A 91,775-nucleotide genomic window follows, 5' to 3' on the forward strand; every position below is an offset into this window, starting at 1 on the left:
AGTATAAATTTAGCATCACCAGCATTGCTGGTGTGGCCTCTTACATTCCAAGCGCCCACACTTATCGGCTGTTATATTGTTAAAGAGCATACAACATGACCCAACGGTCATGAGGCTGACATAAACCCGCGATAAACTTCATTCAGGTCTTGTCGCATTCAGCTCAACCCGACTCAAACCCGAAGGTTTATTACATCAGACTGACTTGACTGCGTTGCTGTGTCAGCAGCAGAGAAACGAGATTATGAAGCATGTGGTTTTGTTTGTCAAGAACTTTTTTAAAGAATTTTTAAAACCGTTCTTTTTAAACCACCCGGCGAATCGTTAAAACCAATCTGCCAGACCACCTTCTTCACGTTGCCCAGATTAAACCAAATCGTTAACACCTGAACTTCGTTTCGTTTTTCACCGCCTGGCGTTTTGGGGTAAACCCTAGCGCTGTTGCTGCGAAAGAATGTAACTATAGCGAACCCAAGCCCACCTTGGCAAGTACTTTCTTCAAATACTTGTAGGTATTTTACACCAAAATCCACAAGCCATTGTTTTATTTGGGAATTGTTGCGTACTCATGAGTTGTTTTTTTATTGCAACAATGCAACATAGTAAGCTTTCTATTTAACATAAAGCATTTTGCTTTCTTTTATTTTTTGCAATGCAAAACTTGAACGCATGTCTATAACAGAAGGATGCTTCATTAATACATTCATGGAGAACGCCGAAAAAGCGGCCAAATCTTTTACCTGGACTCTTAATATGTAATCCATTTCACCGGACAGGGCATAACACTCCACAACCTCGGGCCATTTCTGCACATCACGGGCAAATGCCTCCATGGGCGCATGACTGCTACCACTTACTTTGTTCAGATGAATGGATACATAAGCAATCAATCCGCAACCGATCTTATCCGGATCGACCTTCGCGGTATATCCCGTTATATATCCCTCATCTTCCAGGCGCTTTACCCGCCGCAAACAGGGGCTGGGGGACAATGCAACCCGATCGGCCAACTCAAGATTGCTAAGCCTCCCATCCTGCTGCAATTCATTAATAATTTGCTTGTCTATCTTATCCAATTGATTTATTGGCATTTTATTTCCTTAATATTTTATTTATTAGCATAATAATTTAAAAATACATTTCTTTGAGACTGATTCGCAATTTTTAGTTATTCATTTTTTATTAAAATATCATTTGCGCAAAAGCTGACAATGAATCAATAACAGAAGGAGATGATAATGAGCACTGAAACATTCACCCCCTGGGATAACCCAATGGGCACTGCCGGTTTTGAATTTATTGAATATACCGCCCCCGACCCTGAAGCCTTGGGCAAAGTGTTTATTGCTTTAGGCTTTAAAGCCATTGCAAAACACCGTACCAAAAATGTCACCCTATACCGTCAAGGCGAAATTAATTTTCTTATCAATGCCGAGACAAATTCTTTTGCCCAGCGGTTTGCCCGTCTGCACGGCCCTTCCATATGCGCCATTGCCTTTCGGGTTCAGGATGCCGCCAAAGCCTATCAGCGCGCGCTGGAGCTGGGTGCCTGGGGTTTTGATTCACAAAGCGGCCCGATGGAATTGAATATTCCTGCCATTAAAGGCATTGGTGACTCACTGATCTATCTGGTTGACCGCTGGAAAGGAAAAGACGGACACGGTGGTATTGGCGACATCAGCATTTATGATGTCGACTTTGAACCCATCAATTATGAGACCGCCAGCGAAGACATGAATCACAAAGGTGCCGGCCTGCAAATTATTGACCATCTTACCCATAACGTTCATAAAGGTCGCATGCAGGAATGGGCCGAGTTTTATGAGCGCCTGTTCAACTTCAGGGAAATCCGTTATTTTGACATTGAAGGAAAAGTAACCGGCGTCAAGTCCAAGGCAATGACCTCTCCTTGTGGAAAAATCCGCATCCCGATTAACGAAGAAGGCACCGAAGAAAAAGGGCAGATTCAGGAGTATCTTGACTTATATCATGGCGAAGGCATCCAGCATATTGCCCTGGGCACCAACAATATTTATGAAACGGTAGAAGCACTAAGGCAAAACAAGCTGAAATTTCTGGATACGCCTGACACTTATTATGAATTATTAAGCCAGCGCCTGCCCAACCACAACGAAGATGTGTCACGCCTGAAAAAGAACCGGATTCTTCTGGATGGTGGCCCAAACAACGATTTGCTATTGCAGATTTTTACCGAAAACCAGATTGGTCCCATTTTCTTTGAGATTATCCAGCGTAAAGGGAATGAAGGTTTTGGTGAAGGCAATTTCAAGGCACTTTTTGAATCCATCGAGTTGGACCAGATGCGCCGGGGGGTCTTGAAAAAAGTCGAATAATTAAACGGATAATTATCATCCCGGCACATTTCCGGCCCTGTCAGCAATTTTCATGCGCAGGGCCAAACCAAAAACACAATCGTCAAACCATCTATAATCAGTTCAAACATTCCCAAACCTGGCGCATACTTTATAGCCACCCATCATTTTTGAACTATTTATTCCCATGACCGCTCTCTTGGCCGGATTCCTGCTTTCTTTTTCACTGATTATGGCCATTGGCTCGCAAAACGCGTTTATTCTTCGCCAGGGCCTGAAAGCTGAACATGTTTTCTGGGTCTGCCTGATTTGCGCCATTTCTGATGCAACGCTTATTGGCATAGGCGTTGCCGGTTTCAGCATGTTTTTGTCCGAATCCGGTTTCTGGCTGGCAACCATCCGCTATGCAGGTGCCGCCTTCCTGTTTTTTTATGGACTCATGAATTTCATTTCCGCCATCAAAGGACAAAGCAGCTTGAATGCCAGTCAGGTCAACACACCCAGCAGCCTGAAAAAAACACTCTTAATCTGCCTGGCCTTTACCTGGCTGAATCCACATGTATACCTGGACACCCTGCTGTTGATTGGCTCTGTTTCTACCCGCTACCCCGGCCAGGGCCTGAGCTTTTTTATTGGCGCCAGCCTGGCATCCCTTTTGTTTTTCTTTTCATTGGGCTATGGCGCCCGTTTGCTGCAACCTTTGTTCAAAAGAGCAAGGGCCTGGCAAATTCTGGATATAGGCACCGGGGTAATTATGTGGTCAATTGCCCTTTCATTAATATAAAACCGTCATAAAACCAGATAACGCTGCCATTATGGCGTTAACCAATAAAACCCGGACTTTTTTTATAAGACAGCGGCATGCCTGCCGCATCAGGACGCCTTCAATTTATCGGGAAAGCGTTTCATGAACTTGTTGACTTTTTCTGAAACCACAAAAGCGCAATAAGGCTGATTGGGATTACGTTCAAAATAATTGTCATGATAGGCTTCGGCCGGCCAGAATTGCGCCTTGGGCAACAACCTGGTAACCACTGGCGAAGCAAGATGCTCTTGCAACCGTTCTATATGCAAACGGGCAACGGCTTCCTGTTCGGGATTCTGAAAGAAAATAGCCGAAGCATACTGGGGGCCCACATCATTCCCCTGACGATCGGGCGTGGTGGGATCATGCGTTTCAAAAAACACCGTCAGCAAATCGTCAAAACTGATTTCCTGTGGATTAAACTCAATTTTCACCACTTCAATATGACCGGTGTTTTTTTCACATACCTGCTCGTAGCTTGGGTTATCGACATGACCACCACAATAACCCGACTGCACCCGCAACACGCCTCGCAAACGTAAAAACACGGCCTCAGTGCACCAGAAACAACCGCCACCAAATACCGCTATTTCTCTTAAGACATTATTCATTATTAGCACCTGTCAAGCTCAAACCCCGAATCCACCTGGCAATCGTCAATGCATCTTCATCACTGATTTGCGGCTGGGCTGGCATGGGAATAACACCCCACCGACCTCTCCCCCCCTGGCGAATTGCATGGACCAGGTAGGTTTCAATGCCATCACCAGCTTGCTGGTAGCGCTGCGCAATCGCTTTGAACGGAGGCCCTACCCGGGCCTTTTCTATCTGATGACAGCCCATGCAAACCTTCTCCTGCGCCAGTTTTGCCCCATCAACCTGCGCAGAAGCATAAACAGCCGGTGACACGAAAACCATTAATAAAAAGCCCCATTTGCCAACCGAACGCAACATATCCAACCCAAACATGATTAATATTTAAACAATTCAATATATCTACACGACAACTTCCAGAACAATCGCGAATACACTTTATACTTCTTTAACTGCAATAATGCTATTGTATCCAGAAAATTGACTGGACCAATTATTTATCATTCCTACACAACAGAACCGAACACATGATCCCATTCCCCGAAATCAATCCTGTTGCCATAGAAATTGGCCCATTAAAAGTCCATTGGTATGGCCTGATGTACTTGCTTGCCTTTGCCCTGGTATGGATACTGGGCAGATACCGTATTAAAAAAGGCATGATTGACCTTACCCAACAACGTTTTGAAGACCTGATTTTTTATGGCGTACTGGGTGTCATCCTGGGCGGCCGCCTTGGCTACATCCTGTTTTACCAGCCGGCCTTTTATTTGTCACACCCATTGGAAATTTTCTCGATCTGGGACGGCGGCATGTCTTTTCATGGAGGGCTGCTTGGTGTTTTACTGGCCATGTACCTGTTTGGCCGCAAAGAAGGCAAAACATTTTTCGAAGTCGCCGATTTCATTGCCCCCCTGGTTCCGCTTGGCCTGGCTTGCGGACGCCTGGGCAATTTCATTAATGGCGAACTCTGGGGCCGGCCAGCCGATGTCCCCTGGGCCATGATTTTTCCGGGTGCCGGCAATATCCCCCGCCACCCTTCTCAAATTTATCAGATGCTGCTTGAAGGTATTCTGTTATTTATCATACTGTGGTTTTTTTCAGGCAAGAAAAGGCCGGTGGGGCAAGTGAGTGCCGTCTTCCTGATGGGATATGGCGTTTTTCGTTTTATTGCCGAATATACGCGTGAACCCGACAGATACCTGGGCTTCCTGGCACTGGGGTTTAGTATGGGGCAATGGCTGTCGATTCCCATGATTCTGGCAGGTATCTGGTTGTATATAAGCAGCGCAAAAAAACAAACTGACCAATAAGAAAAAACCCCATACCAAACAAAAAAGCGGATCTTGAAACACAAGATCCGCTTTTCATTAAATGCCCCGCATGTACCGTCTAGGCCGGCACCTCGAACCCTAAAGTTCAAGATTGGTCACCATCAATAAAGCTTCGGGTTCGTCTGACGAGAGACGCTCACACCCACTTCATAATCCGATAACCTGATGCCATAAGCATAGGTAAGAGATGATAAGCCAAGTCACGAATACCGCAGGGACAACCTTTCGTGTAAATTCATAATACACTAAAACCCGTTTTGTGGCCTGAATTTTACAGGCCTTTTAACTCATTGATTCCATCATCAAGCAATGCATTGAGTTCATCAATTTTTTTCTTGAAGTCACCGTATTGTACACCGGCAAAAGGTCCATCAACAGCCCTCACTGACAAAAGATCTGACGCCATCTGAATACATGCCATGATCGCAATGCGCTCATTGCTAACCGATGCATTGCCAGAGCCTTTGATTTTAAGCATAAGCTGGTCTGCATGCCTGACTGCCTCTACCAGTTTATGACGCTCTTCAGAAGCGCAGGCAAGAGAAAGCTCGCGCCCCAGAATTGATACGTTGACCCGTTCCATTATTCAGCTCCTTCAGTAACAGCACCAGGCAAATTGCCAAGCACGTGCTCAACACGATCACGGGCTTTCATGGCCCCTTCGCGGAAAGCAGCCAACTCACTTTGCGCCTTGGCCAGATCAGCCTGCAGCCGGGTAATTTCCTGTTGCGCGCTTTCGAGCTCGGATTTTAACTGAACATTTTCATGCTGCGCCTTGGCACGGATTTCGCCGACTTCCTGTTCATGATTATCCAGGCGTTGAATAATGCTCTTGAACTCGTCCTCACGGGCCTGAAATTGATCGCGGAATGAGTCACGGGCCTTTTCAGCCAATGCCAGCCGTGCGGCAATGGACTGACGTTCAGCCATTAAACTGCGTGATAATTGAACCACTTGCCCGACACGAGCGGCAACTTGATCTAAGTCTTGCAACATAGTGATATCGTATTCAATACAAAAGGCGCATTTACAGGTAAACGCACTGGATTAACAATAAGGAGAACTTGATTTTACCCTGTATTCAAAACCACAAACCGGATTTTTTAATATTAAGGTATATTAATCTTTCAAGTGTTTTTCATCCATTTTGACATCAACAGGATTGCCATGCCATCAATTACCGAAAAATCTTACGAAACGACCCCTTCCATCAATGTGGCTTTTATAGGTTTAGGCGTTATGGGCTTTCCCATGGCTGGTCACCTGGCCAAGGCCGGTCACCAGGTTTGTGTCTACAACCGCACCACCGCCAAAGCCGAAAGCTGGGCTGCCGAGTTTGGTGGATCATGGGCCCCCACTCCGGCACAAGCCTGCAAAAACGCGGATATTGTTTTTTGTTGCGTGGGCAATGATGATGACCTGCGTAGCGTTGTCCTGGGCGAAACGGGCGCTTTCAATGGCATGAAACCAGGCGCCGTTTTTGTTGATCACACTACGGCCTCTGCCGATGTCGCACGCGAACTATACCAATTAGCCAAAGAAAAACAGCTTGGGTTTATTGATGCCCCCGTTTCTGGCGGACAGGCGGGCGCTGTCAATGGCGTGCTTACGGTTATGTGCGGAGGCGAACCTGCTGTTTTCGACAAAATCCAGACTGTGGCAAAGCCCTATTCACGTGCAATTACCCTTTTGGGCGAACCCGGTGCCGGCCAACTGGCCAAAATGGTCAACCAGATTTGCATTGCCGGCCTGGTCCAGGGCCTGTCAGAAGCCATTGCCTTCGGAGAGCGGTCAGGTCTTGATATGTATGCCGTACTGGATGTGATAGGCAAAGGCGCAGCCCAAAGCTGGCAAATGGATAACCGTGGTAAAACCATGATTGAAAATAAATTTGATTTTGGCTTTGCCGTAGACTGGATGCGCAAAGACCTGGGACTGGTCCTGGATGAAGCCAAGCGCAACGGGGCTTTGCTACCGGTAACGGCTTTGGTCGACCAGTTTTATGCTGAAGTACAACAAAAAGGTGGTCACCGGTGGGATACCTCCAGCCTCATTTCCCGCCTGAAACCTTGATAAGCACCATCCATGCATAAAAAAAGTCGTGCCACCCAAAATGGCACGACTTTTTTTTCACCATACACTCAAGGCCTTAGCGTCAAAAAATGTTAACGCCTGCCAGGCACAAAACTGATCAATATGAAATAAAATCATCACCTTGGCTCTGTTTGTACTCAACCAGCTCCTGCATCACCACCTCACGGGTTTTGGTACTGTTTACCGCAACCGACGGAGAAGAAGACTCTTTAGTCATGCGCTGTTCGACTTTTTGTCCTGCATCGATACTTGCGGCATTGGGCACAAACGGATAATCAGACTCACTTAAGGCTGCGGCATGCACAACACCCGCGGCAAGAGTAGTGGCAACAAAGGCGGCTTTAATGATGTTTTTCATAATAAACTCCAAAATATTAATGACTTTCAATAAAAATCAAGTTTCATACCGATGTGTAAAATTTCGGGAAAGTTGATTTGATGGGTTTATTATGAAGCGGTAAACGTGATAGAAAAATAGCGATTGTTGCAATTATATTTCCATTAATGGAAATATAATTAGATATTGACCCTAGAATTAACAATATTTATTATCACTTTAGTCATAATCAATCACAAACAAACTGGAGAATCATTATGAAAGTGCTTGTATGTGGTGCAAAAGGCTTTATTGGCGGAAACATTTCCCGCGCACTAAAACAGGCGGGGCACGAGGTGATTGCCGGCGTCTCGTCACGCCATGCAAACGCCTTGCCCAACAGCGTGGTTGTTGACTACGCCAAAGACACCACCGCCCAGGCCTGGTTGCCCCGACTTGACAATGTAGATGCCGTCATCAATGCGGTTGGCGTGTTGCGCACATCAAGTTCGCGTCCTATAGAGGCTGTGCATCAACACACCCCCATCGCCTTATGGGATGCCTGTGTTCAGGCAAATATTAAAAAAGTCATACAAATTTCAGCCCTTGGCGCCGAAACCAGCCAAACGCAATACGCCCGCACCAAACGGGCCGCCGACCATCATCTTATGACTCTGGCTGACAGTGGCAAAATAAGCCACAACATATTGCGCCCCAGCATTGTATTTGGCAAAGGTGGCGCCAGCAGTGCACTATTCATGAATTTGGCCAGGCTGCCTTTTCTGGTTTTGCCCAAACCGGTATTGCGTGCACGTGTCCAGCCGGTTTCCGTGCTTAATCTGGCTGAAGCCATTGTCGCCTTGCTGGGCCCCTCTTTTGTTCAACAGGGAATTATCAGCTGCACGGGAGCAGAACCGGTGCTCATGAGTGACTTCATTGCCAGCCTGCGGCAACAATGTGGCCGACGCCCGGCCAGCGTTCTTCCTTTGCCAGACAGCCTAAGCACCCTGAGCGCCCGCCTGGGAGACCTGGTTCCCGGCGTTCCCTGGTGCACTGAAACCATGACCATGCTAGCCACGAACAATGAAGACAGCTGCGCTGATTTTGAAGCCCTGATTGGACACACACCTGTGCATTACAGCGAACTGGTGGCCAAGGCCTGGAATATATAAGGGAAAATGAATGTGACAATGCAATAGCTGTATATCAGCTATTGCTGTGTAAAATATTTAACAGTGAAAAACAATGAAAGATGAAATTTACATTAATTGCTTTTTTATTTTTTTATTAAAATACAATCAATGGTGCCCAGGAGAAGACTCGAACTTCCACAGGATTGCTCCCGCTAGGACCTGAACCTAGTGCGTCTACCAATTCCGCCACCTGGGCACTTGCTTGCGATTTGCTTTTTACTGCGTTTCGCGAAGAAGATGAAATTATAATCCCATCATAAAAAAACACAAGTCCTATTTTTGCTTATTTGATGATTTTTTCATTTTCGTTGTTTTCAATGCAATAAAACAACAATTTTAACCATCACAATAAAAACCGGCTGGTACCATTTGAATAGCACCAGCCAGTTAGTGATAAACAAATTACACGTTATTCAACACCCAACGGGATTTTTGCTTTCTCCGTTTTTTGGATATTGCCTGTATCTGTTTTTTTGCCACGCCCAGCCTGGGATTTGCGACCGTAGAACTGTCGAGGTCTTGAAAGGCGGGTTTCTGACGGATTGCGAAAAATGATTTTCGACAACTCATTCAGTGCCTGCATATATACTTCACGCTTGAATTCTATTACCGCATCAAGGGGAACCCAGTACCGGCTCCAGCGCCAGGCATCAAATTCCGGATGATTGGTTGCCCGTAAACTGACATCAGAATCTTTACCCACCAAACGTAATAAAAACCAAATCTGCTTTTGCCCCTTATAATATCCTCGCGACTCGCGTCGCACAAAATTATCCGGTACGTTGTACCGTAACCAATTACGTGTTCGTCCCAATATTCGTACATGCTCTGGTTTCAGACCAACTTCTTCATGAAGTTCACGGAACATGGCCTGCACAGGGCTTTCACCATGATTAATGCCACCTTGCGGAAACTGCCATGAATGCTCTCGAATTCTTTTACCCCAGAACACCTCATTCTTCTGATTAACAAGGATAATACCAACATTAGGACGGTAGCCTTCGCGATCCAGCATGCGGCCACCCCCATTTTCAAATACAATTTAGTTGATTATACGTATCTATTGAGTCTGTAACCATGTTAGCATCCAAATTTCACTTAAATACCTTAAAAGAAGCCCCAACAGAAGCCGAAATCGCCAGTCATCAATTAATGACCCGTGCCGGCATGATTCGCAAACACGCTGGCGGCATTTATACCTACATGCCATTGGGCCTGAAAATCATGCGCAAAGTAGAGGCGATTGTTCGTGAGGAAATGAACAACGCCGGCGCGATTGAGCTGCTTATGCCTGTTGTACAGCCCGCAGAACTTTGGATTGAATCCGGCCGCTGGGAAGAATACGGCCCCGAACTGCTGCGCATCAAGGATCGCCATCAGCGCGACTTTGTGCTGCAACCCACCTCTGAAGAAGTAATTACCGACATTGCCCGTAATGAAATTCACAGTTACCGGCAACTACCCGTTAATTTTTACCATATCCAAACCAAGTTCCGTGACGAACGGCGCCCCCGCTTTGGCCTGATGCGAGGCCGTGAATTCACCATGAAAGACGCCTACTCTTTCGATCGCGATGAAGCCGGCGCCCTTGCCAGTTACGACATTATGTTTAACGCTTACATGCGCATTTTCAAGCGTCTTGGCCTTACTTTCCGGGCCGTGGCTGCCGACACAGGCTCTATTGGCGGCTCACGCAGTCATGAATTTCAGGTCATTGCCGAGACCGGCGAAGACCTTATTGTATACAACCCCGATTCCGACTATGCAGCCAACATAGAATTGGCCGAAGCGCCCTGCCTGATTGCAAAACGCGAAGCGCCAACCCAGGCGCTGCAGGAAGTTGAAACGCCCAACGCCAACAAATGTGAACTGGTTGCCCAACAACTGGGGGTAGGCCTGGACAAAACCGTCAAATCGGTGGTTTTTGTAACCACGCCTGAAGAGGGCCCTGCCAAAGTATGGCTGCTCATGGTGCGTGGCGACCATGAAGTCAATGAAATCAAGGTCGGCAAGTTACCGGCATTCAAAAACGGCTTCCGTCTGGCCACTGAAGAAGAAATTCTTGAATATTTTGGCTCTGAGCCCGGTTATCTTGGCCCGCTCAATACCGTCAAACCCGTCAATATCATTGTTGACACCACGGTTGCCAATATGTCCGACTTTATTTGTGGTGCCAATAAAGCGCCCTACCACATCACAGGCATCAACTGGGGTCGTGACCTGCCCGAACCCGAGGTGGCCGATTTGCGTAATGTGATTGCAGGCGACCCGGCCATTGGAGAGCCCGGCAAGCTGGCGATCCAGCGTGGCATTGAGGTGGGGCATGTTTTTTTCCTGGGTGACAAATACTCGTCAGGACTGAAAGCCACCTTCCTGAACGAAAACGGCAAACCCGAAACCTTGCAAATGGGCTGCTACGGTATTGGTATCAGCCGTATCACGGCCGCCGCGATTGAACAGAACCATGATGAAAAAGGTATTATCTGGCCAATCGCCATGGCCCCCTTCGAGGTTGTCATTTGCCCGGTGGGCTGGGGAAAAAGCGAAACAATTCGCAATGAAGCCACAGCACTTTACGAAACACTGAAACAAAACAATATAGACGTTATACTTGACGATCGTGATGCTCGACCAGGTGTCATGTTCTCGGAGTGGGAACTGATTGGCGTGCCAATCAGGGTTACCATTGGCGATCGCGGACTCAAGGACGGCGTTATCGAGGTCCAGGAACGCAGCAAGGCAGAGGCAGTCAAAGTCCCTGTGGCAGAAGTAAACGCTTACGTTTTATCCTTGTTTGAAAACCTTAAAAATACGCTATAATTCACTGATTTATCAGGGCTTTACATGTCTGAAAAACAAGACAACAGGCAATTTACGCTCCCCATCCGGGTTTACTACGAAGACACGGATGCCGGAGGTGTTGTTTTTTACGCCAACTATTTAAAGTTTTTTGAGCGGGCCCGCACCGAATGGCTGCGCCATCTGGGTGTTAATCAATCAGCGCTGGCCTGCAGCGACAACCGCATTTTTGTGGTTGTCAACACCCAGCTGAACTACAAAAAACCCGCCCGGCTTGATGACTTGATTTTTATTAAAAGCAAAATCACCAAAGTCGGTGATGCTTCTGCCACCTTCGTACAATGGGCAGAACGAGACTCCCGGCTACTGGTTGAAAGCACCATTAAAATATGTTGCGTCAACAATCAAACTTTCCGGCCTGCGGCCATACCTCCTTCAGTCAGAACCTTATTAATTTCCGTGCAGGACTAATACTTTATTATGCAACCCGTTCAAGATGAGATGTCAATTTTCTCGCTGATAGTCAATGCGAGCATCCCCGTACAAATCGTTATGCTTATCCTGCTGGCCATCTCGGTGGTCTCCTGGACTTACATCATTAGCAAACGGCTAACCTTAAAACGTACGCTGTCACAAACACGTGAATTTGAAAATGCTTTCTGGAAAGGCGGCGACCTGTCTTCTTTACACCAGTCCATCACCCGCAACACCGATGAGCATGGTGCACTGGCCCGTATTTTCGAAGCTGGCATGAGCGAATTCATGAAAGCCCGCCGTACCGGCAACACCGATATCAATGCGCTAATGGACGGCCCCAACCGCGCCATGCGAGCTACCTACCAGCGCGAACTGGACCTGCTCGATTCACGCCTCAACTTTCTGGCTTCGGCCGGTTCGGTCAGCCCATATATCGGCCTGTTAGGCACTGTTTGGGGCATCATGCACTCTTTCATCGGGCTTTCAACCGCTCAACAGGCAACCCTTGCCGCGGTTGCCCCAGGCATTGCCGAAGCACTTATCGCCACGGCAATCGGCCTGTTTGCCGCCATTCCCGCTGTCATTGCCTACAACCACTTTTCAAACGACATTGACAAACTTGCCAGCCGTTTTGACAGCTTCATTGATGAGTTTCTGAATATTTTGCAACGTCAGGTACGCTAATCATGTCTTCCAGAAGAAATAGCCATCGACGCGGCCGTCGAATGAAAAATGAAATGAATGTGGTTCCCTATATCGACGTCATGCTGGTATTGCTGGTTATTTTCATGGTAACCGCCCCCATGATCACACCAGGCCTGATCAACCTGCCATCGGTTGGCCAGGCAGCAACGGTTCCGTCAACACCGGTTGAAATCGAGCTTGCCGAAAACGGCGACGTTTCCATTCGCCTGCGCGAAGCCGGCAATACCTTTCAGAAAATTGAAAAAGACAATTTGCTTTCTGAGGTACAGGCACTGGTTCAGGCGGACACACCCGTCATTATTGCCGCCGATGGAAAAGTGCCCTATGAAGATGTCGTCAAAGTCATGGATACCCTGCGTAGCAATGGCCTGAACCGCCTTGGTTTATTGGTGAACCAAAACGGCGAAAGCTCCTCAAACTAAGATTGCCAGATTAACACGACCCTATTTTCATGAAACACACTGAAAATCCTAACGAGTTCTATGAGCAGTCCGATGACCGCAAGGGGCTTATCGGCGCCCTGACGCTTCATAGCCTGTTAGTGATCGCACTTATTGTCAGTCTGCTGGCCTCTCCCGAGGCCCCTACCGGCCCCATACAATTGGAGTTATGGACAGAGGGTACGGAACAGGTACTTAAGGCCCCGGCACAAACACAATCCCAGGAACTGGCAGAAGAAGATACCACAAGCGATGAAGATATTGATCCACCCGCTGAAGAACCGGAAGTACAGGAGCCACAGGCCGAACCCGAAGCAGCACAGGCACCCGAACCCCCTCCTGCTCCCCGGCAGCCAGTAGCCAACGCACAGCAGCAGGAAGACCCTGAAATTGCCATAGAAAAGAAACGTCAGCAGGCACAGGAGGAACAGCGCCAAAAAGCATTGGCAGACGCCAGGGCAGCCAAAGAAGCCCGCGAAAAAGCGCTGGCTGAAACACGAGCCCTTGAAGCCGCCCGCGTGAAAGCGCTGGCTGAAGCAAAAGCTGCCAAACTAGAGGCCGATAAAAAAGCCAAGGCGCTGGCCGAAGCCAAGGCTAAACAGGAAGCCGAAGCCAAGGCCAAAGCATTGGCAGAAGCCAAGGCCAAGGAAGAGGCTGCAAATAAAGCCAAGGCACTGGCCGAGGCCAAAGCCAAGGAAGAGGCCGAGAAAAAGGCCAAGGCATTGGCAGAAGCCAAGGCCAAACAGGAAAAAGAAAAAGCATTGGCTAAAGCAAAAGCCGATGCCAAAAAAGCGGCACAAGCCAAGCAGAAAGCCGAATCACAAGGTGAAGCCTTGCGTGCTGCCATGCGTGGCGACATTGCCAGTGCCGCGGGCATCAAGGGCGGAGCCAGCAACCGAAACCAGATAGGCGGTGGTGGCGGCAATTCAGCCTACGCCAGGCAAGTACAACAGTGCGTGCAGCCCCGCTTGCGTTTTAACGGCAATGCCAAACTGGAATTAACCTATCGTGTTGATTTTGACGCCTCATTCAAGCCAAAATCAGCCAAAATAACAAAACGCTCAGGCAATCCCGCGTTTGATGCCGCTGTACAAAAAGCCCTGATGGCATGCGACCCATTTCCAAAGCCGCCATCAGGAAATACATTTGTGACGGGTCCCTATACCTACACACCACGATAACTCTTACTTTTTTCTGACTAAGGAGATGTGCTATGACTGCAACCCTTGATAATCGCAGCATGCGGAATACCGGCCAAGGCCGGCTCGCATTCATGCACCGTTTTTTTCTGTTCCTTGTTTTTGCATGTTTCCTGCAACTGGGCAATTTTGCCCAAGCCCAGGTTCAGGTCGCCCTGCAAGGTTCAGGTACTTCCAATAAATTTCCTGTCGTCATTGCCGATTTTGCCGGACCCAATGGCAAAGAAATTGCCGATATCATCAGCGCCGATCTGATCCGCTCCGGACAGTTTGAGGTTACCCGTACCCAGGCCCTTACCATCGACTCAAGTGGCACCCCTAACTGGGCCGCCCTTTCCACACTGGGCGCAACAACGGTTGCCTATGGTTCAATCAGCGGCACAACCGCCAATTACCAGCTGACTGACACGGCCCTGAAAGCACCGTTAGAGGCTAAAAATATTACAGAACCCCAAATGCGTCGCCTGGCCCATAAAATTGCCGATGCGATTTACGAAAAAATGACGGGCGTTCGTGGCATTTTCGCAACACGAGTCGCCTATGCAACGGGGCAACAATTGGTCGTAGCCGATGCCGATGGTGAAAACAGAAAAGTCGTTGTCAACTCACCCAGCTCCATCATTTCCCCCGCCTGGTCTCCTGATGGTTCAAAGCTGGCTTATGTCAGTTTTGAAACCGGCAAACCCGTTGTTTATGTGCAAAACCTGGCTACCGGTTCACGCCAGGCTGTCGCCAACTTCAAAGGCAATAACAGTGCCCCGGCATGGTCCCCAGACGGCAGCCAGCTTGCCGTGGCGCTTAGTATGAATGCGCTTTCAAACATCTACCAAATCAGTGCCACAGGTGGCTCCAATGCCCGTAAAATCACTGATTCAGCCGAGATCGATACCGAGCCTTTCTACTTCCCGAATGGCAGCGGTCTCATCTTTACCAGTGACCGTGGCGGCAGTGCACAAATTTACCGCACTGGCCTGGGTGGGGGTGGTGCCAGTCGAATCACCTTCAACGGCTCACAAAACGTCTCTGGAAAAATTTCACCAGATGGCACAAAACTGGTATATTCTAGTCTAAGAGGAGGCTCATACTCCATCGCCCTGCAAGGGCTTGGAAGTGGCTCGGATCAAACCCTTACTTCCGGACCCAATGATCTTTCTCCAAGTTTTGCACCAAACGGGATGCAAATACTTTATGTTTCAAGCGGAGGCTTAAGCATTGTTAACACTGACGGCTCTTTCCAAGCAAGTATTCCATCAGTCGGAAACGTATCAAGCGCTGCTTGGGGCCCGTTTACTGATTAATCGTGTATATTTATAAAGGAAATACTATGAGTTCTCGCATCGCGAAAACTTTGGCAATCGCAGCCATCGCAGCTTCACTGGCAGCATGTAGCTCAACTCCACTGGACGGCAGTGCAGGTGCAGGCGACTCTGCATCCGGCGCCACCATGGATCCATTCAACCCTAACAGCCCATTAGCTCAACAGCGCTCTGTTTATTTCGCTTTTGACAGCTACGCTGTAGAACCGCAATACCAACCTTTAGTTCAAATGCACGCTCAATATCTAGCTGCCAACTCACAACAGCGCGTTCGCATTGAAGGCAATACCGATGCACGTGGCAGTGCCGAATACAACCTGGCCCTTGGTCAGCGTCGTTCGGTTGCTGTAGGCAATCAATTGGTACAACAGGGTGTAAACGGCAACCAGATCGAAGCAGTCAGCTTTGGTAAAGAGCGTCCCAAAGCATCCGGCAACACCGAGGAAGCCTATGCAGAAAACCGTCGCGCAGATATTAACTACCTTCGTTAATTTCACGTTCGGATAATTTGCATTGCTACACGCCGCACGGTATGGCTGTGCGGCGTTGCTGTTTTACTGGAGTAAACATGATCGTTAAGAAAAAACACACACTTTTACTGCTCACTGCCGCTTTTTTTTGTAGCATCTTGAACACCAATGCCTACGCATTTGAAGATGAAGATGCACGTCGTGCCATTCTTGATCTGCGTGCCCAGCTAAGACAAAGCGCACAGGCAAGGCTTGAGCTTTCCAATAAAATACAAAGCCTTCAAACCCAGGTTAGCCAGCTGCGCGGAGAAATAGAAAGACTAAGCAGTGCAGACACGCTTTCCCGCCAATCGGCACGTGCCGAAGCCGGCTTTGACCCAACTCCCCAGGTCGGTGACCCCAACGAACAGCGTGCATATGACGAAGCCCTGGATCTGTTCAGGCAGGGCAATTACTCCCAATCCAGCGTAGCACTGGGTAATTTTGCCACCGCCTATCCAAACAGTCCGCTAACACCCAGCGCCCGTTTTTACGAAGGTAGCAGCCTTTATGCCAGCAAAGACTTCAGGGGAGCCATACAAAGGCTGCAATCCATGGTTGCCGCCTACCCATCTGACCCAAAGGCCGGCGATGCATTATTGGTGATTGCAGGCAGCCAGGTTGAGCTCAATAACATTGCCGGCGCCAAAACAACCCTGCAAAGTATTATCAATCAATACCCCGACACCCCATCCGCCGATACGGCCAAACAACGTCTGGAACTGTTCAGATAAGTTGTTTTTGCTTCAAAAATACAGGCATCATTCCATCACACGACATCAGGTGTGATCATGATGCCTTTACATTTACACCTTCTTTTCCCGTATTGTCATGACTCCCTCTTCTCCCATTAAAACACTTCAGACCGCAAACGGCTGTTTTCACTACCAGGATGAAGGGACAGGCCAAGCATTATTATTAATTCATGGCTCATTGTGTGACTTGCGCTACTGGCGCTGGCAACTACCCGCGCTTGCCGAACATTGCAGGGTCATTGTGCCCAGCCTGCCCCACTACTGGCCCCAGGAAAACGTCCAAACCGGGTTTTCAGTTTATCAACATGCCCGCGACATGCACCATTTGCTTGATGCCTTAAACATTGAATCCGCCCATGTTCTGGGGCATTCCCGTGGTGGTGCGATTGCCATGCAAATGGCACTGGAACAAGAGAGCAAAGTGCGTTCGCTCATACTGGCCGACCCCGGGATCAGAACGCCTCAGCCGGAAAGCCATGCCAACTTTAAACATGAAGCACTACAGGCCATACAGGAAGGAAAAATTGACGAAGGCCTGGCCGTTTTTATTGATGCCGTCAGCGGTGAAAACACATGGAAACGCATGGTTAGATGGTTCAGGCAGATGGTTCGGGACAATGCCAACACCCTGGTATTACAACAAAAGGAACCGGCTTTTTACTTTGACGAGGCGAGTTTTTCAGCCTTGACACTACCCGTAACCCTGCTGGGTGGGTCAGACAGCCCTGCCCCGTTTCCCCAGATCATTTCGCGTCTTGAACGCATTTTGCCGCAAGCCCAAAGCCATTTCATCTCACCGGCCTCCCACGGCATGAATCTTGCTTTACCCCATGAATTCAACCAATTGATTATTAATCACATGACAACTGTTTAATGGTCAAACGACCGGGCATTGACCGGTTTCAATTCACAAGTAACCGGAACTTTATCTTCGGTACCCAGTACAAAACGGGCTTGTATTTTATCGCCGGCTTTCAGGCCTGAAACCGGTTTTTCAAGCATGACATGGAACCCGCCAGGCGCAAAATGTAACGTTTCACCCGCCTTGACAATCACTTCGGGTACCATTTCCATTCCCGATTGACCATCTTTCATATAAGAACGATGCAGCATGGTCTCTTCAAATGCATCTGTTTCAATCGCCTTGATGACCGCTATTTGTGTGGAGTCATTATTCTTGATCTCAAAAAACCCACCCGAAGGGGTAACCGAAGGCATCAAGCGTATCCAGCATTTATCAATGGAGACATTGTTGGTGCCCTTTTCGGCTGTTACTTCAAAATTGATGGCATGACCCTGGTTGTGGCCATGCTGGGCATATGCCCCCGACATCAATACGGCTGACAATCCCAGAGACACAGCAATTATTGATTTTTTCATACCCCACCTTCATGGAACAAATGGTTAAGAATCCAAAAGGAAACAAGCTGTTGATTCCGTTTCAAGCATACTAACATGTGTCGGATAAAATGTAATTGATCTGCGTTATCACCTTAATAGGCACCAAGCGATTTTCAGTCGCAAGAAATAAAAAAGACATGGCTGCTTAAGCCATGTCTTTTTATACATCTACCTTAAGCCTGTACACCAGACCAAGGCAACAGCACCGGTTTACATATGCCCGGTTTTCTCATAGCGCTCGTGCCAGCTTAACGCTTCTGACAAAATATGTGGCGTATGGACTGGACGCCCTGAATTATTGGCGCGATCAAAGTAATCCAGCAAAGCCGCCTTATAGTCGGGATGCGCACAGTTTTCTATGATGCAAATTGCGCGCTGGCGTGGCGACAGGCCTCGCAAATCGGCCAGTCCTTGCTCGGTAACGATGATCTGGACATCATGCTCGGTATGGTCTACGTGAGAAACCATGGGGACAATCGCGGAAATGGCACCATTTTTAGCCGTTGAAGGCGTCACAAAGAATGACATGTAGCCATTACGGGCAAAGTCACCCGAACCGCCAATGCCGTTCATGATGCTGCTTCCCATGATATGGGTTGAGTTTACATTACCGTAGATATCAGCCTCGATCATACCGTTAATGGCAATAATGCCAAGACGACGAACAATTTCAGGGTGATTGCTGATTTCCTGGGTGCGCAAAATAATGCGCTCACGGTAAAAGTCGATATTATCATTCAACTCTTTAAGCCCGTCGGGGCTTAATGACAGGGAAGTTGCAGATGCGCTAACGAGTTTGCCGGATTTGATCATGCCCAGCATGCCATCCTGAATGACTTCGGTATACGACTTCAGGTTCTCAAACTCGCCCTCGTTAAGGCCGGCCATTACGGCGTTGGCAATATTGCCTACCCCCGACTGCAGAGGTAACAGGTTCTTGGGCAAACGACCCTCGGCCACTTCCTTGCTAAAAAAGTCCAGAATATGTTTAGCAATGCGCTTGGAGGTTTCATCGGGTTCGGTAAACTTGTTGACCCGGTCTGTTTCATTGGTTTCAACAATCGCAATAATCTTATCCAACGGGCAACGCAGGTACGGCTCACCAATTCGCTGATCGGGCTCGGTCATCATGATGGGCTTGCGATTGGGCGGCAAGGCCGTACCATAATAAATATCGTGCATGCCTTCGAGCTTTTCACTCAATTTATGGTTGACTTCAATAATGACTTTATCTGCCTGATCAATCCAGGTTTTGTTATTACCCACAGAAGCGGCAGGAATCAAACGCCCATCCTCCAGAATACCGGCCACTTCAATAACCGCAATATCCAGCTTTCCAAAAAAACCAAACCAGGCAAACTGGGCCACATGCGACAGGTGAATATCCATATAATGCATTTGGCCTGAATTGATTTTCTGGCGACAGACCGGATCAGACTGATAGGGCAGGCGCATTTCAATGCCATCCACCTCTGCCAAGACACCATCCAGTTCAGGTGCTGTTGAAGCGCCTGTCCAGACGCTGATGCGAAACGGTTTGCCCTGGTCATGAACCGATTTGATATGTTTGGCCAATGCAACCGGAATTGCTTTGGGATAACCGGCACCCGTGAAACCGCTCATACCCACATTCACGCCTGACGGAATTAGTTTGGCTGCCTCATCCGCACTCATCACACGGTTTTGTAATGCAGCACATTTTATTCTTGAATTTGTTGACATACTTTTACTTCACGAAAAAAAAACGCAATCCTGCGCACAATAAAATAATGCATAAATCAATGCACAGTTCACTTTATAATCGGTAACACGCCCAATTATTTACAAAAACATTCAAACTGCAACATTATGTTATATAAATTTGATGCAAATCAATAAAACCAAGGGTAACATCCAAACCTGGCCGTTATAAAAAAACAACCTGAGACATGTGAGAAACGAAATGAACCCAACAACACGCGATTCCAACCTGTTACGCCGGCAAACAATGCTAAAAGCCTTGCTTGGCATGATCTTGCTGGCACCAATTGTATCACCCGCCCAACCAGTTCCTCCCATTAACATCTGGCAAACCGAAAGTTGCCAATGCTGCAAACAATGGGCACAAGAGATGCAAATCCATGGTTTTCAACTGAATATCCAAACCGTTCCTGACACGACGGTATATCGCAGACAGCTGGGCATTCCTGATGAACTGGCTTCATGTCAAACAGCCCAGGCAGGACCTTACGCGCTTGAGGGACCGGTTCCTGCCCGGGATGTGATAGACCTGCTTCGGCACCAGCCCGATATTATCGGATTGATCAACCCCGCAAAGGAAGCACAGCCCCCCAAGGCCAAATCAAACAACAACTCAACCGGCAGCACCGCGCAAAGAACCTATATACTTCATAAAAACGGGCAGGCGACCGCCTTACACCCCAACTAAGTGGTTCCATTACCTTAATTACGATAATCCTGAATAATCTGCCCTACCCTGGATTTGTCTTCATACATGGGCAAGCGGGCAGTTTCCTGCAAGGCTGCCTCATACCAGGCCCGCATCCCCCTGAGCTCCAGCATGTGCTGCACATATTCTGACGACAACTCTGACAACTCCAAATCATAAGTCCTGACCCTGAACACCACGGGAGCAAAAAATGCATCAACAGCGGTAAAACGGCTGCCTGCAAGGAAAAGACCTCCAAACCGTGAAAGCCCATCACAAAACAGGCGGTCCAACCTTGCCAACTCGGCCTGCAAAGCCTCGCTTCGCGAATGCAGATCAACGCGTAAACTGCAATTCATGCCACATTCGCTGCGCAAGGCAGAAAAACCGGCATGCATTTCGGCACATGCCGACCGGGCCCAGGCGCGCGCTTTTTTATCTTCAGGCCACACTTCAGGGTGCTCTTCCGCCACATACTCAACAATGGCCAGGCTATCCCAAATGGTCGTACCGCCATCCTCCAGCACAGGGACACAAGAGGTAGGTGAAAATACGGCAAACTCGCTTTGCTGCCGACCATGGTCTTGATTGAAGGGATGGCTGTATTCAGCAAACGGAATATGCAGCTCCCGAAACAGAATCCATGGACGCAAAGACCAGGAAGAGTAATTTTTATTGGCAATATGCAATGTATACATAAGACAGCCTCCGGTGCCGGTAATGTTTTTATGAGTAAACGTATCTGTTTATTTTCACACCAGAATAGCATTAATACATGGATGCCCATGCCGGGAATGTTTTTATTCCGTGCACCGGCACAATTCCAATGACAAAACCCAATAACCTTATAAAATCGGGTAATAACCAAGCAATAAAAATTTCGTTTCAAAACAGCTGGTTCTTCGGTATGGTTTGACCATCTGATCCTGCAAATGTAAATAAAGGAGTTCCTGAAAAATGAAGACATTGACATATACGCTGGCCGCTTTCGCACTGGTTGCCGGTGCACAAACGGCACAGGCATCCACTCTGGATACGGTCAAACAGCGCGGTGAAGTTCTGTGCGGCACCACCACCGGATTTGCCGGTTTTTCGGCCCCCAATGCCAAAGGCGAATGGGAAGGGCTTGACGTGGATCTGTGCAAATCAATCGCCGCAGCCGTTTTGGGTGATGCCAGCAAGTTCAAGGCTGTACCCCTGAATTCCCAGCAGCGTTTTACTGCACTGCAATCGGGCGAGATCGATGTCCTGACCCGAAACACAACAGTTACCCAACAGCGTGATACCGCGCTGGGCATTCTGGGAGCCGGCATCAACTTTTATGATGGACAGGGCTTTTTAGTCTCCAAAAAACTGGGCGTCAAAAGTGCCAAGGAACTGGATGGCGCAACCGTTTGCATGCAAACCGGCACTTCCAATGAAAACACCATGGCTGACTGGGCGCGTGCCAACAATGTGAAATACACGCCCGTTGTATTTGACCAATTCAATGAAGTCGTCAATGCCTTTGCTGCAGGCCGTTGTGATGTGTTCACCACCGATGCCTCGGGTCTGGCTTCCATCCGCATTTCAAAATTAAGCAACCCCGATGACTACGAGGTTCTGCCGGAAATCATTTCCAAAGAACCATTGGGCCCATTTGTACGCCAGGGCGATGACCAGTGGCTGAACATTGTCAAATGGACCTTGCAAGCCCTGATCAATGCCGAAGAGCTGGGACTGACCTCTGCCAACGTAGACGAAGAACTCAAAAGCACCAATCCCAATGTGCAGCGTTTGCTGGGCGTGACACCTGGCGCCGGCAAAAACCTGGGACTGGATGAAAAGTGGGCTTACAACATTATTAAACAGGTTGGCAATTATGGCGAAAGCTTTGAGCGCAACGTGGGTCAGGGCAGCCCGCTTAAAATCAACCGCGGCCTGAATGCCCAATGGAACGAAGGCGGCCTGTTATATGGACTACCTGTAAGGTAAGCCATTTGCATTTAATACTGCAAATTTAAACGCCAACACTGCCACAAGCTATAATGCCTTTTTTTGTGGCAGTGATTTACGTATGCACCCCCCTTTTTTTGTTCTTCTGGATGATGCGGTTACCCAAACCGGGCTGCTGCACGAACAGCTGGTTCACACTGACAGCATCAAAGCCGATGCCCTTGAGCACTTACAGACCCTGCTGCTGCAGGGCTGGCAAAAAAACCGGCATGCCATTTTGTGGGCGCCCTATGGTTTGGGTCAGGGCATAATAGGGCTTGAGAAAACAGGCCTGCCAGACACGGACACTTTTACGCAGGCGCAAGATGCCCTGCAGATTTTCTGGTTTGCCCAAAAAACCGTATTAAACAGCCAAGAGGCCATACAGGCGTGGTTAAATACCCAGTCCGGCCCTGAAGAGCCTGCCGGTCTGTTGCGGCCAGCCCTGGCACAGAACCAGGCCGATTACATTGAAAGCATCGAACAGATCCGGCAAGACATCGCCGCTGGCGAAGTTTATCAAATCAACTATACCACCCAGCTGGATTTTCAGGCCTATGGTTCGCCCTTCAGGCTTTATCAGAAATTGCGGGCAAAACAAGCCGTACCATACGGGGCACTGGCCTGTCTACCCGCCTCTGCCACCCACACGGGCAATGAAATAGCAGCCGGTAGTGCCTGCTGGACCCTCTGTTTTTCTCCAGAGCTGTTTCTGGACATCCGCAGCGATGGCAGCATTCATACCGAACCCATGAAAGGCACGGTACCCGCCTTGGATGACGGCCAGAACGAAGCCCGGGCAAAGGCACTGCGGGCCGACCCCAAAAACCGGGCGGAAAATGTCATGATCGTTGATTTACTGCGTAATGACCTAAGTAAAATTGCCGTGCCAAATGGCGTAAAAGTACCCGAACTTTTTAAAGTGACGCCGTTTGGTTCTGTCTTGCAAATGACCACCCCTATTTATGCCCAGGCAAAACCCAATACCCGTGTGGGGGATATTTTCCAGGCGCTCTTTCCTTGCGGCTCCATTACCGGTGCCCCTAAAAAAAGAAGCATGGAGCTGATAGCCAAATATGAACAGCGGGACCGTGGCCTGTATACCGGCAGCATTGGCTATCTCGAGCCCTGCAAGGGTGGACTGGGCTTTTGTGGCAAACTCAATGTTGTCATCAGAACCCTGGTCCTGACAGAGTCAGCGCCAGCTAAGGCAGCAAAACCAAAGCCAACGGCCAACGCCAATCACTCACCCCGACATTTTACCGGCCTCATGGGCGTTGGTTCGGGTATTGTGTATGACAGCACCGCTGAAAGCGAATATGAAGAGTGTCACTGGAAATACCGTTTTTTGCAAAACCTGCCCATTGATTTTACCCTGTTTGAAACCATGTTGTATTGCCATGGCACATGCCGCCTTCTTGAGGCCCATTTATCGCGCCTGAAGCGTTCGGCTTATGAACTGGGATTTGCCTTTAATGAAGAAAGCGTGCGTCAACAGCTAAGCAGCCACTTCAGTCAATTACAGCAGCAGGATAAAAATACCGGGTATCCTTTGGCTTATCGGGTGAAAGCCAGTTTACATGACAATGGCTCCCTGACCATTCAGCATGCAATGCTGGAACCTCTTGCACCAAACACACAAAGCGTGATAATTGCTCCGGCCATCTTTCCCAATCATGACCTTTTGCGTCGTTACAAAACCAGTCACCGTCAACAATACGATGAACAAATGCACCGGGCCATGCTGCACAAGGCCTTTGACAGCCTGTGCTTTAACCAGGATGGTTTTCTACTGGAAGGCGCGCGCAGCAGCATTTTCATTTACCACCAGGACCAATGGCTGACCCCGGCACTGGAACTGGATATTTTGCGCAGTGTGATGCGCGAACAAATCATGCAAAATCCGGCTCATTGGCTTGCTGCCCATACGCCGGCAAATGATCTCCCCGCTAACGGGATCTGGACGGTAACAGAAGAAAATATTACCCGCCCGCTACTTGAAAACGCCAGTATTATTCTGGCAGTTAATGCACTTAGGGGAATTATCCCGGTAAAATTGCTACACTTAAACGATTTTAACGCTTAATAACCAAAGGAAACAATCAATGAGTTTTCCCCCCTGTCCACAATGCGCTTCAGAACTCGCCTATAACGATGGCATACAATGGGTTTGTCCCGAATGTGGGCACGAATGGCTTGAAGGCGAACAAACCCAGTCTGAAGAAGGGCGTGTGGTTAAAGACAGCAATGGTACCGTTTTGCAAGATGGCGACAGCGTTACCCTGATCAAGGACCTGAAAATCAAAGGTTCATCCCAGGTTATCAAACAAGGCACCAAGGTTAAAAACATCCGTATCGTGGAAGGCGACCATGATATTGCCTGTAAAATTGAGGGCACTAACATGATGCTGAAGTCCGAATTCCTGAAAAAAATTTAATGGCAGATATGCTTTGCCATGACCGGTGTTGCGGTAATGGCAAAGCATAAGCATCTGCTGGAGCCCGCTGCTGGCAGCAAAAACAGTAAAAACTAATGCTGACGGTTCAGGGTATGCTCCAGCAATAATACTGCGATACACCCCATGATAAAACCATTGCCTGCAATTGGCCGTGCCATGGCAGGAATCTGCTCTATCACCCCGGGTGGCAGAAAAGCAATCAGAATGGAAAGCATGACAGGGAAAGCAACGGTTACGCCACTGTAAAAATCAACAACGCCCTTTTCCCGGACCAGCATTTGCAACGATGCCGCCAGTTGTGCCGACATGACATATAACAAAGCCGCCCCCATGACAACTGGGGGTATCAAGGTCATGAAACCAATAATATCCGGCACCCATGCACATAGCACCAGCAGCAATCCTGCCAGCACCAGCGGATAACGCGAAGCACACTGGGTGGCGGCAATCACCCCCGGACTCATGGAGTAATCGATCTGGCCAATCACCCCGAAGAAACCGGCTGCCATATTACCCAGCCCGGTAATGCCCATTCCTTTTTTGCTGCGTTCGGGCATGTTGTGGGCCCCCAGCATGGCACCAACCCCCTGGATGGAACCCAACTCATTAATCATGAGGGCAATAAAACTGAAGAAAAATGCCAGCAGGGTTGGCGCATCAAACTCGGGCTGCCACACCAGTGAAGCTACAAACAAGGCTCCCGTTTCTGCCCAGGGCAGTACTGCAGGCAGCCCGCCTGGCCAGCCTGCAAAGCTAAAATAAGCCAAGGAACCCAGTACCAGACCCAGCAATACCACCATGGATTTCCAGACGCCCGCCAGCCACCTGTTACCCAGCAACATCATGACCGTTAACAAAACGGCAAATGCCAGATTGACTGCCCCTTGGCCGGTTTCTCCCATAGATAAACGCAAAATAAGCGGTGAGAGGGTAATAGCCACCAAAACCAGGATAACCACCACTACCCGGGTGGTAAAAATTTTCTGGACTTTACCCAACCCACCGCTAAAGGCCAATAAGGCAACGCAGGCACCCCCTATTCCTATGGCGGTATAAATGGCCGCCTCAGAACCGGTTCCCGCCACAACACCCAACAACAATACCGATGCAGGACCCACGATCAGGGGCAGTTTATGTCCCCACAATACCTGCACAAACATCACAAGACCGCATACGGCAAACAGTTTCTGCATATACATGATCTGGGCATAAACATCACGCCCTTGCAAAACCGCCACCACACTGCCAATAATAAGCAAAGAAGGTACCGCGATACTGAACCACTGCAACCCGTACATCAACATGGGAAATGCGCGGGGTTTATCATCGAGTTGGTACTTCATGAAATACGTCCTTCAAAAAACCACTGCCCTTTTCAGTATTTCCTGCGGGTCGGCATAAACATGCGACCCGACAATGCGCCCAGCCTGTGAAAACCGGCTTTGAATAAAGGCTTCGGCAACATATGAAGGCGCATAATGACACATCAGGGTGGCTTGCACCAGCAAAACCAGTTCCTGCACAACCTGCCGGGCGCAGTACTCAAGCTCACTGGCATTATTACGCAAACGCATCTTGAGCGTGTTGACCGCCTGGCTTAACAAAGCATGCATGCCTGCCTCGGTAGAAAGGTTGCCGAGCAAGAGCTCTCCCAACTCGGGTTCATTCCGTAACGCCCGCAATACATCCAGGCACATTACATTGCCTGAACCCTCCCAAATTGAGTTAACGGGCGCCTCACGCAGCAGGCGCGGCATGGGGCCATCTTCCACGTAACCATTACCGCCCCAGACTTCCATGCATTCGGCAACCGTTTCAACCGCCCGCTTGCACACCCAGAACTTGGCCGCTGGCGTCACAATGCGGGCATAGGCCCGGGACAAGCCGGAATGCCGGTTCTCCACCGCATGCGCAAGCCCCATGGACAACCACATGGCTGCCTCGCTTTCCAGCACAAGATCGCATAACACCATTTGCATTAAGGGCTGCTCGATCAGCAGCTTGCCAAAGACCTTTCTGTGGCTGGCATGGTGCACTGCCTGCACCACCGCCTGGCGCAACAGCGCGGCACTGCCCAGCACACAGTCAAGCCGGGTTTGAGCCACCATTTTGATAATGGCCTGTATACCCTGCCCCGGCTCACCAACGGGCAAGGCCCAGGCATCCTGCAGCAAGATTTCGGCACTGGCATTGGAACGGTTACCCATTTTGTCTTTAAGACCCTGTATGTGCACCCCGTTCAGACGCCCATCGGGGCACCAGCGCGGCACGTAAAAACAGCTTAACTCGCCTTTTAATTGCGCCAAGACCAGATGGGCATCGGAAAGTGGAGAGGAAAAGAACCATTTATGCCCATTCAGGCGATAAGTATTGCTTAGTTTGAACTGACCTGATGGTTCTGCGGTCGTGGTATTGGCACGCACATCGGACCCCCCCTGTTTTTCGGTCATGCCCATGCCAATCATCATGCCTTTCTTGCCATCCAGGGGCTGGTCGGACGCATCATACTCCCGACTGTACAAATGCGGTGCCAGTGTTTCAAACCAGGGTTCATGTTTCAAGGCAGGAATGGAGGCAAACGTCATGGTAACCGGACACAGGCTGCCCGCTTCGGTTTGACCATGCAAATAGAACAATGCCGCCCGCCTGACGTGAGCATTACTTTGCCAGGCATCAGCATGGACACCCTGTTGAAAAAGGCTTCGCAACAGCACATGCCAACTGTCATGAAAAGAAATGGGGTTGGTTTTATTGTCCTCGTGATTGATGATCCTAAGCCGGGGCGGATACTTATTGGCATTGACGGCGTGTTGCAATAAAGGTACGGACCCCATCAGGGCGCCATATTCATGGCAATCTTCCAATGCCCATGAAGCCCCCAGGGACTTAAGGGCTTCTTTCAAGGCCGGGTCACAGTCAAAAATATTGTAATTGCGCAAACCCGTTACTTGATTGTCTGAAATCTGATCATGCTGCATATCAACCTCCTTTGAAAACACCATTGGCATTTCCTGTTGATGACCGCCTCACTTCATTTCCTTTTGACTACCGCCTCACTTATATCCCATTGCCATTTTTTTAGCCAGCCCCACCACTTCTTTCAGAAACTCGGACTCATCATTTTTTCGCCAGCTCATCATAACCGGTGAGGTAAATCCGGTAGCCTGAAAATCAATATAAACCACGTCATCACGTAACAAACGCTTGACCGACTCGGGGACCAGGGAAACACCGATACCGGCGGCCACCAGGCCAATGGCCGTTTGCAACTCATTGACTTCCTGCACAACATTGGGTGTGTACCCATGTTGACTGAACAGATCCAGGACATGGTCAGCATAACTGGGACGGGGGGAAGCCGGATACACAATTAAGGATTCCTGCAAAATTTCATTAACCCCAATCCCTGACACACTGGCCAGCCGATGATGCCGGGGAACGGCCACCACGAGGGGCTCATCAAGCAGAACCAAACGTGCAATTTCAGGATCACTTAATTTGATACGCCCCATGCCAAGATCAATACGCCCCATTTTAAGGGCCTCAAACTGTTGCAAGGTAGTCATTTCGACCAGACCGATTTCCACCTTCGCATTCAGTTCCCTTAATTCACGGATAAAATCAGGCATGTACCCATAAAGCGTGGACGGCACAAACCCAACACCAAACCAGACTCGATCCTTTTTGCCAATCCGTTGCGTAGCCTTGATGGTTTCCTCCAGTTGTTGGGTCATTTTCTGGGTATGATCCATGAAATACTTGCCTGCGTCCGTAAGGCGAATGCCACGACCCTGGCGCTCAAACACCTTCACCCCCAGCTCTTCCTCTAACAGCTTGATCTGCCTGCTGAGCGGAGGCTGGGCGATATGCAAGAGCCTTGCCGCCCGAGTAAAACTAAGTTCCCGTGCAACACAATGAAAGTACCGAATTTGTCTTAACTCCATAACCCATACCTTTAAAGTATTGACACCTACAAATATAGTCTTAGACAGCAGAAAAAACTACAAGGATAATTAATTAGCCTATATTAAAACATATGACCATATCCAATTCAGGCATTCAACATGCATGGATATATTCCATACCTAAAATACCGGAGATTTCCCTGATGCCAAACCGCAACCGTTCATTTGTGGCTAAAAGAATATTAACGCTCGCCACTGCCGGCAGTTTGCTTGCCCTTTCCAATAGCGCGCTGGCCGCCTATCCCGAGCGCCCGATTTCCTGGATTGTTCCCTTCCCGCCCGGTGGTGCCATGGATGTTATTGCCCGCACGCTGGGTGAAGCCATGAGCCAGGAGCTGGGCCAGTCTATTGTGGTTGAAAACAAACCAGGTGCAGGCGGCAATATTGGCGCAGCGCAGGTTGCCAGCGCCAAACCCGATGGTTACACCATTATGATTGTTGCCAACGGCATGGCGGTCAATCCCTCGTTATACAAACAACTCACTTACGACCCTATCAAGGACTTTACCCCCATTTCCCTACTGGCCGCCGTTCCCAATATTCTGGTCACCCAGGCTACCCGCAATGACATCAATTCGGTCAAGGACGTGATTGATCAGACCAGAGAAAATCCGGGTAAATATACCTATGCCTCAGCCGGTGTGGGTACATCCATTCATCTGGCTGGCGCGCTGTTTACTTACCTGGGCAAACTGGACATGCTGCATGTCCCTTACCGTGGCAGCGGCCCGGCAGTTACGGATTTACTGGGTGGACAGGTGGATTACATGTTTGACAGCATTACCTCTGCCAAACCCCATATCGATGCAGGCAAACTCAAGGCACTGGCCATTACCACCGCCAAACGCTCTTCTACCCTGCCAGACTTGCCTACTGTTGCCGAAAGCGGGCTGGAAGGCTATGAACTGACCCCCTGGTTTGCCACTTTTGCACCGGCCGGCACGCCCGACGATATTATCCAGACCCTGAATAACGCCATGCTAAACGCCATGGACTCTGAAAAGGTCAAAACAACCTTTGCCACCATTGGTGCAGAAAAAATCGGCAGTACGCCTGACGAACTGAAAGCCTATCTGCAAGACGAAACCACCAAATGGCAAAAAATCATCAAGGAAACAGGAATTTCCGCAAACTGAGTAAAATGAATACTCGTGGATTATCTTTCTTAAAGGAACTCATATGCTTTACATGGTTGAAATGAACGTTAACATCCCTCACGATATGCCCGAGGAAGTTGCCAATGAAATCAAGGCAACAGAAAAGGCCTATTCACAGGAACTGCAACGCTCCGGCAAATGGGCTTACATCTGGCGCGTGGTGGGAGAGTATAAAAATGTCAGCATTTTTGATGTGGAAAGCAATGAAGAACTGCACACGCTTCTGTCTGGCCTGCCCCTGTTCCCGTACATGGATATCAAGGTAACGGCCCTATGCCGGCACCCTTCCGCTATCTAACACGCATACTTGCCACCCAAGCAATCTTGTAACAGCAAACCTGGTTTGCTGTTTTCTTTTTCAGCAACAGGATACATTCTATGAGCACCATCCAGATTAACAATGAAACCTTCAACTACCAGTTAAACGGCCCTGAAAACGCCCCGGTTCTGTTTTTTTCAAACTCCCTGGGCACCACCTACAGTATGTGGGCCAAACAGGTCGATTATTTCAGCAAAAACTATCGTGTCTTAAGCTACGATACCCGTGGACATGGTGAATCGGTTAAAAACAAAGGCCCTTATACGCTTGAGCAACTGGGCAATGATGTACTGCACATCACCCAGGCCCTGGGTATTGAAAAATTCAGTTTTTGCGGTATTTCAATGGGAGGCCTGATTGGCCAGTGGCTGGGCATTCACGCTCCTGAAAAGCTGGATAAACTGGTTGTGTGCAACACCGCTGCCAAAATCGGACAGGAAGCCGGCTGGAATGAGCGTGCCACCCTGGTTCGTTCAGAAGGCATGAATCCCGTTGCCAACGGTTCTGCCGGCCGCTGGTTTACCGAAGGCTTTGTACAGGCCAACCCGGTAATTGTTAATGAATTGATTGACGGCTTGCGCCAGACTGATGCAGAAGGCTATGCCTCATGTTGCGACGCATTGGCCAAGGCTGATTTACGTGAAAAAATCGCACTTATCAAAACGCCTACCCTGATTGTGGCAGGAGGCCATGATCCGGTAACCACCGTTGCCGATGCTGATGCGATGGCAGAAAAAATTGCCGGTTCAAGCCGGGTAGACCTGAATGCCTCACATCTGTCCAATATTGAAGCCAGTGAAGCGTTCAATCATGCCCTGGAGGCATTTCTAAAGGGATAATTCCTTGTATAAAGAGTGGATTATTCCCTGCTCTTATAACAATGCCGGCATACCTGTTAAATGGAATATGCCGGCATTGTTACAGAAAAAGAGCTTGTTCAAGCTGTTTTTATGGCAACCACCTTCCCAGCCATGCTGAAAAGGTGCAGACATTAAGCTTGTGCGCGAGCGCGGGTTACTTCAGTACCGATCAAATCCTTGCGATCAGCGTGCAGGTCAAAGTTGAATTCGATATGAGAGAATGGACCATTCATTTCATATTTCTTGATCACTTCAGGATCAGACTCTTTCTTGACCGCAGGAACCAATCCATCACGGGTTGCAAAAGCGAAGTCATCCCACAGGTATGGATCACCATCAATATTGATCTGGGTTGTCAGCTTGCGCTGGCCTTCAGCAGTCACAAAGAAGTGGATGTGTGCCGGACGATGACCGTGGCGACCCAGTTTTTTCAGGATCACATCGGTGGCGCCACCGGGAGGAACACTGTAACCAACCGGCAACACACTGCGGAAACAGTAACGGCCATTGTCATCGGTACGAATGCTGCGACGCAGGTTAAACGGCTCTTGTGATGGATCGAAGTGGGAATAATTGCCTAAATGGTTGGCATGCCATACTTCAACCAAAGCGTTTTTCAGCGGATTGCCTGCTTCATCACGCACCACACCTTCCATCACCAGCGGCTCGCCAATCTCACCATCCTTATCCAGGCGGGCAAATCCTACGGACTCTGGCGCGCCGGCCACATACAGGGGGCCTTCAATAGTACGTGGTGTACCACCGGTAATACCGGCAGCGGCCTCTTCCTCATCCAGACGGATATCAAGCAAACGCTCAAAACCCAGACCAGCTGCGATCAGGCCATATTCCTGACCACTGTTACCCAGGAAATTCAATGCAGTCCAGAACTCGCTGGGCGTAATATCAAAATCCTCGATCGTATTGAACAAATCGCTAATAATACGATTGATGATTGCTTTAATGCGCTCATCGGCAACGGGGGATTCTGTACCTTGCATTTGTGCCAGCAAAGCGGCAACTGACTCTTTACTCATAATGTCTCTTCCTTTTGCGAAGTGATTAAAAATTTCAATAAATATTTAACGCTTATCCAGCCGTTATTTTCGTGTGTAAAAACTCACCTTATCATCATCAAGACTGATACCCAGACCCGGACCAGTTGGAATTTTCAGGGTGAAATCGCTGTAATCCAGCGGCGTTGCCAGAATTTCATCTTTCAGCAAGAGCGGGCCAAACAGCTCGGTACCCCACTCCAGATTGTTTAAAGTCGAAAACAAATGGGCAGCCGCAATGGTTGCAATCGAACCCTCAAGCATCGTACCACCATACAAGGCGATATCAGCCGCCTGGGCAATACCAATCAAATCACGGGCATGCTGCAAGCCACCCGCCTGCTCAATCTTGATGGCAAACACATTGGCGCAGTGCTGTGATGCAAGCGTAAACCCGTCTTCCGGTCCTTTCAGGGATTCATCGGCCATAATTGGCACAATGCCCAGCGCTGTCAAACGCTGCATGCCTGCCAGGTTTTTCTCATGAATGGGCTGTTCTACCAACTCTACACCAACATCCGCCAAGGCACGAAGATTTTGTACCGTCTGGGTTTCAGACCAACCCTGATTTATATCAACACGAATGCTGACATCATCACCCACGGCCTTCCTGATGGCGGCGATATGCTTGATATCGTCTTTGGGCGAGCGCATGCCAATTTTAAGCTTGAATATATTGTGCCGGCGTGTTTCCAGCATCTGCTCTGCTTCAGCTATATCTTTTTGCGTATCGCCACTGGCCAGTGTCCAGGCCACGCCAATTTCATTAGCCACCACCCCACCAAACAGGGCATTAAGGGGAACGCCAAGACGTTTGGCATAGGCATCATATAAAGCCGTTTCTATTGCACACTTGGCAAAACGATTATCTTTAATGGTTTTATTGATTAATTTGCGCAACGCAGCCAGTTTAGTGGCTGATTGTCCAATAATGAGTGGCGCAAAATAACTGTCAATATTGGTCTTGATGCTTTCGGGGCTTTCGCCGCCATAATTCAAGCCACCAATCGTTGTTGCCTCTCCAATACCTTCAATGCCATCAGAAGTCTTGATGCGCACCAGCACTATGCTTTGGCAATGCATGGTTGCCACAGACATTTTGTGTGGCCTGATAGTGGGAATATCCAAAATCCGGGTATTAACTTCAACAATTGTCGCGTCCATCTTGTCCTCTGATGCAATACTTCTTTTCATAAATATTTCAAGAGTATATAAGCACTAGCCTGATGGGTCTAATACGGAATTTATTGCAACTCATACCAAAAAGGTATAGGTTTACATAGATAAAAAACCGCTATTCCGTGTAAGGAATAGCGGTTTTTACTGTATGACAACGAGGGCTAAGACCAAAGCCCTACCTTGGTATTACCACTGATAACCCGCGCCAATGGTTGCTCCCATTTGGCCGCGTGAAGAGCCGGCCACGCTGCCTTTAATAACCCACTTACCGTTTTCGGTAACCGTAGATGCGCCAAGAGCATAACCAGACTCAGAGGCATAAACACCACCAGCCATGGAAACCATGCTCTTGCCTGGCAGATAAGCCTGCGGTAAACCTGCAACCGCCATGGCAGTTGCGGCACCGGCGTCAGCGCGTTTTTCAACACGGCGGACATCACCCCGCAAGGCTGAGATGTCGTTGCGCACTTCGGTTAAGTCAGCAGGTGTCGCGCCCTGAACCATACGGGTAACCTGATCCAGGTTCACTGCATCGGTTCCGTCAACCGCTTCAGCAACACCGGTCAGGCGACGGGCTTCACCACTTTCATTCCTGAAGTTAACCTCATTGCCACCTGTAGATTTACCGACAGTAATAGCTGCATTGGGACTTGCCTGCTGAACCAGACCAATCTTGCCATCATTAACCTGATTATATAGATTGGTTACGGAATTACTGACGCTGTTAAAAGCATCTCCAACATTAGTGTAGTTATTGTTAACAATACCACCTTGAGTAATCTCATTGATATTGTAGGTGGTGCCAGTAATGGAACCATCAATATTAACTACTGTATTTCCACCCAGCGCATCGGCAATGGATTGATTGGTCGCATGCAATTGAGCACCGTTGATAGCATCGGTACTTGTTGCATTAACTGCACCCGCTGCCACGCCAGTCAACTTACGGGCCTGGCTGTCTTTATTCTGAAAGTTCACCACACTGCCATCGGTATCTTTACCGACAGTAATATCTCTTGAAACAGTATCTTGCTGTACCAGATTATTGCCACCTACACCGTTATTTTCAAGGTCGGTAACACGAGTATCTAGGTAATACAAGGCACTTCCCACATCAGTAAATGACTGACTGGCATCAGAGAAACCATTGTAAGTGGGGCCGGTCACTGTACCGTTTAGCGCGATGTTGGCACCACCACCCAATGCATTAATAACTGGTGTCAATTGTCCAACGGTAGCGGCATCACTGCCTTTAGTGCCATTTGCAACATTAGTGATACGACGCTCATTACCCACTGAACCGACTGAAACGGTATTGGCTTCGTTGGCAACAGAGCCTGTACCCAGGGCAACAGCATTTGTTGCTGTCGCTTGAGCAAGCGCACCGATTGCCACAGAGTTATTGACTGTCGCCAGAGCACCTAAACCTAAAGCGGTAGAACCCTCTCCCGCGGCAGAAGCACCAGAGCCTATAGCAGTAGCGCCAGCCTTTGCCGCAGAAGCGGCACCACCCAAGGCCACAGTAGCCTCAGCCGTAGCCGCTGCGCCTGTACCCAAAGCGGTCGTTAATGCACCACTGGCCTTGGCTCCATCACCAATCGCCATGGCGCCTGCACCATTAGCGGTAGCAATAGCACCGGTACCCAAACCGTTTATTTCTCCACCACCAATTGCAATTTCACCAACAACCGGAGCCGGGATTGGTGTGCCTGGGTTTGGTGCAGCAGCAGGCTGCACCAAACCTAAAATATTACCGTCAGATTGCAACAATGCCAGGTCCAGTGGCTGTTTGCCCTGCAATGCCAACGACAAATCATCAACCAGATCCAGATGCAGATTTTGTGGCAACTCGATACCCAGGTTGCTTGTAACACCATTAACAACGCCTACAACCGGATTAACAACCGGAGCCAAGGCACCCAACAGGGAGTTAAGCAGGCCTTCAACCGGTTTCAAAACAGGTGTCAACACACCGTCAAGTGTGTTGCCGAGCTGGTTTTGGGGTAAGGTAATACCAGTAGCCAAATCAAGCACATTGCCTGAACCACCTTGAGCGCCACCACCCAGTAAACCACCAAGCAGGCCACCGCCCTGGCCACCGCCCAGCAAGCCGTCCAACAGACCACCAGAGGACTGACCGCCACCCAGCAAACCGCCTAACAAACCGCCAGAACCAGTAGTACCGGTACTTCCGGTCAAACCGCCAACCAGACCAAGGACGGGATCCAATGGGCCACCTTGGCCACCACCGGTCAAGCCTCCAGTCAGGCCACTTAACAAACCATTAACGGTACCCACCACAGGGGTCAGTGCACCCTGAGCGCCAACCAGGCCATTTACCAAACCACCAACAGGTGCCAACGGGCCACTGGCGGAAGTCAAATCGTTAACCAGGCCGGTAACAGGCGCCAACGCACCGGTTTGTGGATCGACCAGACCGTTGACCAGGCCACCGACTGGAGCCAGGGCAGTATTGTCGACCAGTCGATCAACTGTTCCCTGTACATCGGTAATCGCACCAGCACCCGCACTGCCGCCACCCACCAAACCACCATTGCCACCCGTCAAACCACCGACCAGACCCAGAACAGGATCAAGCAAACCACCGGTGCCTGTACCGGATTGACCACCGGTTAAACCACCCACCAAACCCAGAACTGGATCCAATGGACCGCCTTGGGCACCACCGGTCAAACCACCGGTTACGCCACTTAATAAACCATTCACAGTACTCACAACAGGAGTGAGTGCACCCTGATCGCCNATCGACCAATCGGTCAACTGTTCCCTGTACATCGGTAATCGCACCAGTACCCGCACTGCCGCCACCCAGCAAACCACCATTGCCACCCGTCAAACCACCGACCAGACCCAGAACAGGATCAAGCAAACCACCGGTGCCTGTACCGGATTGACCACCGGTTAAACCACCCACCAAACCCAGAACTGGATCCAATGGACCGCCTTGGGCACCACCGGTCAAACCACCGGTTACGCCACTTAATAAACCATTCACAGTACTCACAACAGGAGTGAGTGCACCCTGATCGCCAACCAGGCCATTTACCAAACCACCGACAGGTGCCAACGGGCCACTGGCGGAAGTCAAATCGTTAACCAGACCGGTAACAGGCGCCAACGCACCGGCTTGTGGATCGACCAGACCGTTGACCAGGCCACCGACTGGAGCCAGGGCAGTATTGTCGACCAGTCGGTCAACTGTTCCCTGTACATCGGTAATCGCACCAGCACCCGCACTGCCGCCACCCAGCAAACCACCATTGCCACCCGTCAAACCACCGACCAGACCCAGAACAGGATCAAGCAAACCACCGGTGCCTGTACTGGATTGACCACCGGTTAAACCACCCACCAAACCCAGAACTGGATCAAGCACACCACCAAGCAAATTGGTTGCTGTTGAACCTTGTGAACCGGTTAACCCACCAAGAATGCCCATTACAGGTGACAAAGCGGCAGTGGTGGACAGATTGGAAAGATTATTGAGGCCTGAATTTACCTGGGCATTGGCTACTCCGCCGGTTAGGCAAAAACCCAAAATACCGGCCGCCACTGTTTTGAAAAGAATACTGCCACTGCGTTTTCCTTTGGTTTTTGTTTTTTCAGATACGGCAACGTAGGCGCCTGTATGTTCATTCCAAACAGACTTGTAGATATGGTTCATTTGTAGCGCTCTCCAAACAATATATAGAAGTACCGCATCTCTACTCATCATCTTTTGATTGCTTAACAAATAATTGGGTTGCTACAGCAAAAACAGAAAACAAACTTAATGCGGCTAATATTAAAAATAGAAAAACATGTAACTTTTGGGGAGAACAATAACACCAGATGATTACTTTAGAAACATTCTTACTCCTCATTTAAATTTCATTTATTTTTATTTATATCAAAAATATATTTAATTATTGCAAATATATTTTTAATAATTAATTTTTTAAAAATCATAAAAGTAACAATTTAATTCAATAAAAATCAAATTATTTAATTAACGAACGTAATCAATCCCTTATTTTGACTGTATCTACAAAAAATTTATTCTCATAAAGCCTAAATAATGGAAGCGATTTATTACATAAAGCGCAGGTTGCAAGTTTTATTTCTTACATGAATTTGTAAATTATTGTAATAGTGTTGTTTTGATACATTTGTTTTCGTTTTATTAATCAAATCCAACATCTTATTAAAATATCTTAATACAGGAAAATTACCATTTTTCATTTTAAAAACAGTATGTTCAGGTATAAATGCAACATTCTCCCAGACGAAAAACCTGTCAATAGGGAATCCTCCGGCACGCAAGAGAAAATTAAAAATGAAACAGGGTTATGACAATAATTTTCATACTTGCCACAAGCGCATGATTGAGTTTGAGCATGGCTGCATATATTGCTTGTCGTCAGTCATTTACCCCCTATAATTAACGTTGTTATCATTTTGTCATACACGGCGGGAACAAATTCTGCCACCTGACCCATTTATACAAAAGCCTCATTCATCATGAACACTACTTCCGCAAATCAAGTTGAATTTACAATTAACCGCAATGCCAATCCACTACCCGAGGCAGAGCGTAATGCCATTTTACAAAATCCGGGTTTTGGCAAATATTTTACCGACCACATGGCAACCATTGACTGGACCCGCGAGCAAGGATGGCACGATGCCCGTATTGTTCCTTATGGTCCTTTACAACTGGATCCGGCCGCTTCCGTACTTCATTACGCGCAAGAAATCTTTGAAGGCTTAAAAGCCTATCGTCACGCAGATGGATCTGTCTGGACTTTCCGCCCTGAAGCCAACGCCCTGCGTTTTCAATTGTCTGCCCGGCGCCTGGCTCTGCCCGAGCTGCCTGTAGACCTGTTCATTGAGTCACTGAAACAACTGATTAGCGTAGACAAGGCCTGGGTGCCCAGCGCCCCTGAAACCAGTGCCTATATCCGCCCGTTCATGATTGCCAACGAAAGCTTCCTGGGAGTCCGCTCTGCAGAACGCGCCGCCTATCATGTGATTGTCAGCCCTGCCGGTTCCTATTTTGCCAAGGGCATGCAGCCCATTTCCATCTGGCTGGCCTCCGAATTTTCCCGTGCCGGCAAAGGTGGCACCGGCGAGGCCAAATGTGGTGGCAACTACGCCGCCTCTTTGCTGCCACAACAAGAAGCCTATGCCAATGGCTGTTCACAGGTACTTTTCCTGGACGCCGAAGAGCACACTTACCTTGAAGAACTGGGCGGCATGAATATCTTCCTGGTCCGCAAAGACGGTACGCTTATCACCCCCAAACCCTCTGGCAGCATTCTTAAAGGCATTACCCGTGCCAGCCTGATTCAGCTGGCCGAAGACATGGGCCTGAAAGTGGAAGAGCGCAAGGTGGCATTGCAAGAATGGCGTGATGGCATCAATTCGGGTGAAATTACAGAGGCATTCGCTTGCGGCACTGCTGCTGTTATCGCTCCTATCAGTGCCCTGAAAAGCAAAGATTTCATTATTGGTGATGAAAACGCCCCAGCCGGAAAAGTAACTGTTGCCTTACGCAATAAATTAACCGGCATCCAATATGGGCTGGAAGAAGATACCCATGGCTGGCTAACCCGCCTGGCATAAGGTAATGTTGTAATACCCGTCCGGAATGAAAAGCGGCCCCCCTTTCATCAAGGAGATCTCATGCGAATCAAGGCGTCAGAATCATTATTATTGGTTATTGATATTCAAAGCCGCATGTTGCCCGCAATTAATCAAGGCCAAGAGGTACTTGCCCAGGCCATCTGGATGGTTGATGTCGCCCAAGCCATTGGCATACCTGTTCTGGCAACAGAACAATACCCCAAGGGTTTGGGGCACACCGACTCAAACTTGCTTTCGCGCATACCCGAACAGCTTATAATGGAAAAAATCCATTTTTCAGCCGTTATTGGTGAAAATTTACTGAACATACCTTTTTCCGAACGCCGGCAATGGGTTATTGTTGGCACTGAAGCGCATGTATGCGTGCAGCAAACCGCCCTGGATCTGCTGGCTAACGGCCGCGAGGTTTTTATTGTGGATGAAGCGGTTGGCTCACGTCATCCACGGGATAAAGCACTGGCCCTGCAACGCCTGCAACAAAATGGTGCAGAAATCGTATCACGGGAAATGGTGGCCTTCGAATGGCTGGAAGAAGCCAACACGCCCCTGTTCCGGGACGTGCTGAAGCGCTTTATCCGTTAACATCCCGACTGCCTGCTTTACCTTACGCTTAAAGCAAACAGTCTTGCCTAAACATGCTTTTCCCTATCGAACTTAATTGACCTTAAGCAACTCGACCTCAAATTTCAAATCGCTGTTAGGAGGAATGGCATTACCGGCGCCACGCTCGCCATAGGCCGAACGTGAGGGACAAAACAATACCGCAGAACCCCCCTCTTTCATTTTTTGCAAACCTTCGGTCCAACAGGGGATAACCCGGCTTAAGGGAAACGAAATGGGTTCGTTGCGTTTGTAGGAAGAATCAAATTCAGTGCCATCAAGCAGAGTGCCACGGTAATGAACCTTAACGGTATCAGCAGGCTTGGGACTGGCACCATTGCCCAACTTGGTGTGTTCCACCCTGACACCGTTTGACAGCGTATCAACTGCAACCGCTTGCGCTATGGCAGCACTGCTGCCCAATAAAGTGATGATAGTAAATGTAATAAGAGATTTTTTCATGCAATGGCCTGTAAATTTTTTATTGAGAAAAATAACACGCTATTCTTGCCCCGCTGTTTCGGAAATGGCAAGCTTTAATTGGTCACCTGATCAACAACTTCCTGATATTCAGGGTAATCGGTATAGCCTTCCTGACCGCCCCCATAAAAGGTGGCAGGATCAAAAGACGTCAGGGGCCAATCGTTTTTCAGCCGCTCTACCAAGTCTGGATTGGAGATGAATGGACGGCCAAAAGCAACCAGATCAGTCAGGCCTTCCTGCAAGTCTCTTTGGCCTTCTTCCTTGGTGTATTCACCCGCCAGGATCAAAGTGCCGGCATAAGCTTTCCTGAATTTTTCAAGGAAGTCCTTCCCATGAGGGTTATTAATGATGGCCTTGCGGTTACTGATATGAACATATGCCAGATTTCTGCTTGAAAGCAGGCGGGCCAATTCAAGCCAGGTTTGCGCCTCACCTTCAAACGCGGGCATATCGAAAATCCGGTTAAAAGGTGACAGACGAATACCAACCCGCTGCCTGCCAATTTTGGCTACTACTGCATCAACCACTTCCAGCACAAAGGCCAAACGGCCCTCAGCCGTGTTACCCCCATAACGGTCCTCACGGGTATTGATGCCCGCATTGATGAATTGCTCAATCAAATAACCATTGGCACCATGAATTTCCACCCCGTCGAACCCGGCCTCAAGCGCATTGGCGGCCGCCTTGGCAAAATCCTGAACAACCCCCTCCACCTCTTCGGTAGACAAGGCACGGGGCTGGCTGGCCTGAATCCTGGCAGGGTTGCCATTTTCATCATAAGCAAACGCAGTGGCATTTTCTGCCGTTTTATTGCTTGCCCCAACCGGCGCAGCGCCATTTTCCTGCAAAGTAACATGAGAGATGCGCCCTACATGCCAAAGCTGACTGAAAATTTTTCCTCCCTTTTCATGCACTGCACCCGTTACTTTCTTCCAACCCTCAATTTGCTCAGCGCTATGCATGCCAGGCGTAAACAAATACCCCACACCCTGATGGGAAATTTGTGAACCCTCGGTAATAATAAGGCCTGCACTGGCTCTTTGCTGGTAATAAAGGGCGGTTTGCTCATTGGCAACCGTATTAACGGCTCTGGAGCGCGTCATGGGTGCCATCACAATACGATTATTCATATGCAATCCGGCCAAATCATAGCCCGAAAAAAGATCGCTCATTGATTAAATTCCATTCAAATATTTAGAAAAAAGGCCCGGTTTTGTAAGCCTTGAAGGCATCCAATACACCTGACCGATAGAGCTAGACTACCATTTCTGCCAATATAAAATACCGAAATCGAGAAACTCACCCTGCCAACACCCTGCAAGACCCTGAATTTCCCGAATTCGGCAACATTGTCAGTCTGGATTATTATCTGAAACATGCATGACCCTGACTGACCTGACCACTAGTAAGAATAGAATGAATATGGGTTAACCCTATTATAATCAACCAATTCCTGCATAACGACTTCACGGGCTACTCCACTGTTAATCAAAATCCTGGGATAGTCGGAATCTGTACGGCTGATCTGCTCAACTTTTTGCCCTATATAAGGGCTGGCCGCATTAGGCACAAATGGATAACCAGACTCCCTAAGCCCATCAGCATATGCCACACCTGCTGCCATGCTTGATGCGAGTAGCACTACTTTAACAAAGTTTTTCATGACCGCAACTCCATATAGTTACAAGAACTGAAGCTTGATGGCTGATCATTGATTAACTATTTGTTTAATATACAATCAGCCACTTGGTTAGATTGATCCCAACCCCCATGCGTTCCCGACAGAATTATTATTTTTATAAATAAAATCATACAGTTATAACAAAATAATTTAATGGAATCCATTTCAATTATGGCTTGATTACTATAACAAAGCCCGTCTTTCCCTACCGCTGGCATCGGAACATCCATTAAGCCTTAATGGTGCGATGGTTTGACAGATTCAGATACGATCAGTAAGATCACAGCCATTACAAGCCCGAATGAAACGGCCAAAGCGCTTGTATTCTATGGTTTCAGCATAATGTACGAATCAAAAAAACAACCCTTATTACCGGCACGACATTTCAGATATCGCCTGCTTGCCCATGTTTTTTATGCGCTTATTGTCCTGGTGGTCACGATGGCCATTGGCGTGATAGCCCATCTTATACTGGAGCCAATAAACTGGCATGATGCCTTGCTTAACACGGCCCTTATTATTGGCGGCTTAGGCCCGTACATTTTGCCCGAAAGCGTTGCTGGAAAGGTCTTCTTTGCGCTCTACAGCATGTGTGTCGGATTGGTTTTTATAGGAACGCTGGGTATCATTCTGGCGCCACTGGCCCACCGTATTATTCATAAATTTCATCTGGATGATGACCAAAACCTTTAGCGGGACTACAAATTCTTCCGTCTGGCTGCCCGGCTGCCCCAGGCCTTTAAGACAGCGCTATATTCTCAAATATTGAACTGCAATCAAAAACTCAATCAAAGTACTGAGCTATTTTGCTTTTCAGGCCAGCCGCGGTTATTTCACCCATATGCACACCCTGCAACTGCCTTTGTGCATCAAAAAACAGAGTTGTTGGCAAGCCCCTGGCTCGCACCTGATGCATCACCCCAGAAGCCGGATCCAGCAAAACATTGTTTAACATCAATTGCTCTGCCTGAAGAAAATCCTGGACCTTTTTCAGGCTTTCACCCTGATTGACCATGACAAACGCAATATCAGGGAATTGTTCCTGGGCCTGCTCAAAAGCAGGCATTTCACGACGGCATGGCGGACACCAGCTCGCCCACAAATTAAGCACAACCGGCTTCCCGCGATATGCACTTAAAGAAACCGGCTGTTGATCAAATGTTGCCAATTGTACATCTGGAAAATCTATTGATGACCGCTGCATCATGCCAAGCCAGTGGTTGGAGGCAAACCATATCAAGATGCCGGCGGCAAGCCCCATCAGAACCGGTTGGCGCACGATACGTATTTTCCTGGTGCGCCACAAAACATAGACAATGGCCACCGGAAATCCCGCCCACCACAGGTAACCGCCATCACTAACCGCAAGCATCGACAGTGGCTTCTGGAGATATTCGTCCCGCCATTGGATAATATGTGCCACCCGGGCCGCAACAAAGCCCCAGAATACGGCATCAAGCAACAACCCACCGGCCGCCTTGCGTTTATCATTTTTCGGATATTTCGCCAGAAACCGGGCTATTGACCATGCCAGCAACAGGACAATTGCCAGCAAAACAAGCTTGATTGAAAAAGGACCTACACCAATCACCATCCACCTACAACATATAATTTAAGCATTCGTAGTTTATCCCTGCACAGTTTATATATATCATTTAATAATCAATTTGCAAACTTATGCTAAAACTCTCATTCCTGCTGATCGGCTGACTTGAACCTGGATCACTACTGTTCTTTAGGGAAAAGCGCAATGGATTAAGATCATAGAACAGACGCCAATGCAAACTTTGCTGGAGGGTAAAGCGGTTTGGGATTCAAAGAATCTGAGATAAGAAGCGCGCCCCGGTCGGCCACCAGACAGGTGACCGATATCAAGGGCGGCTATTTGAAGAGGCTATGGAGAACGCAAAGAGACGCTGGACAACAAGCCAGGTCTTGTTCAGGAGTAGCGGCGTTCCAGCTCGTCCCATTCAGGCTTGCTCACCAGGCGCTGCCTTTCAGCAAACGTCGCAACCAGCCCGCTGGACTCTTGCACTTCCTTCTCGTCGCGCAACACCGTCAGGGCTTTCTGCATGCCGGTAACGGCGCCCTGCAAGGCCGCATTGGCATACAGCACGATGCCAAAGCCCAGCTCGGCCAGCTGATCGGCATTGAAAATAGGCGTGCGGCCACCAATCACCATGTTCATCAACTGCGGCTTGGCAAGACGCTGGGGAAGCGCGCGCACTTGCTCGGCTTCTGTGACAGCTTCCACAAACAGAATGTCGGCACCGGCTTCAGCGAATTTCTGGGCACGCTCGATCGCCGCCTCAAAACCATGGGTGGCTGCCGCATCGGTACGCGCCATAATCAAGAAGTCAGGATCGTGACGTGCGTCGACCGCCGCCTTGATCTTGCTGACCGCTTCTTCGGTTGAAATCACCTCTTTGCCTGAGAAATGACCGCAACGCTTGGGCGCAACCTGATCTTCCAACTGAATGCAGTCGGCACCGGCACGCTCAAGAACCCGGACAGTGTGACGAACATTCAGGGCATTGCCAAACCCGGTATCAGCATCGACAATCAGTGGCACATCTACTGCATCACGGATTCTGGCGGTATGCTCGGCGATTTCATGTAAACCCATAAAACCCTGATCAGGCATGCCAAACCACATATTGGTTACACCCGCACCCGTCACATAAATGGCCTGAAAGCCAAGATCGGCAATCACTTTGGCCGACAAAGCATTAAATGCACCGGGAACGATAATACCCTGGCGCGCTTCAACGAGTGATCTGAGTTGCTTTCTTGTCGACATGCAATAAATCCTTCTTTAACAATATTAAAAGTTAATCAATTTTCTGGCGCTTTCAGAACGAATCGGCCGGAATCCGCACATAGCCTTCCATCAGGACACGGGCGCTTCGGCTCATGAGTGCTTTTTTCACAACCCACTGCCCGTTTTCTTCAATCGCCTGTGCACCCACCCGCAATGTACCTGAAGGGTGACCGAAGGTAACAGATTCACGCTCACCACCGCCTGCCGCAAGGTTGACCAGGGTACCGGGAATGGCTGCAGCCGTACCGATAGCAACCGCTGCGGTGCCCATCATGGCATGATGCAATTTACCCATGGAAAGCGCCCGTACAACCAGGTCGATACTATCGGCAGATACCTGTTTGCCGCTGGATGCCGTGTAATCAGCCGCCTCAGCCACAAAAGCCACCTTGGGTGTGTGCTGGCGACGGGCGGCTTCCTCGATATTGGCAATGAGCCCCATTCGCAGCGCACCATGCGCGCGAATGGTTTCAAACATGGCCAGTGTATCGGCGTTACCGTTGATATCATCCTGCAGCTCCGTGCCGCTAAAGCCAATATCCCTGGCATTTACAAACACAGTTGGAATACCTGCATTGATCATGGTCGCCTGCAACTTGCCAACACCGGGTACATCCAGCTCGTCAACCAGATTGCCAGTAGGGAACATGGCACCGCCAGCGCCCTCTTCGTCTGCTGCCGGATCCAGGAATTCAAGCCGCACTTCGGCGGCGGGGAAAGTCACCCCATCCAGCTCAAAATCGCCTGTTTCCTGCACCTGACCATTGGTGATGGGCACATGGGCCACAATGGTCTTTCCGATATTGGCCTGCCAGATGGATACGGTGACAACACCATTTTCCGGAATACGGTCGGCATCGATCAACCCATTGCTGATCGCAAAAGGTCCCACGGCCGCCGACAGATTTCCGCAATTGCCGCTCCAGTCGATAAAAGGCTGATCGATGGACACCTGACCGAACAGATAATCAACATCATGTCCGGCACGCTCGCTTTTCGACAGAATCACAACCTTGCTGGTACTTGAAGTCGCACCGCCCATACCGTCGGTTTGCTTGCCATAAGGATCCGGGCTGCCGATCACGCGCAGCAACAGTGCGTCGCGCGCGGCACCAGGCGTCTGGGCAACTTCGGGCAAATCACTCAGCCGAAAAAACACACCCTTACTGGTGCCACCCCGCATATAGGTGGCAGCAATTTTAATCTGTGGCGCTTTTGTCATTGCTTTTTCCATATTTGTCATCATGCCTGACTGGTTGCGGGCGTCTCAAGAAAGTCCTGCGCAAAGCGTTGCAGAACCCCACCGGCCTCATAGATGGAGACTTCTTCGGCGGTATCCAGACGGCAGGTCACCGGTACTTCCAGACGTTCGCCATTTTTACGATGAATCACCAGCGTTAGTGTTGAGCGTGGTTCGGGCTTACCCACCACATCGTAGATTTCCGTACCATCAATGTTCAGCGTCTTGCGATTGACACCCGGCTTGAATTCCAGTGGCAATACACCCATGCCAACCAGATTGGTACGGTGAATCCGCTCGAACCCTTCCGCAACAATCGCTTCGACACCCGCAAGACGCACACCCTTGGCCGCCCAGTCACGTGAAGAACCCTGGCCATAGTCTGCACCCGCCACGATAATCAGCGGCTGCTTGCGTTCCATATAGGTTTCGATGGCTTCCCACATACGCACCACCTTACCTTCCGGTTCGATGCGCGCCAGAGAGCCTTGCTTGACCGCACCGTTTTCCTGCACCATTTCATTGAGCAGTTTGGGATTGGCGAATGTGGCCCGCTGTGCGGTCAAGTGGTCACCACGGTGGGTTGCGTAAGAGTTAAAGTCCTCTGGTGGCAAACCCATCTTGGCCAGATACTCTCCGGCAGCGCTGTTCGGCAAAATAGCATTGGAAGGCGACAGGTGATCGGTTGTGATGTTGTCACCCAACACCGCCAGCGGACGCATGCCCTTGAGCGTGCGTTCGCCTGCCAACGCGCCTTCCCAGTACGGTGGGCAGCGAATGTAGGTACTTTGCGGACGCCATTCGTACAACGGACTGACTGACTCACCATCATCAGCATTGATCGCGAACATCGGTTCGTACACGCTGCGAAATTGCTCTGGCTTCACGCTGCTCGCCACAATGGCATCGATTTCTTCGTCGCTGGGCCAGATATCCTTCAGGGTCACCGGCTGACCGTTCCGGTCGGTACCCAGCACGTCTTTCTCGATGTCAAAGCGAATGGTACCGGCAATCGCGTAAGCCACAACCAGCGGCGGCGATGCCAGGAATGCCTGCTTGGCATAGGGGTGGATACGGCCATCGAAGTTACGGTTGCCCGATAGAACGGCGGTCGCATACAGGTCACGGTCGATGATTTCCTGCTGAATAACAGGATCCAGCGCACCGCTCATACCGTTACAGGTGGTACAGGCGAAGCCCACAATACCAAAACCCAGCTTCTCCAGCTCGGGCAAGAGATTAGCCTCTTCCAGATACAGCTGAACTGCTTTGGAGCCTGGCGCCAGTGATGATTTGACCCACGGCTTGCGTACCAGGCCGCGTGCGTTGGCGTTACGTGCCAACAGCCCGGCCGCAATCACGTTGCGCGGGTTGCTTGTATTGGTGCAACTGGTAATCGCGGCAATAATCACCGCACCATCGGGCATCAGCCCCGGTTCGTTTTCAACCACACCGGCAATACCCCGGCTGGCAAGCTCTGAAGTGGGTACGCGACGATGCGGATTGGATGGGCCGGCCAGATTGCGTACCACCGTTGACAAATCAAAGGAAAGGACGCGTTCATACTGCGCGGTTTTCAGACTGTCGGCCCACAGACCCGTCTGTTTGGCATAGGTTTCCACCAGCCTGACCTGTTCGTCATCACGACCGGTCAGTTTCAGGTAATCAATCGTTTGCTGATCAATGTAAAACAGCGCGGCAGTAGCGCCATACTCGGGCGTCATATTGGAAATGGTGGCACGATCGCCCAGCGTCAGGCGGGACGCACCTTCACCGAAGAATTCCAGATAAGACGAGACCACTTTCTGGTTACGCAAAAACTCGGTCAGGGCCAGAACCAGGTCGGTGGCGGTAATGCCTGGCTGCAATTGCCCGGTCAATTCAACACCGATAATGTCAGGCAAACGCATCCAGGACGCACGACCCAGCATCACACTCTCGGCCTCTAACCCCCCCACGCCAATGGCGAGAACACCCAGCGCATCGACATGAGGCGTATGACTGTCGGTGCCAACCAGGGTATCCGGGAAAGCAATCCCATCACGACTGTGAATGACCGGTGACATCCGCTCCAGATTGATCTGGTGCATGATGCCGTTGCCCGGTGGAATCACATCGACGTTCTTGAATGCCTTCTTGGTCCAATTGATAAAATGAAAGCGGTCGTCATTGCGGCGATCTTCGACAGCACGGTTTTTGGCAAAGGCGTCCTTGTCAAAACCGGCATATTCGACGGCCAGCGAATGGTCCACGATCAACTGCGTGGGCACCACCGGATTGATCTGGGCAGGATCGCCCCCTTCCCTGGCAATCGCCTCGCGCAACCCGGCCAGGTCTACGAGCGCGGTCTGACCCAGGATATCGTGACACACGACACGCGCAGGAAACCACGGAAAATCCAGGTCACGCTTGCGTTCAATCAGTTGCCTGAGTGAGTCCGTGAGGGTTGCCGGGTCGCAGCGACGCACCAGGTTTTCAGCAAATACACGCGAGGTATACGGCAGCGTATCGTAGGCGTTGGGTGCAATGGCATCAACGGCAGCTCGCGCATCGAAGTAATCCAGCCCCGTGCCGGGCAGTGGCTTGCGGTTTTCAGTATTCATAGGAATCAACGCTTGTCCAGCGGAATGAATGTTTGGTCTTCAGGGCCAATATAATTGGCGGTCGGACGAATAATTTTATTGTCAATACGTTGTTCGATGATATGCGCTGCCCAGCCTGCAGTGCGCGCAATCACAAACAGCGGCGTGAACATGGCGGTAGGCACGCCCATCATGTGATAGGACACGGCCGAGAACCAGTCCAGATTCGGGAACATTTTCTTGATATCCCACATGACGCTTTCCAGACGTTCGGCAATGTCGAACATTTTCATGTTCTGCTGCGTTGCCGACAGTTTGCGCGCCACTTCCTTGATGACTTTATTGCGCGGGTCGGAAATCGTATACACGGGGTGACCAAAGCCAATGATGACCTCTTTGTTCTCTACGCGGCGACGAATATCGGCTTCGGCCTCATCCGGTGTTTCGTAGCGTTTTTGCACTTCAAAAGCGACTTCGTTGGCACCACCGTGCTTGGGGCCGCGCAATGCGCCGATACCACCGGTAATGGCCGAATACATATCCGAACCTGTTCCGGCAATCACCCGGCAGGTGAACGTGGATGCATTGAACTCATGTTCAGCGTACAGGTTCAGCGAAGTATGCATGGCCTGAACCCACTCATCAGGCGGGGCCTCACCGTGCAGCAGATGAAGAAAATGCCCGCCGATACTGTCATCGCCGGTTTCGACATCGATACACTTGCCATTATGGCTATAGTGGTACCAATACAGGAGAGCCGAGCCCAGACTGGCCATCAGACGGTCTGCAATATCGCGCGCATCCGGCAGGTTATGATCATCTTTTTCAGGCAACACACAACCCAGTACCGAGACGGCCGTACGCATGACATCCATGGGATGACTGGAAGCCGGCAAGGCCTGTAGCGCATCCTGCAATTGAACAGGCAGGCCGCGCAGACGGCGAAGCTTCAGTTTATAGGAGGCCAGTTCAGCCTTGTTGGGCAGTTTGCCGTGAATGAGCAGGTGAGCGACCTCTTCAAATTCACAGGCTTGCGCCAGATCCAGAATATCGTAACCACGATAATGCAGATCGTTACCGCTGCGACCCACGGTACATAATGCGGTATTGCCAGCGATAACGCCAGACAAGGCCACTGATTTCTTTGGTTTAAAGCCCGTTGTTTCGGGTGCTTGTGTCATGGTATTCCTCCGCTACTCTACAATGCAAATAATACGCTACAATCAATATTTGCAGTTTACGCAAAATTACCAGAAATTGCATTAATAACAAGGCGAATATTGGTAAACCCCATACTGCATATTTGCAAATCTTGCGAATTTTCTATTTAATCAGCATTATCAAGTCGGTATTATATTCAATGGCCACCATGCGAAAAGTATTTATGGGCGTGCGATTACGCCGGTTGCGCGAGGAGCGCAAATTGACCCAGATAGGGCTGGCCCGCATGCTGGGCCTCTCACCCAGCTACCTGAATCAGATTGAACAGAACCAGCGGCCATTGACCATGCCGGTCCTGCGCCGTTTGAGCGAAGTGTTCAATATGGACGTCAACACGTTTTCAGACGACGAACAAACGCGAATGGTCGCTGCACTGCACGAAGTGGCTGCCACCCTGCCGGCATCGGCGCTTGGCGGACACGAAGGGGCCAGAATATCACAGGCTGAAATACGCGAGATCGCAACGAATATGCCGGCTGTAGGCCGGGTTTTGATTGATCTGCACCGCCGTCACCGCGAAGCGGCGGAGCGGCTGGAAGCCATGGCTGAAAAAATGACCCATCAGGATCCCGGCAATCCTGCAGACGCACTGCTGATACAGACACAACCCTACGAGGAAGCACGCGACTTTTTCTTTACCCATCACAATCATTTCGCCCAGCTCGATGCGCACGCGGAGCAATGCCATACCGCCTGGGGACTGGCCGACGTGCCCACACCTGGCCTGGCAGACCGACTGGAGCAGCGCTTGCGCGAACAACACGGCGTTATGGTGGACACCCTGCCCACAGAAAAGGGCCTGCAACGCGCCTACAACCCGGCGCTGAGGCAGCTTAGCCTGCCACCGCATATCACACCCGGGCAGCGGGCCTTTCAAATGGGAACACAATTGGCATTTCTGGAATTGGACACCATGCTTGAACGCATGGTGGACGTGCCACGCTTTTCCAGTCAGGCGGTACGTAAATTAGTACGCCTGGGTCTGGCCAACTATTTTGCGGCAGCGCTGATCCTGCCCTACCGACAGTTCCTGGCCGCTGCCGAGCAATTGCAATATGACATCGATCTGTTGGGACAACGGTTTGGTGTCAGCTTCGAGACCGTTTGTCACCGCCTGAGCACCATGCAGCGACCCGATGCAACGGGCGTGCCGTTTTTTTTCATCCGCGTGGACCGCGCGGGCAATATATCAAAACGCCAGTCTGCTGCCCACTTTCATTTCTCCCGTGTCGGTGGCGCCTGTCCTTTATGGAATGTCTACGAAGCCTTCTCAAGTCCCGGGCGGATTCTCCGGCAACTGGCACGCATGCCCGACGGACGTGTGTACCTGTGGATTGCGCGTACCGTATGCCGTCAGACCGGTGGCTTCGGACAACCAACAAAAGATTTCGCTGTCGCACTGGGTTGCGATGTCGCACATGCCCATCGACTGGTTTATGCAAAAGGACTGGATTTCAGCAATCCTGATATTCCCACCCCCATCGGCATGGGCTGCAGGGTGTGCGAGCGGCCACAATGCGCACAACGCGCGTTCCCTTATATTGGCAGGGAACTGGACGTCAATGAAAACCTCAGCAGCGTCTCTCCTTACCCCATGAACAGCCCTTGAAGTGCAGCACATAGAGCAAGCCTACATTCGATGTCGAATTTCAGATGAGGTTGAATGGGTTGGTTAGATTTCGGTCTGGTTGACGCGCCGGCTCAGTGCTTCGGCGCTTTCCTTACGCTCACTATAGCGCTCCACCAAATAGGGAGCAACATCACGCGTAAGCAAGGTGAACTTAACCAGCTCTTCCATTACATCGACTACGCGATCGTAGTAGCTGGAGGGCTTCATGCGATTTTCGGCATCGAACTCCTGAAAGGCCTTGGCGACCGAGGACTGGTTCGGGATAGTCACCATGCGCATCCAACGCCCCAACACACGCATCTGATTGACGGCATTGAAAGACTGGCTGCCCCCACATACTTGCATCACAGCCAGCGTCTTGCCCTGAGTGGGTCGCACAGCACCTACAGACAGGGGAATCCAGTCAATCTGAGCCTTCATGATACCCGTCATCGCACCATGGCGCTCGGGCGAGCACCAGACCATGCCTTCGGCCCACTGCGCCAGGCTGCGTAGCTCCTGCACTTTGGGATGGCTCTCTGTCTCATCGTCGGGCAGAGGCAGTCCGCTGGGGTTGAAGATTTTGGTTTCTGCTCCCATGGCTTGCAGCAAGCGCTCGGCTTCTTCAACCAGCAAGCGACTGAAAGAGCGCTCACGCAACGACCCATACAGCAATAAAATGCGGGGTGGGTGGCCGGAGCGAATGGGATGAGCCAAGCGATCAGGGTCTGGAGCCTGGAAATGTTCTGGCGCTACGGCTGGCAAATCAGCCAGTGATTGGGTCTCTTTTTTAGGCACGTTGTCCATCCTTTTTAATCACGACTTCTCCATTGTCTTTGGTGAACGGCTCTTGTTGCGGATTTGGTAAAAATCTTGATGCTTTGGGGTGTCAGAGAGGGCACGGTCAAGTGATGAGGGACGCCAGGCGTTCACCATAGCCACCAAAGAGAGCATAACAGGCACTTCCACCAGCACTCCCACCACGGTGGCCAAGGCCGCGCCCGAATTTAGGCCAAACAAAGAAATAGCCACTGCCACTGCCAATTCGAAAAAGTTGGACGTGCCAATCAGGCAGGCAGGACCTGCTACGTTGTGCGGCAGCTTTAGCCTTTTCGCCATCCACCAGCTGATGAAGAAAATGCCATAGGTCTGCAGCACCAAGGGCACGGCAATCAGTCCAATCACCACGGGTTGATCCACGATGGTTTCTGCCTGGAATCCAAACAGCAACACCACCGTCGCAATCAGTCCGACAATAGACCATGGTTTAAGCGCTGCCACGTAATCACTCAGAGCTTGGGACGAACGCTGGAGCAGCAAGTGTCGCGTCAACATACCTGCCACCAGAGGCAGCACCACATACAATACAGTGCTCAGAACCAGCGTTTCCCAGGGCACCGTCACGTTGGTCACCCCCAGCAAAAAGGCAGCAATCGGGGCATAAGCCACCACCATGATGAGGTCGTTCACCGACACCTGTACCAAGGTGTAGTTGGCATCACCTTTGACCAATTGGCTCCAGACAAACACCATAGCAGTACATGGCGCCACCCCAAGCAAAATCATGCCGGCTATGTATTCGCTGGCCGATTGCGGATCCACCCAAGGGGCAAACAGGTACTGGAAAAACAACACACCTAAAGCCGCCATGGTGAAAGGCTTGATGAGCCAGTTGACCACCAGCGTTAGCAGCAAGCCCTGCGGGCGCTTGCCTACGTCTTTGACGGCGTGCCAGTCAATCTGAATCATCATTGGATAAATCATCACCCAGATAAATACCGCCACCACAAGGTTGACTTGTGCATATTCCAAGGCGGCCACAGTCTGAAAAACCCCAGGCAGCCACAGACCCAGCACTACACCCGCTCCAATGCCCAAGGCGACCCACACTGTTAAAAAACGTTCAAAAATTCCCATAATCTACCTTTATCTGCGGCTCACTAGAAAAATACGTTGTAAGGATGTGATGACGCGGGCCCATCCCAAAAGGCCATTCAACCATTCACACAAGCAGACACATTAAGGTCTGCACATCCCTCACCCTGGCAGCACTCTGCGGTCAAAAAAGCCAGCAAAGCATTCATTTTGACCAGTTCTGCCCGGTAAATGATGTAGCGCCCATGGCGCTCACTGGTCACAAGGCCAGCAAAGTGAAGTTCCTTAAGGTGAAAAGATAAGGCCGTGGTGGACACTTCCAAAGTCTCCGACATGCTGCCAGGCGTCAAGCCTGTTTTGCCTGCCACCACAAGCAAGCGAAACAACTTCAGCCGAGTCTCTTGGGCCAGCGCTGCAAGCGCCTTGACCATTTCGGTTTCATTCATCACGACTCCTCAAATATTTGTACTGTGCGTCCACGCCCAAGTTGATGTCGGGCGCATGAGTAATGGCGATTTTGTCCTTCTTAAGGCTCAGTTTCCCATCAACCACAGACCTACCACAATTTAATAATATTATAATTCAACTATTATTGAATTAATAGGGGTAAAAAAAGAAATCCCAAGCAGTTTGGACATCAAGAAGTTGGATGGGATTCGACAGGTGGCGTGAGCATTTGCAAACTCAATGACGAAATTTGCAAACTGAATGACATTCGACAGTATCAGACAAAAATGTAACATTTCAAAATCCCCCTCTTGAAAATTTCAGTTTCGTCCTTATAATTAGCACTCAAGGGAGCCGAGTGCTAACAACCGGTTCCTCACTGATTTTTTAACTCAACTTAATTAGAGACAGGAGTTTCTCCATGGCATTGCGTCCTTTACAAGATCGCGTCATTATCAAGCGCTTAGACAACGAGCTGAAAACAGCATCAGGTATTGTTATCCCTGACAGCGCTGCTGAAAAACCTGATCAAGGTGAAGTTATTGCTGTTGGACCAGGCAAAAAAACAGAAGATGGCAAAGTATTGCCTGTAGACCTGAAAGTTGGCGACAAAGTATTGTTCGGTAAATATGCTGGCCAGTCTGTAAAAGTAGATGGCGAAGAACTGCTGGTTATCCGCGAAGAAGAAATCCTCGCTGTTGTTGCTTAAGCTATAACCACTTATTTTAAATGCATATTTTTGCTGTCAGGCATACTGATGGCACTTAAACATAATCAAGGAATTCAAAATGGCTGCAAAGCAAGTATTATTCGGTGACGACGCACGTGTTCGTATCGTGCGTGGCGTAAACACACTGGCAAACGCTGTTAAAACAACATTGGGCCCTAAAGGCCGTAACGTCGTTCTTGAGCGCTCTTTCGGCGCCCCTACAGTGACCAAAGACGGTGTTTCAGTTGCCAAAGAAATCGAACTGAAAGACAAATTTGAAAACATCGGCGCACAACTGGTTAAAGAAGTTGCCTCAAAAACCTCCGACAACGCAGGTGACGGCACCACTACCGCTACCGTATTGGCTCAGGCTGTCGTAGAAGAAGGCCTGAAATACGTTGCCGCCGGCATCAACCCAATGGACCTGAAACGCGGTATCGACAAAGCCGTTGCCGCTGCAATCGAAGAACTGAAAAAACTGTCCAAGCCTTGCACCACCAGCAAAGAAATCGCCCAGGTTGGTTCTATTTCCGCCAACAGCGATTCTTCTATCGGTGACATCATTGCCAACGCGATGGACAAAGTAGGTAAAGAAGGCGTGATCACTGTTGAAGACGGCAAATCACTGGACAACGAACTTGACGTTGTTGAAGGCATGCAGTTTGACCGCGGTTACCTGTCTCCCTACTTCATCAACAACCAGGAAAAACAGGTTGCTGCCCTGGAAGATCCATTTATCCTGATTTTCGACAAAAAAATCAGCAACATCCGTGATCTGCTGCCCGTACTGGAGCAAGTTGCCAAATCAAGCCGTCCCCTGCTGATTATCGCTGAAGACGTTGAAGGCGAAGCACTGGCCACACTGGTAGTCAACAACATCCGCGGTATCCTGAAAACCACTGCTGTTAAAGCACCTGGTTTTGGTGACCGTCGTAAAGCCATGCTGGAAGACATTGCCATCCTGACCGGTGGTACCGTTATCTCTGAAGAAACCGGCATGTCTCTGGAAAAAGCCACGATCGAAGATCTGGGCCAGGCAAAACGCATCGAAGTAGGTAAAGAAAACACCACCATCATCGACGGTGCTGGCGTTAGCGCAAACATCGAAGCCCGCGTTAAACAAATCCGCACCCAAATCGAAGAAGCCACTTCTGACTACGATCGTGAAAAACTGCAAGAGCGCGTTGCCAAACTGGCGGGTGGTGTTGCCGTTATCCGTGTAGGCGCTGCAACCGAAGTTGAAATGAAAGAGAAAAAAGCACGCGTTGAAGATGCGCTGCATGCAACTCGCGCTGCGGTTGAAGAAGGTATCGTTCCTGGCGGCGGTGTAGCCCTGATTCGTGCCAAAAATGCAATCAAAGGCCTGACCGGCGCCAACGCTGACCAGGATGCAGGTATCAATCTGATTCTGCGCGCCATCGAAGCACCTTTGCGCACCATCGTTGCCAACGCGGGTGATGAGCCTAGCGTTGTGGTTAACAATGTTGCCAGCGGCACAGGTAACTACGGTTATAACGCAGCTACCGGTGAATACGGTGACCTGGTTGAGCAAGGTGTTCTGGACCCAACCAAAGTAACCCGCACAGCACTGCAAAACGCAGCATCTGTCGCCAGTCTGCTGCTGACAACAGAAGCCGCCATTTGCGAAATCGTAGAAGACAAACCGGCTGCCGCAATGCCTGACATGGGTGGCATGGGCGGTATGGGTGGCATGGGCGGATTCTAATCTGTTTATCTCATAAAACGGAGATCTCCCTTTCTCCGTTTAGCCACATGAACCCGGGCCCCCTGGCCCGGGTTTTTCTTTACTGCAAACGATAAAACCCTGCAGCCGTCCATTCAATGTGACGCATAAGCCCCCCGCGCCCAAAAATACCCCCCCTTCCATTGACGTTTTTTTCGTCCGTACCGCTTATTGAAGGGCCAGGCAAGCAAGTTGAACTACAATAAGGCCTGTGATACATAGAACATCAGCCGTAACAATTTGCCGGTTGCAAGTGCCTTTTTTACTTTTAAAACCATGACCCTACCGAATGACTCTCCGTTTAAAAGCAAAAGTGGTATACAGCGTATTGTTAAAGCAGCGCAATATTCCGCACAGGGCTTGAAAGCCGCCTTCAAACATGAAGCCGCTTTTCGCCAGGAATTGCTATTATGTGCCATCATGGCGCCTCTGGCGTTCTATTTGGGCCGCAACCTGCTTGAAGTCCTGTTCCTGCTGGCTACACTGGTATGTGTCCTGGTGGTTGAATTGCTTAACTCCGCCCTTGAGGCACTGGCCGATCAAATCAGCCTGGAGCATCATCCACTGTTGGGCCGCGCAAAAGATCTTGGCAGCGCTGCGGTCATGCTCACCCTTATATTTACCACCATCGTCTGGATTGCCATTGCAATCGACCCATTTATTTGATTTAGTATGACTTTTACCGAAAAACTGGAAGCCGCCTGGAAAAACAGCAACTCCTTATTGATGGTAGGACTTGATCCCGATCCAAACCGCTTCCCTCCCTGCATCCAACAAAGCAAACAGGCTATTTTTGATTTCTGCAAAGGCATTATTGATGCCACTGCACCCTATGTATGCGGCTTCAAGCCACAAATTGCCTATTTCGCTTCAGAAAGCGCCGAAGAACAGCTGGCCGCACTGTGTGACTACATTCACAAAACCTATCCACACCTCCCGCTAGTGCTTGACTCAAAGCGGGGAGACATTGGCACAACTGCCGAGCATTACGCCAAAGAAGCCTACAAACGCTACCAGGCTGATGCCGTTACGGTTAATCCTTACATGGGTTTTGATTCAATTGAACCCTACCTGGCCTGGCAAAACAAGGGTGTTATTATTTTATGCCGCACATCAAATCCTGGCGGATCTGACCTGCAGTTTTTTGAATCCTCAAGCGGTGAACCCCTATACCTGCATGTTGCCTCTCTGGTTGCGGAAAAATGGAATCGTCACGGCCAATGCGGACTGGTGGTAGGCGCCACTTTCCCTGAAGAATTGAAAAAAGTTCGTGAACGGGTGGGCGATGACGTGCCTTTGCTGGTACCGGGCATTGGCGCCCAGGGTGGCGACATTAACAGTACGGTACAGGCTGGCAAAAACACCCGCTCCACCGGCATGATGATCAACTCTTCGCGTGCCATTCTGTATGCAAGTTCTGGCGATGACTGGCAAGAGGCGGCGGCAGCGGTAGCCATGCAAACCCGTGATGCCATTAATGCCGCACGTGGCTAAAGTGGTAAAGTGGTAAAGTAAAACTGGCCAGGTTTAGTTTTCTTCAAGAATCCTGCTGGCGGCAGTCAGGGCAAACAGCACTGACTGCCGACGCACTTGCGTTCTGTCCCCGCTAAAATGCCGGGTAAAGGGCAAGGTTACAATCCCGTCTTTCTTTCTGTAGGCAATCGCAAAGCACACCATCCCAACCGGCTTGCCCTCGGTGGCACCAGTGGGCCCGGCAATACCTGTTGTACTTATTGCACAAGTGGCTGTGGTGGCCATGTTCAACACCCCTTCGGCCATTTCAATCGCCACCTGCTCACTGACCGCACCAAATTTTTGCAAAGCCTGTTCATTAACATTCAGGGCCTCTATTTTGGATTCATTGGTGTAGGTAACAAAACCGCGATCATACCACTGACTGGACCCTGAAACAGAAGTAATGGCACCTGCCAGCAAACCACCCGTGCACGACTCGGCGGTGCCCAGTAACCAGCCCTTGGCTTTTAATATTTCACCCAAGTGGCTTGCCGCTACAAATTCCTGTTCTGAATATTCTGTCATGACTCTTCCCGTCGACAACAAATTGGGGTAGGCATTAAACCCGCTACAGCATTTACACACCCACCAGACGCATCAGGATAGCAAGAACAAACAGCGTATAAGCTGAAGCCAGCAAATCATCCCACATAATGCCAAAACCGTTTTTCAGCTTTGCATCAAAATAACGTATTGGAGAGGGTTTGACAATATCAAAGAAACGAAATAACACAAAAGCAACCAACTGCCATACCAGGCTCATTGGCGCAATGATAAACAGCACCAGCCAGAAAGCCACGAATTCATCCCATACTATACCGCCATGATCATCGGTCTTCAGCTCTTTGGCGGTATAGTGGCAGCAATAGGTACCATATAAAAAAGCCAGTAGCAGAAACAGGCCCATTAACAACTCACTGCCCAAGACCTGCTGCAAGGGCCACCATAATAACCAGGCAAGCAGGGTTCCCCAAGTGCCCGAAGCGGGCCGCAACAAACCGGAACCCAAACCAAAAGCACAAAAGCGGTGAATATTGCCCGTAATCCATGAAAAGCTGGGCCAATTAACCGGGTTTTTTTTGCTATTCAGTGATCTGCGGCGAAAAACAGATTGTTGCTGGGGGTTACTTTGATCCATTAGCGAGTGTATTCTTTTAATGAAAAGGACATAAGGTTAATTATATTAACGAAAATGGTCAAATCCGGAAGGCAAATCCTGGATTTCAATTAAATCGTCATCCAGTACTTTAAGTTCACTGCCTGATGTAATGGTACCTATCAGGCTTAGTGAAAGACCTGACTCATTACCCATCATACGGATTTTTTCCCTGGCCCGGACAGGTGCCGTAAAACACAACTCGTAAACATCACCACCACCCAGCACTGCTTTTCGCTTTTGGGCCGGAGCCACGCCGGCAATCGCCGCATTAACGGGTATCTGGCTTAGCTGCAAAACCGCGCCCTTGTTACTGGCCTGAAGAATATGGCCCAAATCCTGTAACAGGCCATCAGAAACATCAATCACGGCATGGGCAAGATTGCGCAGGGCCAGGCCCAACTCAACCCGTGGAACGGGCATTTCAAGCCAAGGACGGGTTTTCTCGAGCAATTCATGCTCAGGGCCGCTTAGCATCTCTCCCTGCCGGACACGCATCAACAGAGAAAGGGCCACGTCTGCCGCCCCCAATGAGCCTGAAAGCCAAATATCATCCCCTTCACGGGCACTGGCACGTGTCAGGAACGGAGCGACAACAGAACCGAATACGGTAACACTGATCACAATACCCTGTTCACTTCGAGTGGTATCGCCACCAATAAGTGGACAGCCGTGTTTGGCTGCCAGCTCATGAAAACCGGCAGCAAAACGCGCCAGCCATGATTCATTGAAATTGGGCAAACCCAGCCCTAGAAGACAGCCGACAGGCCTGGCCCCCATAGCCCCGAGATCGGACAGGTTAACGGCCAGCGCCTTATGACCTAATTTGAACGGATCAACATCAGAAAAAAAATGCCGGCCTTCCAGCAGCAAGTCTGTGCTGGTCGCCATTTGTGTGCCAGGCTCAAGATCAAACACGGCGCAATCATCACCCACCCCAACACGTACGGATGAGGTCTGGAGCGTAAAAAACTGCCTGATTAAATCAAATTCCCCAGCCATTAATGCTTAACGGCCAGCATTGACTTCGGCAGACCTGACTTCAGCCGCCAGTTTGTCGAGCACGCCATTGACAAACTTGAAGCCGTCAGTACCACCAAATTCTTTAGCCAATTCCACCGCCTCATTGATAGCCACCTTATAGGGAACTTCCACATGCTTGATCAGCTCGTAACTACCAATCAGCAGAATGCCATGCTCGATGGGAGACAGTTCTTCGAGTGGTCGGTCTATATAGGGCGTAAACTGTTCGCGAAGCATGGGAGCGTCGGCAAAAACACCATGCAACAGGGTCTTGAACCAAACCCTGTCTGCATCGCCAAAGTCTTTATCTTCCTGAATATGGGCATCAATAGCACCCGCTTCACGCAGATCCTTGTCACCACTGATCAGCCACGCGTAAATGCCCTGCAGGGCAAATTCACGCGCGCGACGACGGGCACTTCTATTGTTCATTTTATTTTTATCAGTCACTCGATATCCTATTTATCATCTTCATCTTCGAAGTCGTCGTCATCACGATCATCGTCTTCATAATCTTCATCTTCATCATCTTCCGCCTCGGGTACCAGGGCAGCCGACAAATTAGCCATTTCAACAGCCACCTGGGCACAATCCTTGCCTTTCTGGGCTGCACGAACCTGAGCCTGCTCATCATTTTCAGTGGTCAGGATGCCGTTTGCGATGGGAATATTGGTATCCAGCGCAACCCTTGTAATAGCCGCCGCACTTTCATTGCTCACAATTTCGAAGTGATAGGTTTCACCGCGAATTACCGCACCCAATGCAATCAGGGCATCAAACTCGAAGGTTTCTGCCATTTGTGCCAGTGTAAGGCCAACCTCAAGGGCGCCCGGAACAGTCACAACCATGATGTCACGTTCATCAACACCCAGCTCGCCCAATTCTTGCAGGCAAGCTTCAAGTTCGGCAAAACCGATTTCCTCGCTAAAGCGGGCACATACGATACCAATATGCAGGCCTTCGCCATTAAGATCAGGGGCTAATGTATAAGGTTTCATAACGCTTCCTATTATTCAGAGTGAGTGGGCAAATTCATTGAGGGGCAGATTCATAACCGGTTACCGTTAGCGAGTAACCGGCCATGCTTGGCATTTTACGTGGAACGGCCAGCAAACGCATGGTTTCCACGTTTAAATCACGTAATATTTGTGCACCTACGCCGTAAGTGCGTAAATCATAACGATCTGTTTTTTTATGGGCGGGCTCTTCACTGCCCCATTGCTCCATGGTTTCAACCAGGGATTGGGCTGAACCCTGACAATTAAGCAACACCAGCACGCCACTTTCTGAGGCGGAAATAGCCTTGAGAGCTTCGGAAACCCCCCAGCTATGCTCACTGTCTTCGGTATTTAACAAGTCAAGCACGGAAAGCGGCTCGTGCACTCGCACCAACACTTCTTTTCCAGGGCTGATGTTGCCATGCACAAGCGCAATATGCGGTGCCCCTGAAGCCTTGTCTTTATAGGCAACGGCACGAAACTGACCCCATGGCGTTTTAAGCGGGCGCTCACCCAACCGCTGGATCATGGATTCATGTTCACTGCGGTATTGGATAAGATCCGCAATGGTACCGATTTTCAGGCCATGTTCCTGGGCAAAAACCATTAAGTCGGGCAAACGCGCCATGGTGCCATCGGTTTTAAGGATTTCACAAATAACAGCGGCTGGTGTTAAACCAGCCATCGCGGTCAGGTCGCAGCCGGCTTCAGTATGGCCGGCACGGATCAGTACACCACCCGGAACAGCCTTGACCGGAAAAATATGTCCCGGGTTGACCAAATCGGAAGGCTTTGCATCACGGGCAACCGCCACCTTGATGGTATGAGCCCTGTCAGCGGCCGAAATACCCGTCGTTACCCCTTCGGCAGCTTCGATGGAAACCGTAAAATTGGTCCCGAAACTGGTACCGTTATTACTGGCCATCAGCGGCAATTCAAGTTGCCTGCAGCGCTCTTCGGTCAGTGTCAGACAAACCAGACCACGTGCATGCGTTACCATGAAATTAATCGCTTCGGGGGTAATAAACTCGGCAGCCATCACCAGATCGCCTTCGTTTTCCCTGTCTTCTTCATCAACCAGAATGACCATACGCCCCATTCTGAGTTCATTGACTATTTCAGAAACGGGTGAAATATCAAATTTTTGTTGTTGTACTAAGGCTTGTTCTGTTGCAGATGATGTCATAACGTGAGTTCCGGACAAATACAAATGTTATTGAAAATGCGGGCAATAACGAAAAGAGAGTATTTTACCCATAGTATAGGAAGAAAATATGTAAATTGTACTGCGCGGCGTATTGTAACAAGCACGGAATCTGTTTGTTCCAATACCCATTGTCTTGCAGCCAGTATTGGTGGCATGTTTACCTGATTATGCCCTATCCCGGCACAAAAGAAAAAAACAATTTGATACATAAAATACGGAAAACGATACGCATGCTACCCAGGACATTACGGCTTGACACCGATTTCATGATTTAAATTTAAATAATTTGTTTTACAGTTCAATATTATATGTTCCATATTATGAAAGACAGGTTTAAAATAACAGCATGTTTGATTAATCTTAAAACAAGATTATCTTGATCCATCCAATTACCTCTCTCAGGAGGAACTATGCAAAACGACCTGGAAACACGCGCACTGGAATCCGACAACCCCGAGCTCAAGCTCTGGCTTCGGCTGCTTACCTGTAGCAATCTTATCGAAAACAAAATCCGCAGTCGCCTGCGTGTCGAGTTTGAAACCACCCTGCCCCGCTTTGATTTAATGGCACAACTGGCCCAGGAACCCAAGGGAATGAAAATGGGCGACCTGTCCGAGCGGCTCATGGTTAGCAATGGCAACATCACGGCGATTACCGGCCAACTTGAAAAAGAAGAGCTGATTGCCCGTATTGTCAATAAAGAAGACCGTCGCAGCACTTTTATCAAACTAACACCTAAAGGACGACGCCAATACAACAAAATTGCCAAAGCCCAGGGCATCTGGCTGCAGGAAATGTTTGACGGCTTGTCCCAATCCAGTCACAAAAGCCTGTACAAATCACTGGCAGACCTTAAAAAACGCCTTCTCCTGAATGATGAGGACGTACAATAAGGGCTAACCCTATATCTCCCCGTTAACCAACACGACCGACACTGGGATGGCAATGAGTACAACGGCAGCACAATATTTGGACAAAGTGGATATTCTTGTTATTGGTGGTGGTATTAACGGTACGGGTATTGCCCGGGATGCGGCAGGCAGGGGCCTTAAGGTCTTGCTTTGCGAGAAACAGGATCTGGCGGGCGCCACCTCTTCGGCCAGCAGCAAACTGATTCATGGTGGCCTTAGGTATCTGGAACAATATGAGTTCCGGCTGGTACGTGAAGCGCTGGCCGAACGTGAGGTTTTGCTTGGCAATGCGCCACACATTATACACCCCATGCGTTTTGTCTTGCCCCACAACCAAAATCTCAGACCAGCCTGGATGATTCGGATTGGCCTGTTTTTGTATGACCACTTGGCCAAACGTTCCCAAAACCTGCCCGGTTCACAACAAATTTCCCTGGCAGATACCTCGGTGTACGCCGCCCCCCTAAATGACAGTATCAAAAAAGGCTTCATTTACTCTGACTGCAATGTCGATGATTCACGCCTGGTCATTCTTAATGCCATGGATGCCCAGGCACGCGGTGCCCAAATTCTAACCCGCAGTGAATGCATCGACCTTCAAACGCAAGATAACGCCTGGCTGGCTACCTTACGGCATCAGGATGGTACAGTCCGGAACGTACAGGCAAAGATTCTGCTCAATGCAGCAGGACCGTGGGTGGAAAGCATCCAAAACCTGGTTGCCCGACACGGCAGCAAAACCGCCGGCAACAGCAAACTGCGCCTGGTCAAGGGCAGCCATTTGGTCACACCCAGGCTTTATGACGGCACGCACGCCTATATCCTGCAAAACAAAGACAAACGAATTGTTTTTGTCACTCCCTACCATAACGATTTCTCCATGATTGGCACCACCGATGTCGATTTTCACGGGGATCCGGACAAGGTAACCATTTCTGCCGAAGAAACCGACTATCTGCTGCAATCGGTCAATGCCTATTTCAAACGGACCATCCGCCATGAAGACATTGTCTCCACCTGGTCCGGCGTCCGCCCCCTTTACGACGATGCCCAGGGCAATGCCTCAACCACAACGCGTGATTACGTATTTGACGTGAGTGGAGGCACGGGTTCCTCACCGCCCCTGCTGTCTATATTTGGTGGCAAAATAACCACCTACCGCAAACTGGCCGAACACGCCCTTGAAAAACTGGCTCCCTTCACGGGCAAACACCACCCCTGGACCCGCACCGCCCCCTTGCCAGGGGCCAATCTGCCCAATGCAGATATAAACCTTTTCATTTCACAATTACAAAAAAAATTCCCATGGCTGCCCGAACACACAGCAAGCCGGTATGCCCGCGCCTACGGTACACTTGCCCTGGTTTTCCTGGCTGAAAAAAATAATATTGAAAGCCTTGGACAACATTTTGGCCATGACTTATATGAAGCTGAAGTGAAATGGCTGCAAGAACATGAATGGGCCCTGTGTGCAGACGATATCTTGTGGCGAAGAACACGACTGGGCCTGTATTTCACCCCTGAACAGACCCTGGCTTTGCAGAAATGGCTTGAAAAACAGGACATTAGCTGAAATGAAAACCAATTGTCATATATTGTCATCAAATACTTCCATTTCAAATGTTAAGATGGGGCACCCCCATTATATTTTGAATTTTTATAAAGTTAATACAACATGTCTGAACAGGAACTTAAACTGCATGTGCCCATTCATGCTCAAAAAACAATAGAAAAAGCGGTGCGCACAACCAGGGCCGAAGAACTTCCTTTGCGGGCCATGTATTTTGATACCCCTGCCCGCGAACTTGCCAAGGCAAAAATCGCCATCAGACTGCGTCTGGAAGGCTCACAATGGGTCCAAACCCTGAAAATGCCCGGCAACAATGCCATTAGCAAACTGGAACTCAATCACGATCGTCCCGGTCCCATTCTGGACCTGTCACTCTATGCCGGAACATCTGCAGAAGCCGTGTTAACCAACTTGGACAACCCGCTGGAATTGCGCTACGAAACTGATGTTATCCGGATTTTCCGAAAGCATCGAGTTGCCAAGGGGATTATCGAAATAGCCTATGACCGTGGCGTTATACGCTCCGGAGATCTTGAACTGCCCGTTTCCGAAGTGGAATTTGAGTTGAAAAGCGGCTCACCCGAGGCTATTTTTGAAGTTGGCTTGCGCTGGCTGGAAAAATACAAACTGCAACTGGATTTGCGCAGCAAATCACACCGTGGTGATGCACTGGCCACTGCCGCACAAAACATCAAACTGGCACAAACCCCTGCTTCACCAGAGATTGTCCGTAAAAGCGAAATTGACCGCTTCTGGGCACCACGCAAAGCCCGTCCCTATCAAATAAATAAAAACCAGAACGCAACCCAGGCACTCATTGCCACCACCAATGAATGCCTTGAACAAATCTGCTTCAACGCTGGCCCCCTGGCTGAAATGGATACCCTGGGTGTGGTTTCCGTTGGCCAGCCAGAACATGTGCACCAACTACGCATTGGTATGCGACGCCTGGCCAGCAACTGGAAGCTGTTTGGCAAGATTGCCTACCTGCCAGAACCCGAACTGCAGGCAGAATTGAAAGTGCACCTTGGCCATTTTGGTGCCACCCGTGACCTTGACGTTATGCTGGAAACCATTGTGCCCAAGCTGGAAGAGGCCGGCATGCCCCATATCCAGTTTGAACATCAGGAAAGTGTGAGCACCGCGCAGGAAATCGCACAAAGCGTTGCCTTCCAGTCATGGCTGGTTAAATTGCTGAAATGGACCGTACTGACCCCGGCCATTGATCCAGTCCCCGAAACAGATGACAAGAAAGAGGCAACAGAAGCTCAGGACGAGATGGATGTAATGGCCGAAGCAAATGAGACAGACAAAGGCATTCAGCACCAGGAAATCACCCCCGAAGGCAAAGTGACGGAAAAATCACCCGAGGCAAAAGCGGCAAACAGCCAACCTCCCCTGTTGATTATCCCTCTTATTCCCTCTACACAGCCAAAGATAACGCTACGCAAGCAATTGGAAACGCGGCTTAACAAATGGAACAGGGAAATCGTCAATCACTGGAAAACCGAGGATAAAAACGATATTGAGGCCTATCATGACCTGCGCAAGAAAATCAAGCGGATGCGTTACGGCCTTAATGTCTATGAAGCACTTCATACCGGCAGCAACCTGGGCTTTTATGTGAAGCGACTGGCCGCGGCACAGGAAACGTTTGGTACGCTCAACGACTATTCAACCGCCCATACGTTTTACAGTCAGTACACCGATGCTTACCCTGAAACCTGGTTTGCGGTGGGCTGGTTATCAGCCAATCTGGAAATATGTAAAAAACACGCTGATGACGTGCTTAAAGAACTGCCAAGACGCATCAAGTTTTAAACAATAAACCGTTTTACGCCCCCTTTCCAACAAGGGTTCGTAAACACTTAAACAGCAGACCTTGCTCTTGAATAGGTCTGCACAATCAAAAAACCACCCTGATGAACCCAATGCAAGCAAGCATCAAAGGTTCAGGAGGGTGGTTTTCATTTAATCCCAATGGCAATACAGCAACGGCTTAGTCATCTCCCAGCAATGCGCCGGCAAATTCCGCGGCAACAAATGGCTGCAGATCATGCAAGGATTCGCCCACGCCAATCCAATAAACCGGAATGGGGCGCACACCATGACTGCCAGCGGCAACAGCTGCCAGCGTACCACCTTTAGCCGTGCCATCCAGTTTAGTCACGATAAGACCGGTTAAATCCAAGGCAGCATCAAAGGCCTTGATTTGGGAAATTGCGTTCTGGCCCGTATTGCCATCTACCACCAGCAACACTTCATGCGGTGCGGAAGGGTCCGCCTTGCCAATAACACGCCTGATTTTCTTCAACTCTTCCATTAAGTGAAGCTGGGTTGGCAAACGCCCGGCCGTATCAACCATGACCACCGACGCATTACGCGCCTTGCCTGCATTGACGGCATCAAACGCAACGGCAGCAGGATCACCGCCCTCTTGGGCGATAACGGCAACGTTGTTACGCGAACCCCATTCAATCAATTGCTCACGGGCAGCTGCCCTGAAGGTATCGCCTGCAGCCAGCAAGACACTGGCGCCCTGGGCCTGAAAATGATGGGCCAGCTTGCCAATAGACGTGGTTTTACCGGCACCATTCACGCCTGCAATCATAACCACCAAAGGGGATGAGCGCTTCAGATTAAAATCTTTCTCTAGCGGTTTGAGATGCTCGGTCAACAATTCCTTCAATGCTGCTTTTACTTTTCCGGCATCGTCAATCCGCTCTTTCCTGACCTTCGCGCGCAGTGATTTAAGCAGTGATTCCGTGGCCTCCATCCCTGAATCAGCCATGATCAGTGCCGTTTCAAGCTCTTCAAACAGGTTTTCATCAACCTTGACGCCCACAAAAATGGAACTGATGCTGGATCCGGTTCTGGACAGGCCCTGTTTAAGACGCGAAAGCCATGATTTCTTTTCAGGTACCGGGGCAGGTGCGGCCTCTGGCTCTGGCTCTGGCTCTGGCTCTGGCTCTGGCTCTGGCTCTGGCTCTGGCTCTGGCAAAGAGGATACCGCCGGTTCTGTAACGGCAACCTTTTCTGGTGCCAGTGGTGGGTTGGAGTGTTCAATAAGCGGTTCGCCAACCGACGGCTCTGGCATTTGCGTACGCTCTATATCCGCACCAGAAACCATATCGTCATAGCGCTTGCCAGACAGATCAGTCACTTGCTCAAGTGGCTGTGTTTGTTCGGGCAACCCTTGCCCGGTCTGAACAGCCTCTGCAACAGAAACCTGATCTTTGGCGGGAATATCACCGGTTGCCGCTTGTTCAATAAGACTATCCTGGTCTTTATGGACTTGCGGCTCGGGTTGCTTTTTTTTCCTGAAGAAACTGAACATATGAAATTCGATGTATTAAAAATTTGATTTTGAAGAAGTATTTTAACAGCCCTGTTTTTTATTTTTGCTTTTCTGCTTGCGCTTATAATCTTATCCATCGCAAATAGCAGAAAGTCACCATTATTTTGCAGAAACGATTCGGTCCTGTACAAATACAGATAAACAAGGCGGTCAACGCCACCATTTCCGATAATAGTGGTTTAATGCAGCAAGACAAAAAATCATGAGCACAATTCATAAAAAAACCAGCGGGTCACCGCATAAAATCCGTATTATCGGAGGCCAGTTCAAGCGTACGGCCATTCCGGTGGCCGATGTTCCGGGGCTACGCCCCACACCTGACCGTGTCAGGGAAACTGTTTTCAACTGGATTAACCACTTATGGGACGGTGACTACAGCAATAAATCGGTTCTGGACCTGTTTGCGGGCACAGGTGCCCTGGGCTTTGAGGCCGCTTCGCGTGGCGCGGAACATGTGCAAATGGTTGAACAAAACCGGCAAGCCATGCTCAACCTGAGGCAAATTCGCGACAAACTCAATTTACAGCAAGTACGTATTAACAGTGGCGACGCGATGCTGGTTCTAAAACGCATGGATGCCAGCCGCTTTGATCTGGCATTTCTGGATCCTCCATTTCAAAAGGATTTAATCCAGGAAGTTTTGCCTTATCTGCCCCAAATTTTGAAACCTGGCTCATTAGTCTATACGGAATCCGAAAAAAAAATCCTCTTAAGCCCCTCTTTCAAATTAATGAAGGAAGGAAAGGCCGGTGCCGTGTTTTTTCAGCTACACCAATATAATGAAGTGTAGTAAATTACCTTATAATCCCTTTTTTTTCAAAAGATATTTGCCATGATCACTGCCGTATATCCAGGTACCTTTGACCCACTCACCAGAGGCCATGAAGATTTGGTTCGTCGTGCAGCAGGCCTGTTTGACAAAGTTGTTATTGGTGTTGCCTCAAGCGCGGGTAAAAATCCTTTGTTTACACTCGAAGAAAGGCTGGAAATCGCCAACGAAGTGTTGGGTCACTACAATAATGTGACGGTTAAAACTTTCGATGGCCTGCTTAAAGACTTTGCCCGCCAGGAAGAAGCACGTGTCATTATCCGTGGCCTGCGTGCCGTGTCCGACTTCGAATACGAATTCCAGATGGCTGGCATGAACCGCCACCTGCTGCCCGATGTCGAAACCCTGTTCATGACTCCTTCAGACCAATACCAGTTCATTTCAGGTACTTTTGTGCGTGAAATTGCATTGCTGGGTGGCGATGTAAGCAAATTTGTTTTCCCGTCCGTAGAGCGCTGGTTACAAGAAAAAGCCAAGGCCAGGAAAGAAGCCAAGGCTGCACAGTCTGAATAAGCCATTTCGTTAATTTCAAAACACCTTGTTTCAAACACAAGCATCCTGGCCTGTTTTTTTGTATTAATACAGATTCAGGCCATTTTCTTTTGAATGGAATATAATGTCAGGGTAAACACTTAACAGGCAATTCAATATCATGGCTTTATTAATTACTGAAGAATGTATTAACTGTGATGTCTGTGAACCGCAGTGCCCTAACGATGCCATCACCATGGGTGAAGAATATTACATCATTGATCCGGAAAAATGCACCGAATGCGTTGGTCATCATGATACACCCCAATGCATGCAGGTTTGCCCGGTAGACTGCATTGAGCCTGACCCGCAATGGAAAGAAGATGCCGATCAGTTAATGGAAAAATACAAAAGGCTCACGGCCTAAACAACACTCTTCCAGTACGAAATGCACTCAAAAGCGCTGGAAACGCATCCAACGCTTAAGTATTCTTTTTGGCCAACCGCAAAGCCTGGTGATCTTCCGGATGCAATTTCATTAAATGCACGGTTTTACCGTAATAATTTGAAAACCAGGCTGAGGCCAGCTCTCCCTCATTGACTGCCCGCAGTGATTGCCCATCAAGGGTAATTGGCTCAAACGCTTCCTCATCATCTTCCAGGACCTCTATGGGGATATCCAGCCGCAACATGCCCGGCGCCCTGAAAACCAGATAAGCAAACCGAATGGACAATGACAGTTCTGCTGTTTTTCCATCCGTATCTTCTAAAACCTGAGCATTTTCATCAATCAGAAACCAGCGATTCTGGTACGCTGACTGAACGGCATCACTAACAGCCATACACGCAAAAACCGGGGTGAATTTTGTTGTTTCACTCATCATAAAGCCAAGGAAAAATAATTAATAAAACAAAAAGAAACCGTTATGGCGTGGTTTCAACCGGGGCCACCGTCCCGGTTTCTGCAGATGGAACAGTTGCAGGACTTGCTGGTGCAGCTGGAGCCAGCGACTCATCAGGCACAGCCGGGGAAGCCACTTCACTTGCGTCGGCTGTGCCCGAGACAGGCTCATCCTTCTGCTCTGTGACGGACCGTTCTTTTTCAGCCTGCTCTTTGGCTGCCTGCTCTTTGGCTGCCTGTTCTTTTTTCTTTTCCAGCAACTTGCCCAGCGGCGAGTTTTTAAGCTTATCCCATTGCAGGGTAACGGTTAACGACTGACCGGTTCTTGAAATGATGGCTGGTATGTTTATTTCCTTGACCGAAAGTGTAATATTGTCTTGACTGATTTTAACCGGCTGACGTGTTTTCAAGGTAACTGGAAACGTGAAATCCCCTTTGTTCCAATTGAAAAACATTTCATTCGGGCTGCCCTGAACCGCAAACTTCTCGCTTTCAAACAACAAAGAAGATAGCTGCGCTACGCCTTTATCAACTTGCGCATCCGCAGAAATCAGGGAATAAGGACTGGAGGCGTTAAGATCAAGAGTAAATGGATACGTTGGCGTCTCAAGATCCAGATATGTCAAGGGATCCTGTGCCAGCTGATTGATATCAAACCCCTTAACAAAACCGTTTTCGGCCTTGATCTGAGCCTGTCCCTTGATATTATCCAGGATTGTTTTTTCATTGTCTCCCTTGCTTTCAAGCTGTAGCCTGATAAAGGCGCGCCCACTTACCCAGGGAGTCCAATTGAACGCCTGCTGCATTTGGGACAAGTCTATGGCTTCCAGCTCTATCCCGGTTTTAATATCTTCACTGGCCAAATCAAGCTTTGCATCTGCACGGACTTGCCCATCAAAAACCCAGGATTTGAACGAAGTCATCTCAAGATTATCGCGATCAAAACGGAAAACAGCCTGCACATCATTGAAAACAATATCCTGATAACGCATTTGTTTCAGATTAATCGTTCCCATGCCACGCAATGCCTGAAGCAATTCTCGCTTCAGGCTGCCAGCAGAGGCTTGCTGCGGCTGTTTTCCTGCACCGGTTTCAGCTGTTTGGGCTGTTGCGGTTTTTTCATTTTGTCCCGGGGCTGATTCTGGGGAAGCAACAGGTTTTTCGGTTTTTCCGGCTTCAACATTGTTTTTTTCTGTCTTGGGAGCCGCTGCGGCCGGACCCAGAATCTGATCAAGATTGATGGAATCGGCACTTAAATCAAAATTCACATTCGGTCTGGAAAAATTATGCAGCTCACCATCCAGATTAAATTTACCGGCATTAACCACCGCATCCAGCTTGAAACTGGCCCGGCTTTTCTGGAAATCGGCATTGATGCTGCCAATCAGGGGAACCAGCTGCTCTTCAAGGCCTTGATCCTTGAAGCTGGCATTACCACTAATCGCGGAAAGCATTACTATCCTGTCGATTAAATTCATCTGTGCCGGAGAAGCAATATTCAGGCCAATCACACGATTGTTGGGCTGCGCATACTTACCATCAATTTTGACTTCCGCCACTTTCAGGTTATCGGCTGAACCACTGATACCCTTGAGCGATAAATTGACCCCAACCTGTTCGCGCCCCTTCATCCGGAGAAAACCAATGAGTGGCTTGCCACCGGCCACGGTAGAGGAAATATCCAGCGCCGGTGATTCAAAAGACCACTCATAAGACTGATCATTGGCATGTTGTGCATTGCCCTTGACTGAAAAATTCTCAAGCTGCAGCAAAGGTGCGGAAGAGTCGAAATTCAGCTTGGGCGCAGTCACATTCACATCAATTTTTTTAAGTGATGAACCTTCAACACCATTACCGGCAAGCACCAACTCCATGCCAGAGCCGGTAATCGCATGGGCAAAACTGTCTATGTTGAAACTGCCTTTAAGTGTTGCACTGCTGGCTTCAATATCGCCAAGCCTGCCTTTTAAGGCAACTTCCAGTTTCTGGGCATTATAAAGTTTGGTTACCGGATCCAGTTTAAGCAAACCCTGAACGTTAAGTTGTGCGTTTACCCGGGGATGAGCGCCCTCCAGCTGTGCCGCCAGGGTGATATCAAAAGGTTGGTCAAAGGTAACCCTGCCCGTATTAATTGACATATTTTGCAGACGCATGTCCAGCTGATTGCCGATATCCTTGAAATAAACCTCACCATTCTGAAGTTCAAGCCCGGCAATATCAATTTTGAAATCAGTGTTGTGGGGCTGCGGCAACACGGTATTGCCATCAACCTGATTTTCAAGCTTATCAACCACTACCTTTTGTTCGAACAGGTCTTCAAAGTTCAGCTCGCCTGCTTCATTACGGACCACCCAGGCCTTGAAACCACTTACCGCAACATGGTCAACCACAAAACGATTGGAAATAAGCGGCCAGATAGCCACCGCAAAACGGGCACTATTAATAGAGACAAAAACATCATCACTACCTGGCTCGGACAAAGAAAGTTGATTGACCGCCAGGCCTATGCGGGGAAACAGTGATAATTCGATATCGCCGTTTATTTGAAGATCACGGTCGTAATTGGACCTGACTATTTCTTCCAGTTTATATTTATAGGCATTTGGGTCAAAAGTAAGCAAAAAGACCGCACCACCCACAAAGGTGACTAGCAGAAGCACAACCAGACTCACCAACACGCGCTTAAGCCATTTTTTCATGACCGATTTTTTCACTCACTCTATTTTAAAGACCGTCATTGGCGCAACATGCGCCAATGCATACCCAAGTCTTTAATACTACCCCAAGTTTTACTTATCTGGTAGGGGAATTAGATCACACGTTGAACAGGAAGTTCAGTACATCGCCATCCTTGACCACATACTCCTTGCCTTCAGCACGCATTTTCCCGGCTTCTTTGGCACCCTGCTCACCCTTGAACTTGACAAAATCATCAAATGCAATGGTTTGTGCCCGAATGAAACCTCGTTCAAAATCGGTGTGGATAACACCTGCCGCTTTAGGAGCCGTATCACCTACCCGGATTGTCCAGGCACGAACTTCTTTGACACCGGCGGTAAAGTAAGTTTGCAAACCCAACAGGTTATAAGCAGCGCGAATCACACGATTCAGGCCTGGCTCTTCCATGCCCATGTCTGCCAGGAATACTTCTTTGTCCTCGTCATCCAAATCGGCAATCTCGGCTTCAATAGCCGCACATACCGCTACCACGGGCGCATTTTCGGCCTTGGCATATTCCTGCACGGCAGCCAGGTGAGGATTGTTTTCAAAACCGTTTTCTTTTACGTTGGCCACATACATGGCACGTTTGGCGGTAATGAAGCAATAGGATTTGATCAGGGCCTGTTCTTCCTCATCAAGATCCAGTGAACGGATAGGGCGAGCCTCGTTAAGGACTGGAATGATTTTTTCCAGTACCGTACACAGTTTTTGCGCTTCTTTATCGCCAGCACGTGCGGTTTTCTGTGCTTTTTGCAGTGCTTTTTCTGCTGAAGACAAGTCCGCCAGGGCCAGTTCTGTATTAATAACTTCTATGTCTGAAATGGGATCTACCTTGCCTGCCACGTGCACCACATTTTCATCTTCAAAACAGCGCACCACATGCACAATGGCATCGGTTTCACGAATATTGGCCAGAAACTGGTTACCCAGGCCCTCACCCTTTGAGGCGCCCGCAACCAGGCCGGCAATATCAACAAACTCGACAGTGGCCGGCAGGACGCGCTCGGGCTTGACGATAATGGCAAGATCATCAAGCCGTGCATCGGGCACTTCCACAATACCTACATTGGGCTCGATAGTACAAAACGGGTAGTTCTCGGCGGCAATTCCCGCTTTCGTTAACGCATTAAACAAAGTTGATTTGCCTACGTTGGGTAAACCAACGATGCCACATTGAAGAGCCATTGAAAATCCTTAATAAATCAAAGCACGAAACCCGTTATTGTACCCCTGAGGGAGGTACAGATTCAGGGAGTTGGCCCGTTTTCCTGAAGAATAAACAGGTTAATCCAATACGCGATAGCCACGACCAACCATACAGTTGCGGATAATCTGTTTTTGCGAAGCCGCCGTTGAAACACCCCCTGCCGCAGCGCCTGTGACCGCACCAACACCCGCTGCCTGGGCGATACCCGTGCTATTGCCACCACCCACCAGACCCAGCACTGCACCAAAGGCCGCACCCGCCAGGGCCCCACCACCCGTACGGCCAGCACCATCTACCTGGCGGGCGTAATTTTGACAGTCACGAAGATCATATTCATAATTTGACATATCCCGGCCTTGCCCGTCTACGATAGGACGGTAACCGGAACAGCCTGCCAGCAGCACAGCCAGAAGCAAGGCTGAGGAAACCAATTTTGCACTTTTCATATTCACTCTCAAGTTGTGGCCAGTTCAGGACTGAACTGCAATAAAAACCAAACCAGCAAGATAGGGCCGGAATTGAAAATCATGTGCAGGAATATAGACGTGCTTATTCCATCACGCACCCGCATCCAGCCAAGCACCATGCCCGTAAACCATTGTGGCAATACCAGTAATGGCAGCAGCCACCAATTTATTTCGCCAAACCTGAAATTCCACAAATGCAGACCGGCAAACACCAGCACCGAACCATGAAAAACCAGGGGGAAAAATTTCCGGTAATGCACACGCCAACGCCATTTTAAAGCATGTTCATTCGTGGTAAGCCGCCAAACATCCAGCATCACGATCAGCATCAGCACCAGCAATAGTAATACTATACTATGAAGCTCCGGTCCCGTTATGACTACCCATGCCATTAACGGAATCAGCCAGAAGCTTAATTGCGGTCTGCGCAAAGAATAGCGAAACAATAGCTCTTCAGCCACGGGCGCCCACAGCACCGCCGTTAAAAATGGAATATTATTGATGTCGATACGATGGGCGGCACCGGTTTTATTGGCCACCAGCAGGGCAATGGGGGCAAAAACAAAGATATTGATAACCCACAAACACCCTGCCCATTGCAGCATCCGACCCAAAGAAGTGGCGGGAGCCCAGTCTTTCCACCAGCCATTGCCACCACCCCGGGATGGCTTGCGCGGAGACAATGCCGGACGCCTTATATAGCGAAAAAATTCGGCAAACTCCTGTCGAAAACTTGGTGAATTCATTGTTAGGCAATTCCTTTTGATTCCTGCAAGGAACTGGAGGCTTTTGAGAATTCTCCTTGCAGCAGCAAGGGAACAATAACACGAGAACGACGGATTTCATCATCAATGAGAGGCATGTCCTCTTTACGAGGCATATGCAACACGTAATCGGCCACATTTTGCGCCAGTCCCATTGTACGAGGATGCCCTATTCCCAAACGCAGACGCCAGAAATCGGGACTACCCATTGCTGACTGAATATCCCGCAAACCATTATGGCCTGCATGACCGCCACCTTTTTTAAGCTTCACTTGCCCGGGCGGCAAATCAAGCTCATCGTGCAACACCAGGATCTCTTCCGGAGTTATCTTGTAAAACCGCGCCAACGCACCCACAGCTTGCCCCGAACGGTTCATGTATGTAGATGGCTTCAACAGAAAAATATTGTTTCCCTGATATTTTGCCTTGGCAACCTGCCCAAAAAAAGCGGGTTCCGGGTTGAATGTGGCATTCAGGTCATCGGCGATATGATCGGCCAGCCAAAACCCGGCATTATGCCGTGTAGCTTCATATTGACTGCCCGGATTGCCAAGGCCAACAATCAGGCGAATGGATAAAGACATGATTAGCGACCCTATAAAGCAATAGCCCCCGAACAGCAAAAAGCATTACGGGGGCTATTCATGAACAAAACATCACAGACAAAATAAAACCTTGCCTGTTCATTTCGAACGTAGTGTTACGACTTACTCGGCAGACTCGCCATTTTCAGCGCCTTCACCTGACACGCCTGCAGAAGCAGCAGCCAATACAGGATCATCACCGGTCACAACAAACTGCACACCGGCAGGTGCTGTCAACTGGCTCAGGTGGAATACACTGCCCGCCTCAATACCCGCCAAATCCACTTCGATAAACTGTGGCAAATCTTTAGGCAGACAAGTAATCTCTACTTCATTGGCGATGGTGGTAATTTGTGCACCTTGCAACTTAACGGCAGGAGACACGTCTTCATTGATAAAGTGCAAAGGCACTTTGGTCGTGATGGCCTGGTCAGCGCTAACACGCTGGAAGTCAACGTGCATAACCTGGGGTTTATAGGCATGCCATTGAACGGCACGCAGCAGTACATTCTGTACTTTACCATCCAGTTCCATGTCAAGAACTGAAGCGTGGAATTCTTCTTTACGCAAAGCGTGGAAGATTTCGTTGTGATCAAGTTCAATACTTAGGGCGTCACCCTTACCACCGTAAACGATGGCTGGCACGCGGCCTGCGCGGCGCAGGCGGCGGCTCGCACTCGATCCCTGTACACTACGCGATGTGGCTGTGAATTTCATGGAGTACTCCAAACAAACGTATTAAGATATACGTGTAGATAAAAAAATCAAACCGTAACCGGTTTAATCACGAAGCCCGGCGCCGCGACCAGCACCGGGTAAAAAAATCAGTCTACAAACAGGGAACTGACCGACTCGGCGTGAGCAATACGCAAAATGGTTTCACCCAGCAAGGCAGCTGTTGAAAGCTGGCGGATTTTTGCGCAACCTTCCGCCTGTTCGCTTAAAGGAATGGTATCGGTAACAACCAGCTCATCCAGCTCGGATTCGGTAATGCGTTCTATGGCACTGCCTGACAGTACCGGATGGGTACAGTACGCATAAACAGCACCGGCCCCGCGCTCTTTAAGGGCGGCGGCAGCCTTGCACAAGGTGCCGGCGGTATCAACCATATCATCCATAATGATACAGGTACGGCCATCCACCTCGCCGATAATGTTCATGACTTCAGAAACATTGGCACGTGGGCGACGTTTATCAATAATGGCCAGATCAGCCTCTAGCTGTTTAGCCAGGGCACGGGCACGGACAACACCACCAATGTCAGGAGACACCACGACCAGATTGCTCAGGTTACGCTGATCGATATCAGCCAGCAAAACCGGTGCTGCGTAGATGTTATCGACGGGAATATCAAAAAAACCCTGAATCTGGTCGGCGTGCAAATCCATGGTAAGGATACGATCAACACCAACACCTTGCAACATATTGGCAACCACTTTGGCCGAAATGGCAACCCGGGCGGAACGCGGACGACGATCCTGGCGCGCATAGCCAAAATAAGGAATGGCGGCAGTGATGCTACCGGCTGAAGCACGACGCAAGGCATCAACCATGGTCATGATTTCCATCAGGTTATCATTGGTGGGCGCGCAGGTAGGCTGCAAGACAAATACATCACGGCCACGGACGTGCTCGAGAATTTCAACCATCACCTCCCCGTCTGAGAAACGTCCGACAGTCATTTTTCCAAGAGACATGTCAAGATGATTCACTACATTGACAGCCAAACGCGGGTTCGCCGTACCAGTGAAAATCATGAAGTTGTTGTTAGTCATGATAGAGAGGATTTTTTTGAGAGATGAAATAAAAAAAACCGCGAAACCTTAACCCAACTTATAGGCCAGGCCCGACGGCTCCGATGATGTACTTAACGAGATTTTGGCTGGGGCGGAAGGATTCGAACCTTCGCATGCTGGAATCAAAATCCAGTGCCTTAACCAGCTTGGCGACGCCCCAAAATTTCATGTACTGTTAACCAAGAAAGCTTGTGAAAGATTGCTTGTTAACTGAAAGATGAAATTATATCTGTTTTTCTTAACTTGTGAACCCCTTTCCCTACTTTTTTAATGAATTTGTTGTTTTTGTATCAAATACACGACAAAAACTTTTTCCTGCCCGTTTGACATTGTTTTTTTCATTGGGAATTTAATTTAAATCCGAATATGCCTCGATTCGAAAGCGCAAAAAATCAATCAGGTTTTTTTCCACATCATTTAACGGACGGTTCTTCAGGTACGACAAGCGTAAAATACGTTTAAGTGAGGGATGCAATGGCAAAAACACCGCCTGCCCTGCCTGAATCAGGCTATCCGCAGCCGATTGCGGCAGGATTGTGGCGTATTTGCCCTCTACAATCCAGCGTTGATTAATATTCAGGCTGTCCGACTCAACCTCGGCCTGCAATACAATTCCCTGCTCAAAGCAATGCTGATCTATCAACGTTCGCAGACCAGACCCGCGCCTTGGCAACACCAGGGGATAATGCTTGATATCAGGCCAGCCCAACTTCTTTTTTTTACCTGCATCAATGGCCTGCAATAAAGCGGGGGAGATAACAACACCCATCTCCTCGGGAACCGATACCGAATCCTGGATAAGCCAGGGCACTTTTGTTTCTATAAAAGCCAAATGAATATGCTGGCTGCGCAACAAGGCAGTCAGCACATTTTGCTTGTCTTCGATAATTTCCAGTCGGACATCAGGATAGTATTGTTGCCACTTCGCGACCTGATTCACAATCAGCTCACTGAGCTTGCTATGCACGTCCACACTTGGCAGGACACCCAGTGTCAAATGCCTGTACTGTTGTAATTGCTGGCTGGAAACATAAGTCTCCAGGTGATCAAGCGTCTCTTGCATGCCTTTGGCCATATCCGCCAAAAACAGCCCGCTTGAGGTTACATCCATTGAACGACTGCCTTTTTTACGATTTATTGCAACAGTCTCCAGCGTCTGTTCAAAGTTACGGATTTGCGTACTGACCGCGGGTTGAGCCAGAAACAACTCATGGGCCGCCTGTCTCATTGAGCCGGTTGCCAGCACCCGGTCAAAGTAATGCCATTGCCTTAGGCTTGTGCCGGGTTGAAAATCATGCCTATCCCCTTCAACCCGATTAAGGCTCTGGCTGAAAACCTGCTCAAAATAACGTAAAACAGGATGCTCATCATAATGAACAATCTGCATAACCGCCCTTTCCTCACACGACAAAGGGGTTATTTTCCAATGGCTGTCAAACATTGGATCCAGAAAAATCTCATTGAGCAAGACGACTTTATGATTACCCGGTGGTGCAGACAACAGTTGAATATAATCCTTTTCATCGTATTCAAATGAAAAGTCATTCTCGGCACAAATATTAGTGGCCTGCTGCAGTATGGACCAAGGCATTCTGGGTAATATCAATTTATGCTGACGAATTTCCTGCACACCAGAGGCCTGGCCCAACGGCACACCTTGTGCATGCAAGATGACCCATCGCCCCGTTTGCTGAAAACCGTTACGGAGAAGATGACCCGACTGCCCGCTAATAACAATATCGGATTGGGATATTTTATACCACTCAGGCTCCCACCCCTCTGTCGTCAATCCACCTTCAAAATAGCTATTGGTAAACTCGGGCCAGAATAAGGTTTTGGGAAATTCTTCAGCACACTGGTAAAGAGATTGAAAAAACGCCCCACTTAAATGACCACAATAGAAATGAACAGGAAATCTTATTTTTATCCATGACAACTCATGGTGAGGCGTATTGGCATTGCGTCTGGCAAAAGACTCAAGCAGGCCCAGTTGTTGAAACCCGTTACTTAACACCAGGGCCGTTTCGGTTGGCAGGAATTTTTTATTCGCCCGCCTGAATAACTTAAGCTTGAATTGATTCTCAAGAAAGCGGACGGTTTCACTTAAACCGGATCGGGCAATCTGAAGCTGTTCTGCCGATTTGGCCAACTGTTGGGTTTGGCACAAATGGCAAAACTGCGTCATAGCCCGAAAATCAACGCCCCGCAGGAAGCGAATGTTTTTTACGCCCATGAGCGTGATTATGAACTATTTAACCAGTTTGTACATCCAGACTGTTGCCAGATAACCAATGAAGGCGGCCACTGCCATGTAATAACTTGGCGCCATGATATCAATCGTGGTTGCCCAGGTCATTAATGCCGGGGTGAAGCCGGCAAAGAAAATAGCCGCAATATTATAAGAAACCGCCATTCCTGAAGAGCGCACCTGCGTTGGAAACAACCCTGCCAGGGCAGAAGGTGCCACGCCTGAAAACAGCGCCACAGAAAAACACAGAATAATATGCACCACAACCAGATTGCCAAACTCAGGGCTGCCATGAAGCCATGTCAACAATGGATATGAAACCACCGCAAGAACAAGACAACTGAGTTTAAGTACGGTTGGCGCACCAAAACGATCTGCCATTTTTCCTGAGAAAAGACATCCGATAATCATGAAGATATTGCCAATCAGGGAAGCGGTAAAGGCATCATTTCGCGAAAACCCCAGGCCGATATTGGCTGCTGCATAATAGGTTGGCATATAAATAACCAGCACATAAACACAGACGGTCCACAAAATAGAGAAAAGAATACCTACAATCATGTGCTGAGGATACAACTTGATAACATCAAAAAGCGGCTGTTTTTTCGTCAAATCCATACTCTTCTTTTCTGCCTCGAACTCGGCAGTTTCATCAAGGGTATATCGAATATAATAACCAACGGGAATAATCAACAAACCAACCAGGAATGGCAATCGCCACGCCCATCCGGTTATTTGATCATCAGTAAAAAAGGTCGTGATCATCATTCCGACAAACGCTGCCAGAATATTGGAAATGCCCATACTGGCCTGCAACCATGCCGCATAGCTGGCTTTTTTCTCTGGCGGGGCGCTTTCAACCAGAAAAGCGGTTGCTCCACCAATTTCACCACCGGCAGAAAAGCCCTGCAACAAACGTCCAATCAAGAGCAGGATGGGCGCGCCCACACCAATAACCCAAACGGGTGGCGCTACGGCAATAATAAACGTACCGGCCGCCATAATGCCAATAGTTAAGGTAAGGGCTGCTTTACGCCCCACGCGGTCACCATACGAACCCAAAAAAAGCGCACCAATGGGGCGGGCAATAAAACCAACTGCAAACAGCAGGAAAGTTTTTAACAAGGCTGAAACCTCATCACCTTCCACAAAGAAACTATGCCCAATATAACTGGCAAAGAAAGCAAATACACTGAAGTCATACCATTCCAGCGCATTACCGATTGAAGCCGCGGCTACCGCCCTCCCAGCCTTACTGTTTTTTTTAACCTCAACGGCGTTATCCGAAAAGTCAAGGGTGGTTTCCAAACCCTGATTTTTTACGTTTGCATTCATCTAAAGTTCTCCCTGAACCTAATGCACATCGCACAGATAAAGTGTCCTTTTTATACAAAAAGGACAATCTGTTTAATTGTTTATATTAATAAATCAATAACTTAATGAATCACTGATTTGTGCCAAATGGTTAACGTCAAACCGCTCTACTGCCTCAATAAGCACACTTACCCCTTGGGCCATTTCTTTTTCCGAGGTCCATTCCTCTGCACAATGGCTTTTACCCTCTTTACTGGGCACAAAAATCATCGCCGAAGGCGCCACATAAGACATAAATGCCGCATCGTGCCCTGCACCGCTTGGCATAACCCGATATGGCAATTCCAAAGACTTTGCCGCCTCTTCAATATGAGTCATTAACACGGCATCACACAGAACAGGGTGAGTATCGGTCAGCATTTCAAACTGCTCCAATTCAACCCGCATGTCACGGGCGGCCTGCCGGGCAATTTCATGCAAAAGCGTATACATGCGTTCCATGCAAGGGCGATGATCAGAGCGCATTTCAATAGTTATTTCTGCCAGGCCCGGCACTACGTTACTGGCATTTGGCCGCACATTGAATTGCCCGCAAGTTGCCACAACATAGTGCCCGCTGCCATCCTCAGCCATACGCTGCACTTGACGACGTATTTCACAGGTCGTTTGTGCGGCAGCGGCCAGTGCGTCCCGGCGGATATGCATGGGCGTCGTGCCCGCATGGGCAGACTGTCCCTTAAAGACCAGTTTTACCCTGACAATCCCAACAATCGCATTCACCACACCAATATCCAGGGACTCATGCTCAAGAACACTGCCCTGCTCGATATGAATTTCAAAACAGGCGGCGATATCTTTGCGAACCGACAAATGATCAGGATCACCACCAATACGCCTGATGGCCTGTGCCAGTGTTTCTCCGGTTTTTGGATGAGGCGTATTCAACAGCCCGTCATCCAGAAACCCTGAAACACCACGGCTTCCCGTACAGGAGTTCCCCCACTCACTCGGCTCTTCAGCCAGAAAATCAATAATTTCAACAGGGTGACGCAATTGGATATCGCGTTCATTCCAGGACGCCACGCACTCAAGACCTGCAACAACACCCGCGACGCCATCAAAACGGCCGCCTCCGGGCACGGTATCGCTGTGCGAACCAATGGCAATGGTTCCCAGGGTTGGGTCCGTTCCTTCCCGGCGGCCAATCAAATTGCCGGCCGCGTCAATATGGACACGCAAGCCCAGCGCCTGCATTTTTTCTGTCAGCCACTGCCGGCCCTCAAGAAAACGCTCACTGAATGAGCGGCGGGTATAAGGCTGGCCAGGGTCTGTAATGGTACCGAGCTCCATCAGCATATCCCAATAACGACTTTCATTTGCCTTCATTTCTGCCCCCCCTGACCCAGCAAACACGGGCGCACGAACTTACCCGAACCTGGTTCAGCCAACACATTTTCCCCATCAAAAACCCAGTTGCCACGCACCATGGTCTTGACTACCTTGAAATCAATTTGGCGGCCGTCATAAGGACTCCAGTCAGAAAAATTATGTCCACTGGCGTTGGCGTGATAAACATAAGGTTCCGGTTTCAGAATGGCCAGATCGGCATCCTTGCCCAATTCCAGCGCGCCTTTTGTATCATCTATACTGAACAGACGAGCCACGTTGTAAGCAAGTACCTGAGCGATTTTGCTTAAGGAAATACCGCGACGGCTTGCCTCGGAAACCATCAGGGGCAATAACAGCTCAAGGCCGGTTGCACCCGATGCATTTTCAAACATATTGGCGCTGTTTTTGCGGTCCAGTGACCAACTGACATGATCGGTAGAGACAACGGTTAAATTGCCGGCGACAAGGTGATGCCACAATGCTTCACGTTCTTTACGGCCACGAATGGGCGGATTGACCTTGGCCCGGCCAACCAGGTTCTTGACATCATCCTCTTCGGTAAGCACCATATAATGCAGGCAGGCTTCAATCGTGGACTGAAAACCCTGTTTTTGGTATGAGGCGCAAATTTCATAGCCACGGCCATTGGAACAATGCACCACATGGGCACGGCAACCGGTAGCGGCACCCAACTCATACACTTGTAACACAGCCAGATTTTCAGAATAAACCGGACGGCTGGCTGTATGTGCCAAATAGCTGCTCTGGCCAGACGCCTTGGTTTTTTCAATTAAATGCTTGACGACCTCATCGTCTTCATTGTGAACACCCGCAACCAAGCCGAACTGCTGGATTTCCTGAAAGCAATCATGCATGGTAAAAGCGGGAATCCGGGGAAAACGCTCGGGATCAGTACCAAACGTAGAGAATTTAAAACCAATTGCGCCGGCCTGTACAATTTCACGAATCTTGTCAGTACCTTCATCGGGATGAACTGTGCCATACAAGGCAAAGTCTACGCGGGCCTGATCCTGGGCTTCCTGCTTTTTCAGATTGAAGCGCTCTGCATTGCAGATAAGGCGCCCCGCATCATACGGCATATCAACAATGGTGCCAACGCCCCCCGCGGCTGCGGCCCTGGTTGACCAGATGAAATCTTCCTGTCCTTTCTGGCTGCGGCTATGCACCTGTGAATCAATCGCGGCTGGAAACACCAGACATCCCGTATGATCTTCGATAGCCTTGGCTGAAGGCATGCCTTGCACACAGGCGCCCACTTTAGCCACTTTCCCGTTTTTAATGGCAACATAACCATTTTCAATTTCGCTATGGGCCAATACGATATGGCCTTTTACAATCAGATCAAAATCCGACATATAACACTCCTGTCAATTTTGCGGTAGATTGCCAGAGAAGTTTTTATTTGTCGTATTCTAATTTTCGACCCAACATATAAATAAAACTGAAAACAATATGAATACCTGTAATTTAGCCCTTTGAAAATAATGTAAAAAAATTCTTATCTTATTGATTAAATTAAAATTTATTATAATTATGACTAGGGTTTACCCTTATTAAAATTTAATTCCAATAACTTTTCGTGACTTTGTCTTAATTTCTTACCCAGTCATGCAAAGGATGCCGGTCCAGGCCCCGGGCAGCGATGATCCGTTCAACAGGCACAAGTGCTCTTTGGTTAAATGCGGGTAACGCGGCCTCAAGCTCATGCTTGGTCCGAAGGGCATCTTCATAAGACTTGAAAGGCGCAAAAAAACAGGCCCCCGACCCGGTCATGCGTGCTTTTACCTGCCTGACACCCAGCCAGTCTACCAACTGCTGCAATCCGGGATGCTGGCGGCAAGCTACTGCCTCCAGATCATTGTGACCAAAAAATGCAGGCTGGCTTATTAGTGAGGCTTCAGGTATTGGCAAAGACAGGCTTTGCTGTACATCCTGAACCGTTACCAATGGCGTGTTTCGACATAGGGCAGGATCGGTGAAAATGGCCGGGGTTGGAATACCCAGCCGTGGCTGAAAAACCAGATAAGCCTGCCCGGGTACCCTGCAGGCGGTAAATGCCTCGCCAATGCCTTCGGCAAACGTATTTTGACCAAACACAAACACCGGAACATCTGCCCCTAACGGTAAAGCCAGCTGCTGTAATTCCCCACGATTTAATCCGGTTTGCCATAAGCGGTTAAGGGCAACAAGGGTACTTGCCGCATCACTGGAACCGCCCCCAAGACCACCGCCGGCCGGAATGTTTTTTTGCACATGAATCGTGGCACCCTTGGCGGTGCCTGTTGCCTTTTGCAAAGCACGTGCGGCACGCACAATCAGGTCACTGTCATGATCAATGCCAGGCAAACTGGTTTTCCGGCATATAACGCCATCATTACGCAACTCAAACTGCAACTGGTCTGCCAGGTCTATAAACACAAAAACCGTCTGCAGCAAATGGTAACCGTCTTCACGGCGACCGGTAACATGCAAAAAAAGATTCAGCTTGGCTGGCGCCGGCACATCATACAGATATTTCATTATTCTTGATTATTCATTAATCACCAGTCTGACCGTAATGGTCTGAAAGGTTTCATTGCGCACCATGCCCAGCTTCCTGGGACCTTTATGGTCATAATCAGACAGGGTGACTTTCCAGCCAGCCTGGGTAAATGACCCCAGACGCCCCTGCGCATCGCGTTGTTCCAGCTCTACCTTTGCGGGTGCCACAATGCCTTTGAGCCAATAACGCAAACCTGAAACCGGAATCTCGCTCCCCAACACCTCGGCCACCAGGGCATCAGGGTTTTCAGCGGTTACCTGGGAGCCATCGGCGTGAACCAGGGTGGCACTGTCTGGCGTTACCGATACCCTGGCAAGCGTGGATCCCAACGGATTTCTTAAATCAAGCTCAAGTCTTTGCCGGGTATCAAGCCATAAAAACCCGCCTTGAACGGCATCTTTATTACGATCAATGGTTTTATCCCAGACATTCAGGGCAAACCGCCCTGCCCGGCTGTAAGTGGCTTCATCCTGAGTGGTTGGCTGTTTCAGGGCCGGCGCACAGGCAGCCAGCAAACCTATTAAGCTTAACGCCCCCACATACCGGAAAAACTGCTTGAACGGCTTCATTTTTTATCTCGCAAAGAAATACCCAAACGCTTGATTGTAGCCTCCAGCGTTTTGTTTTGCTTTTCCAGCTCCCGGCCTTTCATGAAAATATCGCGCGCCCTGTCTTTTTCACCCTTGACCCAAAGCACCTCTCCAAGATGGGCGGCAATATCCGCCTGTTCGGACAGCTCAAAGGCATTTTCAAGATATTCAAGCGCCAGTTCAAGATTGCCCAGACGAAACTGCAACCACCCCATACTATCCAGAATGAACGGGTTATCAGGCGCCAGCGCAACCGCCCTGTCCAGCAACAACTGGGCCTCATCAAGGTGCATGTTGCGGTCGGCAAAGACATAACCCAGGGCATTATAAGCATCAGGCGAAGACGGCCTCAGGGAAATCACTTCGCGCAACAAGGTTTCCATTTCTTCAAAACTTCCCTGCTGCTCGTACATCATGGCAAGCTCATACTTGATAAGTGCGTTCCTGGGTATCTCTTTGTCAGCCTGCCTCAAATAACGAATGGCCTGATCCGCCTTGCCGGCATTGCGATAAATCAGGGCCTGTGTCAGACGAATGCGCACGGCATCCTCTTCCTCTTCGGGCTGAAGCGATTTCAACAACGCGGTTGCCTTGGCCTCGTTACCATTTTTTCCATGCAATACGGCAATTTGCATTTTGATTTGTATCTGCGCACCGGGATCATCAATTTTTTCCAGCTGACTGATTGCGGCCCGATAGTTTTGTTCTTCTTCATAAATCTGAGCCAGCATGATCCTGGCATCAGCAGCCTGCCCCTGGGCATCGGTTTCGGCATCAGGCAGGGCCTCACGGCGCTGAATCTGGACATCCAGAAACTGCTTAAGCAGTTTCTTGGCCTGTGCCAGTTTTTTGGCCTGGTAATAAACCTGCGCTTCCATATATAGCAAGTCAAAGTCTTCAGGAAACGTTTTTTCCATTTCCTTCAACTCATGGATCGCGGCATCAAACGCCTTGTCATTAACCATCTCGCTAATGTAAAGCAGGCGTAACCGCCGTGCGTTTGCATTGGTCTGAATGAAGTTCCCGACAATTTCCATGGCTTCTTTCTTATGGCCTTCCCGGCCGTATTGCAGAACACGCTCGGCAGAAGCATCGGATGCCGCGTCAAGCTCAAGGGCCTTCAGGGATGATTGCCAGGCTTTATCCAGCTCTTTGACCTGATAGGCCAAATCAGCCATTAACATGAAAGTGGTCGACTGGTCATCCACCAAGCCTTCAACTGCCTTTTCATACACCTCAAGTGCCATTTTTTTATCATTCATTCTGGCAACAATTGAAGCGGTTTGATAAATGGCCTGTTCTTTATTCTTGGCCTGCTGCAGTCTCAGCCTTAATGCATTCACCAGCCCTTCGGTTTCACCGTTAGAAGCGGCCAGCGCCAATGCGGTTGCCGAAGCCTCTTCATTGTCAGGGTCAAGTTTGTACCACAGCCTTGCGGCATCTGCCGCTTTCTGGCTTGAAGAGCTGGCCAAATACAATTGCATTGCCTTCTTGGCCATTGGCACATCATTTTTTTCTTTGGCAAAATCAAAAGCAGCCTGGGCAGCCAGCTCGAACTTCTCATCCTGAATGGCAAACTCGACCACCAGCAAACTGAAAATATCATCCGCGTCGGTGTGCTCTACCAACTGGACCGGTTTAAGCTTGTAGGCGGGAATGAAATCAAGGGCAGCATGCAAACGGGGCATAACTGGCGTCATTTCGCCCTGGGCACAGGCAAGGGTACCCCACAGGGTAGAAACCGAGACCGCAGAGACAAGAAGAATTTTTCTGAAAACAGTCACAGATGGAAAAATGGCCATACCGGAAAAAGTTCATACAGGAATACTGATATTATCATTCTTAAGTACAATTTCAGGTAAAACCACTTGTTGGTAAATGTTTAAACACTTGCCAGCACCGTAAAAAACAACACTTTTCACCTAAGCAACATACCTAAGCAACATGCCAGAATTACCTGAAGTAGAAACGACCCGGCGCGGTCTGGACAGCGTCATTACCGGCCATCAACTTAACGAAATCCGCATTCATCATCACCAGTTCCGCTGGCCCATACCGGAAAACCTGAATCAAATCCTGCAAGGCCATGTTTTACAGGCTTGTGAACGGCGCGGCAAATATTTGCTATTAGCCTTTGAACATGGGGTTTTAATCATTCATCTGGGCATGTCGGGCTCCATTCGTCGTGTTGCGCCCGGCGAATTTTTACTTAAACACGATCATGTCGAGTTTGTTTTTGACAATGCCGAATTCCGCCTGAACGATCCTCGGCGTTTTGGCGCGGTTTTATGGCATCCGGCCGAAAACGGCGATATCCTGAACCACCAACTGTTGGCCAGGCTGGGCATTGAGCCCTTTGACCCGCAATTTACGGCCACTTACCTGCACAAGGCCTTGCAGGACAAGAAAAGCGCCATCAAAACCGTCTTGCTAAGCGGTGAAATTGTAGTGGGGGTTGGCAATATTTATGCCTCGGAAAGTTTATTCAGGGCACGCATAAACCCTCAAACCGCTGCACAAACACTTTCCCACGCACGCTGCAAACGCCTGCACCAGGCCATTTTGGAAACCCTGACCGCAGCCCTTGAGTCGGGCGGCAGCACCCTGAAAGATTACACCGGCACCAACGGCGAAGTGGGTGCCTATTTTGCCATTCATGCCGCCGTTTATGACAAAGAAGGCGTTCCTTGCAAAAAATGTGGCACCCTGATCAGGAAAATCATCCAGGGCCAGCGTGCCACCTATTTCTGCCCTAAATGTCAACGCTATTGATAACCTTGCCCGGATTCATGATGCCGTTAGGATCAAGCACCCGCTTGATCTTGCGCATCAGGGACAATTCCACGGCCGACTTGTAATTGGGCAACAGGTCTTTTTTCAGTTGGCCAACACCATGCTCGGCACTGATGGAACCGTTAAAGGCATGCACACTGTTGTGTACCACTTCATAGATTTCTTTTTGGCGGGAAAGAAAACCTTCCTCTTGGCCAATGGGCGCACCCACGTTATAGTGCAGGTTGCCATCACCCAAGTGACCAAAAATGATATGGCGCACACCAGGAAAAGACGCCTGTAACAGCTCATTGGTTTTAGCCACAAATTCGGCAATTCTGGATACCGGAATAGACACATCATGCTTGATGCCCTTGCCAATTTCAGCCTCCGCCAAAGGAATGCTTTCACGCAAATGCCATAGGTCTTTACTTTGCTGGATAGACTCGGCAATAACCGCATCCTGCACTTCACCCGCTTCTATCGCCTCACCCACCACCAACTCGAACCGCTCGCGGGCGTGCCCGGCACTTTCACTGTCGGAAATTTCAAGCAGGGCATACCAGGCGGATTCAAGGCTGGGGCCTTCGAATGGCATTTTTTGCTGGGGAAACAGCTTGGTCACCGAACGCAGGCAGTAATTGGACATCAATTCGAATCCGGTTAATGAGGCACCAAACCCGCTACGGGCACGCGACAGCATTTTAACCGCCGCATCAATATCATCCAGCGCAAGCAGTGCGGTACATTTGGCGACCGGCTGCGGGTATAGCTTAAGCGTGGCTGCGGTAATAATACCCAGGGTTCCTTCGCTGCCGATATACAAATTCCGTAAGTCATAACCGGTATTGTCCTTGCGCAATCCACGCAGGCCCTCCCAGACCTCACCATCTGCCGTCACCACCTGCAGGCCAAGCGCAAGATCTCGGGCATTGCCATAACGCAAGACCTGGGTCCCACCGGCGTTGGTCGCCAAATTGCCACCAATCGTGCAACTGCCTTCGGCCGCCAGGCTTAACGGAAACAAACGCCCTGCCTTGGCCGCCGCCTCTTGTACCGATTGCAGAATGCAACCGGCCTGGACAGTGATGGTGTCGTTATCGGTGTCAATCTCAAGCACTTTGTTAAGACGGGTTAACAAAACGACAATGGCATCCCCTTTGTTATTGGGCGTGGCCCCTCCGCACAAACCCGTATTTCCACCTTGCGGCACAACCGGAATATCGTACTGCAGGCAGGTTTTTACAACCTTTGCGATTTCTTCGGCCGAACCGGGGCGAACCACCGCCTGCGCCTTGCCGGTATAGCGACCGCGCCAGTCTGTTAAATAAGCCTGTGCATGCTCTCCGACAAGAACATGCTCAACCCCAACGATTTCCTGTAAAACTGCCAAAACGTTCATATCACGACCTGTAAAAGTTCTATCCGTCATAAAACCACATCCAGGCGGACGGCGGTTTTATAATGTGTGTAATTAATTTATTCTATCATTCTACCCAAATTGCATTCTATCGTTAAGTTTCGCGTACGATTCGAAACGATTAGTCTTCCCTATAAGGATTTTTACGTGGCGCCATTATTAGCAGCAAGTGTATTCAAGGCCTATGACATCCGGGGCACCGTCCCCGAACAGCTTAATCCCGGATTTGCATACCTGCTTGGCCGGGCTCTGGCTGCCCGGGCCAAAAAACAGGACATTGCCACCATTGTCACCGGCTATGACGGACGCACCAGCAGCCCGGAATTGTCCGAGTCCCTGCAACAGGGCATTAATGATGAAGGCGTCAACACCATCAACCTGGGCCAGGTTCCCACTCCCCTGGTTTATTTTGTTGCTTACTCCAGAAATATTGGCACTGCGGTGGCCATTACCGGCAGCCACAATCCGCCCCAATACAACGGTTTCAAGATGATGATTGGGGGCAAGGCCCTGTATGGCAGCGACGTCCTGCAATTGCGCGACGAAATGCTGGCCATTGAATCCCTGCCGCTGGCCAACAATCCAGGCACCCGGGAGAATCTGGACATCATCCCCGAATACATCAATCGGGTTTGCAGTGATGTCAAACTGGCTCGCCCCTTGAAAATCGCGATTGATTGCGGCAATGGTGTAGGAGGCAATGTAGCCCCCGCCCTGTTCAGGAAACTGGGCTGCGAAGTGGATGAACTGTTCTGCGAAGTGGATGGCCGCTTTCCCAATCACCACCCCGACCCGGCTGATCCCCATAACCTTGAAGACCTGATCAGACACGTTCAGAACACCGATTGCGAGCTTGGACTGGCTTTTGACGGTGATGCCGACCGCCTGGGCGTGATTACCAAAACCGGCACGATCATCTGGCCCGACCGCCAGCTCATTCTATTTGCCCGCGATGTGCTGGAACGTTGCCCCGGTGAAACCATTATTTATGATGTCAAATGCAGCCGCCACGTGGCCGAAGGGATTGCACTGGCTGGTGGCAAACCCCTGATGTGGCAAACCGGACACTCCCTGATCAAGGCCAAACTGGCTGAAACAGGCGCCCCACTGGCCGGAGAAATGAGTGGACATATTTTCTTCAAGGAACGCTGGTACGGCTTTGATGACGGTTTGTACACCGGTACCCGCCTGCTGGAAATCCTGTCACGGCATGACAATCCCAGTGATATCCTGAATGCCATTCCCCAGGATATTTCCACCCCCGAACTGAAACTTGAAATGCAGGAAGGCCAGCCACATGCCCTGATTAAAACCTTGCAAGAACAGGGCCGTTTTACTACCGCACGGGAGATCAATACCATTGACGGCGTGCGCGCCGAGTACGAAGACGGGTTTGGGCTGGCACGGGCCTCCAATACCACACCGGTGGTGGTCCTGCGCTTTGAGGCCGAAAATCCCGTTGCCCTGGCCCGCATCCAGGATGAGTTCAGGCAAGTTTTTGCCGCCCATGCCCCTGACGCCAAACTGCCATTTTAATTAAATATCAACTCTGCATTCCCACGCAGGAGTGAAGTGACCCCCAAATGTTGGACGGTTAAAAACTAGGCAGCTAAAACCTGAGTCCGGTATTGTACTGGACTCAGGCCATTTAATTTGAGCTTGATACGCTTGTGATTA

At 49.5% G+C, this 91,775-nt stretch carries 89 protein-coding genes, 2 tRNA genes, 1 other RNA gene and 1 pseudogene; 37 read left to right on the forward strand and 56 right to left on the reverse strand.

From position 1 onward, the window contains the following. Positions 1 to 278: 278 nt before the first annotated feature. Positions 279 to 533, reverse strand: a complete 255-nt coding sequence (locus tag IE074_RS09035) for a hypothetical protein (RefSeq protein WP_189385148.1) — start codon at positions 531 to 533, stop codon at positions 279 to 281. Between the two features lie 78 nt (positions 534 to 611). Next, entirely contained in the window at positions 612 to 1,091 is a 480-nt protein-coding gene (locus IE074_RS09040; protein WP_189385149.1) for an Lrp/AsnC family transcriptional regulator, read from the reverse strand. Between the two features lie 147 nt (positions 1,092 to 1,238). Here IE074_RS09040 and hppD point away from each other — a divergent pair, with 147 nt between their 5' ends. Continuing rightward, a complete protein-coding gene (gene hppD, locus IE074_RS09045; RefSeq protein ID WP_189385150.1) occupies positions 1,239 to 2,354 on the forward strand; it encodes a 4-hydroxyphenylpyruvate dioxygenase in 1,116 nt (371 codons plus the stop codon). Positions 2,355 to 2,520: 166 nt separating this feature from the next. Next, on the forward strand, positions 2,521 to 3,117 hold the full coding sequence (locus tag IE074_RS09050; RefSeq protein ID WP_189385151.1) for a LysE/ArgO family amino acid transporter: 597 nt from the start codon (positions 2,521 to 2,523) through the stop codon (positions 3,115 to 3,117). A gap of 89 nt (positions 3,118 to 3,206) precedes the next feature. Here the strand turns inward: IE074_RS09050 and msrA are convergent, their stop codons facing one another. Continuing rightward, positions 3,207 to 3,749, reverse strand: a complete 543-nt coding sequence (msrA, locus tag IE074_RS09055) for a peptide-methionine (S)-S-oxide reductase MsrA (RefSeq protein WP_189385152.1) — start codon at positions 3,747 to 3,749, stop codon at positions 3,207 to 3,209. Next, positions 3,742 to 4,092 (reverse strand): c-type cytochrome, encoded by a 351-nt coding sequence (locus tag IE074_RS09060; RefSeq protein ID WP_229793964.1) that lies wholly within the window; start codon positions 4,090 to 4,092, stop codon positions 3,742 to 3,744. The genes msrA and IE074_RS09060 overlap by 8 nt, the downstream gene beginning before the upstream one ends. A 167-nt stretch (positions 4,093 to 4,259) precedes the next feature. Here IE074_RS09060 and lgt point away from each other — a divergent pair, with 167 nt between their 5' ends. Beyond that, positions 4,260 to 5,045 carry a prolipoprotein diacylglyceryl transferase gene (gene lgt, locus IE074_RS09065; protein WP_189385153.1) on the forward strand — a complete coding sequence of 262 codons (786 nt, stop codon included), beginning with the start codon at positions 4,260 to 4,262 and terminating at the stop codon, positions 5,043 to 5,045. A gap of 59 nt (positions 5,046 to 5,104) precedes the next feature. On the opposite strand, the gene ssrS is transcribed toward lgt, so the two are convergent. From ssrS to IE074_RS09080, 3 genes are all read right to left on the reverse strand, one after another. Then, a non-coding RNA gene (gene ssrS / locus IE074_RS09070) (6S RNA) lies at positions 5,105 to 5,287 on the reverse strand. 50 nt (positions 5,288 to 5,337) lie between these two features. Then, on the reverse strand, positions 5,338 to 5,649 hold the full coding sequence (locus tag IE074_RS09075; protein WP_189385154.1) for a cell division protein ZapA: 312 nt from the start codon (positions 5,647 to 5,649) through the stop codon (positions 5,338 to 5,340). Next, on the reverse strand, positions 5,649 to 6,062 hold the full coding sequence (locus IE074_RS09080) for a hypothetical protein (protein WP_189385155.1): 414 nt from the start codon (positions 6,060 to 6,062) through the stop codon (positions 5,649 to 5,651). The genes IE074_RS09075 and IE074_RS09080 overlap by 1 nt, the downstream gene beginning before the upstream one ends. Positions 6,063 to 6,233: 171 nt before the next feature. On the opposite strand from IE074_RS09080, the gene IE074_RS09085 reads away from it, so the two are divergent. After that, positions 6,234 to 7,139, forward strand: coding sequence for an NAD(P)-dependent oxidoreductase (locus IE074_RS09085; protein ID WP_189385156.1), 906 nt, complete (start codon positions 6,234 to 6,236; stop codon positions 7,137 to 7,139). A 118-nt stretch (positions 7,140 to 7,257) separates the two neighbouring features. On the opposite strand, the gene IE074_RS09090 is transcribed toward IE074_RS09085, so the two are convergent. Continuing rightward, complete coding sequence (locus tag IE074_RS09090) at positions 7,258 to 7,518, reverse strand: DUF4148 domain-containing protein (protein ID WP_189385157.1); 261 nt, start codon at positions 7,516 to 7,518, stop codon at positions 7,258 to 7,260. Positions 7,519 to 7,754: 236 nt separating this feature from the next. On the opposite strand from IE074_RS09090, the gene IE074_RS09095 reads away from it, so the two are divergent. Continuing rightward, positions 7,755 to 8,648, forward strand: coding sequence for an NAD-dependent epimerase/dehydratase family protein (locus IE074_RS09095; RefSeq protein ID WP_189385158.1), 894 nt, complete (start codon positions 7,755 to 7,757; stop codon positions 8,646 to 8,648). Positions 8,649 to 8,778: 130 nt separating this feature from the next. On the opposite strand, the gene IE074_RS09100 is transcribed toward IE074_RS09095, so the two are convergent. Together IE074_RS09100 and IE074_RS09105 are read right to left on the reverse strand one after the other, a co-directional pair. Beyond that, positions 8,779 to 8,865 (reverse strand) — tRNA-Leu (locus tag IE074_RS09100). Positions 8,866 to 9,078: 213 nt separating this feature from the next. Continuing rightward, positions 9,079 to 9,684 carry an RNA pyrophosphohydrolase gene (locus IE074_RS09105; protein ID WP_189385159.1) on the reverse strand — a complete coding sequence of 202 codons (606 nt, stop codon included), beginning with the start codon at positions 9,682 to 9,684 and terminating at the stop codon, positions 9,079 to 9,081. 62 nt (positions 9,685 to 9,746) lie between these two features. Here IE074_RS09105 and IE074_RS09110 point away from each other — a divergent pair, with 62 nt between their 5' ends. The 9 genes from IE074_RS09110 (at position 9,747) to IE074_RS09150 (ending at position 17,743) form a co-directional block, all read left to right on the forward strand. Then, a complete protein-coding gene (locus tag IE074_RS09110) occupies positions 9,747 to 11,489 on the forward strand; it encodes a proline--tRNA ligase (RefSeq protein ID WP_189385160.1) in 1,743 nt (580 codons plus the stop codon). Between the two features lie 24 nt (positions 11,490 to 11,513). Next, positions 11,514 to 11,939, forward strand: a complete 426-nt coding sequence (ybgC, locus tag IE074_RS09115; RefSeq protein ID WP_189385161.1) for a tol-pal system-associated acyl-CoA thioesterase — start codon at positions 11,514 to 11,516, stop codon at positions 11,937 to 11,939. A gap of 9 nt (positions 11,940 to 11,948) precedes the next feature. Further along, positions 11,949 to 12,629 carry a protein TolQ gene (gene tolQ / locus IE074_RS09120; RefSeq protein WP_189385162.1) on the forward strand — a complete coding sequence of 227 codons (681 nt, stop codon included), beginning with the start codon at positions 11,949 to 11,951 and terminating at the stop codon, positions 12,627 to 12,629. Positions 12,630 to 12,631: 2 nt separating this feature from the next. Next, a complete protein-coding gene (locus IE074_RS09125; protein WP_189385163.1) occupies positions 12,632 to 13,072 on the forward strand; it encodes an ExbD/TolR family protein in 441 nt (146 codons plus the stop codon). Between the two features lie 29 nt (positions 13,073 to 13,101). Further along, entirely contained in the window at positions 13,102 to 14,271 is a 1,170-nt protein-coding gene (tolA, locus tag IE074_RS09130; protein WP_189385164.1) for a cell envelope integrity protein TolA, read from the forward strand. A 32-nt stretch (positions 14,272 to 14,303) separates the two neighbouring features. After that, positions 14,304 to 15,587: a Tol-Pal system beta propeller repeat protein TolB gene (gene tolB / locus IE074_RS09135; protein WP_189385165.1), complete on the forward strand. Its 1,284-nt coding sequence runs from the start codon at positions 14,304 to 14,306 to the stop codon at positions 15,585 to 15,587. 26 nt (positions 15,588 to 15,613) lie between these two features. Further along, entirely contained in the window at positions 15,614 to 16,096 is a 483-nt protein-coding gene (gene pal / locus IE074_RS09140) for a peptidoglycan-associated lipoprotein Pal (protein ID WP_189385166.1), read from the forward strand. A 77-nt stretch (positions 16,097 to 16,173) separates the two neighbouring features. Next, on the forward strand, positions 16,174 to 16,848 hold the full coding sequence (gene ybgF / locus IE074_RS09145) for a tol-pal system protein YbgF (protein WP_189385167.1): 675 nt from the start codon (positions 16,174 to 16,176) through the stop codon (positions 16,846 to 16,848). Positions 16,849 to 16,945: 97 nt separating this feature from the next. Further along, positions 16,946 to 17,743 carry an alpha/beta fold hydrolase gene (locus IE074_RS09150; protein ID WP_189385168.1) on the forward strand — a complete coding sequence of 266 codons (798 nt, stop codon included), beginning with the start codon at positions 16,946 to 16,948 and terminating at the stop codon, positions 17,741 to 17,743. Here IE074_RS09150 and IE074_RS09155 read toward each other — a convergent pair. Both IE074_RS09155 and scpC read right to left on the reverse strand, forming a co-directional pair. Continuing rightward, positions 17,740 to 18,249 carry a copper chaperone PCu(A)C gene (locus IE074_RS09155; protein WP_189385169.1) on the reverse strand — a complete coding sequence of 170 codons (510 nt, stop codon included), beginning with the start codon at positions 18,247 to 18,249 and terminating at the stop codon, positions 17,740 to 17,742. The two genes, IE074_RS09150 and IE074_RS09155, sit on opposite strands and share 4 nt — an antisense overlap. Before the next feature lie 231 nt (positions 18,250 to 18,480). Continuing rightward, entirely contained in the window at positions 18,481 to 19,992 is a 1,512-nt protein-coding gene (gene scpC, locus IE074_RS09160; RefSeq protein WP_189385170.1) for a succinyl-CoA:acetate CoA-transferase ScpC, read from the reverse strand. Between the two features lie 220 nt (positions 19,993 to 20,212). Here scpC and IE074_RS09165 point away from each other — a divergent pair, with 220 nt between their 5' ends. After that, positions 20,213 to 20,698, forward strand: a complete 486-nt coding sequence (locus IE074_RS09165; RefSeq protein WP_189385171.1) for a DUF411 domain-containing protein — start codon at positions 20,213 to 20,215, stop codon at positions 20,696 to 20,698. A 14-nt stretch (positions 20,699 to 20,712) separates the two neighbouring features. On the opposite strand, the gene IE074_RS09170 is transcribed toward IE074_RS09165, so the two are convergent. Further along, complete coding sequence (locus IE074_RS09170) at positions 20,713 to 21,396, reverse strand: glutathione S-transferase family protein (RefSeq protein WP_189385172.1); 684 nt, start codon at positions 21,394 to 21,396, stop codon at positions 20,713 to 20,715. 259 nt (positions 21,397 to 21,655) lie between these two features. Between IE074_RS09170 and IE074_RS09175 the strand changes: the two genes are divergently transcribed. From IE074_RS09175 to IE074_RS09185, 3 genes are all read left to right on the forward strand, one after another. After that, positions 21,656 to 22,672, forward strand: coding sequence for an amino acid ABC transporter substrate-binding protein (locus IE074_RS09175; RefSeq protein ID WP_189385173.1), 1,017 nt, complete (start codon positions 21,656 to 21,658; stop codon positions 22,670 to 22,672). A gap of 82 nt (positions 22,673 to 22,754) precedes the next feature. Next, positions 22,755 to 24,758, forward strand: a complete 2,004-nt coding sequence (locus IE074_RS09180; RefSeq protein WP_189385174.1) for a bifunctional chorismate-binding protein/class IV aminotransferase — start codon at positions 22,755 to 22,757, stop codon at positions 24,756 to 24,758. Positions 24,759 to 24,777: 19 nt separating this feature from the next. After that, on the forward strand, positions 24,778 to 25,110 hold the full coding sequence (locus tag IE074_RS09185; protein WP_189385175.1) for a zinc ribbon domain-containing protein YjdM: 333 nt from the start codon (positions 24,778 to 24,780) through the stop codon (positions 25,108 to 25,110). A gap of 92 nt (positions 25,111 to 25,202) precedes the next feature. Here IE074_RS09185 and IE074_RS09190 read toward each other — a convergent pair whose 3' ends face one another. Genes IE074_RS09190 through IE074_RS09200 form a run of 3 tightly spaced genes read right to left on the reverse strand, consistent with a single transcriptional unit; the run spans position 25,203 to position 29,075 of the window. Further along, on the reverse strand, positions 25,203 to 26,474 hold the full coding sequence (locus tag IE074_RS09190; protein WP_189385176.1) for a solute carrier family 23 protein: 1,272 nt from the start codon (positions 26,472 to 26,474) through the stop codon (positions 25,203 to 25,205). Between the two features lie 12 nt (positions 26,475 to 26,486). After that, positions 26,487 to 28,133: an acyl-CoA dehydrogenase family protein gene (locus IE074_RS09195; RefSeq protein ID WP_229793965.1), complete on the reverse strand. Its 1,647-nt coding sequence runs from the start codon at positions 28,131 to 28,133 to the stop codon at positions 26,487 to 26,489. Positions 28,134 to 28,184: 51 nt separating this feature from the next. Next, positions 28,185 to 29,075 carry a LysR family transcriptional regulator gene (locus IE074_RS09200; RefSeq protein WP_189385177.1) on the reverse strand — a complete coding sequence of 297 codons (891 nt, stop codon included), beginning with the start codon at positions 29,073 to 29,075 and terminating at the stop codon, positions 28,185 to 28,187. 164 nt (positions 29,076 to 29,239) lie between these two features. On the opposite strand from IE074_RS09200, the gene IE074_RS09205 reads away from it, so the two are divergent. The 3 genes from IE074_RS09205 to pcaD all read left to right on the forward strand — a co-directional run bounded on the left by IE074_RS09205 (position 29,240) and on the right by pcaD (position 31,411). Then, positions 29,240 to 30,232, forward strand: a complete 993-nt coding sequence (locus IE074_RS09205) for a Bug family tripartite tricarboxylate transporter substrate binding protein (protein WP_189385178.1) — start codon at positions 29,240 to 29,242, stop codon at positions 30,230 to 30,232. A 43-nt stretch (positions 30,233 to 30,275) separates the two neighbouring features. Next, positions 30,276 to 30,551 carry a muconolactone Delta-isomerase gene (catC, locus tag IE074_RS09210; RefSeq protein ID WP_169295421.1) on the forward strand — a complete coding sequence of 92 codons (276 nt, stop codon included), beginning with the start codon at positions 30,276 to 30,278 and terminating at the stop codon, positions 30,549 to 30,551. Positions 30,552 to 30,631: 80 nt separating this feature from the next. Further along, a complete protein-coding gene (gene pcaD, locus IE074_RS09215; RefSeq protein ID WP_189385179.1) occupies positions 30,632 to 31,411 on the forward strand; it encodes a 3-oxoadipate enol-lactonase in 780 nt (259 codons plus the stop codon). A 152-nt stretch (positions 31,412 to 31,563) separates the two neighbouring features. Here pcaD and catA read toward each other — a convergent pair whose 3' ends face one another. The 4 genes and pseudogenes from catA to IE074_RS15115 form a co-directional block, all read right to left on the reverse strand. Continuing rightward, on the reverse strand, positions 31,564 to 32,469 hold the full coding sequence (gene catA, locus IE074_RS09220; RefSeq protein ID WP_189385180.1) for a catechol 1,2-dioxygenase: 906 nt from the start codon (positions 32,467 to 32,469) through the stop codon (positions 31,564 to 31,566). A gap of 63 nt (positions 32,470 to 32,532) precedes the next feature. Next, positions 32,533 to 33,681: a muconate/chloromuconate family cycloisomerase gene (locus IE074_RS09225; RefSeq protein WP_373297804.1), complete on the reverse strand. Its 1,149-nt coding sequence runs from the start codon at positions 33,679 to 33,681 to the stop codon at positions 32,533 to 32,535. A gap of 171 nt (positions 33,682 to 33,852) precedes the next feature. Beyond that, a complete protein-coding gene (locus tag IE074_RS15065; RefSeq protein ID WP_189385181.1) occupies positions 33,853 to 36,393 on the reverse strand; it encodes a YadA family autotransporter adhesin in 2,541 nt (846 codons plus the stop codon). Between the two features lie 871 nt (positions 36,394 to 37,264). Continuing rightward, a pseudogene (locus tag IE074_RS15115) lies at positions 37,265 to 37,402 on the reverse strand (ESPR domain-containing protein); the annotation flags it as partial. A 785-nt stretch (positions 37,403 to 38,187) separates the two neighbouring features. Here IE074_RS15115 and IE074_RS09235 point away from each other — a divergent pair. Next, on the forward strand, positions 38,188 to 39,291 hold the full coding sequence (locus IE074_RS09235) for a branched-chain amino acid aminotransferase (RefSeq protein WP_189385182.1): 1,104 nt from the start codon (positions 38,188 to 38,190) through the stop codon (positions 39,289 to 39,291). 60 nt (positions 39,292 to 39,351) lie between these two features. After that, positions 39,352 to 39,894: an isochorismatase family protein gene (locus tag IE074_RS09240; protein WP_189385183.1), complete on the forward strand. Its 543-nt coding sequence runs from the start codon at positions 39,352 to 39,354 to the stop codon at positions 39,892 to 39,894. 72 nt (positions 39,895 to 39,966) lie between these two features. Here IE074_RS09240 and IE074_RS09245 read toward each other — a convergent pair whose 3' ends face one another. The 3 genes from IE074_RS09245 to IE074_RS09255 all read right to left on the reverse strand — a co-directional run bounded on the left by IE074_RS09245 (position 39,967) and on the right by IE074_RS09255 (position 42,058). After that, complete coding sequence (locus IE074_RS09245; protein WP_189385184.1) at positions 39,967 to 40,374, reverse strand: FKBP-type peptidyl-prolyl cis-trans isomerase; 408 nt, start codon at positions 40,372 to 40,374, stop codon at positions 39,967 to 39,969. 74 nt (positions 40,375 to 40,448) lie between these two features. After that, complete coding sequence (locus IE074_RS09250) at positions 40,449 to 41,567, reverse strand: alkene reductase (protein WP_189385185.1); 1,119 nt, start codon at positions 41,565 to 41,567, stop codon at positions 40,449 to 40,451. Between the two features lie 230 nt (positions 41,568 to 41,797). After that, positions 41,798 to 42,058, reverse strand: a complete 261-nt coding sequence (locus IE074_RS09255) for a hypothetical protein (protein WP_189385186.1) — start codon at positions 42,056 to 42,058, stop codon at positions 41,798 to 41,800. Positions 42,059 to 42,418: 360 nt separating this feature from the next. Here IE074_RS09255 and IE074_RS09260 point away from each other — a divergent pair, with 360 nt between their 5' ends. Then, positions 42,419 to 42,769 (forward strand): two pore domain potassium channel family protein, encoded by a 351-nt coding sequence (locus tag IE074_RS09260; RefSeq protein ID WP_189385187.1) that lies wholly within the window; start codon positions 42,419 to 42,421, stop codon positions 42,767 to 42,769. 91 nt (positions 42,770 to 42,860) lie between these two features. On the opposite strand, the gene IE074_RS09265 is transcribed toward IE074_RS09260, so the two are convergent. The 5 genes from IE074_RS09265 to prpC all read right to left on the reverse strand — a co-directional run bounded on the left by IE074_RS09265 (position 42,861) and on the right by prpC (position 49,900). Next, complete coding sequence (locus IE074_RS09265; RefSeq protein ID WP_308429756.1) at positions 42,861 to 43,670, reverse strand: TlpA disulfide reductase family protein; 810 nt, start codon at positions 43,668 to 43,670, stop codon at positions 42,861 to 42,863. A 345-nt stretch (positions 43,671 to 44,015) separates the two neighbouring features. Continuing rightward, positions 44,016 to 44,876: an isocitrate lyase/PEP mutase family protein gene (locus IE074_RS09270; RefSeq protein WP_189385188.1), complete on the reverse strand. Its 861-nt coding sequence runs from the start codon at positions 44,874 to 44,876 to the stop codon at positions 44,016 to 44,018. 52 nt (positions 44,877 to 44,928) lie between these two features. Next, a complete protein-coding gene (gene prpF / locus IE074_RS09275; RefSeq protein WP_189385189.1) occupies positions 44,929 to 46,119 on the reverse strand; it encodes a 2-methylaconitate cis-trans isomerase PrpF in 1,191 nt (396 codons plus the stop codon). 20 nt (positions 46,120 to 46,139) lie between these two features. Then, the gene (gene acnD, locus IE074_RS09280) at positions 46,140 to 48,740 is read right to left on the reverse strand and encodes a Fe/S-dependent 2-methylisocitrate dehydratase AcnD (protein ID WP_189385190.1); all 2,601 of its coding nucleotides are present in this window, start codon (positions 48,738 to 48,740) and stop codon (positions 46,140 to 46,142) included. A 5-nt stretch (positions 48,741 to 48,745) separates the two neighbouring features. Next, a complete protein-coding gene (gene prpC, locus IE074_RS09285) occupies positions 48,746 to 49,900 on the reverse strand; it encodes a bifunctional 2-methylcitrate synthase/citrate synthase (RefSeq protein ID WP_189385191.1) in 1,155 nt (384 codons plus the stop codon). 188 nt (positions 49,901 to 50,088) lie between these two features. Between prpC and IE074_RS09290 the strand changes: the two genes are divergently transcribed. Next, complete coding sequence (locus IE074_RS09290; RefSeq protein WP_189385192.1) at positions 50,089 to 51,549, forward strand: short-chain fatty acyl-CoA regulator family protein; 1,461 nt, start codon at positions 50,089 to 50,091, stop codon at positions 51,547 to 51,549. Positions 51,550 to 51,612: 63 nt separating this feature from the next. Here IE074_RS09290 and arsH read toward each other — a convergent pair whose 3' ends face one another. From arsH to IE074_RS09305, 3 genes are all read right to left on the reverse strand, one after another. After that, entirely contained in the window at positions 51,613 to 52,347 is a 735-nt protein-coding gene (arsH, locus tag IE074_RS09295) for an arsenical resistance protein ArsH (protein ID WP_268247313.1), read from the reverse strand. Between the two features lie 18 nt (positions 52,348 to 52,365). Further along, positions 52,366 to 53,466: an ACR3 family arsenite efflux transporter gene (arsB, locus tag IE074_RS09300; protein ID WP_229793967.1), complete on the reverse strand. Its 1,101-nt coding sequence runs from the start codon at positions 53,464 to 53,466 to the stop codon at positions 52,366 to 52,368. 77 nt (positions 53,467 to 53,543) lie between these two features. Further along, positions 53,544 to 53,870 carry an ArsR/SmtB family transcription factor gene (locus IE074_RS09305; protein WP_189385194.1) on the reverse strand — a complete coding sequence of 109 codons (327 nt, stop codon included), beginning with the start codon at positions 53,868 to 53,870 and terminating at the stop codon, positions 53,544 to 53,546. A gap of 422 nt (positions 53,871 to 54,292) precedes the next feature. Here IE074_RS09305 and IE074_RS09310 point away from each other — a divergent pair, with 422 nt between their 5' ends. The 4 genes from IE074_RS09310 (at position 54,293) to pyrF (ending at position 57,818) form a co-directional block, all read left to right on the forward strand. After that, positions 54,293 to 54,580, forward strand: coding sequence for a co-chaperone GroES (locus tag IE074_RS09310; protein ID WP_189385195.1), 288 nt, complete (start codon positions 54,293 to 54,295; stop codon positions 54,578 to 54,580). A gap of 79 nt (positions 54,581 to 54,659) precedes the next feature. Then, positions 54,660 to 56,306 (forward strand): chaperonin GroEL, encoded by a 1,647-nt coding sequence (gene groL, locus IE074_RS09315; protein ID WP_189385196.1) that lies wholly within the window; start codon positions 54,660 to 54,662, stop codon positions 56,304 to 56,306. Positions 56,307 to 56,600: 294 nt separating this feature from the next. Further along, positions 56,601 to 56,990 (forward strand): diacylglycerol kinase, encoded by a 390-nt coding sequence (locus IE074_RS09320; protein ID WP_189385197.1) that lies wholly within the window; start codon positions 56,601 to 56,603, stop codon positions 56,988 to 56,990. Positions 56,991 to 56,996: 6 nt separating this feature from the next. After that, positions 56,997 to 57,818, forward strand: coding sequence for an orotidine-5'-phosphate decarboxylase (gene pyrF / locus IE074_RS09325; protein ID WP_189385198.1), 822 nt, complete (start codon positions 56,997 to 56,999; stop codon positions 57,816 to 57,818). 33 nt (positions 57,819 to 57,851) lie between these two features. Here the strand turns inward: pyrF and IE074_RS09330 are convergent, their stop codons facing one another. Genes IE074_RS09330 through ribBA form a run of 6 tightly spaced genes read right to left on the reverse strand, consistent with a single transcriptional unit; the run spans position 57,852 to position 62,202 of the window. Further along, entirely contained in the window at positions 57,852 to 58,364 is a 513-nt protein-coding gene (locus IE074_RS09330; protein ID WP_189385199.1) for a CinA family protein, read from the reverse strand. A 52-nt stretch (positions 58,365 to 58,416) separates the two neighbouring features. Next, a complete protein-coding gene (locus IE074_RS09335) occupies positions 58,417 to 58,977 on the reverse strand; it encodes a phosphatidylglycerophosphatase A family protein (RefSeq protein WP_189385200.1) in 561 nt (186 codons plus the stop codon). 45 nt (positions 58,978 to 59,022) lie between these two features. Continuing rightward, positions 59,023 to 59,997 carry a thiamine-phosphate kinase gene (gene thiL, locus IE074_RS09340; protein ID WP_189385201.1) on the reverse strand — a complete coding sequence of 325 codons (975 nt, stop codon included), beginning with the start codon at positions 59,995 to 59,997 and terminating at the stop codon, positions 59,023 to 59,025. A 6-nt stretch (positions 59,998 to 60,003) separates the two neighbouring features. Further along, the gene (gene nusB, locus IE074_RS09345; RefSeq protein ID WP_189385233.1) at positions 60,004 to 60,450 is read right to left on the reverse strand and encodes a transcription antitermination factor NusB; all 447 of its coding nucleotides are present in this window, start codon (positions 60,448 to 60,450) and stop codon (positions 60,004 to 60,006) included. Between the two features lie 26 nt (positions 60,451 to 60,476). Next, entirely contained in the window at positions 60,477 to 61,016 is a 540-nt protein-coding gene (ribH, locus tag IE074_RS09350) for a 6,7-dimethyl-8-ribityllumazine synthase (RefSeq protein ID WP_189385202.1), read from the reverse strand. A 34-nt stretch (positions 61,017 to 61,050) separates the two neighbouring features. Next, positions 61,051 to 62,202 carry a bifunctional 3,4-dihydroxy-2-butanone-4-phosphate synthase/GTP cyclohydrolase II gene (ribBA, locus tag IE074_RS09355; RefSeq protein ID WP_189385203.1) on the reverse strand — a complete coding sequence of 384 codons (1,152 nt, stop codon included), beginning with the start codon at positions 62,200 to 62,202 and terminating at the stop codon, positions 61,051 to 61,053. 431 nt (positions 62,203 to 62,633) lie between these two features. On the opposite strand from ribBA, the gene IE074_RS09360 reads away from it, so the two are divergent. The 3 genes from IE074_RS09360 to IE074_RS09370 all read left to right on the forward strand — a co-directional run bounded on the left by IE074_RS09360 (position 62,634) and on the right by IE074_RS09370 (position 66,525). Further along, positions 62,634 to 63,116, forward strand: a complete 483-nt coding sequence (locus IE074_RS09360) for a MarR family winged helix-turn-helix transcriptional regulator (RefSeq protein WP_189385204.1) — start codon at positions 62,634 to 62,636, stop codon at positions 63,114 to 63,116. A 52-nt stretch (positions 63,117 to 63,168) separates the two neighbouring features. Then, the gene (gene glpD, locus IE074_RS09365) at positions 63,169 to 64,707 is read left to right on the forward strand and encodes a glycerol-3-phosphate dehydrogenase (protein WP_189385205.1); all 1,539 of its coding nucleotides are present in this window, start codon (positions 63,169 to 63,171) and stop codon (positions 64,705 to 64,707) included. A gap of 102 nt (positions 64,708 to 64,809) precedes the next feature. Then, a complete protein-coding gene (locus tag IE074_RS09370) occupies positions 64,810 to 66,525 on the forward strand; it encodes a CYTH and CHAD domain-containing protein (protein ID WP_189385206.1) in 1,716 nt (571 codons plus the stop codon). Positions 66,526 to 66,703: 178 nt separating this feature from the next. Here IE074_RS09370 and ftsY read toward each other — a convergent pair whose 3' ends face one another. After that, entirely contained in the window at positions 66,704 to 67,801 is a 1,098-nt protein-coding gene (ftsY, locus tag IE074_RS09375; protein WP_373297806.1) for a signal recognition particle-docking protein FtsY, read from the reverse strand. A 463-nt stretch (positions 67,802 to 68,264) separates the two neighbouring features. Between ftsY and rsmD the strand changes: the two genes are divergently transcribed. From rsmD to IE074_RS09390, 3 genes are all read left to right on the forward strand, one after another. After that, the gene (gene rsmD / locus IE074_RS09380) at positions 68,265 to 68,852 is read left to right on the forward strand and encodes a 16S rRNA (guanine(966)-N(2))-methyltransferase RsmD (RefSeq protein ID WP_189385208.1); all 588 of its coding nucleotides are present in this window, start codon (positions 68,265 to 68,267) and stop codon (positions 68,850 to 68,852) included. Between the two features lie 42 nt (positions 68,853 to 68,894). After that, complete coding sequence (gene coaD / locus IE074_RS09385; RefSeq protein WP_189385209.1) at positions 68,895 to 69,404, forward strand: pantetheine-phosphate adenylyltransferase; 510 nt, start codon at positions 68,895 to 68,897, stop codon at positions 69,402 to 69,404. Positions 69,405 to 69,543: 139 nt separating this feature from the next. Further along, complete coding sequence (locus IE074_RS09390) at positions 69,544 to 69,789, forward strand: YfhL family 4Fe-4S dicluster ferredoxin (protein WP_189385210.1); 246 nt, start codon at positions 69,544 to 69,546, stop codon at positions 69,787 to 69,789. A 55-nt stretch (positions 69,790 to 69,844) separates the two neighbouring features. Here IE074_RS09390 and IE074_RS09395 read toward each other — a convergent pair whose 3' ends face one another. From IE074_RS09395 to IE074_RS09470, 16 genes are all read right to left on the reverse strand, one after another. Further along, positions 69,845 to 70,243, reverse strand: a complete 399-nt coding sequence (locus IE074_RS09395; RefSeq protein WP_189385211.1) for a hypothetical protein — start codon at positions 70,241 to 70,243, stop codon at positions 69,845 to 69,847. A 43-nt stretch (positions 70,244 to 70,286) separates the two neighbouring features. Further along, entirely contained in the window at positions 70,287 to 72,962 is a 2,676-nt protein-coding gene (locus IE074_RS09400) for an AsmA family protein (protein ID WP_189385212.1), read from the reverse strand. 115 nt (positions 72,963 to 73,077) lie between these two features. Beyond that, a complete protein-coding gene (gene ychF / locus IE074_RS09405; protein ID WP_189385213.1) occupies positions 73,078 to 74,169 on the reverse strand; it encodes a redox-regulated ATPase YchF in 1,092 nt (363 codons plus the stop codon). A 99-nt stretch (positions 74,170 to 74,268) separates the two neighbouring features. Then, on the reverse strand, positions 74,269 to 74,637 hold the full coding sequence (locus tag IE074_RS09410) for a glycine zipper family protein (RefSeq protein WP_189385214.1): 369 nt from the start codon (positions 74,635 to 74,637) through the stop codon (positions 74,269 to 74,271). A gap of 8 nt (positions 74,638 to 74,645) precedes the next feature. Further along, on the reverse strand, positions 74,646 to 75,404 hold the full coding sequence (locus IE074_RS09415) for a CPBP family glutamic-type intramembrane protease (protein WP_189385215.1): 759 nt from the start codon (positions 75,402 to 75,404) through the stop codon (positions 74,646 to 74,648). A gap of 2 nt (positions 75,405 to 75,406) precedes the next feature. Further along, a complete protein-coding gene (pth, locus tag IE074_RS09420; RefSeq protein WP_189385216.1) occupies positions 75,407 to 76,006 on the reverse strand; it encodes an aminoacyl-tRNA hydrolase in 600 nt (199 codons plus the stop codon). Positions 76,007 to 76,129: 123 nt separating this feature from the next. Continuing rightward, positions 76,130 to 76,723 (reverse strand): 50S ribosomal protein L25/general stress protein Ctc, encoded by a 594-nt coding sequence (locus IE074_RS09425; RefSeq protein ID WP_189385217.1) that lies wholly within the window; start codon positions 76,721 to 76,723, stop codon positions 76,130 to 76,132. Positions 76,724 to 76,830: 107 nt separating this feature from the next. Continuing rightward, positions 76,831 to 77,781 carry a ribose-phosphate pyrophosphokinase gene (locus IE074_RS09430; protein ID WP_189385218.1) on the reverse strand — a complete coding sequence of 317 codons (951 nt, stop codon included), beginning with the start codon at positions 77,779 to 77,781 and terminating at the stop codon, positions 76,831 to 76,833. A 104-nt stretch (positions 77,782 to 77,885) separates the two neighbouring features. Next, positions 77,886 to 77,962 (reverse strand) — tRNA-Gln (locus IE074_RS09435). A 189-nt stretch (positions 77,963 to 78,151) separates the two neighbouring features. After that, positions 78,152 to 80,035, reverse strand: a complete 1,884-nt coding sequence (locus tag IE074_RS09440; protein WP_189385219.1) for a LysR family transcriptional regulator — start codon at positions 80,033 to 80,035, stop codon at positions 78,152 to 78,154. A gap of 15 nt (positions 80,036 to 80,050) precedes the next feature. Continuing rightward, entirely contained in the window at positions 80,051 to 81,385 is a 1,335-nt protein-coding gene (locus tag IE074_RS09445) for an MFS transporter (protein WP_189385220.1), read from the reverse strand. 93 nt (positions 81,386 to 81,478) lie between these two features. Beyond that, on the reverse strand, positions 81,479 to 82,750 hold the full coding sequence (gene ertE, locus IE074_RS09450; RefSeq protein WP_189385221.1) for an N-carbamyl-l-glutamate amidohydrolase ErtE: 1,272 nt from the start codon (positions 82,748 to 82,750) through the stop codon (positions 81,479 to 81,481). Next, positions 82,747 to 84,129 (reverse strand): hydantoin-5-propionate amidohydrolase, encoded by a 1,383-nt coding sequence (gene ertD, locus IE074_RS09455; RefSeq protein ID WP_189385222.1) that lies wholly within the window; start codon positions 84,127 to 84,129, stop codon positions 82,747 to 82,749. Before ertD ends, ertE begins: the two co-directional genes overlap by 4 nt. Positions 84,130 to 84,364: 235 nt before the next feature. Further along, complete coding sequence (gene ispE / locus IE074_RS09460; RefSeq protein ID WP_189385223.1) at positions 84,365 to 85,294, reverse strand: 4-(cytidine 5'-diphospho)-2-C-methyl-D-erythritol kinase; 930 nt, start codon at positions 85,292 to 85,294, stop codon at positions 84,365 to 84,367. Positions 85,295 to 85,303: 9 nt separating this feature from the next. Next, positions 85,304 to 85,885, reverse strand: a complete 582-nt coding sequence (lolB, locus tag IE074_RS09465) for a lipoprotein insertase outer membrane protein LolB (RefSeq protein ID WP_189385224.1) — start codon at positions 85,883 to 85,885, stop codon at positions 85,304 to 85,306. Then, complete coding sequence (locus tag IE074_RS09470; protein WP_189385225.1) at positions 85,882 to 87,708, reverse strand: tetratricopeptide repeat protein; 1,827 nt, start codon at positions 87,706 to 87,708, stop codon at positions 85,882 to 85,884. Before IE074_RS09470 ends, lolB begins: the two co-directional genes overlap by 4 nt. 142 nt (positions 87,709 to 87,850) lie before the next feature. Between IE074_RS09470 and mutM the strand changes: the two genes are divergently transcribed. Next, positions 87,851 to 88,678, forward strand: coding sequence for a bifunctional DNA-formamidopyrimidine glycosylase/DNA-(apurinic or apyrimidinic site) lyase (gene mutM, locus IE074_RS09475; protein ID WP_189385226.1), 828 nt, complete (start codon positions 87,851 to 87,853; stop codon positions 88,676 to 88,678). Here the strand turns inward: mutM and IE074_RS09480 are convergent. Beyond that, entirely contained in the window at positions 88,659 to 90,080 is a 1,422-nt protein-coding gene (locus IE074_RS09480) for an FAD-binding oxidoreductase (RefSeq protein WP_189385227.1), read from the reverse strand. The genes mutM and IE074_RS09480 overlap by 20 nt on opposite strands. Positions 90,081 to 90,245: 165 nt before the next feature. Here IE074_RS09480 and IE074_RS09485 point away from each other — a divergent pair, with 165 nt between their 5' ends. Next, a complete protein-coding gene (locus IE074_RS09485) occupies positions 90,246 to 91,634 on the forward strand; it encodes a phosphomannomutase/phosphoglucomutase (protein WP_189385228.1) in 1,389 nt (462 codons plus the stop codon). Positions 91,635 to 91,699: 65 nt separating this feature from the next. Here the strand turns inward: IE074_RS09485 and IE074_RS09490 are convergent. Continuing rightward, positions 91,700 to 91,775, reverse strand: a 76-nt coding sequence (locus tag IE074_RS09490; protein WP_189384488.1) for an IS3 family transposase, incomplete at its 5' end; no start/stop codon positions are given.

The organism is Advenella faeciporci (assembly GCF_014652395.1).
Taxonomy (GTDB): Bacteria; Pseudomonadota; Gammaproteobacteria; order Burkholderiales; family Burkholderiaceae_B; genus Advenella; species Advenella faeciporci.

Excerpts from the sequence above, each read along its gene's own strand:
- ribBA (WP_189385203.1), bottom strand. The coding sequence starts at position 62,202 with ATGACATCATCTGCAACAGAACAAGCCTTAGTACAACAACAAAAATTT.
- IE074_RS09250 (WP_189385185.1), bottom strand. The coding sequence starts at position 41,567 with ATGAGCGATCTTTTTTCGGGCTATGATTTGGCCGGATTGCATATGAAT.
- tolA (WP_189385164.1), top strand. The coding sequence starts at position 13,102 with ATGAAACACACTGAAAATCCTAACGAGTTCTATGAGCAGTCCGATGAC.
- IE074_RS09260 (WP_189385187.1), top strand. The coding sequence starts at position 42,419 with ATGTACGAATCAAAAAAACAACCCTTATTACCGGCACGACATTTCAGA.
- IE074_RS09225 (WP_373297804.1), bottom strand. The coding sequence starts at position 33,681 with ATGAAAAGAAGTATTGCATCAGAGGACAAGATGGACGCGACAATTGTT.
- catC (WP_169295421.1), top strand. The coding sequence starts at position 30,276 with ATGCTTTACATGGTTGAAATGAACGTTAACATCCCTCACGATATGCCC.
- ychF (WP_189385213.1), bottom strand. The coding sequence starts at position 74,169 with ATGGCTCTTCAATGTGGCATCGTTGGTTTACCCAACGTAGGCAAATCA.
- IE074_RS09400 (WP_189385212.1), bottom strand. The coding sequence starts at position 72,962 with ATGAAAAAATGGCTTAAGCGCGTGTTGGTGAGTCTGGTTGTGCTTCTG.
- nusB (WP_189385233.1), bottom strand. The coding sequence starts at position 60,450 with ATGAACAATAGAAGTGCCCGTCGTCGCGCGCGTGAATTTGCCCTGCAG.
- ertE (WP_189385221.1), bottom strand. The coding sequence starts at position 82,750 with ATGAAGGCAAATGAAAGTCGTTATTGGGATATGCTGATGGAGCTCGGT.
- scpC (WP_189385170.1), bottom strand. The coding sequence starts at position 19,992 with ATGTCAACAAATTCAAGAATAAAATGTGCTGCATTACAAAACCGTGTG.
- IE074_RS09305 (WP_189385194.1), bottom strand. The coding sequence starts at position 53,870 with ATGAATGAAACCGAAATGGTCAAGGCGCTTGCAGCGCTGGCCCAAGAG.
- catA (WP_189385180.1), bottom strand. The coding sequence starts at position 32,469 with ATGAGTAAAGAGTCAGTTGCCGCTTTGCTGGCACAAATGCAAGGTACA.
- lolB (WP_189385224.1), bottom strand. The coding sequence starts at position 85,885 with ATGAAGCCGTTCAAGCAGTTTTTCCGGTATGTGGGGGCGTTAAGCTTA.
- acnD (WP_189385190.1), bottom strand. The coding sequence starts at position 48,740 with ATGAATACTGAAAACCGCAAGCCACTGCCCGGCACGGGGCTGGATTAC.
- IE074_RS09270 (WP_189385188.1), bottom strand. The coding sequence starts at position 44,876 with ATGTCGACAAGAAAGCAACTCAGATCACTCGTTGAAGCGCGCCAGGGT.
- IE074_RS09470 (WP_189385225.1), bottom strand. The coding sequence starts at position 87,708 with ATGGCCATTTTTCCATCTGTGACTGTTTTCAGAAAAATTCTTCTTGTC.
- IE074_RS09110 (WP_189385160.1), top strand. The coding sequence starts at position 9,747 with ATGTTAGCATCCAAATTTCACTTAAATACCTTAAAAGAAGCCCCAACA.
- ybgC (WP_189385161.1), top strand. The coding sequence starts at position 11,514 with ATGTCTGAAAAACAAGACAACAGGCAATTTACGCTCCCCATCCGGGTT.
- IE074_RS09265 (WP_308429756.1), bottom strand. The coding sequence starts at position 43,670 with ATGGTGATTGGTGTAGGTCCTTTTTCAATCAAGCTTGTTTTGCTGGCA.
- prpC (WP_189385191.1), bottom strand. The coding sequence starts at position 49,900 with ATGACACAAGCACCCGAAACAACGGGCTTTAAACCAAAGAAATCAGTG.
- IE074_RS09090 (WP_189385157.1), bottom strand. The coding sequence starts at position 7,518 with ATGAAAAACATCATTAAAGCCGCCTTTGTTGCCACTACTCTTGCCGCG.
- groL (WP_189385196.1), top strand. The coding sequence starts at position 54,660 with ATGGCTGCAAAGCAAGTATTATTCGGTGACGACGCACGTGTTCGTATC.
- IE074_RS09105 (WP_189385159.1), bottom strand. The coding sequence starts at position 9,684 with ATGCTGGATCGCGAAGGCTACCGTCCTAATGTTGGTATTATCCTTGTT.
- IE074_RS09205 (WP_189385178.1), top strand. The coding sequence starts at position 29,240 with ATGCCAAACCGCAACCGTTCATTTGTGGCTAAAAGAATATTAACGCTC.
- IE074_RS09080 (WP_189385155.1), bottom strand. The coding sequence starts at position 6,062 with ATGTTGCAAGACTTAGATCAAGTTGCCGCTCGTGTCGGGCAAGTGGTT.
- IE074_RS09370 (WP_189385206.1), top strand. The coding sequence starts at position 64,810 with ATGTCTGAACAGGAACTTAAACTGCATGTGCCCATTCATGCTCAAAAA.
- pth (WP_189385216.1), bottom strand. The coding sequence starts at position 76,006 with ATGTCTTTATCCATTCGCCTGATTGTTGGCCTTGGCAATCCGGGCAGT.
- rsmD (WP_189385208.1), top strand. The coding sequence starts at position 68,265 with ATGAGCACAATTCATAAAAAAACCAGCGGGTCACCGCATAAAATCCGT.
- IE074_RS09255 (WP_189385186.1), bottom strand. The coding sequence starts at position 42,058 with ATGAAAAACTTTGTTAAAGTAGTGCTACTCGCATCAAGCATGGCAGCA.
- IE074_RS09445 (WP_189385220.1), bottom strand. The coding sequence starts at position 81,385 with ATGAATGCAAACGTAAAAAATCAGGGTTTGGAAACCACCCTTGACTTT.
- tolB (WP_189385165.1), top strand. The coding sequence starts at position 14,304 with ATGACTGCAACCCTTGATAATCGCAGCATGCGGAATACCGGCCAAGGC.
- ribH (WP_189385202.1), bottom strand. The coding sequence starts at position 61,016 with ATGAAACCTTATACATTAGCCCCTGATCTTAATGGCGAAGGCCTGCAT.
- IE074_RS09390 (WP_189385210.1), top strand. The coding sequence starts at position 69,544 with ATGGCTTTATTAATTACTGAAGAATGTATTAACTGTGATGTCTGTGAA.
- IE074_RS09175 (WP_189385173.1), top strand. The coding sequence starts at position 21,656 with ATGAAGACATTGACATATACGCTGGCCGCTTTCGCACTGGTTGCCGGT.
- pyrF (WP_189385198.1), top strand. The coding sequence starts at position 56,997 with ATGACTTTTACCGAAAAACTGGAAGCCGCCTGGAAAAACAGCAACTCC.
- IE074_RS09095 (WP_189385158.1), top strand. The coding sequence starts at position 7,755 with ATGAAAGTGCTTGTATGTGGTGCAAAAGGCTTTATTGGCGGAAACATT.
- IE074_RS09395 (WP_189385211.1), bottom strand. The coding sequence starts at position 70,243 with ATGAGTGAAACAACAAAATTCACCCCGGTTTTTGCGTGTATGGCTGTT.
- glpD (WP_189385205.1), top strand. The coding sequence starts at position 63,169 with ATGAGTACAACGGCAGCACAATATTTGGACAAAGTGGATATTCTTGTT.
- msrA (WP_189385152.1), bottom strand. The coding sequence starts at position 3,749 with ATGAATAATGTCTTAAGAGAAATAGCGGTATTTGGTGGCGGTTGTTTC.
- IE074_RS09180 (WP_189385174.1), top strand. The coding sequence starts at position 22,755 with ATGCACCCCCCTTTTTTTGTTCTTCTGGATGATGCGGTTACCCAAACC.
- mutM (WP_189385226.1), top strand. The coding sequence starts at position 87,851 with ATGCCAGAATTACCTGAAGTAGAAACGACCCGGCGCGGTCTGGACAGC.
- IE074_RS09320 (WP_189385197.1), top strand. The coding sequence starts at position 56,601 with ATGACCCTACCGAATGACTCTCCGTTTAAAAGCAAAAGTGGTATACAG.
- lgt (WP_189385153.1), top strand. The coding sequence starts at position 4,260 with ATGATCCCATTCCCCGAAATCAATCCTGTTGCCATAGAAATTGGCCCA.
- IE074_RS09060 (WP_229793964.1), bottom strand. The coding sequence starts at position 4,092 with ATGTTGCGTTCGGTTGGCAAATGGGGCTTTTTATTAATGGTTTTCGTG.
- IE074_RS09040 (WP_189385149.1), bottom strand. The coding sequence starts at position 1,091 with ATGCCAATAAATCAATTGGATAAGATAGACAAGCAAATTATTAATGAA.
- hppD (WP_189385150.1), top strand. The coding sequence starts at position 1,239 with ATGAGCACTGAAACATTCACCCCCTGGGATAACCCAATGGGCACTGCC.
- IE074_RS09075 (WP_189385154.1), bottom strand. The coding sequence starts at position 5,649 with ATGGAACGGGTCAACGTATCAATTCTGGGGCGCGAGCTTTCTCTTGCC.
- IE074_RS09290 (WP_189385192.1), top strand. The coding sequence starts at position 50,089 with ATGCGAAAAGTATTTATGGGCGTGCGATTACGCCGGTTGCGCGAGGAG.
- tolQ (WP_189385162.1), top strand. The coding sequence starts at position 11,949 with ATGCAACCCGTTCAAGATGAGATGTCAATTTTCTCGCTGATAGTCAAT.
- IE074_RS09335 (WP_189385200.1), bottom strand. The coding sequence starts at position 58,977 with ATGGATCAAAGTAACCCCCAGCAACAATCTGTTTTTCGCCGCAGATCA.
- IE074_RS09050 (WP_189385151.1), top strand. The coding sequence starts at position 2,521 with ATGACCGCTCTCTTGGCCGGATTCCTGCTTTCTTTTTCACTGATTATG.
- prpF (WP_189385189.1), bottom strand. The coding sequence starts at position 46,119 with ATGACAAAAGCGCCACAGATTAAAATTGCTGCCACCTATATGCGGGGT.
- ertD (WP_189385222.1), bottom strand. The coding sequence starts at position 84,129 with ATGTCGGATTTTGATCTGATTGTAAAAGGCCATATCGTATTGGCCCAT.
- ybgF (WP_189385167.1), top strand. The coding sequence starts at position 16,174 with ATGATCGTTAAGAAAAAACACACACTTTTACTGCTCACTGCCGCTTTT.
- IE074_RS09200 (WP_189385177.1), bottom strand. The coding sequence starts at position 29,075 with ATGGAGTTAAGACAAATTCGGTACTTTCATTGTGTTGCACGGGAACTT.
- IE074_RS09245 (WP_189385184.1), bottom strand. The coding sequence starts at position 40,374 with ATGAAAAAATCTCTTATTACATTTACTATCATCACTTTATTGGGCAGC.
- IE074_RS09415 (WP_189385215.1), bottom strand. The coding sequence starts at position 75,404 with ATGAATTCACCAAGTTTTCGACAGGAGTTTGCCGAATTTTTTCGCTAT.
- IE074_RS09195 (WP_229793965.1), bottom strand. The coding sequence starts at position 28,133 with ATGGTGTTTTCAAAGGAGGTTGATATGCAGCATGATCAGATTTCAGAC.
- IE074_RS09425 (WP_189385217.1), bottom strand. The coding sequence starts at position 76,723 with ATGAAATTCACAGCCACATCGCGTAGTGTACAGGGATCGAGTGCGAGC.
- IE074_RS09170 (WP_189385172.1), bottom strand. The coding sequence starts at position 21,396 with ATGTATACATTGCATATTGCCAATAAAAATTACTCTTCCTGGTCTTTG.
- IE074_RS09085 (WP_189385156.1), top strand. The coding sequence starts at position 6,234 with ATGCCATCAATTACCGAAAAATCTTACGAAACGACCCCTTCCATCAAT.
- IE074_RS09430 (WP_189385218.1), bottom strand. The coding sequence starts at position 77,781 with ATGACTAACAACAACTTCATGATTTTCACTGGTACGGCGAACCCGCGT.
- IE074_RS09480 (WP_189385227.1), bottom strand. The coding sequence starts at position 90,080 with ATGAACGTTTTGGCAGTTTTACAGGAAATCGTTGGGGTTGAGCATGTT.
- pal (WP_189385166.1), top strand. The coding sequence starts at position 15,614 with ATGAGTTCTCGCATCGCGAAAACTTTGGCAATCGCAGCCATCGCAGCT.
- IE074_RS09360 (WP_189385204.1), top strand. The coding sequence starts at position 62,634 with ATGCAAAACGACCTGGAAACACGCGCACTGGAATCCGACAACCCCGAG.
- IE074_RS09190 (WP_189385176.1), bottom strand. The coding sequence starts at position 26,474 with ATGAAGTACCAACTCGATGATAAACCCCGCGCATTTCCCATGTTGATG.
- IE074_RS09235 (WP_189385182.1), top strand. The coding sequence starts at position 38,188 with ATGAACACTACTTCCGCAAATCAAGTTGAATTTACAATTAACCGCAAT.
- ftsY (WP_373297806.1), bottom strand. The coding sequence starts at position 67,801 with ATGCCAGAGCCGTCGGTTGGCGAACCGCTTATTGAACACTCCAACCCA.
- IE074_RS09185 (WP_189385175.1), top strand. The coding sequence starts at position 24,778 with ATGAGTTTTCCCCCCTGTCCACAATGCGCTTCAGAACTCGCCTATAAC.
- IE074_RS09240 (WP_189385183.1), top strand. The coding sequence starts at position 39,352 with ATGCGAATCAAGGCGTCAGAATCATTATTATTGGTTATTGATATTCAA.
- IE074_RS09410 (WP_189385214.1), bottom strand. The coding sequence starts at position 74,637 with ATGAAAAGTGCAAAATTGGTTTCCTCAGCCTTGCTTCTGGCTGTGCTG.
- IE074_RS09125 (WP_189385163.1), top strand. The coding sequence starts at position 12,632 with ATGTCTTCCAGAAGAAATAGCCATCGACGCGGCCGTCGAATGAAAAAT.
- ispE (WP_189385223.1), bottom strand. The coding sequence starts at position 85,294 with ATGAAATATCTGTATGATGTGCCGGCGCCAGCCAAGCTGAATCTTTTT.
- IE074_RS09165 (WP_189385171.1), top strand. The coding sequence starts at position 20,213 with ATGAACCCAACAACACGCGATTCCAACCTGTTACGCCGGCAAACAATG.
- pcaD (WP_189385179.1), top strand. The coding sequence starts at position 30,632 with ATGAGCACCATCCAGATTAACAATGAAACCTTCAACTACCAGTTAAAC.
- IE074_RS09440 (WP_189385219.1), bottom strand. The coding sequence starts at position 80,035 with ATGGGCGTAAAAAACATTCGCTTCCTGCGGGGCGTTGATTTTCGGGCT.
- IE074_RS09310 (WP_189385195.1), top strand. The coding sequence starts at position 54,293 with ATGGCATTGCGTCCTTTACAAGATCGCGTCATTATCAAGCGCTTAGAC.
- IE074_RS09155 (WP_189385169.1), bottom strand. The coding sequence starts at position 18,249 with ATGAAAAAATCAATAATTGCTGTGTCTCTGGGATTGTCAGCCGTATTG.
- arsB (WP_229793967.1), bottom strand. The coding sequence starts at position 53,466 with ATGGGAATTTTTGAACGTTTTTTAACAGTGTGGGTCGCCTTGGGCATT.
- IE074_RS09330 (WP_189385199.1), bottom strand. The coding sequence starts at position 58,364 with ATGACAGAATATTCAGAACAGGAATTTGTAGCGGCAAGCCACTTGGGT.
- coaD (WP_189385209.1), top strand. The coding sequence starts at position 68,895 with ATGATCACTGCCGTATATCCAGGTACCTTTGACCCACTCACCAGAGGC.
- IE074_RS09150 (WP_189385168.1), top strand. The coding sequence starts at position 16,946 with ATGACTCCCTCTTCTCCCATTAAAACACTTCAGACCGCAAACGGCTGT.
- thiL (WP_189385201.1), bottom strand. The coding sequence starts at position 59,997 with ATGGCTGGGGAATTTGATTTAATCAGGCAGTTTTTTACGCTCCAGACC.